The organism is Clostridium tagluense (genome assembly GCF_003865095.1).
Taxonomy (GTDB): Bacteria; Bacillota; Clostridia; order Clostridiales; family Clostridiaceae; genus Clostridium_AD; species Clostridium_AD tagluense.
Map to the genome: position 1 here is coordinate 1 of NZ_BHYK01000014.1, position 115,343 is coordinate 115,343.

General features: G+C 30.9%; 103 protein-coding genes, 3 pseudogenes, 3 riboswitches and 1 other annotated feature. Of the genes and pseudogenes, 23 read left to right on the forward strand and 83 right to left on the reverse strand.

Annotated elements, in window-relative coordinates:
• Positions 1 to 381: 381 nt before the first annotated feature.
• Together Ctaglu_RS13080 and Ctaglu_RS13085 are read left to right on the forward strand one after the other, a co-directional pair.
• Entirely contained in the window at positions 382 to 1,641 is a 1,260-nt protein-coding gene (locus Ctaglu_RS13080) for a right-handed parallel beta-helix repeat-containing protein (RefSeq protein ID WP_125002362.1), read from the forward strand.
• 94 nt (positions 1,642 to 1,735) lie between these two features.
• Positions 1,736 to 3,067, forward strand: a complete 1,332-nt coding sequence (locus Ctaglu_RS13085; RefSeq protein ID WP_125002364.1) for a right-handed parallel beta-helix repeat-containing protein — start codon at positions 1,736 to 1,738, stop codon at positions 3,065 to 3,067.
• Positions 3,068 to 3,097: 30 nt separating this feature from the next.
• On the opposite strand, the gene Ctaglu_RS13090 is transcribed toward Ctaglu_RS13085, so the two are convergent.
• From Ctaglu_RS13090 to Ctaglu_RS13175, 18 genes are all read right to left on the reverse strand, one after another.
• A complete protein-coding gene (locus tag Ctaglu_RS13090; RefSeq protein WP_125002366.1) occupies positions 3,098 to 4,309 on the reverse strand; it encodes a hypothetical protein in 1,212 nt (403 codons plus the stop codon).
• Positions 4,310 to 4,336: 27 nt separating this feature from the next.
• Complete coding sequence (locus Ctaglu_RS13095) at positions 4,337 to 5,728, reverse strand: glycosyltransferase (protein ID WP_207669478.1); 1,392 nt, start codon at positions 5,726 to 5,728, stop codon at positions 4,337 to 4,339.
• A 28-nt stretch (positions 5,729 to 5,756) separates the two neighbouring features.
• Positions 5,757 to 6,908, reverse strand: coding sequence for a beta 1-4 rhamnosyltransferase Cps2T (cps2T, locus tag Ctaglu_RS13100; RefSeq protein WP_125002371.1), 1,152 nt, complete (start codon positions 6,906 to 6,908; stop codon positions 5,757 to 5,759).
• A 37-nt stretch (positions 6,909 to 6,945) separates the two neighbouring features.
• Positions 6,946 to 7,578: a CpsD/CapB family tyrosine-protein kinase gene (locus Ctaglu_RS13105; protein ID WP_125002373.1), complete on the reverse strand. Its 633-nt coding sequence runs from the start codon at positions 7,576 to 7,578 to the stop codon at positions 6,946 to 6,948.
• Between the two features lie 27 nt (positions 7,579 to 7,605).
• Complete coding sequence (locus Ctaglu_RS13110; RefSeq protein WP_125002375.1) at positions 7,606 to 8,274, reverse strand: YveK family protein; 669 nt, start codon at positions 8,272 to 8,274, stop codon at positions 7,606 to 7,608.
• A gap of 1 nt (position 8,275) precedes the next feature.
• On the reverse strand, positions 8,276 to 9,289 hold the full coding sequence (locus tag Ctaglu_RS13115; RefSeq protein ID WP_125002377.1) for a glycosyltransferase family A protein: 1,014 nt from the start codon (positions 9,287 to 9,289) through the stop codon (positions 8,276 to 8,278).
• The gene (locus Ctaglu_RS13120; protein ID WP_233439775.1) at positions 9,273 to 10,688 is read right to left on the reverse strand and encodes a lipopolysaccharide biosynthesis protein; all 1,416 of its coding nucleotides are present in this window, start codon (positions 10,686 to 10,688) and stop codon (positions 9,273 to 9,275) included. Before Ctaglu_RS13120 ends, Ctaglu_RS13115 begins: the two co-directional genes overlap by 17 nt.
• Before the next feature lie 106 nt (positions 10,689 to 10,794).
• Positions 10,795 to 11,985 carry a Coenzyme F420 hydrogenase/dehydrogenase, beta subunit C-terminal domain gene (locus tag Ctaglu_RS13125; RefSeq protein ID WP_125002381.1) on the reverse strand — a complete coding sequence of 397 codons (1,191 nt, stop codon included), beginning with the start codon at positions 11,983 to 11,985 and terminating at the stop codon, positions 10,795 to 10,797.
• Positions 11,986 to 12,019: 34 nt separating this feature from the next.
• Entirely contained in the window at positions 12,020 to 13,234 is a 1,215-nt protein-coding gene (locus Ctaglu_RS13130; RefSeq protein ID WP_125002383.1) for a polysaccharide pyruvyl transferase family protein, read from the reverse strand.
• Positions 13,235 to 13,274: 40 nt separating this feature from the next.
• On the reverse strand, positions 13,275 to 14,303 hold the full coding sequence (locus tag Ctaglu_RS13135; RefSeq protein ID WP_125002385.1) for a glycosyltransferase family 2 protein: 1,029 nt from the start codon (positions 14,301 to 14,303) through the stop codon (positions 13,275 to 13,277).
• 29 nt (positions 14,304 to 14,332) lie between these two features.
• Entirely contained in the window at positions 14,333 to 15,361 is a 1,029-nt protein-coding gene (locus Ctaglu_RS13140; RefSeq protein ID WP_233439782.1) for a glycosyltransferase family 2 protein, read from the reverse strand.
• Between the two features lie 70 nt (positions 15,362 to 15,431).
• A complete protein-coding gene (locus Ctaglu_RS13145; protein WP_125002388.1) occupies positions 15,432 to 16,412 on the reverse strand; it encodes a glycosyltransferase in 981 nt (326 codons plus the stop codon).
• A gap of 55 nt (positions 16,413 to 16,467) precedes the next feature.
• Positions 16,468 to 17,037 carry a dTDP-4-dehydrorhamnose 3,5-epimerase gene (rfbC, locus tag Ctaglu_RS13150; RefSeq protein WP_125002390.1) on the reverse strand — a complete coding sequence of 190 codons (570 nt, stop codon included), beginning with the start codon at positions 17,035 to 17,037 and terminating at the stop codon, positions 16,468 to 16,470.
• On the reverse strand, positions 17,037 to 18,101 hold the full coding sequence (gene rfbB, locus Ctaglu_RS13155; RefSeq protein ID WP_125002392.1) for a dTDP-glucose 4,6-dehydratase: 1,065 nt from the start codon (positions 18,099 to 18,101) through the stop codon (positions 17,037 to 17,039). The genes rfbC and rfbB overlap by 1 nt, the downstream gene beginning before the upstream one ends.
• A gap of 46 nt (positions 18,102 to 18,147) precedes the next feature.
• On the reverse strand, positions 18,148 to 19,068 hold the full coding sequence (rfbA, locus tag Ctaglu_RS13160) for a glucose-1-phosphate thymidylyltransferase RfbA (protein ID WP_125002394.1): 921 nt from the start codon (positions 19,066 to 19,068) through the stop codon (positions 18,148 to 18,150).
• Between the two features lie 90 nt (positions 19,069 to 19,158).
• On the reverse strand, positions 19,159 to 19,827 hold the full coding sequence (locus Ctaglu_RS13165) for a sugar transferase (RefSeq protein ID WP_125002396.1): 669 nt from the start codon (positions 19,825 to 19,827) through the stop codon (positions 19,159 to 19,161).
• A 116-nt stretch (positions 19,828 to 19,943) separates the two neighbouring features.
• Complete coding sequence (galU, locus tag Ctaglu_RS13170; protein ID WP_125002398.1) at positions 19,944 to 20,858, reverse strand: UTP--glucose-1-phosphate uridylyltransferase GalU; 915 nt, start codon at positions 20,856 to 20,858, stop codon at positions 19,944 to 19,946.
• Positions 20,859 to 21,475: 617 nt separating this feature from the next.
• Entirely contained in the window at positions 21,476 to 22,312 is an 837-nt protein-coding gene (locus tag Ctaglu_RS13175) for a YihY/virulence factor BrkB family protein (RefSeq protein ID WP_125002400.1), read from the reverse strand.
• A gap of 231 nt (positions 22,313 to 22,543) precedes the next feature.
• Here Ctaglu_RS13175 and Ctaglu_RS13180 point away from each other — a divergent pair, with 231 nt between their 5' ends.
• Positions 22,544 to 23,341: a nitrilase-related carbon-nitrogen hydrolase gene (locus Ctaglu_RS13180; RefSeq protein ID WP_125002403.1), complete on the forward strand. Its 798-nt coding sequence runs from the start codon at positions 22,544 to 22,546 to the stop codon at positions 23,339 to 23,341.
• Positions 23,342 to 23,672: 331 nt separating this feature from the next.
• Here the strand turns inward: Ctaglu_RS13180 and Ctaglu_RS13185 are convergent, their stop codons facing one another.
• From Ctaglu_RS13185 to Ctaglu_RS13205, 5 genes are all read right to left on the reverse strand, one after another.
• Positions 23,673 to 23,942 carry a DUF1294 domain-containing protein gene (locus Ctaglu_RS13185; RefSeq protein ID WP_125002405.1) on the reverse strand — a complete coding sequence of 90 codons (270 nt, stop codon included), beginning with the start codon at positions 23,940 to 23,942 and terminating at the stop codon, positions 23,673 to 23,675.
• 99 nt (positions 23,943 to 24,041) lie between these two features.
• Complete coding sequence (locus Ctaglu_RS13190; RefSeq protein ID WP_125002407.1) at positions 24,042 to 27,635, reverse strand: AAA family ATPase; 3,594 nt, start codon at positions 27,633 to 27,635, stop codon at positions 24,042 to 24,044.
• Positions 27,622 to 28,869 carry an exonuclease SbcCD subunit D gene (locus Ctaglu_RS13195; RefSeq protein WP_125002409.1) on the reverse strand — a complete coding sequence of 416 codons (1,248 nt, stop codon included), beginning with the start codon at positions 28,867 to 28,869 and terminating at the stop codon, positions 27,622 to 27,624. The genes Ctaglu_RS13190 and Ctaglu_RS13195 overlap by 14 nt, the downstream gene beginning before the upstream one ends.
• A 24-nt stretch (positions 28,870 to 28,893) precedes the next feature.
• On the reverse strand, positions 28,894 to 32,844 hold the full coding sequence (gene addA, locus Ctaglu_RS13200; protein ID WP_125002411.1) for a helicase-exonuclease AddAB subunit AddA: 3,951 nt from the start codon (positions 32,842 to 32,844) through the stop codon (positions 28,894 to 28,896).
• Positions 32,844 to 36,533, reverse strand: coding sequence for a helicase-exonuclease subunit AddB family protein (locus Ctaglu_RS13205; protein WP_125002413.1), 3,690 nt, complete (start codon positions 36,531 to 36,533; stop codon positions 32,844 to 32,846). Before Ctaglu_RS13205 ends, addA begins: the two co-directional genes overlap by 1 nt.
• 450 nt (positions 36,534 to 36,983) lie before the next feature.
• Between Ctaglu_RS13205 and Ctaglu_RS13210 the strand changes: the two genes are divergently transcribed.
• Together Ctaglu_RS13210 and Ctaglu_RS13220 are read left to right on the forward strand one after the other, a co-directional pair.
• Positions 36,984 to 38,330 carry a TIGR00366 family protein gene (locus Ctaglu_RS13210; RefSeq protein ID WP_125002415.1) on the forward strand — a complete coding sequence of 449 codons (1,347 nt, stop codon included), beginning with the start codon at positions 36,984 to 36,986 and terminating at the stop codon, positions 38,328 to 38,330.
• Between the two features lie 479 nt (positions 38,331 to 38,809).
• Positions 38,810 to 39,079: a late competence development ComFB family protein gene (locus Ctaglu_RS13220; protein ID WP_125002419.1), complete on the forward strand. Its 270-nt coding sequence runs from the start codon at positions 38,810 to 38,812 to the stop codon at positions 39,077 to 39,079.
• A 397-nt stretch (positions 39,080 to 39,476) separates the two neighbouring features.
• Here Ctaglu_RS13220 and Ctaglu_RS13225 read toward each other — a convergent pair whose 3' ends face one another.
• The 5 genes from Ctaglu_RS13225 to Ctaglu_RS13245 form a co-directional block, all read right to left on the reverse strand.
• Positions 39,477 to 41,201 carry a phospho-sugar mutase gene (locus Ctaglu_RS13225; RefSeq protein ID WP_125002420.1) on the reverse strand — a complete coding sequence of 575 codons (1,725 nt, stop codon included), beginning with the start codon at positions 41,199 to 41,201 and terminating at the stop codon, positions 39,477 to 39,479.
• Positions 41,202 to 41,410: 209 nt separating this feature from the next.
• A complete protein-coding gene (locus Ctaglu_RS26600; RefSeq protein ID WP_507762485.1) occupies positions 41,411 to 42,799 on the reverse strand; it encodes a nucleoside recognition domain-containing protein in 1,389 nt (462 codons plus the stop codon).
• Positions 42,800 to 42,873: 74 nt separating this feature from the next.
• On the reverse strand, positions 42,874 to 43,632 hold the full coding sequence (locus Ctaglu_RS26605) for a FeoB small GTPase domain-containing protein (RefSeq protein WP_125002422.1): 759 nt from the start codon (positions 43,630 to 43,632) through the stop codon (positions 42,874 to 42,876).
• A gap of 67 nt (positions 43,633 to 43,699) precedes the next feature.
• Positions 43,700 to 43,939 (reverse strand): FeoA family protein, encoded by a 240-nt coding sequence (locus Ctaglu_RS13240; protein WP_125002424.1) that lies wholly within the window; start codon positions 43,937 to 43,939, stop codon positions 43,700 to 43,702.
• Between the two features lie 262 nt (positions 43,940 to 44,201).
• A complete protein-coding gene (locus Ctaglu_RS13245; protein WP_125002426.1) occupies positions 44,202 to 45,173 on the reverse strand; it encodes a serine hydrolase in 972 nt (323 codons plus the stop codon).
• Positions 45,174 to 45,623: 450 nt separating this feature from the next.
• Here Ctaglu_RS13245 and Ctaglu_RS13250 point away from each other — a divergent pair, with 450 nt between their 5' ends.
• Positions 45,624 to 46,535 (forward strand): transposase, encoded by a 912-nt coding sequence (locus tag Ctaglu_RS13250; RefSeq protein WP_125002428.1) that lies wholly within the window; start codon positions 45,624 to 45,626, stop codon positions 46,533 to 46,535.
• 346 nt (positions 46,536 to 46,881) lie between these two features.
• Here the strand turns inward: Ctaglu_RS13250 and Ctaglu_RS13255 are convergent, their stop codons facing one another.
• Positions 46,882 to 48,255 (reverse strand): sensor histidine kinase, encoded by a 1,374-nt coding sequence (locus Ctaglu_RS13255; protein ID WP_125002430.1) that lies wholly within the window; start codon positions 48,253 to 48,255, stop codon positions 46,882 to 46,884.
• A 3-nt stretch (positions 48,256 to 48,258) separates the two neighbouring features.
• Complete coding sequence (locus tag Ctaglu_RS13260; RefSeq protein ID WP_125002432.1) at positions 48,259 to 48,939, reverse strand: response regulator transcription factor; 681 nt, start codon at positions 48,937 to 48,939, stop codon at positions 48,259 to 48,261.
• A gap of 155 nt (positions 48,940 to 49,094) precedes the next feature.
• Here Ctaglu_RS13260 and Ctaglu_RS13265 point away from each other — a divergent pair, with 155 nt between their 5' ends.
• Positions 49,095 to 49,313 carry a DUF1450 domain-containing protein gene (locus tag Ctaglu_RS13265; protein WP_125002434.1) on the forward strand — a complete coding sequence of 73 codons (219 nt, stop codon included), beginning with the start codon at positions 49,095 to 49,097 and terminating at the stop codon, positions 49,311 to 49,313.
• Between the two features lie 9 nt (positions 49,314 to 49,322).
• Here Ctaglu_RS13265 and Ctaglu_RS13270 read toward each other — a convergent pair whose 3' ends face one another.
• Both Ctaglu_RS13270 and Ctaglu_RS13275 read right to left on the reverse strand, forming a co-directional pair.
• Positions 49,323 to 50,387, reverse strand: coding sequence for a C40 family peptidase (locus tag Ctaglu_RS13270; protein ID WP_125002436.1), 1,065 nt, complete (start codon positions 50,385 to 50,387; stop codon positions 49,323 to 49,325).
• Positions 50,388 to 50,602: 215 nt separating this feature from the next.
• Positions 50,603 to 52,726, reverse strand: coding sequence for a sensor domain-containing protein (locus Ctaglu_RS13275; protein ID WP_125002438.1), 2,124 nt, complete (start codon positions 52,724 to 52,726; stop codon positions 50,603 to 50,605).
• Positions 52,727 to 53,123: 397 nt separating this feature from the next.
• Here Ctaglu_RS13275 and Ctaglu_RS13280 point away from each other — a divergent pair, with 397 nt between their 5' ends.
• The 3 genes from Ctaglu_RS13280 (at position 53,124) to thrS (ending at position 56,777) form a co-directional block, all read left to right on the forward strand.
• Positions 53,124 to 53,366, forward strand: a complete 243-nt coding sequence (locus Ctaglu_RS13280) for a coiled-coil domain-containing protein (protein ID WP_125002440.1) — start codon at positions 53,124 to 53,126, stop codon at positions 53,364 to 53,366.
• A 46-nt stretch (positions 53,367 to 53,412) separates the two neighbouring features.
• A complete protein-coding gene (locus tag Ctaglu_RS13285) occupies positions 53,413 to 54,309 on the forward strand; it encodes a polysaccharide deacetylase family protein (protein WP_125002442.1) in 897 nt (298 codons plus the stop codon).
• 104 nt (positions 54,310 to 54,413) lie between these two features.
• Positions 54,414 to 54,617, forward strand: a binding site (T-box leader).
• Positions 54,618 to 54,839: 222 nt separating this feature from the next.
• The gene (gene thrS, locus Ctaglu_RS13290) at positions 54,840 to 56,777 is read left to right on the forward strand and encodes a threonine--tRNA ligase (RefSeq protein ID WP_125002444.1); all 1,938 of its coding nucleotides are present in this window, start codon (positions 54,840 to 54,842) and stop codon (positions 56,775 to 56,777) included.
• 69 nt (positions 56,778 to 56,846) lie between these two features.
• On the opposite strand, the gene Ctaglu_RS13295 is transcribed toward thrS, so the two are convergent.
• The 5 genes from Ctaglu_RS13295 to Ctaglu_RS13315 form a co-directional block, all read right to left on the reverse strand.
• Complete coding sequence (locus tag Ctaglu_RS13295; RefSeq protein WP_125002446.1) at positions 56,847 to 58,499, reverse strand: glutamine--tRNA ligase/YqeY domain fusion protein; 1,653 nt, start codon at positions 58,497 to 58,499, stop codon at positions 56,847 to 56,849.
• Between the two features lie 514 nt (positions 58,500 to 59,013).
• Complete coding sequence (locus Ctaglu_RS13300; RefSeq protein WP_125002448.1) at positions 59,014 to 60,819, reverse strand: ASKHA domain-containing protein; 1,806 nt, start codon at positions 60,817 to 60,819, stop codon at positions 59,014 to 59,016.
• Entirely contained in the window at positions 60,816 to 61,844 is a 1,029-nt protein-coding gene (locus tag Ctaglu_RS13305) for a methylcobamide:CoM methyltransferase MtbA (protein ID WP_125002450.1), read from the reverse strand. Before Ctaglu_RS13305 ends, Ctaglu_RS13300 begins: the two co-directional genes overlap by 4 nt.
• Positions 61,841 to 62,512: a cobalamin B12-binding domain-containing protein gene (locus Ctaglu_RS13310; protein WP_125002452.1), complete on the reverse strand. Its 672-nt coding sequence runs from the start codon at positions 62,510 to 62,512 to the stop codon at positions 61,841 to 61,843. Before Ctaglu_RS13310 ends, Ctaglu_RS13305 begins: the two co-directional genes overlap by 4 nt.
• Before the next feature lie 97 nt (positions 62,513 to 62,609).
• On the reverse strand, positions 62,610 to 63,665 hold the full coding sequence (locus tag Ctaglu_RS13315; protein WP_233439777.1) for a uroporphyrinogen decarboxylase family protein: 1,056 nt from the start codon (positions 63,663 to 63,665) through the stop codon (positions 62,610 to 62,612).
• A 597-nt stretch (positions 63,666 to 64,262) separates the two neighbouring features.
• Between Ctaglu_RS13315 and Ctaglu_RS13320 the strand changes: the two genes are divergently transcribed.
• The 3 genes from Ctaglu_RS13320 (at position 64,263) to rsgA (ending at position 67,971) form a co-directional block, all read left to right on the forward strand.
• Complete coding sequence (locus Ctaglu_RS13320) at positions 64,263 to 65,636, forward strand: sodium-dependent transporter (RefSeq protein ID WP_125002454.1); 1,374 nt, start codon at positions 64,263 to 64,265, stop codon at positions 65,634 to 65,636.
• Positions 65,637 to 66,485: 849 nt separating this feature from the next.
• On the forward strand, positions 66,486 to 66,776 hold the full coding sequence (locus Ctaglu_RS13325) for a CD3324 family protein (RefSeq protein ID WP_125002456.1): 291 nt from the start codon (positions 66,486 to 66,488) through the stop codon (positions 66,774 to 66,776).
• Positions 66,777 to 67,050: 274 nt separating this feature from the next.
• Entirely contained in the window at positions 67,051 to 67,971 is a 921-nt protein-coding gene (gene rsgA / locus Ctaglu_RS13330; RefSeq protein ID WP_233439779.1) for a ribosome small subunit-dependent GTPase A, read from the forward strand.
• 66 nt (positions 67,972 to 68,037) lie between these two features.
• On the opposite strand, the gene Ctaglu_RS13335 is transcribed toward rsgA, so the two are convergent.
• The 14 genes from Ctaglu_RS13335 to Ctaglu_RS13400 all read right to left on the reverse strand — a co-directional run bounded on the left by Ctaglu_RS13335 (position 68,038) and on the right by Ctaglu_RS13400 (position 81,470).
• Entirely contained in the window at positions 68,038 to 68,469 is a 432-nt protein-coding gene (locus Ctaglu_RS13335) for a hypothetical protein (protein WP_125002460.1), read from the reverse strand.
• Positions 68,470 to 68,803: 334 nt separating this feature from the next.
• The gene (locus Ctaglu_RS13340) at positions 68,804 to 70,006 is read right to left on the reverse strand and encodes an EAL and HDOD domain-containing protein (RefSeq protein ID WP_125002462.1); all 1,203 of its coding nucleotides are present in this window, start codon (positions 70,004 to 70,006) and stop codon (positions 68,804 to 68,806) included.
• 78 nt (positions 70,007 to 70,084) lie between these two features.
• Complete coding sequence (locus Ctaglu_RS13345; RefSeq protein WP_125002464.1) at positions 70,085 to 70,270, reverse strand: Spo0E family sporulation regulatory protein-aspartic acid phosphatase; 186 nt, start codon at positions 70,268 to 70,270, stop codon at positions 70,085 to 70,087.
• A gap of 273 nt (positions 70,271 to 70,543) precedes the next feature.
• Positions 70,544 to 72,226: a ribonuclease J gene (locus tag Ctaglu_RS13350; protein WP_253199233.1), complete on the reverse strand. Its 1,683-nt coding sequence runs from the start codon at positions 72,224 to 72,226 to the stop codon at positions 70,544 to 70,546.
• A gap of 748 nt (positions 72,227 to 72,974) precedes the next feature.
• Positions 72,975 to 73,220 carry a hypothetical protein gene (locus Ctaglu_RS13355; protein WP_125002469.1) on the reverse strand — a complete coding sequence of 82 codons (246 nt, stop codon included), beginning with the start codon at positions 73,218 to 73,220 and terminating at the stop codon, positions 72,975 to 72,977.
• A 255-nt stretch (positions 73,221 to 73,475) separates the two neighbouring features.
• Positions 73,476 to 74,657 carry a cation:proton antiporter gene (locus Ctaglu_RS13360; protein ID WP_125002471.1) on the reverse strand — a complete coding sequence of 394 codons (1,182 nt, stop codon included), beginning with the start codon at positions 74,655 to 74,657 and terminating at the stop codon, positions 73,476 to 73,478.
• Between the two features lie 64 nt (positions 74,658 to 74,721).
• Positions 74,722 to 74,787, reverse strand: a riboswitch (Fluoride riboswitch).
• A 63-nt stretch (positions 74,788 to 74,850) separates the two neighbouring features.
• The gene (gene arsA / locus Ctaglu_RS13365) at positions 74,851 to 76,593 is read right to left on the reverse strand and encodes an arsenical pump-driving ATPase (RefSeq protein ID WP_125002473.1); all 1,743 of its coding nucleotides are present in this window, start codon (positions 76,591 to 76,593) and stop codon (positions 74,851 to 74,853) included.
• Between the two features lie 108 nt (positions 76,594 to 76,701).
• On the reverse strand, positions 76,702 to 77,097 hold the full coding sequence (gene arsD / locus Ctaglu_RS13370) for an arsenite efflux transporter metallochaperone ArsD (protein ID WP_125002475.1): 396 nt from the start codon (positions 77,095 to 77,097) through the stop codon (positions 76,702 to 76,704).
• A gap of 71 nt (positions 77,098 to 77,168) precedes the next feature.
• Positions 77,169 to 78,233, reverse strand: coding sequence for an ACR3 family arsenite efflux transporter (arsB, locus tag Ctaglu_RS13375; protein WP_125002477.1), 1,065 nt, complete (start codon positions 78,231 to 78,233; stop codon positions 77,169 to 77,171).
• Positions 78,234 to 78,285: 52 nt separating this feature from the next.
• Entirely contained in the window at positions 78,286 to 78,630 is a 345-nt protein-coding gene (locus tag Ctaglu_RS13380) for an ArsR/SmtB family transcription factor (RefSeq protein WP_125002479.1), read from the reverse strand.
• Positions 78,631 to 78,770: 140 nt separating this feature from the next.
• The gene (locus Ctaglu_RS13385; RefSeq protein ID WP_125002481.1) at positions 78,771 to 79,199 is read right to left on the reverse strand and encodes an arsenate reductase/protein-tyrosine-phosphatase family protein; all 429 of its coding nucleotides are present in this window, start codon (positions 79,197 to 79,199) and stop codon (positions 78,771 to 78,773) included.
• A gap of 331 nt (positions 79,200 to 79,530) precedes the next feature.
• Positions 79,531 to 79,758 carry a thioredoxin family protein gene (locus tag Ctaglu_RS13390; RefSeq protein ID WP_125002483.1) on the reverse strand — a complete coding sequence of 76 codons (228 nt, stop codon included), beginning with the start codon at positions 79,756 to 79,758 and terminating at the stop codon, positions 79,531 to 79,533.
• A 244-nt stretch (positions 79,759 to 80,002) separates the two neighbouring features.
• Complete coding sequence (locus Ctaglu_RS13395) at positions 80,003 to 81,019, reverse strand: permease (protein WP_125002485.1); 1,017 nt, start codon at positions 81,017 to 81,019, stop codon at positions 80,003 to 80,005.
• Between the two features lie 91 nt (positions 81,020 to 81,110).
• On the reverse strand, positions 81,111 to 81,470 hold the full coding sequence (locus tag Ctaglu_RS13400; protein WP_125002487.1) for an ArsR/SmtB family transcription factor: 360 nt from the start codon (positions 81,468 to 81,470) through the stop codon (positions 81,111 to 81,113).
• Between the two features lie 244 nt (positions 81,471 to 81,714).
• On the opposite strand from Ctaglu_RS13400, the gene Ctaglu_RS13405 reads away from it, so the two are divergent.
• Complete coding sequence (locus Ctaglu_RS13405; RefSeq protein WP_125002489.1) at positions 81,715 to 82,251, forward strand: DUF1003 domain-containing protein; 537 nt, start codon at positions 81,715 to 81,717, stop codon at positions 82,249 to 82,251.
• A 150-nt stretch (positions 82,252 to 82,401) separates the two neighbouring features.
• Here the strand turns inward: Ctaglu_RS13405 and rbr are convergent, their stop codons facing one another.
• From rbr to Ctaglu_RS13425, 4 genes are all read right to left on the reverse strand, one after another.
• Positions 82,402 to 82,986 carry a rubrerythrin gene (gene rbr / locus Ctaglu_RS13410; RefSeq protein WP_125002491.1) on the reverse strand — a complete coding sequence of 195 codons (585 nt, stop codon included), beginning with the start codon at positions 82,984 to 82,986 and terminating at the stop codon, positions 82,402 to 82,404.
• 218 nt (positions 82,987 to 83,204) lie between these two features.
• The gene (locus Ctaglu_RS13415) at positions 83,205 to 84,023 is read right to left on the reverse strand and encodes a MetQ/NlpA family ABC transporter substrate-binding protein (protein ID WP_125002493.1); all 819 of its coding nucleotides are present in this window, start codon (positions 84,021 to 84,023) and stop codon (positions 83,205 to 83,207) included.
• A gap of 82 nt (positions 84,024 to 84,105) precedes the next feature.
• Positions 84,106 to 84,750, reverse strand: coding sequence for a methionine ABC transporter permease (locus tag Ctaglu_RS13420; RefSeq protein WP_125002495.1), 645 nt, complete (start codon positions 84,748 to 84,750; stop codon positions 84,106 to 84,108).
• On the reverse strand, positions 84,751 to 85,749 hold the full coding sequence (locus Ctaglu_RS13425; RefSeq protein WP_125002498.1) for a methionine ABC transporter ATP-binding protein: 999 nt from the start codon (positions 85,747 to 85,749) through the stop codon (positions 84,751 to 84,753).
• Positions 85,750 to 85,868: 119 nt separating this feature from the next.
• A riboswitch (SAM riboswitch) is annotated at positions 85,869 to 85,971 on the reverse strand.
• A gap of 92 nt (positions 85,972 to 86,063) precedes the next feature.
• A riboswitch (SAM riboswitch) is annotated at positions 86,064 to 86,184 on the reverse strand.
• 297 nt (positions 86,185 to 86,481) lie between these two features.
• Here Ctaglu_RS13425 and Ctaglu_RS13430 point away from each other — a divergent pair.
• Positions 86,482 to 86,892 (forward strand): ribosomal maturation YjgA family protein, encoded by a 411-nt coding sequence (locus tag Ctaglu_RS13430; RefSeq protein ID WP_125002500.1) that lies wholly within the window; start codon positions 86,482 to 86,484, stop codon positions 86,890 to 86,892.
• Between the two features lie 68 nt (positions 86,893 to 86,960).
• Here the strand turns inward: Ctaglu_RS13430 and Ctaglu_RS13435 are convergent, their stop codons facing one another.
• The 14 genes from Ctaglu_RS13435 to Ctaglu_RS13500 form a co-directional block, all read right to left on the reverse strand.
• Positions 86,961 to 87,566 (reverse strand): histidine phosphatase family protein, encoded by a 606-nt coding sequence (locus tag Ctaglu_RS13435; protein ID WP_125002502.1) that lies wholly within the window; start codon positions 87,564 to 87,566, stop codon positions 86,961 to 86,963.
• A gap of 45 nt (positions 87,567 to 87,611) precedes the next feature.
• Entirely contained in the window at positions 87,612 to 88,136 is a 525-nt protein-coding gene (locus tag Ctaglu_RS13440) for an NUDIX domain-containing protein (protein WP_125002504.1), read from the reverse strand.
• A 185-nt stretch (positions 88,137 to 88,321) separates the two neighbouring features.
• On the reverse strand, positions 88,322 to 88,861 hold the full coding sequence (locus tag Ctaglu_RS13445) for a DNA topology modulation protein (RefSeq protein WP_125002506.1): 540 nt from the start codon (positions 88,859 to 88,861) through the stop codon (positions 88,322 to 88,324).
• An 81-nt stretch (positions 88,862 to 88,942) separates the two neighbouring features.
• The gene (locus tag Ctaglu_RS13450; RefSeq protein ID WP_125002508.1) at positions 88,943 to 89,506 is read right to left on the reverse strand and encodes a histidine phosphatase family protein; all 564 of its coding nucleotides are present in this window, start codon (positions 89,504 to 89,506) and stop codon (positions 88,943 to 88,945) included.
• A 408-nt stretch (positions 89,507 to 89,914) separates the two neighbouring features.
• On the reverse strand, positions 89,915 to 90,769 hold the full coding sequence (locus Ctaglu_RS13455; RefSeq protein WP_125002510.1) for a cell division protein: 855 nt from the start codon (positions 90,767 to 90,769) through the stop codon (positions 89,915 to 89,917).
• Between the two features lie 87 nt (positions 90,770 to 90,856).
• Positions 90,857 to 91,429, reverse strand: coding sequence for a GNAT family N-acetyltransferase (locus tag Ctaglu_RS13460; RefSeq protein WP_125002512.1), 573 nt, complete (start codon positions 91,427 to 91,429; stop codon positions 90,857 to 90,859).
• Positions 91,430 to 91,515: 86 nt separating this feature from the next.
• Complete coding sequence (locus Ctaglu_RS13465; RefSeq protein ID WP_233439780.1) at positions 91,516 to 91,773, reverse strand: hypothetical protein; 258 nt, start codon at positions 91,771 to 91,773, stop codon at positions 91,516 to 91,518.
• A gap of 95 nt (positions 91,774 to 91,868) precedes the next feature.
• The gene (locus tag Ctaglu_RS13470) at positions 91,869 to 92,489 is read right to left on the reverse strand and encodes an MBL fold metallo-hydrolase (protein WP_125002514.1); all 621 of its coding nucleotides are present in this window, start codon (positions 92,487 to 92,489) and stop codon (positions 91,869 to 91,871) included.
• Between the two features lie 12 nt (positions 92,490 to 92,501).
• Positions 92,502 to 92,864 carry a VOC family protein gene (locus Ctaglu_RS13475; protein ID WP_125002516.1) on the reverse strand — a complete coding sequence of 121 codons (363 nt, stop codon included), beginning with the start codon at positions 92,862 to 92,864 and terminating at the stop codon, positions 92,502 to 92,504.
• A 5-nt stretch (positions 92,865 to 92,869) separates the two neighbouring features.
• Complete coding sequence (locus tag Ctaglu_RS26370; protein ID WP_125002518.1) at positions 92,870 to 93,865, reverse strand: HD domain-containing protein; 996 nt, start codon at positions 93,863 to 93,865, stop codon at positions 92,870 to 92,872.
• Positions 93,866 to 93,945: 80 nt separating this feature from the next.
• Positions 93,946 to 94,461, reverse strand: a complete 516-nt coding sequence (locus Ctaglu_RS13485) for a GNAT family N-acetyltransferase (RefSeq protein ID WP_185732713.1) — start codon at positions 94,459 to 94,461, stop codon at positions 93,946 to 93,948.
• A gap of 147 nt (positions 94,462 to 94,608) precedes the next feature.
• On the reverse strand, positions 94,609 to 95,136 hold the full coding sequence (locus Ctaglu_RS13490) for a 2'-5' RNA ligase family protein (protein WP_125002522.1): 528 nt from the start codon (positions 95,134 to 95,136) through the stop codon (positions 94,609 to 94,611).
• The gene (locus Ctaglu_RS13495; RefSeq protein WP_125002524.1) at positions 95,133 to 95,552 is read right to left on the reverse strand and encodes an NUDIX domain-containing protein; all 420 of its coding nucleotides are present in this window, start codon (positions 95,550 to 95,552) and stop codon (positions 95,133 to 95,135) included. Before Ctaglu_RS13495 ends, Ctaglu_RS13490 begins: the two co-directional genes overlap by 4 nt.
• A 369-nt stretch (positions 95,553 to 95,921) precedes the next feature.
• Complete coding sequence (locus Ctaglu_RS13500; protein WP_125002526.1) at positions 95,922 to 96,440, reverse strand: hypothetical protein; 519 nt, start codon at positions 96,438 to 96,440, stop codon at positions 95,922 to 95,924.
• Positions 96,441 to 96,744: 304 nt separating this feature from the next.
• Between Ctaglu_RS13500 and Ctaglu_RS26580 the strand changes: the two are divergent.
• A pseudogene (locus Ctaglu_RS26580) lies at positions 96,745 to 97,194 on the forward strand (transposase); the annotation flags it as partial.
• Positions 97,195 to 97,377: 183 nt separating this feature from the next.
• Here the strand turns inward: Ctaglu_RS26580 and Ctaglu_RS13510 are convergent.
• The 4 genes and pseudogenes from Ctaglu_RS13510 to cutA all read right to left on the reverse strand — a co-directional run bounded on the left by Ctaglu_RS13510 (position 97,378) and on the right by cutA (position 99,815).
• Positions 97,378 to 97,578 carry a hypothetical protein gene (locus tag Ctaglu_RS13510; RefSeq protein ID WP_125002530.1) on the reverse strand — a complete coding sequence of 67 codons (201 nt, stop codon included), beginning with the start codon at positions 97,576 to 97,578 and terminating at the stop codon, positions 97,378 to 97,380.
• Between the two features lie 103 nt (positions 97,579 to 97,681).
• A pseudogene (locus tag Ctaglu_RS25770) lies at positions 97,682 to 98,548 on the reverse strand (PDDEXK nuclease domain-containing protein).
• Between the two features lie 171 nt (positions 98,549 to 98,719).
• Positions 98,720 to 99,460: an AAA family ATPase gene (locus tag Ctaglu_RS13520; protein ID WP_125002532.1), complete on the reverse strand. Its 741-nt coding sequence runs from the start codon at positions 99,458 to 99,460 to the stop codon at positions 98,720 to 98,722.
• A gap of 22 nt (positions 99,461 to 99,482) precedes the next feature.
• The gene (cutA, locus tag Ctaglu_RS13525) at positions 99,483 to 99,815 is read right to left on the reverse strand and encodes a divalent cation tolerance protein CutA (RefSeq protein ID WP_125002534.1); all 333 of its coding nucleotides are present in this window, start codon (positions 99,813 to 99,815) and stop codon (positions 99,483 to 99,485) included.
• Between the two features lie 166 nt (positions 99,816 to 99,981).
• On the opposite strand from cutA, the gene Ctaglu_RS13530 reads away from it, so the two are divergent.
• Positions 99,982 to 100,626 carry an HAD family hydrolase gene (locus tag Ctaglu_RS13530; protein ID WP_125002536.1) on the forward strand — a complete coding sequence of 215 codons (645 nt, stop codon included), beginning with the start codon at positions 99,982 to 99,984 and terminating at the stop codon, positions 100,624 to 100,626.
• Positions 100,627 to 100,778: 152 nt separating this feature from the next.
• Here the strand turns inward: Ctaglu_RS13530 and Ctaglu_RS13535 are convergent, their stop codons facing one another.
• From Ctaglu_RS13535 to Ctaglu_RS13565, 7 genes are all read right to left on the reverse strand, one after another.
• Positions 100,779 to 101,195, reverse strand: coding sequence for a YjdF family protein (locus Ctaglu_RS13535; RefSeq protein ID WP_125002538.1), 417 nt, complete (start codon positions 101,193 to 101,195; stop codon positions 100,779 to 100,781).
• A 241-nt stretch (positions 101,196 to 101,436) separates the two neighbouring features.
• Positions 101,437 to 101,757: a carboxymuconolactone decarboxylase family protein gene (locus Ctaglu_RS13540; protein ID WP_125002540.1), complete on the reverse strand. Its 321-nt coding sequence runs from the start codon at positions 101,755 to 101,757 to the stop codon at positions 101,437 to 101,439.
• Positions 101,758 to 101,800: 43 nt separating this feature from the next.
• Positions 101,801 to 102,325, reverse strand: coding sequence for a PadR family transcriptional regulator (locus Ctaglu_RS13545; protein ID WP_125002542.1), 525 nt, complete (start codon positions 102,323 to 102,325; stop codon positions 101,801 to 101,803).
• A gap of 138 nt (positions 102,326 to 102,463) precedes the next feature.
• The gene (locus tag Ctaglu_RS13550) at positions 102,464 to 103,111 is read right to left on the reverse strand and encodes an HAD family hydrolase (RefSeq protein WP_125002544.1); all 648 of its coding nucleotides are present in this window, start codon (positions 103,109 to 103,111) and stop codon (positions 102,464 to 102,466) included.
• 132 nt (positions 103,112 to 103,243) lie between these two features.
• The gene (locus Ctaglu_RS13555) at positions 103,244 to 104,452 is read right to left on the reverse strand and encodes a Cif family virulence factor (RefSeq protein ID WP_125002546.1); all 1,209 of its coding nucleotides are present in this window, start codon (positions 104,450 to 104,452) and stop codon (positions 103,244 to 103,246) included.
• Positions 104,453 to 105,038: 586 nt separating this feature from the next.
• Positions 105,039 to 105,296, reverse strand: a complete 258-nt coding sequence (locus tag Ctaglu_RS13560; RefSeq protein WP_125002548.1) for a PPC domain-containing protein — start codon at positions 105,294 to 105,296, stop codon at positions 105,039 to 105,041.
• Positions 105,297 to 105,656: 360 nt separating this feature from the next.
• Positions 105,657 to 106,571 (reverse strand): CPBP family intramembrane glutamic endopeptidase, encoded by a 915-nt coding sequence (locus Ctaglu_RS13565; RefSeq protein ID WP_125002550.1) that lies wholly within the window; start codon positions 106,569 to 106,571, stop codon positions 105,657 to 105,659.
• A 161-nt stretch (positions 106,572 to 106,732) separates the two neighbouring features.
• Here Ctaglu_RS13565 and Ctaglu_RS13570 point away from each other — a divergent pair, with 161 nt between their 5' ends.
• Together Ctaglu_RS13570 and Ctaglu_RS13575 are read left to right on the forward strand one after the other, a co-directional pair.
• Positions 106,733 to 107,050, forward strand: a complete 318-nt coding sequence (locus Ctaglu_RS13570; RefSeq protein ID WP_125002552.1) for a hypothetical protein — start codon at positions 106,733 to 106,735, stop codon at positions 107,048 to 107,050.
• A gap of 73 nt (positions 107,051 to 107,123) precedes the next feature.
• Complete coding sequence (locus Ctaglu_RS13575) at positions 107,124 to 107,318, forward strand: hypothetical protein (RefSeq protein ID WP_125002554.1); 195 nt, start codon at positions 107,124 to 107,126, stop codon at positions 107,316 to 107,318.
• On the opposite strand, the gene Ctaglu_RS13580 is transcribed toward Ctaglu_RS13575, so the two are convergent.
• Both Ctaglu_RS13580 and Ctaglu_RS13585 read right to left on the reverse strand, forming a co-directional pair.
• Entirely contained in the window at positions 107,315 to 107,515 is a 201-nt protein-coding gene (locus Ctaglu_RS13580; protein ID WP_125002556.1) for a helix-turn-helix transcriptional regulator, read from the reverse strand. The two genes, Ctaglu_RS13575 and Ctaglu_RS13580, sit on opposite strands and share 4 nt — an antisense overlap.
• Positions 107,516 to 107,517: 2 nt before the next feature.
• A complete protein-coding gene (locus Ctaglu_RS13585; protein ID WP_125002558.1) occupies positions 107,518 to 107,892 on the reverse strand; it encodes a DUF3796 domain-containing protein in 375 nt (124 codons plus the stop codon).
• A gap of 1,057 nt (positions 107,893 to 108,949) precedes the next feature.
• Between Ctaglu_RS13585 and Ctaglu_RS13590 the strand changes: the two genes are divergently transcribed.
• The 4 genes from Ctaglu_RS13590 to Ctaglu_RS13605 all read left to right on the forward strand — a co-directional run bounded on the left by Ctaglu_RS13590 (position 108,950) and on the right by Ctaglu_RS13605 (position 113,599).
• Positions 108,950 to 110,956, forward strand: coding sequence for a serine hydrolase domain-containing protein (locus Ctaglu_RS13590; RefSeq protein WP_125002560.1), 2,007 nt, complete (start codon positions 108,950 to 108,952; stop codon positions 110,954 to 110,956).
• A gap of 123 nt (positions 110,957 to 111,079) precedes the next feature.
• Complete coding sequence (locus tag Ctaglu_RS13595) at positions 111,080 to 111,778, forward strand: response regulator transcription factor (RefSeq protein WP_125002562.1); 699 nt, start codon at positions 111,080 to 111,082, stop codon at positions 111,776 to 111,778.
• A gap of 2 nt (positions 111,779 to 111,780) precedes the next feature.
• On the forward strand, positions 111,781 to 112,827 hold the full coding sequence (locus Ctaglu_RS13600) for a sensor histidine kinase (RefSeq protein ID WP_125002564.1): 1,047 nt from the start codon (positions 111,781 to 111,783) through the stop codon (positions 112,825 to 112,827).
• Between the two features lie 19 nt (positions 112,828 to 112,846).
• The gene (locus tag Ctaglu_RS13605; RefSeq protein ID WP_125002566.1) at positions 112,847 to 113,599 is read left to right on the forward strand and encodes an ABC transporter ATP-binding protein; all 753 of its coding nucleotides are present in this window, start codon (positions 112,847 to 112,849) and stop codon (positions 113,597 to 113,599) included.
• A gap of 1,425 nt (positions 113,600 to 115,024) precedes the next feature.
• Here Ctaglu_RS13605 and Ctaglu_RS13615 read toward each other — a convergent pair.
• Positions 115,025 to 115,253: pseudogene (locus Ctaglu_RS13615) on the reverse strand (M24 family metallopeptidase); the annotation flags it as partial.
• Between the last annotated feature and the right edge of the window lie 90 nt (positions 115,254 to 115,343).

Sequence of the window (115,343 nt, forward strand, 5' to 3'; positions counted from 1 at the left end):
GTTTTGCCGCCGACTTCCTTCAGATTCCACGTCACCATGGACACCCTTGTCTTAAGCTATGCACTTGGCACTATTAACCCGTGCTAGGGACTTTCACCCATTAGATTGCGTCCATGCCGGGCGCACATATAAAAGACCTCAGAAGGAGATTTATAATCCTTCTGAGGTCTTTTGTTGTTGCTCTGTTAACATATAAAATGAACTTAATTATCTCTATTAATGTTACAATTAAAGAGATACTCATTGTATAACAATAGAATGAAACCGACATAAAAGGAGTGATTTAATATCTTAAAAAGCAATATCAAAAAAAGCGTAATTTCAATCATTACATTAATTTGTTTATCAACTTTTAGTTTTTTTATAACTACTACAAAGGCAATGGACTTAACGACCAATTTTTCTAGTGTATCTAATTCTACTATAATAGAAGCTAAAGATTACAATCTGAATATAACGGGATTATCAGATACCTCAGATACATTTCAGAAAATGGTGGATTCATTACCAGTTGGTAGTGCAATAAAATTACCAAAAGGTATATATAAATTATCTAGCACTGTTGAACTTCCAGAAGGGATAAAATTAATTGCAGATGATAATGTTGTAATCCAAGGCATCGGCAAAAACACTTTATTCTCTACAGGTAATGATAACACTTTTAAGGGTATAGAGTTTCAAAATTGCTCTACTGCTATAAGAGCTTTGTATAAAAAAGGAGTCAATATAATAAACTGCAGATTCACAGATAACATTAATTATGCAGCAATTGATTTTTATGGGGCAAGCAATTGTAATGTTACTAATTCATATTTTTATAATATACTCAAATATGGAATTAAAATAGATAACAATGGTTTTGATATTACTATAGATAACAATTTTTTTGATAACCCCAAGGTTTTTGGTGGATACGCTACGCAGCAGATAAGTGGGCATGTTTACTGTTTAAATGGCACCAATATCTCCGTCACAAACAATATTTTAAAAAATAGCGGTGGCCAAGGGATAATATTCGGTTACAGTTCAACATCTGGAAAAGGTACAACCAACTCCTTAGCGCGCAATAATGTATGCATAGGCAATGGTCAAGAAGGTGTCACAATTTATGGAGGTAGCAAAAAGGTCAGCAGTGGAAATTCTATTATAGGCAATACAGCTAAAAATAACAGATATAATCAAATAGAAGTATGGCAATCTGATAATAACACTGTCAGTGGCAATACAGTAGAAGAATCCATAAAGGGTCGTGGAAATATGGGATCAATATGCCTTTTTACTACAACTGGCACAACTGTTACCGGAAACAAAGTATTGTCTGCTCAAAATAATGGTATTGATATAACAGCGGGAAGCTTAAATTGCACTATATCAAATAATTACATAGCAAATACAAATTTGAAAAATAATATTAATGCTGCAGAGATTGGTAACGCCATATTACTTGACTGGAATGGCATAGCTGATCCTCAATATATTACAATCAATAATAATAAAATTAGCTCAAGTGGTGGAATTATAGCTAAGAGTGGTATTTATTCAACTTCTAATAAAAATCAGCATAACAAAATATACAGTAACCTAATAACGGGCTACAAATCTGGACTTCATGAATATGCTGATTTGACCCGTGACAAATAATCAAATGCATTAAATACTGTACTGTATAGTACATTTAATATAATATAATGTACAGTATAGTAAATTTACTAATACAAATATAAAGGGTGAATGTATGAAATTTCTAAAAAATAAAGTAGTTATTATTATAATAATCTTTTTATCAATTATAATAACAACATTTGTAATTATTAATAAAACAAAAGATCCATCTCTTCATAACATTAATAGAAATGATATAAAAAAATATTCATTAGACATAACTGGAAAAACTGATACTTCTGCTTCATTTCAAAAAATGGTAGATTCTTATCCCAGCGGTAGTACATTGAAATTACCAGAAGGCACCTATAATTTTCACGGTACTGTTAAATTAAAGGATGGAATAAAATTAATTGCAGGCAGTGATGCTGTAATTAAGGGCACAGGCAAAAACACCTTGTTTTCTGTAGGTAATTATAACAGTTTCCAGGGTATAGAATTTCAAAATTGTGCTACAGCTGTAAATGTTACCGAAAAAAAAGGACTTGTGATAACTGATTGCAGATTCACAAATACCATTGATTTTGCAGCCATTAATCTTTCCAATGCAAGTGGCTGCTCAGTTACAAATTCATATTTCTATGATATACGCAAATATGGGATTTTAATAGATAATAATTCATCTAATATTACAATCCATAAGAATAATTTTGATAACCCCAAGGTTTTTGGTGGCTATGCTAAGGAACAAATAAGTGGCCATGTTTACTCTTTAAATGGAACTAAAATCTCCGTGACAAACAATATTTTAAAAAATAGCGGTGGGCAAGGTGTAATATTCGGTTATAATTCCACCACGGGAAAAGGTACAAAAGACTCTGTAGCAAGCGATAATCTCTGCCAAGGCAATGGCCAGGAAGGCGCTACAATTTACGGAGGTAAGAGTAAGGTTACTAATGGTAATTCTCTTATAAACAATACTTGTAAAAATAACAGATTTAATCAAATAGAAGTATGGCAGTCCAATAATAATATTGTTAAAAACAATATTATAGAAGAATCAATAATCGGTGTTGGTAATTTAGGAGCAATATGTCTTTATGATACAAACGGAACCACCGTTACGGGAAACAAAGTATTATCTGCACAAACTAATGGTATTGATATAACCGCAGGAAGTGCAAATTGCACTATATCAAATAACACTATAACAAATACAAACCGCAAAAATGATACAAATACTGTAGAAAAGGGTAATGGAATATTACTTGACTCCAATGGAGCAGCTCAGCCTGATCATATAACAATTAGGAGTAATAAGATTAGCTCAAGTAGTGGAGTTATCGCTAAGAGTGGTATCTATTCAACTTCTAATACTAATCAATACAACAAAATAGATAGCAATACAATAGCTGGTTACAAAAAAGGACTTCATGAATATGCTAGAATGACCATTGGAAAGTAAAAAAAACAACGAATGAAAAGGGATAATTTACTAAATTATCCCTTTTGTTTCATTTATATTGTTTCCCTCCTGAATTTTCTCTGGTGTCCATTTGCTTAGTATTAATCCATATATAATCCAATTTACTGGATTTGTAAAATAACCTCCATAAATCTGATATAAAAAACTAAATAACAGAAGGTTTGCCAGTAGCATATTTTTTTTATAGAATACATTAATTAATAAAAATAGAATTAATATAACAAGATATACTACTGCAAATACCCCGCCTTCTGCAATGAAATATGGAAATGATGCTGCTACCACAGCTGTCATGCCAGTTGATTTGAAAATTTTCCTAGTACTCTCTGTATTCAGATTGCCAAGCCCAACTCCAATTCCACCAGTGTTAGTTATTGCTGTACTAGTGAATTTTTGAGTAACATTTACTCTATAACTATTGGAAGAATCACTTCCATTTAGCGTATCAACAGTTCTCATATACATTGATGATTTAGTCACAATAGATACTATTATTATAGTAGTAAAAATTATGGTTAATCCATATCCAACTAAAATGTTTTTATAGTTCATCTTTGATATTATAATTACAAATGATACAGAAAGTATGGTTCCCAATAGTATTACTGAAGCCCCATAAGCTCTAGATAACACTAATAAAATTAAGCAATTCACGGTATAAACTATATATTTTCGGTTTATCTTCTTATCTTTCTCTACAATAATTAAATACATTAATATAATAATTATAAAAGATAAATGAAAGCCCAGTTCGCTAGGTTCTATATAAAATAAATTGAGTCTCTTAAGGCTATATTTATTTATAGTATCATGGAGTCTCCAAAAATATTCGTTACTAGAAAATATCAAAGCCATGGGTGTAAATATTATGTATATCCTACAAACATAATCAATAAATTTTTTAATTTTAAAATCATGCACTTTCCTATATACCAAAATCATTAGAGAAATACATATAGTTATTTTAGAAACATTAACCATAAGCTTTTGAATATCCAAATTAACCATGGTCATCCCTTGAAGGATACCATAAATTGCAATAGGTAGTGCACATATTATTAAAAGTGAAATGTCTTTTTTTCTTTTAAATATAACAAAAATAACCCCGAATATACCTAACGCATAAAAAAAATCTAAATTGCCAGTTAAGGTTTTAGGAGCAAAGGGTAAATTGGCAGCCATCTGATGAAAGCAATACAATAATGCCATTAACATTTCCATCTAACTATTTCTCCATTTCTTTAATATTTAATTAAAACTTAAATCATCATACAATTTCATTATATCCTCAGTGTGATTTTTCATTGTATAAATGCTTGGTAATGTAATTATATTTTCATTAATATAAGATAATTTTTCTCTGCTTTCTATTATAGCTTGTAGATTGTCATATAATTCATCTTCTGAGACTTTAATTATGATGCCAGTAACTCCAGGGATTATCATATCTTTAAACCCTACAAGATCAGTCATAATAACAGGTACTCCATAAGAAAACGCCTCTAGGGCTATATACCCAAATGTCTCGTACCAAATACTAGGTACTATAAGCACATCTGTATTCTTGAATATTTGTTCTAACTCAGAATAATTATAAGTACCCTTTATCTTTACTTTACCCCTATATTTATCTATATCTATATTTACATTTCTTCCGTAAATACTTAAACTCCAATTGTTAACCTTGTTTTTCATTAACTTTTCAAGCACCTTCAATAGGAAAAATAAACCTTTATATTTCTCTATTGATCCAATATATGTTATCTTTAATGGTTCATTGTTGCTACTGCTTTTTTGTATTCTATTATCCTCTATATTTGAATGAGAAATATTAAGAATTGTGCTATTTGCATTGTCAATATATTTCTCATATGCATTTTTGGCAACTGTGCTGTTGTAATGAATGTAATCTATATTATTAATTATATCTATAAAATACTTTCTTAAGTTAACATAGTCCTTGGCACAGGCCTTATTATTCTTTCCTTTTACCGGTTGGTATTCAATTATACTATTGTTTTTTTTAATAATTATTTTCTGCTTATAATTTCTTAATTTTTTTACAATTAAACTATTCTTTAGTTTTCTATAAGTCTTTGACTGCATTAAAACCACTAGCGAATTACTGTAGCCATTTCTATTGCATTCTATACAGTTTTTCCCATTGTCATAATCTTTGCATATTGACCCTTGTAAATTAATAAGATTAACTTTAGGGCATATTCCAAAATAATCATGAGATGTGAATATGGTTTTTATATTTAACTGTTTTGCAGCTGTAATCAATTCTTTATTAAGCCCCATCAATGTGTGGATATGTATAATTTCTACCTTTAAATCTTTTAAAAAATCAATATAAATATTCACATCTATATTTTCCAAATATACTTTTGGATTAGGTATTCCGCTTAATAAGGGGATGGAAAGAGGATTTAATATTTCAAATACCTTAATACTATTAAAGGGTTTATCTGCAAAGGATTTATCCTTATTGATCTTCAATTTCCTATTAAGCGAAAAATGTCCTGGATATAACAAAGAAACTTCATTTCCATTTTCAATTTGCCTCAACATAAGGTCTACAGAATATTTAGTTAATCCTCCTGTCCTAAAAGGGGGGAGTCCTAGGGAATAATGCAATATTTTAATAACTCTGCACCTCCTTTATTTATAAGAAAAGCTCTTCATAGTCATTAACAATCTTGTCCCAAGAATAAAATTGTTCAATAATATTTTTAGCTGTTCTAGACATTGTTTCTATTTCATTTTCCTTTAATTTTTCAGCTTTATTTATTGTGGATGCTAAGTCACCATCTTGTTTACTAAAATACAGTGCTCCCTCTTTTCCAACTTCCTTATTAAAATTAACACCTAAAAGCAGATTAATATCAGTACTTGATAGAGCTTCTAGTAACGAAGGATTTGTTCCTCCTACTTCATGTCCATGGAGATATACAAATGCCTCTTCTCGTATTTTTTTTAGAAGTTCATTATCATATACAGTTCCTACAAATTTCACTCTTTTATCACTAGTAAAATTTGTGGCCTTTAGTAATCTTTCATAAAATTTGTTTTTCTCTAAATTTGTAATTATAACCAGATCTTTATGGACATCAGACTTCATAAATTCTCTTATCATAGTCTCATAATTATTCTCAGGTACAAACCTTCCAACTATTAAGTAGTATGATTTTCTTTTTACTAAAAACTTATTAAACCAGTCTGTTATTATTGCATCATTTTCACTTAGATTAGATCTTCCAATTTCCGCTCCATAAGCTATAAATGTAGTTTTAGGATTATACACCTTGTACTCTGATTTTATATAATCCTCTATACCTCTTGAATCGCATATTTGTAAATCTGCATGTTTAACCATCAATTTTTCAGAAAATTTCCAGTAAGCCCTTATTGGTGCAATCCATTTACTTCTTTTCCATTCATGTCCATCAGGGTTTACATAAAGCTTTATTCCTAAATCTTTTAGTTCTTTCTTGTAAAAGCATAAGAATGGGCCAATACGACAAGCAAGAATAAGAATAATTGAATTAGATAAATTATTATCCTTAATATACTTTATAGATTTGCTTAAAGCTTGCAAGTCATACAGCACAGCTTTAGCGCTACCTATTTCTTTTACCTGTACATTAAAACATCTTGCCCTATTATAATAAAACTCTTCATTTCGCACATTTAGACAAGCTACATGATACTTGATAGCTTCATTTTTTTTATAAAGAGTTAACTTATCTACAAAAGTTTCAAACCCGCCATAATTTGCTGGTATTCCTTTTGAACCTATAATAAATATATTTTTCATTTGTGCACACCTCTATTTTTCTTTTGTAAAATTATTATTAACTTGTTTTATTCAAAAACACTCCTATAATACTGGCATTTACCTTTTCCAAAATTTCTTTAGCTTTTATAGCAGTCTTTCTTTCTGTTGCTCCATATTTAACCACAAGTACGCAACCATCAGCATTCTTTGCCATGGCCTTAGCATCGGCACTTTCAGTAAGCGGTGAAGAATCAATAATGATATAATCAAAATCTTTTTTTAAAAACTTGGTAAATTCATTAAACTTTTCTGATACAAAAAGTTCCGCATAATTTAATGCAAAGCTACCAGCGGTTATTATAGATAAATTCTTTTGTTTTGTAGTATTAATTGCTTCTGCAAGCTCGATGTCTCCTGCCAAAAAATTAACTAGACCTTTATCATCATTTTTTAAATTAAACATATTATGTATATTGGGATTTCTTTGGTCACAATCAACAAGTATAGTTTTTTTCCCGCTTTCAGCCAGCACTAAAGAAAGATATGCAGCTGTAGTGGACCTACCCACCTTTTCTTCTGCGCTACATATCATAATAACTTTGCTTTCACTTCCAGTACGCAAAAACTGAATATTTGCTTTTAATTCGTAAAATGCTTTAGCATTTATTGAATCTAATTTATGATTTTCTGCAATATTTACTTTTTCCATTAAATACCCCTCCTTTATGAAATATATTTATATGTCTGTTTTTTTTCTTTTAGGCAAATTTCCAATAACATCAAGTCCTAAATATCTCTCTACATCATCTTTTGTCCTAATTTTTTCATCAAAATAACCTGTGAAGGTTACAATAAATATTGAAAGAAAAAATCCTAGTAAAAATGCTAATACAACATTAATAAATTTAAATTTACTATTTACAAGGCCATTCGGGGCGGAACTCTCCATTATCTTCATGGTTTGTGTTGGATATATTCTCTTTACTTCTTTTGTAAAGGAAGTATATACTGCATTAGCTATAGCCACGGACTCTTTTTGCGATTTTCCACTAGCTGTAATTGTTAAAATTGGGGCACCATCTGTTACACTAACTTCGTAATTTTTTTGAACTTCTAGAGCAGATACAGAGCCATTTAATGCTACACTAGCGTTTTTTGCAATAGTGGAAGAGCTTGCAATTTCCTCAAATGTACTAATTAAACCTTTGGCATTAACTATATCTTCTTTTTCGCCTATTATAACGCCTATTTTTGTTTGATAAATTGGTTTAGCGCTTTTCATTAAATAAAAACTAAAGGCTGTTGCTATCAATGTTAATACCAATGTTAGCAGGAGTATAACCCATTTCCCTCTTTTTATAACATTTATAAACTCTTTATAACCTACAGTAGTTTCATTGTTCATTTTAATACCTCCATGGTAATTGTTTGCTTACATTTCTAACAATCCTAGTTGTTTTAGAAATTATTCTATAGAACAAATTAAAAACAAAAGATAATCCTCTTGCATATGTAATTTTATCCTCCATATTTAATAATCCCATTTTTCTTAAAACCTCATATTGCTGTACTAATATTTCTTTATTTTTATATGTTAGAGCTAAAGCCATTTTTCGTCTTGCATATTTTGCTATTATTACCTCACTATAAAATGCTTTATCAACTTCCATAGAATTTATCACATTCAATAAAATATTCTCATGATTGCTATTTTTCATTAAAGATGTTTGTAAATTTATATTTTCGTCAAGGTGAGAATGACTGTCATTTCTCACTACATAATTATATAAGGATTCATCTATATATCCGCATTTATATTTATAAGCAATAGGCAATAACATTTGAAAGTTTTGGCCAGCTGTAGATGCATATATTTCACCCTTAGGATTTACATCTAAAAATGCACTTGTTCTAAGCATGTAGCAGCCGTTCCAGCAATATGTATCTTCACTTAATAAATCTTCAAATATATTTTCATTGAACCTATTAGGATTTTTACCAGCTATAGTTCCAATTGACTTTATTATCTCTCCTTCATTAAAAATATATGCGTCTGTTCTAACTAATCCATATTGCTTATTTTTTTCTAAAAAATCGACTTTTTTCTCTATAGAATCTATGGACAGAAAATCATCTGAATCCGGCCAAGTTAAATACTCACCTGTAAATAATTTTAATCCTACATTTAGTGCTGCTGCTTGACCTGCATTTTCTTGAAAAATGTAGGTCAAATTCATTCCATTTTGCTGAAATTTATTAATATAGGATTTTACTACTGCTTCTGTTTTATCCGTTGAACCATCATTTATAAATATTAACTCAATATTTTTATAGGTCTGGTTTAATACTGATTCAAGATATCTTTGTGCAAACTTCTCACCATTCAAGCATGGCGTAATTATACTAACCTTTTTTTCCACTCCTGAATCCTCCTTTGTTTTCTTTGACTATGCTAATAAGTTGTTTAAATTCATAGGATTTTCTAAAGAGCACTACTATTAACAAATTAGGTATAACTACACATACAAAACCTCTTCCAATTAGATTTACCCAGCCAGCATTAAGAAATAGCATTTTGCATAAAGTGCTTGTGACAAAAATATTTACCACCACAACTAATAGATACTGAGTATATTGAATTAGATATTTTTTACATGAGGTTTCAAATATATATTTATAAACAACATAGGGTCTGTAGATCATTGGAACAAAAGCACTTATAACCGTTCCCCAAAACACTCCTGCTAAGCCAATATATTTAACTAATATAATAGAGAAGAATAAATTGACCACTGCTTGAATTAGTGGAACAAATCTATCCTGCGCATAAACTCCTCCAGATGACTTTACTATTCCGAGTGGTACCCTCATTCCCAGTAAATAATAGTTTATTATTACGGGGATTATTATAGATAAATCTAAAATGTATTTATTGCCTATCCATAATGTAATAAATGGATTAAGGAGATTGTAAAAACAGATCGTAGCAAATCCAAAAAACCAAAATCCTAAGAAATTTAAGACTCTAAATTTCTCTAATCGTTTTTCAGGTTTTTCTTTGGCAATAAGATCACCAAAACTTGCAGATGTGCTGTTAAATATTATCATTATTATTGCGTTTACCGTAGTTATAAGTAAGGTGTAGTTTGAATAAAAACCAACAGCCTTAATACCTACAAATGTAGAAATTACTATATTATCAGTTCCATTAACACAATAATCGCCTATTTTATGATAAAACATTGCTTTTACATTTTTAATAATTACATTTAATTCACTTTTGGGTAACTTTTCTTTAGTTTTAAAGTCAATATATTTATACTGCTTTGTAATAACATTATTAATAATAATTCGCTGTATAAACCCAAATATTATTTGAACAAATAAATAATATATAAAGCTCTTTGTTGTCATAAGAATAACTATTTGACCTAAAATAGTTATTGCAGACATTGCTACATTAATAGGTACAAGGGTATAATCCTTTTGATATGCTGAAACCAACGTGGTTTTATAAGATAAAAAATATCCTGAAACTGTACTAAATAAATAAAGTAAATATATCGTTCTTAAATTTTCAATTGTATTTGCATCTTTAATAATATAATGCAAGAAAAACATTAGAATAAAGCCAAAAACAGCTACAATACATCCAATTAAACTATATGCCTTTCTGTAAAAAGTCATTAAAGTACTAATTTTATTATTATCTTTTTGAGCAATAGGCTTATATAAACTAAAGTTAATAGCTGTGCCTATACCCAGTTCTGCTAGAGATAACATCATTAATATGTTAGAAAACAACCCATTAACGCCCAAATATTGGGCTCCAAGTGTGTAAATAAATATACTTCGTGATACAAAGCTTAAAATATAAGTAATAAAAGTGCTTCCTAAATTGAAAATAATATTATTTAATGAATTTTTAATCCTCACTTTTAAATTTCTCCTTAATATATTTTTTGATTTTCTTTGGTAATAATTTTCTTACCACCCTTTTAGGTATACTTTTAGATTTCTGTATGAATTCTGGTTTTACCATATATCTAAAGTGTAATTTCTTTAGGGAATAATCCATTTCTAAATCAGCATTAAACCTATCAAACAATTCTGGTTTATGGATGCACTGCGCATATTGACTTATCTTTAATTCTTCAAAAGATACCTCTTCTAAATGTATTTTTTCTTTTATACTTTCCAATAATTTAAAACCCTTGTCCGTATTTGATAATACAATTGACGAGCCTTTTTCATCAGCACTTCGCATAGGTCCCCAAAAATCACCCAGTCTTATATCTGAATATATTTTATTAAATCTTAATTTGCAATTGTAGCAGCTTTCATTTAAACACAAGTTCGATAAAAAAAACTTTAAATAAAGATCCTCATTTAATGTTTTTGTATAATTATTATCTCCACTTATCTTCATTGAAAAGTCATGCCAACCATAAGTTTTATCCCTGAAATTTAATGATGTTATATTGCTTATTTTATATTCTTCCTTCAAATACACAAGGTACTTATCCCATAACTTATAGGATGGAACTCCGTGACAAAAGAAATCTACCAATATAAAGTTATCCTCAATTCCTTTTAGCTGTATATACTTTCTTAAGCCATACATCTGGCATGGAGTTCCAAAAATTACATATTTCTTCTTATTATCTATCCTCTCAAAAGCACCTATTGTAAGACTCTGTATATATTTAGAACCTGTAATTAAATCTAACTCTTCCTGCCTATCTATAATTACATGCTCTGCCCTATCTAATTCGTAATTATACTTTACTCCACAAACCAAATAATCATTTAACAGTCCATAATTTGCAATCTCTCTACCAGCTCCACCAGATGAGCTTTTCTTCCTTATGTCTTCATCCTTGCTATATACAAGAAAAGGTGTAGCCTTTTCTATATCATATTCATTTTCCTGTGTTATAAATTTATAACACACCTTCCTACAAAGCCCACAACTTGTGCATTTATCTTCGTCTACCTTAGGTTCATAAAAGCCTTTAGTAGTTAATGATATATTTATAGCCTTTTGTGGACATATTAAACTACAAAGAGAACAACCTGTGCAAGAAGCTTCAGTAGACTTTAATATATTCTTCATTAATTACTATACCCTCCCCATCAAACATATAATGTTATTTGTTTGATTTTCTTATTTCATTAACCAATTCTTCCAGTTCACTCTCTACAATTTTGCTAGTTTCTGAAACTTTAGTATCTATCTTTTTAACTAAACTATCATAGTTTTTCAAAATAAAATCAACTTTCTCACTTACTAATTTACTTATTTCATCACATTTCCACAGTTTTTCATCTGCTGATTCAATAACTAATTCATTCATATCTAATCCATCACCTATTACTCCTGAATACTTAACACTGTAGGATAATGAAATAGCCGGTTTTCTCATATAAAAAGTTGATACACCCGAATGCATTCTTCCTGTTATAGTAAATAATCCATTTCCAAGTATTTCTCTAGCTTCTGATGGTAACATTGCATCTGTTATGGCAATAATTTTTCCTAATGTTTTTTCATCTAATATTTCCATTATTTTATTTATTGCTCGTCTATCATCATTATCTGATTCTAAAGTGTCAGGTTCGGAGACGTGCATAAGTAAAACTATTTTTTCAAATTTATCACTTAATGATAATTCTTTAATAATATTTACCCAATTTCTAATATAATCATCAAAATTATTTGTATAGCTTTCAACAAGTCCTGAAGGTACTAAGGTTATATATTTATTTTCTTCCAAATTGTATTCACTTACTTTGTTATCATATTGATATTGCATTGGTAATTCAATAAATGCTAAATCTCTTCCGGATTTTGCATTTTTAAAGTTTAAACTTTTTAAATAATCTAGATTTTTATCATCTCTTGTATGAATTTTAGTTTCACTTAAACAATGCCGAGCTAGTTCTCCTCTATTACCTGTAAAAGGTCCCATTGTATGCCCTATTAAATATATATTCTTACGCTGACTTTCCTCTTTTAATTTGTGTAATTCACTTTCTAATCGGTCTATTCCATAGTACTCAGATATGTCATCTCCACCGATAATTATTATATTTTCTATGTTTTCAATAACTTTATTTAACTTTATACGCCTAATTTTATTTATACATTTTTTTAATAGATTATCAGTAGCATCTATTTTAGCCCTTTTTATGTTTGCGTCGCATACTTCACTTTTTAATCTTTCTAAATCTATATCAGAGTTAACATCCACATAAAATATAACATTATCATAATTCTGATTTATTTTATTAATTAGTGTTATTGCCATCATACAACTTCCATAATTAAAGGTATTCCATATATGTTTTATATAAATTTTCATAAAATCTACTCCTAGCTATTGATTTTTAATCCTATTTTTTTTAGTCTCTTATATTATTTTGTATTAATTTAACTTTTACCAAAAATAATACTAATACAACATTTTTCAATTTCATATATTTAACAATTAACCTGCTAAGCTTTCCAATCACATTACAATTATCTAAATATTCTATAACGCCTTCATCATTTAATAGCGCTTCTATTTTTTCACATTTATTTTTAAAATTTAAATGATTTTTAGCATAGGCTATTCCATATAAATATTCAATTATGCAATAAATAAAATGGTTTGCCTGGTATTCTATAGCCTTATCATCATATTTACCCCATTGTTCTAGCTTATTTATAAGGGTTATATTCTCTTCTAAAATAACATTCAAATAATTTTCTGAATACTTTAACCATACTGGATTGGCCTTCTCAATTCTATAGTCATAAAAAGCATCATCTAAGACTATACATCTGTCTATATGATCATAGTAATTAGCATTAAATACTGTATCTTCTCCACGTTTGAAATTCTCAAATTTCAAATCATATTTCTTTATAATTTCTGATTTATAAATCTTATTCCATAGAGTATCTCCAATTTCTTCTTTCCTTAATAAAATAAAATTACTTAAAATTTCATCTTTTGTCTCAAAAAAATGTTTTCTTGGCAATACTTTAGTTCTTCTTAAAATTTTCCCACTTGCGTCTACAGTAACATTAGTTTGACCTGATATAACTAAATCAACCTGGTGCTCCTCAATACACTTATACATTTCCTGAAGTAGATTGTTTTCATACCAATCATCACAATCAAAAAATATAATGTATTTACCCGAAGAAACATCTATTCCTATATTTCTTGCAGCCCAAGTCCCTCCATTTTCTTTACTAATTAATCTTATTCTACTGTCTTTCTTTGCATATTCATTACACATCTCTACGCTGTTATCAGTAGATCCATCATTTATTATTATTAATTCAAAATCTTTAAATGTTTGATTTAAAATCATCTCTATACACTTATTAATATATTTCGCTCCATTATAAATCGGAACTATAATACTTATCTGAGGCATAATAACACTCCTTAATCATCAGCTACTTATTATTTCTTTAAAGATCTAAATTTATATAATATGCGAAATATAAGACCATAAGTTCTTGTCTTTATAAGTAACGCATTAACTTTATATTTAAGTGATAGCTTACTATTACTTATAATTTCAGAAATTTTTAAAGCTGTGACCTCTTTTTTAATTATTTTTTTAAAATCTAAATAATTGCTTTTTTCTCCTGTTTCACAATACTCAGTCCAATATTTGTTGTGTATTACCCATAAGGTTTTTATCATATACACTTCATAATAATGGATTAATTTTTCATAAAGCAGTGGATCCGCTGTTATATAATCTCGCATGATATAGCAACCTGCTAGCATATCCTCCATTGACTTTATTGAAAATACTTTTGTAAGTGACGCTTCTCTTTGCCTGTAATAATATAATGGCTCACTTATTAAAAAGATTTTCTTTGAACAAGCCAGTGTTAAAAATAGTACAGGAGTATCTTCACATACTATAAAATCAGGAAACAAAATTTTATTTTCTGTAAAAAGTTCTCTTTTATGCAGCTTATTCCATGCATAAGCCTTGATATCATTTAATAAAAATTTCCTAAGAGCATCAATTTTATCTATATGGCCCTCTTTATCAATTCCTTCTATGGTTTGATAGTATTTTTCACTATCCGATTTATATTTATGCGGCATTTCCATATATAATATATAATTGCAGATAACTATGTCTGCACTCTCTCTTTTAGCAGCATTGTACATTTTTTCAAACATATTTAATTCAATAAAATCATCTGAATCAACAAATGCTATGTATTCTCCAGTTGCTGCTCTGAGCCCTGCATTTCGAGTTTCACTAATCCCACTATTTTTCTGATTTATAATAATCAATTCAGGGAATTTTATTTTATACTCTTTCAATATTTCATAACAATTATCCGTAGATCCATCATTTATTATAATAATTTCTCTATTGTTAATAGTTTGCTTAATAACGCTATCTAAACACTCAGGCAAGTATTCTTGTACATTATAAACAGGTATTATAATACTTACATCCACTCTATTCAACAAAATACCCCCCTTTTGACTATCATCTTGATCTCTACTTATCACCTGTGAAGTTACATTGCTAATTAGTTGTTTTATGAGAAGTTTTTATATAAAAAGCCTTCTTGAATTTATGAAAAGTGATATCCTTTAATAAAATTCGTAAATATTTTGAACTTATATAACTTTTAAGGATTAGATAAATTCTATAAACTTCATTTTTTTTCTTATATCCTTTTGATTTAGTAAGTCCTTCTAAGGCTAAACTATATTTACTTTCTTCATTAGCATCAATTTTAATATTCTTTAAACATTCTACTGATTCACTTTCAAATCCAAATTTCAACCTATCTTTATACATCTTAACAACATGTTTAGAGTATAAAAGCTGTTGCAATGAATTGCTTTTGGAAATTCCACTACTTCTAATTCTATATTTAACTAAGAACTCATTAGTACTCGCAAGTTTAAATCCGCTAGTTATAAGTCTTAGTAAAAAGTCATAATCTTCTGCGCAAGTAATTTCTCTGTACCCGCCAAGTTTATCTGCACATTTTTTTTTAAAAAACCAGGTTGGATGATTAACAAAATCTACATTTACTAAACAACTTTTTATTAATTTCATATCCTCTGGCATTATTGCATCTTTGTATAGTTCATTGCCATCTTCATCAATATTAATGCACCTGGCGCCCATAAAATCTATATCTGGATGACAATTAAAATAATTTATTTGTTTTTCAAATCTATCAGGAAATGATATATCGTCTGCATCCATTCTTGCTATAAAATCACCTTTTGCATGGCTTAATGCAAAATTCAAGCTTTTAACTAACCCAATATTTTTTTCATTTTTAAAATATCGTATCCTTGTATCGCATTTGCAATAATTTTCAATTAATACATCTAATTCACTGTTATTTGGATTATCTAAAATAATAATAAACTCTAAATTTTTATAGCTTTGAGTTAATATGGATTCTATCGCTTCTATTAACCAATTTTCTTTTTCATTGTATACACTCATAATTACAGACACTAACATTTGTTTATTGCTATTCATGGAAAACACCTCGTTAAACCTTCGATTTATTTGTGTGAATTTCGAGTAATTTCACCTATAGAAGTGAGTGACTTTCCTTCTGAAATGCCACAAATAGTTGCGCCTGTTTATCTTTCTCAGAAAGTAGAACTTCTCCTATATCTTCCAAAGGCCATTCTATACCAATGCTAGCATCATTCCAGGCAATTGCTCCCTCAAACTCAGGGTGATATAAATTAGTACATTTATATACGAATTCTGCCTGATCTGACATTACAAGGAACCCATGAGCAAAGCCTTCAGGTACATAAAATTGCCTTTTATTCTCACTACTCAGTATTGCTCCAACCCATTTACCATAGGTTTCAGATCCGCCTCGCAAGTCCACAGCTACATCAAATACTTCACCACTTAGAACTCTAACAAGTTTTCCTTGAGAATACTCTTTTTGAAAATGTAGTCCTCTAAGTACTCCCTTTTTAGATTTAGACTGGTTATCCTGAAGGAACACCATATCTAGCCCTGCTTCTTTGAATTCATCAAAGTTATAAGTTTCCATAAAATATCCTCTGTTGTCTCCAAAAACTGTAGGCTCTATTATATATAAATCTTTTATTGTAGTTTCAATAAACTTAAATTTTTTCATTATAATGTTTTTACTCCTTCATACATCTTTTTATAGTACTTTTGATATTCTCCCGAGGTAACATTTTTCATCCATTTATCATTATCCAAATACCACTGAATCGTATTTTTTATACCTACTTCAAAAGTTGTTTCAGGATACCATCCCAGTTCATCCTTTATCTTTGATGGATCTATTGCGTATCTTCTATCGTGACCTTTTCTATCTTCAACATACACAATTAATGCTTTTGTTATTTCCTTATCTACATTTTCATTTAAATAAGAAATAATACCCTTAACTATTTCAATATTAGCTTTCTCATTATGTCCACCAATATTATAAACTTCTCCAGTTGTTCCTTTTGTTAATACCATATCGATAGCCTTGCAATGATCCACCACATATAACCAGTCGCGAATATTTAAACCATCTCCGTATACAGGCAAATCCGCATGCTTTAAACAATTGTTTATTAAAAGAGGTATAAGCTTTTCTGGAAACTGATATGGCCCGTAATTATTTGAACATCTAGTTATGTTCATTGGCATCTTAAATGTATCAAAGTATGCCTTTACCATTAAGTCACTGCCAGCCTTTGATGCTGAGTAGGGGCTATGTGAATCAATAGGTGTTGTTTCTACAAAATACCCTGCTTCACCTAAAGAACCATATACCTCATCAGTAGACACCTGAAGGAATTTGACACCTTCCTTGAAACCACTTTCAACCTCCCATGAATTTTTCGCACAGTTTAAAAGATTTACTGTTCCAAGTACATTTGTTTGAGCAAATATCTCTGGGTTCACTATGCTTCTATCAACATGAGATTCTGCTGCAAAGTTTACAACATAGTCAATATTGTATTCCTTGAACACCTTTCCCACTAATTCGCTATCACAAATATCTCCCTGTATAAAAATATAATTCGGATTATTTTCAATTTGTTTAAGGTTTTCCAAGTTTCCTGCATAAGTTAGATTGTCTAAATTTACTATTCTAACATCTGAATATTTCTTTAGAATATAGTGAACAAAGTTTGATCCTATAAACCCTGCTCCTCCTGTTACTAAATAAGTTTTCATTTTACTCCTCCAAATTCTATACCTTTTGATTTTATAACTCCGAATTTTATAACCCCGAGCAAGCAGCTATTTCTTTTATTGCTTCTTTATTTGCTTTTTTATATTCCATAGCAATATCCATTAAATAAGTCCCATAACCAGTTTTTAAAAGTGGCTGTGCTAGTGTTTTAAGTTCTTGCATAGTTATCCAACCATTTCTATAGGAAATTTCTTCAAGACAGGATATATATGTACCTTGAGTACTTTGCACCGCTTCTACAAAATTTGAAGCCTTAAGCATGCTCGCATGAGTTCCTGTGTCAAGCCAAGCAAGTCCTCTTCCAAGTAGGTTTACCTTAAGTTTTCCCTCCATCATATAAATTCTATTTAAATCCGTAATTTCAAGTTCTCCTCGCTCCGAGGGTTTTAATTTTTTAACTTTTTCTACAACAGTGTTATCATAAAAATATAGTCCTGGAATGGCATATTCTGACTTTGGATTTTCAGGTTTTTCTTCTAGTGAAAGTACATTTCCATCTTTATCAAACTCAACAACTCCAAAAGAATTTGGATTTTTGACATGGTATCCAAAGATCACAGCTCCCTCTACAAGTTCCGCGGCCCTGCTTAGACTTTTTGTAAAACTTTGTCCCCAGAATAAATTATCTCCAAGTATCATCGCTACCTTATCATCACCAATGAATTTCTCTCCAATTATAAAGGCTTCCGCCAGTCCATTTGGTGCTTCTTGTATAGCATATTCTATTTTGAGTCCTAGTTTACTTCCATCTTCAAATAGCTCCATAAAACCTGGCAAATCTCTCGGTGTTGAAATTATTAATATTTCTCTTATCCCAGCTAACATTAAAACGGACATAGGATAATAGATCATTGGTTTATCATATATGGGTACCATTTGTTTTGATAATGCTTTTGTAACCGGGTAGAGCCTTGTGCCTGACCCTCCAGCTAATATAATACCTTTCATAACTATGTTTCCTCCCTCTACTAATCTTTTAACCTAAAAAACCATTATTCTTTTTTAAAAAAACTCTCCACTTTCAATTCAGAGCCAATCTTAGCTAGCCTTCTCATCCCCAAATAGTACTCCTACCGTCTTGAATATAAGTCCTATATCTACAAGTGTATTTCTATCTATTAAATACTCAACATCCATTTCCATCCATTCTTCAAAGCAAATATCATTTCTTCCTCTTACCTGCCAATAACAAGTTAACCCCGGTTTTGCAATTAACCTTTGTCTTTGAAAAGATGTAAATTGCACTACTTCTTTGGGCAAACTTGGTCTTGGACCAACTAAGGACATGTCGCCTCTTAATATGTTAAAAAGTTGTGGGAGTTCATCTATGCTTGTCTTCCGTACGAACTTACCAACCTTAGTTATTCTAGGATCCTCTTTTATCTTAAACATAGGTCCTGACATCTCATTTTCACCTTGAAGCTTTCCTAGAAGCCCTTCTGCATTTGAACACATAGACCTAAATTTGTACATTTTAAATTGTGTACCATCTTTACCAACCCTAATTTGAGCAAAAAAAACAGGACCCTTTGAATCGAGTTTTATCCAAATGCCAACAATAATCATCACTGGACCTATTAATACAATTCCACATAAAGCACCTATAATATCAATTATCCTTTTGATTATAAAATATCCTAGTTTTTTCTCATATTCAGCAACAGCCGTGCCCTGTGTAACTCTTGAATTTCTTTGTGATTTTTGCATCTATATTTCCTCCTTTTTAGGAATATGCAAATAAGTGATAAACCACCTTAAGGTAATTGCAATACCTTTTGCTATTTGATTATGTATTAGAATTCATATTTCTTAACTTTTCATTACTAGAAACTACCACTTCTTATTACTTCTTCATATAGACTCCTAAAGTTCTCATTATATTTTAAAGTTTGAAGATACTCCATAAATGGAACTTTTAAATCAGCTCTTTTTAAAGCAAACTCAACTGTGGCCTCAAGAAATCCTAATTTATCACCTACGTCATATCTTCTTCCTTCAAATATATATGCATACATATCTTGCTCAGCTATTAATGTCTTTAGTGCATCAGTCAACTGAATTTCTCCACCTTTGCCAGGCTTTGTATTATCTAATATGTCAAATATCTCTGGAGTTATTATATATCTACCAAGTATGGCTACATTTGATGGTGCAATGTCTACTTGTGGTTTTTCAACAAGGTCATTTACTTTGTATACCCTATCACTAATTTTAATCCCATCAACTATGCCATATTTATTTACATTTTCAAGTTCTACTTCTTGAACCCCTAAGATTGTTGCGTTATTTTCTTCAAAACAATCCATAAGTTGCTTTAAGCATGGAGTAGCCGCATCAACTATATCATCACCTAACATAACAGCAAAAGGTTCACTGCCTACAAAGGCTCTTGCACAATTAATAGCATCTCCAAGTCCTTTAGGTTCCTTTTGTCTTATAAAGTGTATATTTACCAGGTTTGATATATCTCTAACCTGTTTAAGAAGGTCATCTTTATGTTTATTTTCTAGTTCTAGCTCTAGTTCTACTGATTTATCAAAATGATCTTCAATAGACTTTTTATTTCTTCCTGTAATGACTAATATTTCTTCTATCCCAGCCTCAACAGCTTCCTCTATAATATATTGCATTGTAGGCTTATCAACTATAGGTAACATTTCTTTAGGTAATGCTTTTGTAGCAGGTAAAAATCTTGTTCCAAGTCCCGCTGCTGGTATAATAGCTTTTCTAACTCTCATATAAATTTTCTCCTTTTCTTCTGTAAGTTATTTTTTTAAACATAGTTATAATTCTTATTTTCATAAATCTAATTACTCTCTAAATGCCACACGTTAAAATCTTATATTTATACATTTATCGACTTAATATGATGTTTTATTCTTTATTTGCATAATTATTTATGGTAATTATTTTTTATTTTTATATTCAATTAAATAAATTGTTAAACCTAGCATTGTTTTTACCATATGGTAGAGTATATCATAATATTACAAAATGTGTGTTAAGTTTTTATTAAATTTATATGTTTTTTAACTTTTACGACATAAACCGTGCGTTTTTTTATCTTTTTAACATGATTTTCTATTTTATTTTTAATATAAATTAAAATCATTCTATAAATATTATTAAATCTAGCTAAACGCAAAAAAAAGAATCAGAAGTTTTAAGTTCTGATTCTTTTCTTATTTTAATAGATAGTAAACACGGAATTTGTCAGTAGTAACTTGCAATAAAAATAGCAAAAGATTAGAATTTCCTCTTTCGTAATCTTTCCCTTTCCTTTTACAGATATTAAGTATGAATTTTCGACCCAGTGACTTGCAATAAGAAGCGAAAAAACATTGAAATTCCATACTTAATACTTCTTGCACTTTGGTTTTTCTTTACCTTCTCTTTCAAATGCTAGCAGTGCATTAACCTCTCCCCCTAGCAATATTATAATAGAAGTAATATAAAGCCACAGCATAAGCACTATCACTCCTCCTATACCACCATATACACTAGAATAGTTATTGAAGTTATTCACATAATAAGCAAATCCTAAAGAAGATAACAACCAACCTAAAGTACTAAAGGTCGCTCCTGGCATTACTTCTTTCCATGTAAGTCTCCTACAAGGAGTAAAATGGTACAATGCTGCGAATATAAACACCATCCCAGATAAAGTTACCAAGTACCTTATGATATCCCAATTTAATATAAACTTACTGGATACATGGAATTTCGTTACAATCGTTCCACCTATCATTTGTCCAAATACAACTAATGCTACTGCAGCTATAATAACCACTTCAAGTCCTACCATAAACAATATAGATATAATTAGAGTTTTTAAATAAGATCTTGTTTCTTTTTCATCGTAGGCCTTATTTAATCCCTTTATTATAGCTCTGAACCCGCTAGACCCAGTCCATATTAAACCTATTATACTTAGCGATACTAAATTCCCACTTGTTTTTTCAAACACATCTATAACTGTAGTGTAAATTAAATCAAAAGTGCTTTTGGGCATTATTTGGCTTAGATATACTAACACATCATTACTCTTTAAATCACTATAACCTAGCATACTAAGTAGTAGTAATAGAAAAGGAAAAAAAGATAACAATAAATAATAAGTAACTTGAGCTGCCAAGGCCGTAATATCATCATCAATAACCCTTGATACAAGTTTTTTTAAACTTTTAAACATATAAGCCACCTTTCACTCTTTCTATTTAAAATAGCACATGAAGGTTCCACATGTAGAATGTCCTGATAGTAATCATTCTACATGATTTCACCTGTCATTGCCTTTGATATAAATATGCATAATCTTATGTAGCTAACGCAGAAGAATTTTCGCTCTTAGCCTTCTATCCTTCTTCTGTTATAATATGTATTATAGCAACATATTATTAATAATTAAAGAGGGGATGTTAATATGAAATTAGCACTAGCCCAAGTAGATATTGCATGGGAAGATAAAACTATTAACAAAGAAACTACATTACAATTTATAAAACAGGCATCTACTGAAAATGTGGATATGATACTTTTCCCTGAAATGACTTTAACGGGCTTTTCTATGAATACTTCTTTAATAGGAGAAAATAATAATGAAACCACAGAATTCTTTAAGGAAATGAGTTCTAAATTTAATATTTTTATAGGATTTGGATATGTAGAAGGCACCACTAATAGTAAAAATAAATACTCTGTAGTAGCTCCTTCTGGAGAAGAACTTGTAAACTACACAAAAATTCATCCTTTTTCCTTTGGAGGAGAACCTGAATTTTACCAAAGCGGAAACCAAATAGAATTTTTTAACGCTTTCGATTTTACTATTGCCCCTTTCCTCTGCTACGATTTACGCTTCCCAGAAGTCTTTCAGATAGCTTCAAAACCCGCCACTTTAATTACCGTAGCAGCTAACTGGCCAATAGGTCGACGTGAACACTGGATTACCCTACTAAAAGCAAGAGCCATAGAAAATCAATGTTACATAGCAGGTGTGAATCGAGTTGGCAAAGGAAATGGATTGACCTACAGTGGTGACTCCATGATTATAGATCCATTAGGAAATATAATAAGTAGTTTATATATGGAAGATGGTCTAATTATAGCTGATATCTGCAAGTCAGATGTATCTCAGATTAGAAATAACTTTAGCCTTAAAGAAGATAGAAAAGACGGACTGTATTGTAATCTGTATTTAAGTGCTATTCAAAGTTTAAAATGAAGGAATTTTTTTCAATAAATTAATAAATTTAGATTATTTCAATAGATAAAAGTTAATATTATAATATATTTTTATATAATATATTTTCAGATAATTAAAAATTTATCCACAATTCAAACAAAGTTATCCACATAAAGAGGATAACTTTGTTTAAATATACATTCAATAAGGCAAACAGTGATGCTTTTCCCCATTTTCTGGAATCCATTCACTTTCACAAAATAGTTATACACAGGTACGAAATAAGTCTAAAGCTTCTAATTTACTATCCAAGATTTCACCTTTATTATATCCTCAAAATGGTATAATTTGAAATCTTAAATTATGGAACTTACAGTATTTTATAAATATATGCAAAGAATATAAACACTTGAAGTATCAGTATTAAAGGTATTCCTATCACAAACTTTTTATGCTTAGTTTTATGCCTAAATAATTGCATACCCATAAATATACCCAAAGCACCAAAAGCAAAAGCTACAGTAAAAAGAGTTTTTTCTGGAGTTCTCCATCTCTTCTTTTGTGATTTATTCTTATCTGAATACATCACATAAATACCGTATAAGTTAATAGCTAAAATATAATATAAAAATATTTTCATGTTTTCCCTCCAATTGAATTCAAAGATGATTAGAATTTCTTAATGCAATTTCACGTTTCAATCACTTATTACAAGGTACGCAGGAGAACTGCTATACCTTTAAGTGTACTCGAGCTTTACCTTGCTTCCTCCCTGTCCCTGCTCTGCAGGCGTTACTATTAGCTTTATAGGAACCCTATTCTTAAGCTCTTCCACATGACTTATTATCCCCACAGAAAGCGTACTTGAATGGAGCTTCTCAAGTGAATTCATTACTATTTCTAAAAGATCTGTATCTAAAGTTCCGAAACCTTCATCTAAAAAGAAGAATTCTAGTGGAGCACTTCCTTTTAATTGAATTTGTGAGGATAGTGCAAGTGCAAGACATAATGAGGTCAAGAACGTTTCTCCACCAGACAAGGTGTTGGTTTCGCGTCTTGTTCCTCCATTGAAATCATCCCTCATTACAAAAGCTCCATCAGCGTCAAGCTCTAAAGCGTAACGTCCCCTTGTTATTTCCTTTAAACGTTTTGAAGCCTCCAATGATATATATTTTAGCTGCTTCATGGCTACATATTCTACAAATTTATTCCCTTGAATTAAGGTGTCAAGTTCTCTTAAAAGACCTAGCATATGTTCTACTTCGCTACGCTTTATTATAAGGGCTGCAAATTCCTTTAGCTTTCTTTCCATTTCCTCTAAGATACGATTTTCAACGCCTACTGCCTTATTTTTTTCTTCTAAAACATTTTGCAGTATTTCCCTTTTTTCTTTTAACTCTTCCCAAAAATTAGGGTCTATTTCTTTTCCGCAAAGAAGATTTTCTACTCTTTGCAAATTATCTAGAATTTTACGAAGCGCCTCTTCGTAATGTTTTATTTCAGCATCTAAAATCATCAAATCTTCTTTGGAAATTAAATATTGAATAGCTAAATCAGTGTTTTCAAAGGAATTTTCACTAAGAGATATCTTTAATTTTTCTTCTCCTATAACTAATAGTTTTAAAAGCATTGTATTTTCCTTTTCTTCACTAGTCTTCTGAGTCTCCACATTTTGCTTTTCTATATTTTCTCTTTCTAAAACTTCTCTTAAATTTGCCTCTTTCAACGTTATGTTTTTTATTTCACTTCTTACCTTTTCTATTTCAATTTTAGGGGATAATTCCTTTGAAGGCTTGAATCCACAGAGTTCTACAATTTGAATAGTCAAACGCTCTATTTCTGCTCTTTTTTCCTTGCCACTGGTTTCTATTTCTGTTTTTGAGGTAGTAAGGCCCTTTAATATTTTATCCACTTCATCTCTTTGCTTTTCTAGTATTACTAACTCCGCTCTGTACTTCCTTGCTGTGGCAGTTAACTTTATTACTTCATTGTCCCTGGCTTTAAGCCGCTTTATTTTTTCACTTATGGATAGGTTTTTTATACTATCCCTTTGCTTATGGTCATATTCTTCTCTTTGCAAATCTTCTTTTAAAAGCATGTACTTATTCTGAAGTATCCTTACGCTTTCTGTAGCAATAGATAAATCTACATTTATTGCTATTAGTGTTTCCTTTTCTTTTTTCAAACCTTCGTAAAGCCTAGCTTCCGAAAGGTCTACTTTGCTTTTTTCATTTTGTAGCACAACTAAGGCTAAGTCTAGCTCAGTTTTTTGCTTATTGTAAGCTTCTGTGTTTTCTCTAAACTTAATTAATTCCTTTTCACTTATACTCTTCTGCTCTTGTAATTCCAGGATATTTACGCCTTGGAGCTTTTCAGAAACCTCTGTAAGGCTCTTATTTATATGCTCAGCATCTCTTGAAAATTCTGCTGCTTTAATTTGCTCCTTTTGAAGTTCTTTCGCGAGTTTTTCTAAGTTTAGCTCACCATTTTGTTTTAATTTTTTTAATTCTTCTAAGTTGGTATTTACTGATGCCTGTGCTAAATGCGTATGATGCTCCGATCCGCATACTGGGCATAGGTCTCCTTGTTTTAAATTGGAAGCTAGAGCTGCTGCCATGCCCCCTAGTTCTATATCTTTTATTTCAGCTTCTATGTTTTTAAGCTTAGCTTTAGCCACTTCTATAGTTTCTGACCTATTTTTTAAATCTAAGCTAACTTTTTCACTTTCAGTGTTAATAATCTTATATCTTCCCTTAAGCTCACCCACTATTTTATGGTTTTCTACAGCTTTTTCTAGAGTATCCTGAAGTTTGCTATACTCCTCTTGCCTATCTAACAACAAATTACTATCTCCCGGGAAATTATTCGTAAGTTCCACGGTTTTTTCTCGTAAAACCACTAATTTATGCCCACTATTTTCCTGAAGTAGCAATGCTTCACTATGCATTCCCTCCGTTATAAATATAGACTTTTGGGATGTTTGTTCTTTATTTTTAAGTATATCTACATTTTTCATGGCAAGGTCAACTTCTAGCTCAATGTTATAGGTATTTTGCAATTTTTCCCTATATTCTGGCAATATTTCTATTTCATTTAGAGTTTCTTCTGTACCTTTTAGTTTGTTTTCTGCTACTGCTTTATTACTTTCTATTAACTTGTACTTTAAATTATTTTCATTTATATTTGTCATAAGTACTTTATGTTGTTCTAAAAGAATAGCTTTTTCATGGGCCAGATAATTTATTTTTTCTTCAATAGTTGTAGCTTGTTTAAGGCTTACTTCCCTTTCAATTAATCCAGGAAGTTTATTGTTTTTATCCATCCAGGCTCCCTCATAAGAGGTTTTTGTTATATTTAACCTTTCACATAAAACTAAAAAAGCATTGTTTAATTTTTCAAGAGTGAAATTATTTTTAGCTAAACTCCCTTTAATTTCAATTACATTGTCAATAAAGGGTTTTACCTTTATTGCTGCGCTTCCTTTAGTGAACTTTTCAATTTTATTTTTAATTTCTTCTTCCTGAAGTTTTAGCTGGGCTTCCTTATTTACATACTGTTTTTTTTCTTCCTGTAGCTCCCAAAGAGTTTTGCAGTGCTCGTACTGTTTATCTACTGCACTTTTCTGAGTCCTAAGATCACTTTCTTCTTTTTTTAAACGGGCTAATGTCTGAGTTATCTCACTAAGGGCCTCTTGTCCTACATTTTCATAGCCCTTCATTTCTCCCTCTAGCTCATTTTTTGTTATTAAGTTTTCATTTCTAACTCTTTTTATTTTCTCGTAGAGCTTTGTGCCATATTTTTCTAAGGCAAATATTCTCTCTAACATATTTCTTCTTTCTTTTCCTGTAAGCTTTAAAAATTCATTGAATTTACCTTGAGGTAGTACTACTGAACGCGTAAAATCCTCAACTTTTAGTCCTATAATATCTATAATATTTTCCTCTACGTCCTTTGGTCCTTCTGCTAGCACTTTATTTTCTTCTGAGTTTTCTTTATTTATTTCTATAAGCCTTGCATAGGCAGTTTTAAAATATCCAGTTTTTAATCTCTTTATGCACCTTTCTGCTCTATACAGCTTTCGAGTTTTTCCAAGTCCTATTTCAAAATCGTAGCTTATTTCTACCACATTTGTTTCTGTGTTTACAAACTCCTTGGTTTCTCTAGATACTTTTCCATAAAGAGCTATGGTTATACCATCTAGGATGGTAGATTTACCACTAGCTGTGGGACCGAAGATGCCGAAAAGTCCTTTTTCTGTAAGCTTTGAAAACTCTATAGTTTGCTCTTCTACAAAGGAATTCAAACCCTTTATTTTAAGATTAACTGGTTTCATTTTCCGTATCCCCCTCTATTGCTATACTTAAGAATAACTCCATTAACTCTTTTGAAGGCTCTAGCCCTGATTTTTCCTTTATAAAATATTCACTAAATAATTCTTCCATGGATTTTTCCCTTAGACTTTCCGCTAAATCTTCTTCCCTTTCTAGGCCTTCTAGTATTGGCTGTATGGAAACTATGTCCCGTCGATTTTTTTTCATTTCCTTTATGTGTTCTGTGCTAATTATTTCTTTGGTCTTTATTTCAAGGTATACCCAAATGTTTCGCTGGCTTTCTGCTATGCATTTTTCTAAGGCTTCTTCCACGCTACTACATTTCCATACTTCTATAGGCTTGTAATTTCTAAATAGAAGTTGTGATATTTCCGCCTCCTGGCCAGCTTTAACCTCTACAAGATATGCGCCTTTACTATAGTTTATTTCACTTTTGCTATATTGAATTGGGGAGCCGGAATATCTTATCTTTCCCTTAGTTCCTGGTACTTTTTGTGGTCTATGAAGATGTCCTAGGGCCGAATACTGAGCATTTTCCGGGAATTTAAGTGGAGAAACTGAAAGACTTCCACCCAGTTGTATACTTCTCTCTGAACCACTTTCCTCTCCACCCATAACATAGAGGTGAGATACTACTAGATTTACAGTATCCTCTCTATATTTAGTTGATAGCTTCTCAAATAGCTGCCCTATTCTATCAGAATAGCTTTTTTGTCTATCTTCATCAGTTAACCCCATTGAAAGCACTTCATTCAACCTTTTCTCACTTGGGTAGGGCAGGGTTATAATAACTGCCTTCTCCCCTCTTATACTAAGCTCTAAATAGCCTTCGCCACTTTCTATTATTTCAAAATCATGTTCCATTTCAAAATTAACTTCTCCAAATACGCCTTCTCTGGCTATGCTCTTTGGTTCCCCTAAAAGTATTACTCCATGCTTATAAGCAAGGGGGCTAGCTGCTACTAACCTCTCTGGATTGTCGTGATTTCCTGCAACTACTAGCACTGCTGTTTTACCACTACTTGTGATTCTCTTAAGGGTGCTATAAAACATTGCTTCTGCCTTTGCTGGAGGATTACCATTGTCATAGATATCTCCAGCTATAAGTACTAAATCTATATTATTATTTGCCACTATCTCTATAAATTCCTCTAGAAATTCTTCCTGTTCCTCTAGCCTACTGAATTGCTCTAAGGTTTTTCCTAGATGCCAATCGGAGGTGTGAAGTATTCTCATTTTATTCTCCCCTTTCTTAAAAAACTATTTAACTCGCAAGGCTTCATCTATACTAAATAAATATAGATAACTCTCTTTAACTGCTTTTCCAAGAGTAGCCTTAAGTGCCCTTGCATAATAATCTAGCTGAGGCTTATATTTTTCTATTAACTCATCCGTATCACCATTTTTTACTGAGTCTGTTTTATAATCTACTAGAATTATTTCTCCATTTTCTTCAAAATAGCAATCTATTATTCCTTGAAGGATTATTTTTTCTTCTCCATATATGTCAGTGGGAAGATTTTTATAAATATCTGTTGAATTAATTTCCATATGAAAAGGTACTTCTCTTTTTAATAGATCAAGCCCATAGGCTTTTACCATCCGAGCTCCAAGCTCTGTTTTAAATAACTTTACTAGTTTTTGTGCCCGTACAGCTTTGCCCTCTTCTTTTGACAATAAAAGTTTTTCAATGTAAATTCGGATTTGAGCCTCTATTTCACTTGTGGTTGACACTTTATTCAAATCTAGTCTTTGCACTACTGCATGCATAGCTGTTCCTTTTTCTGCTGGTGTTAATCCCTTTAGTTCCTCTAAAAATCTTGGTTTACTTATAAGTTTCGGCACATACATATTTTCTGAGGTACCTTCTGCAAGCTCTACATTAACTTTTCTTTTTAGCTCCGTTACTGTAAGCACTGTGGGCATTTTTGTAGACATTTCATATTTATAAATAAATCCTAGCCTTTTTTCTATCTCTGCCATATTTTTTTCATCTGTGATTTTTTCCTGGAGCATTATTAATTTTTCCTGCGTACTCACAAGGGTTTCTTCCTGCGCATCTTGCGCTTTGACTATGTCATCTCTATTCCAAAGCCTAACCTGAAAGCTTGCAGGGTGCTCCAATAGATTTACGTTATCATCTTCTATTCCAATTAACTGCCTTAGCATCTTTCCATCTGCGTGCCTTATTACGGAAGGTACTATCCAGTCTAAATAGCTTTTTGCTTTTAGAATTTCATATTCTCCAAGCTTTTCAGTATTTTCTTCTAAACTAAAGCTCATTCTTCCTATATTTTTCTCTATGTTTTTTATTGACCCAGTTATAATTAACTTTTCCTTTGCTCTTGTAAATGCTACGTATAGTACTCTCATTTCTTCTGAAAGGCTTTCTATCTTTATTTTCTTTCTTAGTGCTTGTTTTAAAACTGTAGGGTAAGAAATTCTTCTTAAAGGGTCCACAAAATCTGGACCGTAGCCTAAATCATGATGAAATAATATGCTCTTATTTATATCCATTAGGTTAAAGTTTTTCCCTGTACCACTTAGAAATACTACAGGAAACTCTAAGCCTTTACTTTTATGAATACTCATTATCCTAACTACGTTTTCATTTTCCCCTAAGGTTTTAGCGCTACCCATATCTCCACTACTTATTTTTAGCTTGTTTATGAAGTTTATAAAATTAAACAGTCCCTTATAGCTAGTTTCGGCGTATTGCCTAGCCCTTTGGAAAAGCACTCTTAAATTTGCCTGTCTTTGGATTCCACCTGGCATGGCTCCTATATAACCATAATAACCTGTGTCTGTGTATAGGTACCAGATAAATTCATCAATAGGCATATACTTACATATTTCTCTAAAGTGGTTTAATTTTTTTAGGAATTTATTAAGCTTTTGGGCAATTGATTCATTTTGCTCTGTTTCCTTAGCATCCGAAAAATTTACCATTGCCTCATAAAAAGAGATTTCCCTCTGACCTATTCTTATATCTACTAGCTCCTCTGAAGTAAACCCACCTATTGGCGAACGTAAAACTGAAAGCATAGGGATATCTTGTCTTGGGTTATCTATAATTTGAAGGAGACTCATGATTATTTGAATTTCTATGGTGTTAAAATATCCTGTGCCCGTATCTGCATAAACAGGTATGCCTTCAAGTTTTAACTCTTCTAAAAATGAAGGCGCCCAATTTGAGGTGGCACGAAGTAATATTACAATATCCTTATAATCTACATTTCTATAAGCTTTGATATTTTTATCATAAATTTTAAAGGCTTTACATCCATCTCGCAGCATTAGTTCTTTTATTCTTTTTGCCACAATTCTAGCTTCTAATTGAATATTTGTAGGGGTTTCTTCCTCTGAGCTTTTGCTAGTGTCCTGGTCTTCTGAATCCTTTGACTGATTTTCATCTTCAGCCTCTGTATTTTCCTCGGACATATCTATAACATCCTTTTCAATAAGATGTAGCTCCACAGCTCCGCCTACTACCCCTGGCTCTTTAAGCTCTTCAAAAAATGCTCCTAGATTTAGTGCTTCTTCATCTGTATAGTCAAGATCTCCAATGTTTTTGCACATTATTCCTTTGAAGATATAATTTACAGCATTTATAACTGGTTCTCTGCTTCTAAAATTTTTGTACAGTGTTATTTTTCTTGTTTTTGCACCATCAACCTTTTCATAAGAACTATATTTCCCTAAAAAGAGCTCTGGTCTTGCCTGCCTAAATCTATATATGCTCTGCTTTACATCTCCTACCATAAATACATTTGGAGCCCCTATTTTTTCTCTTGAAATTATATTGAGTAAGGTTTCTTGAACCATATTACTATCTTGATATTCATCTATCAAAATTTCTTCGTATTTATTTCGCAGTTGCAGGGCTACAGATGAAGGTTCTGGTTTTCCGTCTAACCCTAGTAATACTTCACCTTTTTCATTCCTTTGCATTAAAATATAAAGACAAAAATGCTCAAAGTCGTTGAAATCTATGATGGAGCGTTCTTTTTTCTTTTGTGTATATTTTTCCTCCAAATCTATAACTAGCTGCGATAATGCCATCATTTGAGGATATAGTTTTTTTATATCCTCAAGGGCTGTTTCTGAATTTGCGCTCATTACCTGCTGCCTTAGCTCTTGTAATTGTTTTTTTACCTTATTTCTTATATCCTGCACTGCCTTTTGTTTTTCCTTGTCTTTGCAAGCTTTTATGGTTGGTAGCTTTTGGAAACTTAAATTTTCTATAGTCCCTGCCAAATTATTAAAAGAGTTTTTAGATGCAGATAAAAGATCAGAAATAATTTCCAAATCACCTTTGAAAACTTCAAAGTACAATGCTATAGCTTCATTTCCTTCTATGATTTTTAATGCTTTTATCATTACTTTTTCAATGCCTTGCAGCTCTATTTTAATATCTTCTATTAAAACTGTGGCCCAAGGGGTATCACTAAGACTGTAACCTTCTTTAATATTAAAATCCTCTGCTGCATCTAATAGCCATTTTGCTGGATTTGTGGAACTCATAGCAAAATTATAAAGGCTTAAGACTATAGCTTGAAGTCCTAAGTCTTCTTTATTATTGCTATAGGATTCGACTAAGTTTAAGAAACTATTTTCTTGCTCAAAACTAGGTGCCTGCAATAGCTTTGAGCTACTATTTTCTTCTAGACCATTCTCGGGTTCTAGATTATCCTCTTTTGCTCCATCCATCTGCTCTTCAACAATGGATACATATCTTTCTTCGAAAAGCTCTTCTAGAGCTTCCTGCTTTAAAAGCACTGCTTCTGTGGTGTCAGCTATTCGAAAATTAGGGTCTAGATCTACTATATGAAAATTGTTTCTAATAACCTCAAGACAAAAAGAGTGAATAGTTGTAATGCTAGATTTATTTAATAGTGTAAGTTGTCTTTGCAGTAACTTACTTTTTGGATTAATACGCAGTTCCTTTGAGATTGCTTGCGCTATTCTCTCTCTCATCTCTGACGCAGCTGCATTTGTAAATGTAACTACTAGAAGCTTATCAATATCTGTTGGCCGCTCTTCATCTGTTACTATTTTTATTATTCTCTCCACTAGCACTGCAGTTTTCCCGGAACCCGCAGCTGCTGCTACTAGAATATTACAATCACGAATTGTTATAGCCTTTTGTTGATCTTCCGTCCATGATACCTTTTTTTCTGCTTGCTTAATTTCACTTGTATCCTTATCCATTACTCTTTCACTCCCATCTCTTGGGTATTTACACTATTTAACTGCGGTTCTTTTTCAGATTCACTGGCTAAAAGTTCCCAGATTTCCTGGTCCTTTTTATCCTTTATTATTTTATAGGTGTTTTCCTTTAATGTGGGATCAAATTGACAAATAGCTGAGTATTCACAATAAGCACAAGGAGTGATATCCTTTTTCTTGTAGGGTTTTATGTCTATTTCCCCACTTAACATTTCCTCGCAGGTGCATAACAAATTTTCCTTTACATGTTTTAGCAGCATCTCAAATTGCTCTTTAGTCGCCACGGATGACCTTGAGCCCAATTCACCATCTTTCTTAATAGAGGCTGGAATAACTAGTGATGCCCCTTGAATATTTCTATCCATTTCCCTAATTATCTTAGTATCTGCTAGCAGTAGGCCCTTCATTTTCAAAGCCTTCATTATGGCTTTTTCTAGTTCCTCTTCATCTAAATTATTTTTAGCTTTTATTACTGGGTCATCTATTTTAAAATACAGTATACCCGCTGGGAAAATTGTTTCCTTAGAAAGGGAATTTTCTTTAGAAAAAGCTATCTCATTTGTAAGCATTGCGTCTAAATAGGTCAATAGCTGTATTTGAAGTCCGTAATATACATCAGATAGCTTAAAGTCCTTATTTCCGGATTTATAATCTACTATTCTGTAGAATTCTTCTCCCTCATTTATTAATTTATCTACCCTATCTATTCTGCCCACTAAATTTACGGTTTCTCCTGTGGATAGTTCTATTTGTATCGGTGGATAATCTCCATCATTAAAACCAAAGGATACTTCATATCCAAAAGGTTCAAAACCACTATTTTTCATTTGTTCAACTATGACAAAGATAGTCCGCTTTAAAACTCTTTTTAATCTCTCAGTAAAATACTTATACCTTGGGGTACTGTTTAATATATAACCACTTATTCCAAGGTCTGCTTCTCTTTCTACAATGGTTGCTATATTTGCCTCGCACCATGTCTTATCAAGATCTGCCCATTTTATTTTGCTTTTATCCACAAGCTTTGAAAAATTATCAAGCACACTGTGCATAAAACTCCCTAAGTCTGGCGAAGAAAAAGTAAAAGTTTTTCTTTCTTTTGCTTTTAATCCATACTGCACGAAATATGCAAAGGGACACTCTTCATATTTTTCTATTCTAGATACACTAAAATAGTTTTTCTCTCCATAAAGTAACTTTACTTTTTCCTTTTCTAGCATTTTTACTTCATTCTTATAGTCAAAGCCTTTAAACATACTGTTACTCTTTTCTTTCCATTCTGCTTCTTTTTGATACCACTTGTAAACTTTAACCCAAAGCTCGGATATATACCCCGTCTCTAAATATTTTCTAAGAGCAAAGATTAAACCATTAAAAGTGGGAACTTTAGCACACACCTCTGACATTTCATGAGCCTCTTGCATATCCTGTGCACTGTGTATTTCACGCGTGTCGTCACTGTACTGCGTTATATTGCTTTGTTCTACCAACTCTTTAAATAATGCTTTAAATCTAGATATTATAATAGAAGGTCTTAGGGTTTTACCTTCATAATCTCCTATGGGATAACTTATATTTAAATATTTACTAGGTATAGTTATGGTAGCATAAATTAAGTACTGCTCATTGAACATCTCAGTTTTTGTATCATTTGCCATTTCTACTCCATTTTCTTTTAAAATTAATCTGTCACTGTCTGTGAATATTCCCTCTTCCTTATTTGCCTTTGGGAACACTCCATCATTTACGCCTATAATGTATAGGGCATTTATATCATGACTTTTTATGCGGTCTAGGCTAGTGATGGAAACTCCATCTAGCGCTGGTGGAATAAGTCCCATTTGATGTTTGCTAAAGCCTATGGATAGTATCTTTACAAACTCCTCTAAAGATAGACTCTCACATCCTAGGACTTCTACCATTTGATCTAATAGTTCCATAACTAGGTTCCATATTTTGCCGTACTCTATCACCTGCTCTTGAGCACCTTGATTTTTGAAATTCTCTATCCACTGCTCTAGAGTTTTATATACCTTTATTGATTCTAGGAATTCAAATAGGGCGGTGCAGATTTTTATAGTTGTGTTTTTACCTTTTAATTTTTCATTTAATGCTAGTAGTGGCTTTATAAAGACATCTCTTGTATCATTAAGAATTTTAATGGTAGCTTCTATTCTTTCAGCTTCCAGGGCTTCTTTGGTGACTGGAGTTTCTATATTTATTTCTGGGTTTTGATGTTCTTGGGATTGTTGGTTTTCCGCAGTTTGAACCTCTTCTATGTTTTTTTGTAGCTCTGTCTCAGCTGCCTTGCGATCATAATAATCTCTAAAATAATATTCTATTTTTTCTTGCCATAGTGCGACTTCTGTCCATTTTTTTTTGCCCTTTATGCCTGTTTGTATTACGAAGTTTTCTAATATATCTATATTTTCCACTTCTATATCCAGTAAGCCTGTTTTAAGATATCTAAACACTGATTCATAACTAAAGTTCTTAGTGAAAATCTCAACAGTTGATGTTATTAGCACAATTAGAGGATTACTTGTTATATCTTTTTTCTTATCTATAAATAAGGGTATATTGTATTCTGTAAATATTGCTTTAATTAACTTTTCATAGGATGGTAAATCTCTGGTTACCACTGCAATTTTATTAAATCTTATATGTTCATCGCGGCATAGTCTCAGGATATCCTTTGCCACATGCTCTATTTCGGAATAGGCATTTAGACCTTTAAACACCTTTATATTTTCACACTTTTCAGTGGATGCAGTGTATGGGAACGCAAAATAATTTTTTTCAAGAAAAGAAAGCTGTGCATTGTCTTTAAATTTATGCTCTTTATTTTCTTGTAACTCTATAGGCGCATCAAAAGTTGTTCCAGTTTCCTCAGCTATTTTTAAAAGTTTATCTTCTGTAAATTTTATAGAATAAAAAGCATCTGCCTCATCCATACCTTTTGAATGCTCTGAGCTTTTTAGTGGCAAGGTTATATTTACCCTTTTAGCCTTTTTATATAGTTTTTCAATTACTCCATATTGTTGTGGTGTAAAGCCAGTAAACTCATCTAACCAAAACTCGCAGCCATCAAAAATATTACATTCATCAAGTGCACTATATAAACGGGTCAAATCATCATCAGGATCCACATAGTTTTGATTTAAAATATTGTCAAATTCTCCATATATAAGTGATAAATCAGTTATTTTATCTATTAGTAAGGGATTTTCCCCTAAATTTTCTTTTACAACATTTAAATCTTCCACAGAAATTCCATATTTTTTAAATTCTGTGATAGCACTAGCTACATTATCGACAAAACCTTTTTGCCTTGATGCTGCACTAAATACTTTAAATTTCTCTTGTTTTTTTTGCATTATGCTATTAATAAGCATTGCTTTCCCTGAGGTGTCCATAGGTTTACAAGTTATGCCTCCAACCTCACTAAATACTTTGTAAGCTAACCTATTAAAACTAAGTACTTGGATATTTTTTATTCCTGTAGATCCAACTACTTTTATAAGATTTTTTTCAGCTTGGAAAGAGAATTGTTCTGGTACTAACAGTACCAGGGGCAGTTCACGCTCTTCAACACTTCTATCTTTTATATCTTCTAAACAGAAGGTACTCTTTCCCTTGCCAGCTCCTCCGTATATAAATCTTAAACTCACAAAAACACATCCCTTCTTTTTTAGGCCTTAGTCACATATACTATGCCGTGTATAATTTTACCATAATAAATGCATTTTCTCGAGCAGTTGCCATTATCGTTATTATATTATAACATGCTAGATATAGTAACCCCTGAGGTTTAAACACATAATTTTACATATATATTAATATTTTTTTAACAAACATGCAGGTATTTGTATTTCAATATAGAATAATAATATATATAAATCTTATAAATTTACACATTAGTGTAAATTATGTATTAATTCCAATGAATATATTGAATTTTATATTCATATATTTTATTTTTATTAGCCTTGGCATTGGAATATGAGAATTATGTAAATTATTGTTCTTATATTCGAATACTAATATAATATCTAAGATTTATGCTTCGTGTTTTCATAACATTATTAAAAATTTAACAATATTGAAGGGGATGAATTAAAATGTTTAAGAAATTCACAAATGGTTGCGTTAATCTTGTCCAAAAGTATTTGCCAGATCCATTTATATTTGCTGTACTTCTAACATTCTTTGTATTGATTCTAGGGGTAGTACTTACTGGTCAAAGTCCCTTAGCTATGACCGTTCACTGGAGCAAGGGCTTATGGACTCTTCTTTCTTTTTCAATGCAAATGGCATTAGTATTAGTTACAGGTCACGCGCTTGCCAATGCACCATCTTTTAAAAAGGGCCTTAAAACTCTTGCAAAAATACCTAAATCACCAACTCAAGCAATTGTTCTTGTTACTCTTATTTCTACTGTAGCTTGTTGGATTAACTGGGGTTTTGGTCTAGTTATTGGAGCTATTTTTGCGAAAGAACTCGCTAAAGAAGTTAAAGGTGTAGATTATAGACTTTTAATAGCTTCTGCTTATTCCGGCTTTTTAGTATGGCATGCTGGTCTTTCTGGTTCTATACCACTAGTAATTGCTGGTGGTGGTGCTGACGTAGCAAAAGCCACTGCAGGCGCAGTTACTACAGCTATACCAACCAGTGCTACATTGTTTTCAGGTTTTAATTTAATTATACTAGCTGTACTTTTAATAACATTACCTCTTGTAAATAAAGCTATGCATCCTGATAAAAATAATACTGTTACTATAGATCCAAAGCTTTTGGTGGAAGAACCAGTAGTGATAATGGCTAAAGGAGAAATGACTCCTGCTGATAAACTTGAGAATAGTACTATTATCTCACTGTTATTATCACTTATGGGCTTTACTTACATTATTTATTACTTTATTAAAGGTGGTAGCCTTGATTTAGATATTGTTAATGCTATTTTCTTATTCCTTGGAGTTGCTCTTCATAAAACTCCTAGAAGATTTGTTGCTGCAATTACAGATGCTGCTAAAGGAGCTGCTGGAATTATACTTCAATTTCCATTCTATGCAGGTATTATGGGGATGATGGTAGGCGCAAGTGCTTCTGGTATTTCTCTTGCAGGAGTTATGTCTACTTCTTTTGTTAGTATATCTAATCAACATACCTTCCCGCTCTTTACTTTCTTAAGTGCAGGACTTGTTAACTTCTTTGTACCATCTGGTGGTGGCCAATGGGCTGTTCAAGCTCCTATTATGATGCCTGCAGGTGCTGCTTTAGGTGTACCTGCTGCAAAAACTGCTATGGCTATTGCTTGGGGAGATGCATGGACTAACATGATTCAACCTTTCTGGGCATTACCTGCTCTTGGAATTGCTGGACTCAGCGCTAAGGATGTAATGGGTTTTTGTATAGTTGACTTGTTGTGCTCAGGTGTTATTATTGGACTAGGATTATTCCTTTTTTAAGAAGTTTTCATTATAATCGCTAAGCTAGTGTCTGCCTCTAGAAAGTAATTCCTAGAGGTAGACACTTTTTTTCTGAAAATACAAAAGCAGACTCCCAGGAATCCGCTTTTTGTGTACAATTTACTATCTATACATTCATTATTTTTAGATTTTCTGATATTATAAGTTCCGCACCAGTAATTGATCTAACTTCTTCAACTATTGTGTCTCTATGGATTTCAATAAGTCTTACTGTTCCAGCACTTGTTCCTATATAAGAAGTTATAACCCTTTTTAATTTAAATCTAAAGATATATTTATATAAATGACAAACTGTCAAGCTAATAACAATAAGAATAATGCCTTATGGAAATAAACTCCTGGAAAATGCATTAGCGAAATAAATAGAATATGCAAGATTTTATATGTAAAATCTTTAACATATGTGCTATAATTTGTACATCACGCTATCTAGCAATAAAAGTACTAGGAGGATTATAATGTATAATTTAAAGAATTTTTCTGAAACTGAAGTAAGCGTACTGTTAGAAGAGATATTACAAAAACATGATACTATTTGCAAATGTGAAAAGTGTAAATTGGATATTAAGGCTTTATCATTAAATGCCTTGTCCACAAAATATATTGTTTCTGAGCAAGGTGAAATATATACTAAAGCACTAAATGAGGTTGACAAACAGGAACAAATTAATGTTGTCATGGCTATTACAAAAGCTATTGATGTAGTATCTGCTAATCCGAAGCATTAGATAGTTCTGATAGTCGGCTAAGTAAATGTTTACATAAAAAGCACCCTATAAAGTGGACACTTAAGACCTGCTTTATAGGGTGTTTTTGTGTACTTGATCATTAAGTTGAAAGCATATAGTGATAGGATAAATAATTTATAATGAGTATGAAATTTCTCCGAAGTGATTTGCAATACGAGACGCAGAAACTATTAAATTCCATTTAGAAATTCTTCTTTTGCGAATATAAAATTCTCGTAAGCCTGCCAGGACGGCAGGCTAGCGAAACCGAGGCAGGACGCCGAGTTTGAGCGCTAGAGAATTTTATATGAGCAAAAGATTAGAATTACTTAATGGAATTTCTTGTTTTTAGTTCATTTGCAAAGCACGTAGGAAAAATTTCATCCCTTTAGTATGTTTATTTTGTGCTTTGAAGTTTTCCTATGATTATCTCTTTCATTTCTACTAGTTTCTTTTCTGCTATTTCTAAAGTTTTCCCCTTAGAATACATATATATTTTAATTTTTGGTTCTGTACCTGAAGGTCTTACAGCATACCAACTCTCATCCTCAAAATAGAATTTAAGTACATTAGATACTGGAATTCCACTAGACTGCTCTGTGCCGAGAGTTATATCATAAGATTTTTCTATTTCGTAATCAATGTATTTAACTAGCTTTGCGGTGCCTAAAGTCTTTGGATTTTCTTTTCTGTATTCTTCCATCATTCTAGAAATTCTTTTTTGTCCTTCTATACCTTCTAAAACTATAGATATTAGATTTTCTCTATAATACCCAAATTCTTCGTAAATCTCATTTAGTATATCTATTAGAGTTTTCCCTTGTGATTTATAATAGGCTGCTGCTTCACATAAAAGCATGGAGGATATTACCCCGTCTTTGTCGCGAACAAAAGTACCAGCAACATATCCGATGCTTTCTTCATATCCAAAGATAAATTCATTGCTATTGTCCCTCTTAAAATCAGGAATTTTACCACAAATGTTCTTGAAACCCGTTAGTACTTCAAAGGTTTCTACACCGTATTTTTTTGCTATAGCCTTTCCTAAATCCCCTGTTACTATGGATTTTACTATGGCTGCGTTCTTTGGAAGTGTTCCTTTTTCCTTCATTCCTTCTACTACATATTTTATTAGTATTGCTCCTGTTTGATTACCATTAAAGGCAACATATTCACCATCTTTATCTCTAACCATTATGGCAAGTCTATCACAATCTGGGTCTGTAGCTATAAGTAACTCTGCTTCTTCTTTTTTGCCAAGAGCCTGGGCATATTTAAATGCTTTTACATCCTCCGGATTTGGATATCCCACTGTAGTAAAATCTGGATCTGGATTTTCTTGTTCTGGTACCACTATTATATTTGTAAATCCTCGTTCCTTTAGTACACGCCTTACAGGTACATTTCCTGTTCCATTTAGAGGTGTATACACAATTTTTATATCTTTATCTATGTCTTCTCTTATAGCTAAGCCTTTTACTTTTTCAAAGTACTCATCATCCATGGCTTTTCCAAGCATTACTATTAGACCTTTTTCCTTAGCCTCTGACATATCCATGAGTTTTATAGCACTAAAGTCTGAAATACTCTGAATTTTTTTTGTTATATCCGTAGCTATTGATGACAAAATTTGTGCACCATCTTCCCAATATACCTTGTATCCATTGTATTCACGAGGATTATGGCTGGCAGTTACTACGATTCCTGATGCAGTATGTAATCTTCTTACCGCATAAGATAATTCTGGAGTAGGTCTTAGCTGCTCAAATAAATAAGCTTTTATTCCATTCGCTGCTAAAACTTGTGCTGCTGTAGCTGCAAATTCTTCAGAAAAATGTCTACAGTCGTATGCTATAGCTACACCCCTATCCATATACTCTTTGCCATAACCTTTAATATAATCTGCAAGTCCTTGAGTTGCTCTTGAAATAATATATATGTTCATTCGGTTAAGTCCTGCGCCTAATTTCCCTCTTAGACCCGCAGTTCCAAACTCTAAATCCATGTAAAACCTATCTTGAATTTCTTTAGGGTCTTCTGCTATTGACCTTAATTCTTCTCTAGTTTTTTCATCAAAGTATTCATTGTTTAACCATTCTTCATATTTTTTCATATAAGTCATCTTAACTCACACCTTTCCAAATCATTGATATTATATAACATTATACATTACTATCTAAGTTTTTTAAACAAGACTTTTATTATTATAGGGACGGTTAACAATTAATTAATTTTTATTAATTAGTTGTTAACCGTCCCCATTGTTTTTTGATGATTAATAATGAAAAGTTCTTAAACGTCCCCATGCTTTTTTTGGCTTAGTTTTACTTGCTAAAAAATTCTATAGATTTGAGTAGTAAAAAAACAAATGATTATAGCAATGACTGTGGGCATTAATATAGCTAATATTGTCCATTTTGTACTACCCGTTTCTTTTTTGATAGTCCATATTGTTGTAGCACACGGAAAGTGTAGTAGTGAAAATAACATGGTGTTTATTAATGTTAAATAAGTCCACCCATTATTAAGCAAAATTTCTCGAAGCTGACTTATACTTTCAAACTGAAGCATGGAACCTTTGGATAGGTATGCCATTAAAAGAATAGGCAGTACGATTTCATTTGCTGGAAACCCTAAAATAAAAGCTATTAAGATAAAGCCGTCTAAGCCTATAGCCTTAGCAAAGGGATTTAGAAAATTTGCTACATGAGCTAGTATGCTTATATCACCGATTATTACATTTCCAAGAATATAGGTTATAGCACCAGCAGGCACCGCTACAATTATGGCTCTTCCTAGCACAAACATGGTTCTATCAATTATAGAGGTATATAGTACTCTTCCTACTTGAGGTTTTCTATAGGGTGGTAGCTCTAGGGTAAAACTTGAGGGCATGCCTTTTAGTATTGTTTTTGATAATGCATAGGATGTTAGTAATGTCATTCCTATACCTATAAGCACTAAAACTACTACCATTAGTGCAGCTATAATAGAGCTAGTAGTTGAGGAAAAACTCACACCTACAAACACCATGGATAGTGCTATTAAAGCGGGAAATCTTCCATTACAGGGCACAAAATTGTTGGTTATTATTGCTATAAGCCTCTCTCTTGGAGATTCAATTATCCTACAAGCTATTACGCCACAAGCATTACAACCAAATCCCATACACATGGTTAGTGCCTGTTTGCCATGGCAACAAGCTTTTTTAAAGACGTGGTCTAAATTAAAGCATATTCTAGGCAGATATCCACTATCCTCTAAAAGCGTAAATATAGGAAAAAATATTGCCATAGGCGGAAGCATCACAGATACTACCCATGCAAAGGTTCGATATACACCTAGTACTAAAAGGTTATTTAGCCAAAGGGGAACTTGAATATATATAAAGAATAATCCAATCTTTGCTTCTATCCAAAATAAGAATTTCGCTATAAGCTGTGATGGGTAATTTGCTCCCTGAATTGTAAGCCAAAATATCACCGCAAGTAGTAGTATCATTATGGGTATACCAGTTTTTTTAGAGGTGACTATGTCATCAATTTTTTGCTCCGATAACATTCTTTCAGTGTCTTTTGTAACGGTTTTTCTAGTTATGTCCTCTGCTGTTTTATAAATGGTGGATACAATTGTGTCTCTTACATTCTTATTGTTTTTGTTTCTAAAAAGTTTAGTTTTTTCTAGAACTACTTTTATATTTATGTCTTCCTTTAGGTTCAATAAATACACCTTCCATTAATTGCTGGTGTAGGCATCTTCAAAGGAATAACTAGTAAATATACTAGTCTATTTTTTTAGATGCCTAAGTCATAATCTAAAAATTTACCTATAGAATTTATTAGAGATTCATCTCCATCTAAAAGTCTTAAGGCAAGCCATTTAATATTAATTTCATCCATAAAAATTGAATGTAGCATTGGTGTAATCTGCTTAAGCTCCTCTTCAATATCTGTAGGATATTGAATTTGTAATGGACAGGTATGAATTTTATTAGTGCATAAATCATATATGCTATCTTTCAAAATATTCATACCTATATTACTTCTAGCAGTAGTTGGTACCACCGGAATACCTAATTCTTTTGATAAGGCCTCAATATTTATTCTTATCTTTTTACTTTTAGCCTCATCCATAAGATTTACGCAAGCCACTACATTACCCGTAATCTCAAGAACCTGCAAAAGTAAATTTAAATTTCTCTCAATACAGGTGGCATCCAGAACCACCACTGTTACATCTGGCTTTCCAAAACATATGAAGTCTCTAGCGACTATTTCTTCTACGGAACTTGCGAGAAGAGAATAAGTGCCTGGTAAATCCACAATAATAAACTCTTTATCCTTATGGACATATTTCCCTTGAGAGTTTACTACAGTTTTACCTGGCCAATTTCCTGTATGCTGATGAAGTCCCGTTAGTGCATTGAAAACTGTACTTTTACCTGTATTTGGATTTCCTGCAAGTGCAATTACGTAATCCTCTTCCTTTGTCTTTTCTATATTAAACAGGTCCTTTAGCCCTTGCTTAGTACTAGAAGTGTGAGTTAGGCCCATATTTCTTCTCCCTTTCTATTGCTATTGGTATATTTCGGCAAACAATTTTTATCATTTCAGAGCTACACTATATGCGTCTCACCATAATGTTTTTTGCCTCTTCTTCTCTTAGTGCAATGCAAGTATCTCTTATGAGATAGGCGGTAGGATCTCCAAAGGGACTCTGCCTAAGTACATGTATAATAGTGTTTGGCACTATACCTAAATCAAGCATTCGTTGTCTTGATAGGCCTTTTGAAATCAATTCTACTACTTTGACTTTTTTGCCTACAGCAATGTCTGTTAATTTAGCTGTTCTATTCTCCATTTTTTTCACCTACTTTACTAATATAATGTATCTAGGCACAGGATAAAGATGGTAGTATATTTATTAAAATGTGCCCTTGCTTTATATTATGAGATTAAAGGTAAAATCGACACTTAAAATAAAAAAAGTATATGCTATGTAAATTAATTTACATAGTATATACTTTTTTTAGATAACAAAATATATCTCTTATATTTTTACTTAAGTTGTAGATGAAATCTATATTTAATTTCACAATTTACTTGGTGTATCTGTCCACTTATTATTTTTGAGCATCATATATCATCTTGGATAGTTGTGCAATAGTTTCATCTGCATTTGGAAGTTCTTCTGTAAAAACCACAAGAATGTATGGATTATCCTTACTTACAATGGCAATATCATTTACACACTCACCAAAGTCACCTATTTTATGAGCTACAATCCCCTTCGGAATGTACTTATCTATCCTATCATGGTAGTCTGTTTTTTTCATGGTTTCAATCAAACCACTATAGTATTTATTATTATCAAGATTTAAATATAATTTCTCTAAAATTTTAAAGGAATCCTTTGGTGTAGTATTATTTTCACTATGTACTGTAGGATGCCCAAGGATTTTTTCGATATACTTATATTTATTTTCATCGCCGACTTTTCTTAAAATCATATTTATAGCTATATTGTCCGAATAAATTATTGAATAGTCACTTAAGGTCTTGAGTGCAATAGGTTTACTTAAATCTGTTCCTTGAAGTTCTCCTGCACCTTCTTCATAATCGCATTCTTTAAATATCAATTTTTCATTTATATCAATTTTTCCTTCTTGAATCATATCATACATAAGCATATTTATAGGTACTTTTATTGTGCTAGCTGCTAAAAACTGCTTGTCTTGATTTATTTCAATAAAATTTTCAGACTCTATGTCATAGTAAACCAATCCAACTTTATTTATATTATTTCCTAAAAATGTTCTAATCCCTTTTTCTAAGTCCTTTAACTGAGCCTGTTTCTTAGAATCTTCTTCTACCTTGATTTGATTGTAGTCTAATGATTGTTTATAATCTAGATCTCCATAGTCAATTTTAGATATAGGTTTGGATATTCCATAATTGTTACTTTTATTATTAGTAGAAATAAAATGAAGCGTAGCAACACTTCTGCTGGACCCTACCGGCTGTTTGCTTAAGTAAGTCGTTGCAACGAGTGCTATTATTATTGCTATGGAAATGACAATTTTCTTACCTTTCATCTGACCATTCCCCCTTGTACTACGCCTTTAAAGATGTCCATTATTATTGTTATCTCTTTAAAATTCTTTTACTATAAAAATATACTAATTATATGTCGTTTTAATGACAATTTTGTTAACAATTTATGAACTTATTTTCTTACCTTTATAAGCTTGGGGACGGTTAACAATTATGTATATATAAGCTTGGGTACGGTTAACAATTATGTATATATTTAAAAAAATAAAATTATTACTACTTTCATCTTCATAAAATCTTCATGCCAGGTGCTTATAATTTAAATTAGTTATTATAGTGTAGATGGAAGTTATTGTTCTCCTGGTGGTAATTAGTAACCAAACAGACAGGGACGGTTAACAACTATTTAATCATTAGCTTAAAAATATGAATATCATCTCCACCCTTAGGCAATAATTTTAAGAAAAGCTTATGAGTAGGGGTGATTTTTTATGGCAAGAAAGGCAAGATTAAAAACAGCTGATGCTATATTTCATATTATGTGCAAAAGTATCAGCGAGGTAGATTTATATAGGGATTCTGAAGATAAGGAGAAGTATTTATCGCTTGTTAAGAAGTATAAAAAACTTTTTAATGTTAAAATTTACGGGTACTGCCTTATGGATAACCATGCACATTTATTGGTTGATGCTAATGGAGCAGATATATCAAAAGTAATGCATGGAATAAATTTTTCATATGCAATGTACTTTAATAAAAAGTACAAAAGAGAAGGACATCTTTTTAAAGATAGATTTAAGAGCAAAATAGTTGATAATGACCACTATTTAAAGACCGTATCGTTATATATACATAATAATCCTACAGATATTGCTGAATATAAAGACTGTCCTGAAAAATATTCTTTTTCTAGTTTGGGAATATATGTTGGTAAAAGACGTGACCTTTTCAACATAGTTGATTATGAATTTGTCATGGGGTTTTTCGGTAATGATCTTGATACTGCAATAAAAAATTACTATAGCCTTGTTTTTGGATGCGACGATGAAAAATTAAAAGAAGAATTTGAATTCCAAGATGAAAAAACAGAATATAGAAGTGGAAGAAATGTACTTGTAAGAAAATTCATGTCTGAAGATATAATAGAATTTATAGCCTCAAAGATGAGTATATCAAAGATTCTACTTAATACTAAATACAGTAGAAAGCTTGTTCATGCAAAAGCATTAACAATTGTTCTAATGAGGAACCTCGGTAATTTTAAGTCCAGTGATATATCCGGCATGCTTGGTAATATCACACAGGCTAGAATATCAAAATTAAATAGCATAGGTATTGAATTAATTGGCTCTGATGAAAAATATGAAAGTATTATCGAGGATTTTATTAGATTCTATGCGTAGTCAGTATTTATTTATATACTTTTTTATAATTTGAAATATGTAATTTAATGTTAGTCATTAAAATTCCTCTTAAATATTTAACCAACATATCTATTCCCTAGTCTGTTGTATTAACTAAAAAAATTAAAAGTTGTTGATACTTATTTTTAATTTATTAATAGTGGACAAGCATTCAAAATAAATATTTATCTGCACTCTTAAGATAATTAAAATAAGCTACTAATAAGTGCATTTAGAAATTAAAGGGTATAAGCTTTTAAAAAAAATATACCCTCTCACAAATAGAGTAAATAATTGTTAACCGTCCCCAATTATTTATAGACTAGTTCCTTTATTCATTTAATTGTTAACCGTCCCTATAACTCTTAAAATAAACAGTAACCACGCAACCCTTCCCTTCTTTACTTATAACATCTATGCTTGCCTTATGAAGTGTTAAGATGTTTTTTACAATGGTTAACCCTATTCCCATACCTTCTATTTCGTGTCTACTTTTATCTGCTCTATACAACCTTTCGAATATATAAGGCAAGTCTTCCTCATTGATTCCAATGCCTGTATCTTCTATTTTTAATATTACTTTTCTATCCGTTTCTTTTAAAGTGATATTAATTTCACCTTGCTCTTTAGTAAACTTAACTGCATTTGAAAGTAAATTAATAATTACCTGTTTTATTTTATCTGTGTCCCCTAAAATGTTAAATTGTTTACTGGTATTACATTCTAAGGTCATGTTAAGATTTTTATTTTCAGTTATTAATTCAAATTCCTTTACAACTGAGGCTAGAGTTTCCTTCAAAGATATTTCTTCCAGGTTTAGAACTTTCTCTTCTCCTTCTACCTCTTTCAGGGCATTTAAACTATCTAAAAGCTTTCCAAATCTAATAACTTCTTCATTAAGATAAGTTAATCTTTCATTGTCTACGGGAAATATACCATCAATCATAGCTTCAAAATTATTTTGAAGAATATTAAGAGGGGTTCTAACTTCATGAGATATATCTGATATCAGCCTTTTTCTGAGCACATCCTGATGTTGAAGCTTTTCTCCCAGTGTATTTATGCTATTTCTTAAATCTTCAAGTTCTAAAATACTACTCTTATCCTTTGACCTTTCGTTATAATTTCCATTTGAAAGATGAACGGAAATTTTTGAAATTTGCCTAAGAGGAGTAGAGAATTGCTTCGAAATAAACAGACTAATTAATATTGTTATTAAAGTTGAAAGTACAACACTTAAAATAATACTTTCATTTATTGAAACTTTGAAATTTACATCCTCTTGGGATAATATTACCGGAGCATATTGCCCTACTTCTACGTACCCTACAATTTTGTCTACAGGTTTTATTTGAAAAGTGCTTGTAGTATAAATCCCTTCATTTTTAACATGCATATTAACATTAGGATCCTGGGCCATATCCTTTGGGTTCATTCCCCAAACTATCTTTTTGTTTTGATCTTTAAGTGTAAGGCAATAATTACTCATATAAGCTTCATGCATAATTTCTATTCCTGATGTTTCATTCCACTTATTAGTTTTTTTATATACCTCTTCTAAATATTTTACTATTCTAGTATTCCTCTTATTTTGTATTTCCACTAAATACTTATCAAAGGTCCTTGATATTGCTATATTTACCAAAAGAGTGGCTATGAAAAGTACTAATATAGAGGTGCACACTAAAATAATACTTAATCTTTTTCTTATGCTTTGCATAAATTAGTCACCACCAAATTTATAACCAATTCTAGTTACGGTTACTATATATTTAGGGTTCCTACTATCCTCTTCTATCTTTTTACGTATATTTTTAATATGTACATCTATTGTTCTATCAAATCCTTGAAAATCTATTCCCATAATTCTTTCAATAAGCTGTTCCCTAGTAAATACTTTACCCCCATTAGATGAAAGAATATATACTATATCAAATTCATTTGGTGTAAGTGCTATTTCTGTGCCACGTACCTTAACTATTCTTTTATCATAATTAATTTCTAAATCTCCATTATTATAAACTTTTGTTTCAGACTCATGTACATTAAGCCTTCTAAATAGTGCATTTACTCTTGCAGTTAGTTCTCGTGGACTGAAAGGCTTAATTAGATACTCATCTGCTCCAAGGTTTAATCCTTCTATCCTATCATCTAATGTGCTCTTTGCTGTAAGCATAAATATGTGGACTTCGGAAATTTTTCTAAGAATACTACACACCTCTTCACCAGCTATGTCTGGTAGCATTAAATCTAATATAACTAAGCTGAATGGTATTTTCTCGAAAAGTTTTATTCCTTCCATACCCCTTGTAGTACAATAAACCCCATATCCAGCTTTTTCAAGATATGCTTTTAGTATTTCTGAAACCTTTTCCTCATCTTCAATAATTAATATATTGTCCATGCTTAATTCTCCTTTGTCTAAATTAATTGTTAACCGTCCCCAAACTATTCTTATTCTAATTTTTCCTCAGGATTATATTCCCATAATACTTAGCATAGAATATGAATATATATTCTTTTCATCTTATAATTGCTAAATTTTAAGGAGTTGATCTAATGAAAGTTAAATTCTGCAAGCATAATAAATGGAATGATGCTGTTATTACTATGATAACTGAAACTCATCCTAATATAAAGATATCCATAAAAAAATGTTTTGGAAAATGTCATAAATGTAAGTCCCATCCTATAGCCATGGTTGGCAAGGAACTATTAGTGGGTGTTGATGAAGAGGATTTGTATAATACTATAATCAGTAAATTATTAATCCCTTAGGCATATTTTCTAATTTAATCGTCTAGCGGTTATATAATCGCCTCTCGTCATAGGTGAAACTTTAATTACATCTCCTGTGCGAGGAGAATGAATGTAATTGTTATTACCAGCGTAAATACCTGTATGCTTAGGCTTGTTCCCGATTCCAAAAAACACCAAATCACCTGGTTGAAGATCACTTTTAGATACTCCTATCCCATCATTTATTTGATCATATGTGGATCTTCCCACCGATATTCCAAAATGGCTATATACGTATTGCGTAAATCCGGAGCAATCAAAACCAGTAGAAGGTGATGTACCACCCCATATATATGGTATTCCAATGAAGTTAGAAGCATAGCTTATTATAGAATCTTTTGATAAATTAGTGGCTCCCCTTGAGGACGTATATTTATCTACTGATTTTTCTATGCTTTGATTTACTAATACTTGCTCTTTACCGCTCCTAGTTATAAGATTATTTTCCTTGATATCTAACTGAGTTATCAATTTGTTTTGTGATTCTTTATCCAAGATTATCTTGTCTAACTTTTGCTTGTTATCTACCTGCAAATTAAGTAATTCAACCTTTCTATTATTTAGAGAATGCTGCTTTTCATTTAATTTATTTTGGATTGCTTCAAACTCACCCATTACTTTTTTGTCAAACTTTATTATGATTCTTACATTCTCTACTCTTGATATAAAATCTCCAAAGCTCTCTGCATTTAGTAAAACACTAGTATATCCATCAAACCCGTTCATGTACATGTTTCGCATTCTAGCATCGAATAATTCTTGTTCCTTTTTCGCTTCATTTCCAACCTTATTTATCTCTTCTACAGCACTTTTAATTGCCTTTTCAGTTTGTAATATTTTAATTTTATTCTCCTCTGTTTTAGCCATGTTTTTTTCAATTTCATTATCATATTGTTCTATTTTCCTTTCAATTGTTTGACTTTCGGTTTGAGTTCTAGTTAGCGAATACTTCTGTGCTTGTAACTTCCCGTTTACTTTAACCACTAATGTATTTACATTTAAAGTGAAAATTAAAGTTGTCACAACTGCCATGTTTCTAAATACATGCTTCATTTTTACATCCCCCTCGTTCTTTTAGAATTTATAAATAAATCCTAGTTAAAATGTATCAAAAACTCATATGTACTTTGTTAAGCTTATTTTTATTTACTTAATTATACATTTATGTATTATTATAGCATAACAGTATTCTATTGAACATCCCTTATTATATTTATTATTTTAAAATATAAAGAGCAGTGATTTCAAAAATCACTGCTCTTTGTTTTTTAATTATATGGTTTAATCCAATTAGTTTTTAAGAATTTTTCTTCGATTTCATCTGATGGTAGCGGTTTGCTAAAATAATAGCCTTGTATTTGATTACAGCCCATGCTTTGCAATAGTTTAATTTGTTCCTTTGTTTCTACTCCCTCTGCAATAACGTCTAAATCAATTTTTTGTGCAAGTTGTATTATCCCATCTACTATGGCTTTTTCTCTTTCATTTGTAACAATATTGTCGATAAAGGACTTATCTATTTTCAGTGTATTTATAGGCAGCTGTTTTAAATAACTAAGAGAAGAATATCCTGTTCCAAAGTCATCTAAGGCAATTTTTATACCTAAGTCTCTAATCTCAGTAAGTAGTTTAATACTCTTTTCAAAATCTTTCATAAGAATACTTTCTGTAATTTCCAGTTCCACAAATCTTGTATTAACCTTTGTTTCAGTTATTATTCTCTTTAAGTTTTCTTCAAATTTATCATTTTGAAGTTGAACTGCAGATAAGTTTACTGCAATAGTATCATATAGATACCCTTTACTTTTCCATAAATTATTTTGGAGGTAAACAGTTTTTATAATCCAATCACCCATTGGAATTATTAGCCCACTTGCCTCTGCCACAGGGATAAACTCTGATGGAGATATTTTACCAAGCTCAGTACTATTCCATCTTAAAAGCGCTTCAAATCCTTTTATTTTATTATTTATAATATCTATTTGTGGTTGATAATATATTTCAAACTCATTCTTTTCAAGTGCACGCCTTAAGCCTTTTTCTATTTCAACCCGTCTTACCACTATATCACTCATATTTTTATTAAAGAAAGAATATTTGGCTTTACCATTATATTTAGAACTATACATTGCAGTATCCGCATTTTTTAATAGTATATTGGTTTCATAGCCATCATCTGGAAATACAGTAATGCCAATACTTGCTGAAGTATATACTTGCTTACCAACTATACTTATTTCACAATTCAATGAACTTAATAGTTTTGCGCATTGGCAACTTATCTCTGAGTAATCCTCAATGTTTTTCATTAAAATAAAAAATTCATCTCCCCCTACTCTTGAAACAAGATCCCCTTCTCTAATAGAAGCTTTAAGAGCGATTGCAACATTTTTCAATAATTCATCTCCATAATCATGGCCTAAAGTATCATTAATTTCCTTAAAGTTATCTAAATCAATAAACAATACAGCATGTTTAGCTTCCTTATCTTTTGCTTTAATAATCTCACTCTCCAGGGTATTAATAAATAATTTCCTGTTAGGTATGTCTGTTAATATATCATAGTACTTCAATTTATTAATTTTATTTTCAAAATCCTTTTGTCCAGAAATATCTGTAACAGATCCTGAAACTTTAGTTGCAAGACCATTTTTGTTTCTCAGACACTTGCCTCTAATTAAAACCCATTTATCTCCGCCACCATTATACTTGATTTTCAAACTGCTTTGGTAATATAATGTTTTTCCATTAATATGATTGTTAAAATCATCTATCGCTATTTTTCTATCTTCATCTGCAACTAACTTAATTAAATCCTCCAGTGAAGTTATGTCATCCTTATCATATCCTGTAATATCACTAATTTTATCTGAAGAAAAAAACTCTTTAGTTATAAGATCAACTTCAAATATAGCATCATTAGCTCCTTCTAAAGCCAGTTTATATCTTTCTTCACTTTTTTCAATTATTGCTTGTTTTTCATTTAATTCATCAAATTGTGCCCGAAGTTCCTCTTGTGCAGCTATTAATTGCTCATAGGTGGCTTGAATTTCCTGATAATTTTCTTTTATTGTATGAGATGAAGCTTTACTTTTTTTAGTGAATTCGTTAATTAAAAAATATATTATAAAAGATGATATTAAAGCATAAGACCATCCTTTTATGCTTTGCATACGTACCATTAAAGATTTATTTTCAATAAGAATGTTTAAAATCCTATCTGAAAATAGTATCCAAAACCCACTAATTAAAGCATATACAATAGTCACTTTAAGTGGCATATTTTTAAGTGCAACATCATCTTTAAACAACCAATCAATATTAAGTAACTCAATGTTTGCCTTTAATTGTTTTTTTGCTATCTTATTCAAGTCAATTTTCTTTTCATTCACCTATATTCCTCCCATTAACACTTACAAAACAATTTATCCGTTTTATATTTTATTTTCATTTTAACATTATCTTTTATAATTATCGTAAAATTATGATTTCCATTGATAGTTTTTCACAATTTATATTGATTTTTTTATTCTTTCTTATATTTTCTATTTTTAATTATCATAATACTGCAATTACTTAGTTTTACCATTAATTATGGCAAATATTATTATACAATATAAACCATAAAATTGTATATATTTATATATAAATTATTTTTTTTTAAATTTTTCCTATATTTTAGTTAATATTGTTAATATTTATGTTTGTAACTTTATCGTAATGTATTATAATATAATATAGCGTATTATATTATATATCGATAAATTTTTTAACAAAGGAGCTCAAGAAATGAAAAGAAAAAATACTATTGCTACTATAATTTTCAGTATCTTATTTTTAGGTTCAATATATGTCCATTTTACAAATAATAATAGAATTAAAGATACTACAATCGAAAATAATTCTTTAAAAATTGAATTTCAGTCGCTAAAATCTGAAAATCAGACTCTAAAAAAGGTTAATAATCAGCTCCTTGAAACAAATGCTAAGGTTTCAGAAAAGGTTAATAAATTAAAACTTATTATAAATTAATATAATTAATTTAAGCAGATGAAAATAAAAAAAGGACGGTTTTACTATGAGAAATTCAAGAAAAAACAAAAAAAGCTCATTACCACTTCTATTAGTGAAAATTTTCATTCTTACTATATTTGTTTCTTCAATTGTTAAAGCAGCTATTGGCGAAGTAACAGTTGTAAAAAGTGAACATGAAACTACTAAATTACAACAAGAAATAACCCAAATGCAGTCCCATAATGAAAAGTTAAAATCACAAAACAAAAATCTTCAAGACAAAATTAAAGAAAATGAACTATCTTATAAGGAAACCTCCCTTAAAGCAAAAATAGCTTATTTAACTTTTGATGACGGTCCATCAAAGAACACTTTAGAAATATTGAAAATCTTAAAACAATATGACATTAAAGCTACTTTCTTTGTAAATGGTCACCCTGCTTTAAGAGATTTATATAAACAAATTGCTGATGGTGGACATGCCTTAGCTAACCATACTTATAGTCATGAATATAAAGATGTTTATACCTCCCCAGATAACTTTAATAATGATGTGAAAAAATTAGATGCCTTCCTTACTGAAATAACTGGCAAGGAGCCTAATCATATTTTAAGATATCCAGGTGGTTCTAATAATACTATCAGTCATAATTATGGTGGTAAAGAGATAATGACTGGTGTAATTAAAAAAATGACTATAGAAGGATATAAATATTTTGATTGGAATGTGGATTCCACTGATGCTTCTGCTTACCGTCAAGACAAAAATAAAATTGTACATGCTGTTCTAACTGAAAGTTCTCAAACAAAACATGCCATTATTTTAATGCATGATTTAGCACCAAAAACTACAACTGTACAAGCCTTACCAGAAATAATTGAAGGTCTTAAAAATCAAGGATTTATCTTTGATATACTTTCTAAGGACACTTATGCACCACAATTTAACGTAGTAAAATAACCAAATATAGTTATTTTGTAAAATGCATATTATAGTTCTAAACTAATATTATTGACACCTTGACATTTTTACCGCAAGTGCTATAATTACTTTAAATTAAATATTTTAACACTACGAAGAGAAAAGTAAGCCATATCATATTTACAGAGAGAGAATACATTAGCTGAAATTATTCTTAAATATTAATTGCTGAAGACCACCTCTGAGTGACTCCAATAAAGTCCGGTAATTCCGTTATAATTAATAAGTGGTTTATTTTTATAAACAATTTGGGTGGAACCGCGGGAAATTATAATCTCGTCCCTTTTCTATAGTTAGAATTGGGATGAGGTTTTTTTGTTTTATAAAAAATATATTTATAAAACTTGTATAACATTAACGAAGTGAACTTACGAGTTTAATAGTTCTCGCATATATACATTATCTATCACAAAAACTACTACTTAATTTAAAAGAAGGCATTCAGCCACAAGCCTAAAGGCATGCTGGTTTTCTACTAAAAATTCATAAAAAAGAAGGGAGTAATATATATGATAAATATTAAATTAAAAGATGGTTCAATGAAATCTTATGAATCTGGAATGACTGTAATCGAAATTGCGAAAGATATTAGTGAGGGACTTGCAAGAGTTGCCTGTGCTGGAACTGTAAATGGTGAAACTGTAGACTTACGTTTCAAAATTACTGAGGACTGTGAACTTAGTATATTAACTTTTGATGATGAGGAAGGTAAAAAAGCCTTTAGACATAGCGCTACTCATATTTTAGCTCAAGCAGTAAAGAGATTATTCCCTAGTACAAAACTTGCCATCGGACCTGCTATAGATGGAGGTTTCTACTATGATTTTGATAAACAAGGTTCTTTCTCTGCAGATGAAATTAAAGAAATTGAAGTAGAAATGAAGAAAATTGTTAAGGAAGATTTACCAATAGAAAGATTTGAACTTAATCGTTCTGAAGCTATTGCTTTAATGGAAGAACAGGATGAAAATTTTAAAGTTCAATTAATTGAAGACCTACCAGTGGATGCAGTTTTATCTTTTTATAAACATGGTGAATTTACAGATCTTTGTGCAGGTCCACATTTAATGTCTACAAAATATATAAAGGCCTTTAAACTTACTCAAGTTGCAGGAGCATACTGGAGAGGTAGCGAGAAAAATAAAATGCTCAGTCGTATATACGGAACTGCTTTCACAAAAAAATCTGATTTAGATGCTCATATACTTCAAGTGGAAGAAGCTAAAAAAAGAGACCATAACAAGCTTGGACGAGAATTAAAATTGTTTACAACGTCTGATGTTATAGGTCAAGGATTACCTCTACTTATGCCTAATGGTGCAAGGGTAATTCAACTGCTTGAGCGTTTCGTTGAAGATGAAGAACAAAGAAGAGGCTACGTTATAACTAAGACTCCTCTTATGGCTAAGAGTGATTTATATAAAATGTCTGGTCACTGGGATCATTATAAAGATGGAATGTTTGTGCTTGGTGATGAATCTAAGGATGAGGACGTTATGGCACTTCGCCCAATGACATGCCCATTCCAATTTACAATTTTTAATTCTGATCAAAAGAGTTATAGGGACCTCCCAATTAGATATGCTGAAACTTCAACATTGTTTAGAAATGAGTCTTCTGGTGAAATGCATGGTCTTATCAGAGTACGTCAGTTCACTATTTCAGAGGGTCATTTAGTTGTTAGACCTGATCAATTAGAACAAGAATTTAAGGATGTTGTAGCTTTAATTAACTATTTCATGGAGACATTAGGACTCAAAGATGATATAACTTATAGATTCTCTAAAGGGGATCCAAATGATAAAGAAAAATATATCGACAACCCAAAAGCTTGGGAAGATACTGAAACTAAAATGAAGGATATATTAGACCATTTAGGAATAAACTATAAGACAGCTATTGGTGAAGCTGCATTCTACGGCCCTAAGCTTGATCTTCAAATCAAAAATGTTCATGGTAAAGAAGATACTATAATTACTGTACAAATTGACTTCGCACTACCAGAAAGATTTGACATGACTTATGTTGATAAAGATGGAACTAAAAAACGTCCATATGTTATCCATAGAACTTCTATTGGTTGCTACGAGCGAACACTTGCAATTTTAATAGAAAAATATGCCGGTGCCTTCCCAACTTGGCTTGCACCAATGCAAGTTAAAGTATTACCTATTTCTGAAAAGTATCATGATTATGCAGATAAGGTAGTAGCTAAACTAAAGGCAGCAAACATTAGAGTAGAGGGCGACTATAGAGCAGAAAAAATCGGGTACAAAATCCGTGAAGCTCGCACGCAAAGAGCACCTTTCCTACTAATAGTTGGCGAAAAAGAAGCTGAGCTAAATGAAGTTTCTGTTAGAAGCCGTAGAAATGATGATGAAGGTTCAATCGCACTAGATTCCTTTATTGCACGAATTAAAAATGAAATAGAAACTAGATTATTATAACAATAAAAGCCAGTATAGGAATTATTCCTGTACTGGCTTTTATTACGTTTGTTAAATACTATATCTTGCTTAGATTTTAAAAGAACTTTTTAAAGATACTATTCTATTAAACACTAATTTATCTTGTGAGGTGTATCTAGAATCCACATTGAAATACCCATGTCTGAAGAATTGGAATTTATCTTGCGCCTTTGAAGATTCCATATTTGGTTCTACAAATCCTTGCAGTATTTCAATAGAATTTGGGTTTATTTGATCTAAGAAAGTTTTTCCTTCTTCTTGCTCTTCATCTAAAATTAAAGGCTCATATAATCTAAATTCTGCTGGCACCGCATTTGTTGCATCTACCCAGTGGATTGTTCCTTTAACTTTTCTTCCTGTAAATCCAGTGCCACTCTTAGTTTCAATATCATAAGTACAATGTATTTCAGATACATTCCCCTCTGAATCTTTAACTAAATCATTACATTTTATAAAATATGCGCCTTTGAGTCTTACTTCATTTCCTGGAAACAACCTAAAATATTTCTTTGGTGGATTTTCCATAAAATCCTCTTGTTCTATATATATTTCTTTTGAGAATGATACCTGGCGAGTTCCCATGGCTGCATCATCTTGATTATTCTCAATTGTAAGCATTTCTACTTGAGATTCTGGGTAATTTGTAATAACCACTTTTAATGGTTTTAAAACTGCCATAGTTCTAGGTGTTTTTGGGCTTAAATCTTCTCTTATAAAGTGCTCTAGCATTTGTCCATCTACTGTACTGTTAGCTTTTGCAACTCCAATTTCTCTACAAAAATTACGTATAGCATTTGCAGTGTAGCCGCGACGTCTAAGTCCAGCTATGGTTGGCATACGTGGATCATCCCAAGCATCTACAACGCCTTCGTCTACTAATTGTTTAAGATTTCTTTTACTCATTACGGTATTTGTAATATTTAATCTTGCAAATTCTATTTGTCTTGGTTTATTTTCCATTTCACAATTATTTATAACCCAATCATATAGTGGGCGATGATCCTCAAATTCTAAAGTACAAATTGAATGTGTAATTCCTTCAATTGCATCCTCTATTGGATGTGCATAATCGTACATAGGGTAAATACACCATTTATCACCTGTATTATGATGCACTGCATGAGACATACGATAAATTATTGGATCTCTCATGTTTATATTAGGAGAGCTCATATCGATTTTAGCTCTTAGAACCTTTTCTCCATCCGCGAATTCACCTTTTCTCATACGGTCAAATAGATCTAGGTTTTCTTCCACAGTTCTATTTTTGTATGGGCTTTCTTTTCCTGGCTCCCTTAAAGTACCTCTGTACTCTTTCATATCGCCCGCTGTTAAATCACAAACATATGCTTTATTATTTTTTATTAATAGCACAGCACGATCATACATCTCATCAAAATAGTTTGAGGCAAAAAATAGTTCATCCCACTTATACCCAAGCCATTTTATGTCCTCTTCTATGGAATTAACGTACTCTTTATCTTCCTTTGCTGGGTTGGTATCATCAAAACGTAAGTTTGTCTTACCGCTAAATTCATCTGCCAGTTCAAAGTTTAAAATAATTGATTTTGCATGACCAATATGCAAATATCCGTTTGGTTCTGGCGGAAAACGGGTTATGATTTTACTGTGTTTTCCTGTTTCTAAATCTTCCATAACAATATTTCTTATAAAATTTGATGAAGCAGTTTTGTTTTCCATATTTGTCACCTTCCTTTTAATCTAGCTTACGCGTAAGTTCGCTTACAAGTAAGTGCTTAAGTGTAAGCTAGCATACTTATAATTTTGCGCACTTATAAATTTTCTCTATATTCTAATAAATATATCACAAAAACAGATTTTTTTCTAGGATTTTTATGGTATTTTTTAACGTAACCTGTGATTTAACCACATACTGTGATGATATGACAACTTTAATAAGATTTTTCACCTCTTATATAAGTTAGATTACCTACTACAATAAAAATAAAACTTCAGTTGGAATATAAATCTCCTTCTGAAGTAGTTAATATTATAATATATAAGATGCTTAGCAGCTATGAAGGTCAACTTTAATCTTTAGTTTGCCCAATATTCAGGAATAATAAACTTGCAGGTTTCCAGCCAAGTGGCAAGTTTACGATGTCACTTGTAACATGGATAGCCACCGCATCTTAAATAATATAATAATTTCAAGGCTAATTCATGTCCTACAGCAATCCATGTGCGTTCTTCTCTAAGAAAAACTCAAACATTTTGTAAATAGTTTCTCGTATCCATCCATAGTAGAAAGTTCAAAATAATTTACATCTTTAGCTATGGTTTCTATATCCTCTCTTACCTGCTGTGATAATAAACACATAACTGCTCCAGATTTAGAAGAGTTTCCAACATAGGTTATTTTGTCCCTTAAGGCTTCAGGAATTATACCTATACCTATCAAGCTATCCACATTTAAATGTTTACCAAATTGTCCTGCAATAATTACCTCTTGTAAATCTACCATATCTATTTCCATTAAATTAAGTAACGCATAAAACCCAGATGAAATAGCACCTTTTGCAAGTTGCACCTGGCGAATATCCTTTTGTGTTATGTATATTTCCTTAGCGCCCATTGCAATATGTATCTTTCGTTTCCCATTTTCCTCTATTATTAAATGTTCGAGTCCTGGATTACTTTCCATTACTGACTCTTTCTTTTTTATACGGCCAGTTTTTTCAATAAGTCCTACTCGGGCTATCTCTGAAATAGACTCCAAAATTCCACTGCCACAAATCCCTACAGGGGTTTTATCACCTATTACCTTTAAGCTTATTTTATTTTCATGAATTTTTATACCTTCAATGGCACCTTCAGCCGCTCTCATGCCACAGCTAATGTTCATACCCTCAAGGGCCGGCCCTGCAGCACAAGAGCAAGAAGAAAGCTTCCCAGCCTTTGATATAACTATTTCTCCGTTAGTTCCTATATCAATAAATAATATATTTTCATCTGCCTTTTGCAACTTTGAAACTATAATGCCTGCTGTAATATCTCCACCTATAAAACTAGACACTGAGGGCACACAATATACTCTACCAAAAGGTGATATATTTATACAAAGACTCCCTGCTGAAATATTTTGAGCCTTTTTAAAGACTGGTGTATATGGTGCTTTTCCTATAGAATCCGTATTTACACCCAGTAGCAAATGCATCATAGTTGTGTTTGCAGCTATTGTTATTTCATATATACTAGAAGCTGCTATACTATTTTCGTTGCATAACTTCAAAGTTAAGCCATTTATGCAATTGATAATACCTTTATGCAATAACTCTAACCCCTTAGGATTACTTTGGACAAAGGCAATTCTAGAAAGTACATCTAACCCATACTCTGTTTGAGGATTTATTTCACTTACTGAGGCAATTTCTTCCCCCATAATTAAGTCTACTAGTGATGCTACAACCGTTGTGGTTCCAATATCCATAGCTATTCCATAAGTTTCCTTCACAGTATTACCAGGTTCTATGCCTATAATATGGCCACCTAAATAAACTCCAGTAAACTCACCTTGCTTAAAAGCCTCTGGTAAAAGTTTAAGCAAATCAATGTTATTATTCTCTATTTTCTGCTGCACAACATCTTCTATTATTTCCTCATAGGATAAATCATTTTTAAAGTTTTGTTTTATAAGCTTATAAACTTCTTTATGTATCATTGGATTTATACTTATAGAAGGCATGTAACCCTCTGTCAAAATTTCATGTTTTATGTTTTTGTCTTCTAATAACTCTGCCGTTAAATCACCCTGTGGTTTTACATGGCAAGCCAGCCTTATACCTTGCTTTATTTCTTCTTTTGTTAAATGACTAGCTTCCTCTTGCGTTAGCTGATTTATTTCACCCTTTAGAATTTTAATTTTACATTTTCCGCAGGTACCTCTCCCACCACAAGGACTTTCCATTCCTATTCCCTTTTCTTGTATTATATTTAATAGGGAAGTTTTTACTACAAATTCATATGTTTCTCCAGTACTTGCAATTGTTAAATAACTCATATTATTTCACTATATCCTTTGGCGGCATCCACCATACTACGAATATTATCCATACTGGTTTTTGTACCTATTCCACAGGCTGGAGATAAAATATCACACCCACTGTGCATACAATTCTGAGCTATACTCTTTATATTTTCCTGAGAGCTATTCTCTAGAGCAAAGGTGCTTACATTTCCCATTATAACTTTATTATCAACAAACTCTACCATTTGAGTAACATTAGTTATTGCATCAAAGCTTATAGCATTACTATGTAACTCCTTTAATTCACTGTAAATACTTTTAAGTCTCCCGCAAATATGAATAATAGTTCCACCCGCGCATTCATGCTTTAGTGCATCAATTATTGTATTTAAATAAGGTAGCGCAAATTCCCTAAACATTTTAGGTCCTAATATTTCTCCAGTACCACTCGGATCAGAAATAGTTAAAACATCTGCTCCAGCTTCTATCTGTGCTTTTCCAAAGGTAATAAGATTTTCTGTAACAAATTTCATAAATTTATGAGCTTCTATAGGATTGCGCCTTAACTCCTTATAGTAAACCATAGGTTCCATTAGTGAAGAAGCTAAACTAACAGGTCCTGTTAAATTTGCCACTATAGGCACCAGTGGATTTTTTATTTTCAGAATTTTAATTGCTTCTAGTGCCACTTTCGCTCTGCCCATACTTACATCTATATTGTTTAATTTATCCCACTCTGAGGCATAATTAATTGGATAATTAGTAACCCTAGGTTCATTAATCTTTGTGCCCATATATACAGTCGCACCCATGGCTTCTGCTTCTATGGTCATACAAAAAGGCACTCCAAAATTTTCAAAACCACCATTTTCGTAAACTCCAAAGCTAAGCCCCGCCATCATTCCAGCATCACTATGAGCTTCTGGCCAGTTAACTCCTGTGATATCCATTACCTCTTCCGTTATCATATTCATCATTCCACCTGGACAAATGCAAGGTGGACGATCCACTTTTTCCCCTTTTAAAACTTTAAACAATCTTTCCTTTGGGGTAATCATATTTTAAGTTCTTCCTTTGCCTTATTAATCAATTCCTTTGCCATTTTAGCTGCTCTAGAGGCATCTGCGGTATATACATCTGCCCCTATTTTCTCAGCAAAGCTAGATGACACTGGTCCACCACCTATCATAACCATGATTTTTTCTCTTAAATTTTCATTCTCTAATATTTTAACAACTTCTTCCATACCGCACATAGTAGTAGTCATAAGAGTAGATAAACATATAATATCTGCATTTATTTCCTTGGCTTTTTCTACAAATTTAATAGCTGGCACATCTCTTCCCAAATCTTCTACATAAAATCCTTCAGTTTCCATCATAATTTTAACCAAGTTTTTGCCTATATCATGTGTATCACCTTCTACTACGCCTATGACTACCTTATGTTTTTTATCCCCCTCTTTACTTTTTAAATGAGGTTTTAATATATCAAGGCCCGCATACATAGCATCTGAGCAAATTAACAATTCTGGAATATAATATTCCTCCTCGTCGTATAACTCTCCTGCTCTACGCATCCCATGAGCTAGTCCCTTATCAATACCCTCGTAAGCATCAAAATTATTTTCAATAAATTGTTTAGTTATTTCTATAGTTTTCTCCTCTTCCATATCTACCACGGAATCAGAAATTGCTTGTAATAATTCTTCTTTTAAATTTGACATTTATTATTCCTCCTCTATATGCAGTTCATCAACTTGACATTTGTGAAATCGGCAGTTACCGAAATCCGAACTTGCCCCCTTGGTGGCACTAGCTTTGCTATCTCTTTTGACCATATATTCTTGCGGAATCCATAAGTGCTATTATTTTATCTGGATGCGTTCCTATAGGTATATCGCAACCTGAGCTTAAAACAAATCCTTTTGGACTGTCATATGCCTTGCTTATACATAACTTACCTGCATTATGTATTTCTTCTATAGTTCCTCTGAGTATAGTTTCAACTGGAGCTACATTTCCTATTAAACAAACTTTATCCCCAAATTGCTCTTTAAGTTCACCTATATCATCTATATTGTCCAAGCTTAAATTTCCAATACCTACATCCACCATATCTGCCCATATTTTTTTAGTTGTTCCACATATGTGAAGAGTGGTCCCACTTCCTCGTCTTTCGATAATTCTATCCATACATTTTTTCAAATATGGCTTTGCAAATTCTCTAAAGGTCTTAGCACTAATCATAGTACCTGACGCAACAGGTTCAGCAATACTTGGACTTAACCCTAAATCGCATACTGCGTCAATATAGTTTATAACACTTTGGGTGGATATTTCGAGTAATTTATGTACCATTTCAGGGTTTCTAGTTATATCCTTTAGGAAATCTTCTGTTCCTCTTAAAAAAGCAGCAGTAGTAAATGGTCCTCCCATGGAACTACCTACAAATACTTCATGCCCAATTTTTGAATTAGCTACCTTAAGTGCTTCAAGAAAATATGATATTCTTCCATCTTTATAAGGATCTATAGGTGATAGTTTTCCTATATCCTTATAGTCCCTTAATATAGGTTTACTAAAGTAAGGTGTTCCATTTTCCGGAAATTTAAATTCACTTCCCATAGCCTCAGGTATTCCCTGAAGCCCTGGACCAACACCTATACTATCTGGTCTGAATGTTTCAAAACTTTTCACCGCTACATCTATAATTACTTCTGTTGAAAAATTATGTTCTTTAATTGTATGTCCAAAAAGCGGTGCACAAGCCTCCCCTAAAAATGGACCACATGGGATTCTATCAATTTGTTTTCCAGCTGAAAATGCCTCCATTCTTTCTCTCGGTGTCATTTGATCTGGCTTTATAATTTGACTCATCTTAATTCCTCCTTGATAAATTCTATACTAAATTTTTTAAAGCATTTAAAAAAAATAAAATAACATACTGATTTGTTATTTTTTTCAGATACTTTATAGAATTATATAACTACTATAGTGCCCTAACTATTAGAAACGTTAACTATAAGTTTTTACAAGTACTATATTTAGTACACATAAAGTTTACACTCTACTTTAATCATATGCAAATCAGTTTTTCAAATAGTATTTGACTCATCTATAGCTATTTTTTATCTCTGTTGACTTAATAATATATACATGATATTTTGTTAAAGGCATGAAAATATATGTCTATTTTTATGCGGTTTTATGCTATTGCTCAAAATATACATATATACATATGTTAATTATGGTTAATTTGTGTAAATTTAATTTCTTTTAAACAGAGCTTTAATCCCGGGTATAGAGACCTGTTTAACGACATTTCAGAAGGACGATCTCCCATTTCTATAAGCGGGAGATGTATACTATAGCTAAAATAAAACTTCATAAGGAATTTAAATCCTTTATGAAGTCGTTAACATTTCAGCTTTGAAGCTGATGATTTAATTAAATATAAAGAGGAGTGATTTTGTAATGTCGGAGAAAAAAAAGAGAGAGACCTTTTCATCAGGATTTGCAGTTTTTTTCGCAACATTAGGTTCAGCAGTAGGCTTAGGTAATATATGGAAAGTGCCTTATTTAACAGGAGCTAAGGGCGGAGGCGCGTTTCTCTTAATATATGTTTTATGTGTTGCATTAGTTGGTATTCCAATTATGGTATGTGAATTTTATATTGGTAGAAAATCAAGAAAAAATGCAGTTGGAGCCTTTGAAGAGTTAAAAGCTGCTAAAGGTTGGAAAAGTATTGGATTTATAGGAGTAGTTTCAGCCTTTCTAATTATGTTTTTCTATAGTTGTGTTGCTGGTTGGGTTTATTCCTATGTTTTTAAAGCAATAAAAGGTGACTTTGTAGGGGTTACTTCAGCTACATCCTCAGCAAAATTCGCGTCAACACTAGTTGGACCAATGCCTCCACTTATATGGCAGTTTATAGTTCTTATAGTCGTTTCTATAATTTTAATTGCAGGAGTTAAAAATGGTATTGAAAGAATAACAAAAACACTTATGCCTGTATTATTCATATTAATTCTTATATGTGATATAACTGCATTAACACTTCCAGGCGCATCACAAGGATTAAAATTTTTATTCCATGTAGATTTTTCACAGATAAATGGATCTGTTATATTAACTGCTCTTGGTCTGTCATTTTTCAAATTATCATTAGGAATGGGAATTATGATTACCTATGGAAGTTATTTTACACAAAACAACAATATGATAGCAACTTCAGTAAGAGTTGCATTATCTGACTCATTAGTTTCAATCCTAGCAGGAATTGCAATATTCCCAGCTGTATTCTCATTTGGTATGAAACCTAGTGAAGGTGCTGGGCTTTTATTTAAAACAATACCACTTGTATTCTCAAAAATGCCTTTTGGTAATATATTATTAGTAGCATTTTTCTTATTAACTGCTATTGCAGCTACAACAGCAATGATATCTAATGTTCAAGTTCCAGTTGCATATTTTACGGAAGAAAAGGGTATGGGCAAAAAGACAGCGGTATTACTTACAACAGGCATAATGATGTCAATTGGAATTTTGGCAACATTATCTGCTGATTCCTCAAGTGTCCTTGGTAATATTCATATATTAGGTCAAAAGGGATTTTTCGAATCCTTTGATTACTTATCTTCCAATATATTACTTCCAGTAGGGGGACTTTTAACAGCAATTTTCATTGGATACTTTGTTAAAAGGGAAGATTTTAAACTAGAGCTATCAAATCAAGGAACTTTAAATAACGCTAGTATAATAAATGTTTTATATGTATTTATTAAATTTATAACACCAATTCTACTTATAATTGTTTTCTTAAATTCAATAGGAATAATTAAATTGTAACTGTAAAATATTTAAGTAAAATGAGCCTCAACAATTGTTGAGGCTCATTTTATTTAAATACCAGTAAATAAAAATTACTTTACATATTAAAACTCATTGTGAATTTTTAGGAAAAAACAATTATAATAGTTCTTTAACTTGAGAATTCAACTTAAAATATGCAATAATAAACACAGGCAGTAATCTAGTGAAAGGAGATGATAATATTGATAATTACTAGGAGGTGGCTTTTGACCTAAAAAGGTTAAAAGTTACCATTAAATATGAGGTGACTTGTTGGCTACCTCATATGAATACTAGGAGGCGACCTGCCTCCTTTTATATCAACTTGCCACCTGGGTGGCACCAATTCTTATTGACACAAGCACAGTTCTATAATAGAATAAAATTGTGAGAATAATCAATTTAATTAAATAATTCAGATGAAGGAGGATGTTGTTATATGATAAATTTAATTAAGGCTTTTGAGGTACTTTATCAATAACTAAATATTATTCGAAGGCAGTATAAAATTTTGTAGAATTTTTTTTTGTTCTATCTATAAAATATAAAACGGGGCTTATTAACCCTTTGTTTTTTGTGCTTTCGAAATGTAATTAATAACCGTCATCTGAAACGTTAAAATGAATTTAAAGTTTGGCAGAATGCACGAAGTTATCGTGTTTTTTTTATTGCCTTTTTTAATATTCCCGTGGATGGTTTTTATATCCACGGGATTTTTATATAGAAAAATAAACAGGCTAACAATTCAGATTTGTTATCCATACAAATAAATATAGGAGGCGGTTTCAATGAAAAGTTCTAAAACACTATTAAATAACATTGAAAATAAGGGGGAGGAATTTAATATTGTGTTACAAGAATGGGAAAGATGTATTGCCGTCAGCTCTTTTAAAGGAACTACAAAAATATATTCAAGGTGAAATTATATATATTCCAAAAAAGGATAATGTACGGAAGGGTTGGGGTGAAAATAATGGCACTCGAAAGATTCTAAGACAGCGTAATATGGAAATATATGAATTTTATAAAAATGGAACTACAATTTCTAAACTTACAGAATCTTATAATCTATCAGAAGATAGCATTAGAAAGATAATTTCCAATGGCATTTCAGAAGGTAAGTCCACAGTTTCTTAAAGTGGAAAGAATCACTATAACAGGGTGCAGATTTAAGTGGGACTGTAAATCTCCTTCTGAAGTCCTTGTTATCGTAGCACCGCAGGTGATTATTAATATGAATAATGAAAAATTAAATGCATAGGAGAGGATATTTATTTATAGTTTAAAACAATTAGGCTGGAACGAATTTTATAAAGAAGAATTTGAGACTTTTATAGAGGATGGTTATACCGTAGCAAGAGTTTTTGCAGAGCATAAGCATATTTATAAACTTTATACAGAGCAGGGAGAAATGCTATCGGAAATATCAGGTAAATTAAGACACGGAGCAATGGACAGTGATGAATTTCCAACAGTTGGAGACTTTGTAGTAGCAAGTCTTCGAACTTCTGAAATGAGAGCTACCATTCATACAGTGCTTCCTAGAAAAAGCAAGTTTTCCAGAAAGGTTGCAGGAATTAATACTAGGCAGCAAATTGTTGCTTCAAATATAGATACAGTTTTTCTTGTTAATTCTTTAAATAAGGATTTTAATGCAAGAAGAATAGAGAGATATTTAATTATGGCCTGGGAAAGTGGGGCTGCTCCAGTTATTTTGCTTAGTAAGGCTGACTTATGTGTGGATTTGGCTTCAAAATTAAGTCAAACGGAAAAAGTGGCCTCTGGCGTACCAATTCACGTAGTAAGCACCGTTGATAGTATAGGTATGGATGATTTAAATCAATATTTGAAGCCCGGTAGAACCATTGCATTACTTGGTTCTTCAGGAGTTGGAAAATCTACCTTGCTTAATTACCTGGCAGGAGAAGTTATTCAAGAGACAAATGAAGTACGAGAGTATGATGACAGAGGCAGACACACTTCAACCTCTAGAGAGATGTTCATTTTAGATAGTGGTGCTATTATGATAGATACCCCCGGAATGAGAGAACTACAGCTATGGGGTGGCACTGAAGGCATAAGTGAAGCCTTTGAGGATATAGAAGCATTAAGCTCCCAATGTAGGTTCTCAGATTGTATGCATAAAAATGAGCCAGGTTGTGCCATAAAGCAAGCTATTGAAGATGAAATTATTGATGAAAAAAGATTTAAAAGCTATTCAGCCCTGCAAAAGGAAGCTAAACTCATTGAAAGAAAGCAGAAAGATATAAACAGAATAGCTGGAAATAAAAAAAGCAAAGAATATATAGACCATAAATACCGTGGGCTTTAAGTTTATTCCATTGAAAATTTAAATTTTCTACTATAAAAAAAGTAACATATTTTTTTGAAATTTATGTTACTTTTCATTATATAGTCCTGTCAATTCATCCATTATATCAGCATCATTAATTTCTTTTATTAAACTTTTAATGTTATTTATATTTTTTTCATTATTCATTATACTTCCCGTTTGTGATATATCTTTTATCATCTCTACAATGTATACCTTATTTTCTATAGTAACAGGAGATGAAATAATAATGAAAATTTTGCCATCTGTAATCTCCATCTTTATAAAAGTATCATTTTCAAGACAAGTTTTCATAGAGATGCAGTTGTTGCAAAATCCATCTGTTTTCCAAAAATCAAAACATAATCCTTCTACTATTTCAGTATTATCTTCCCCAAAATTCACAACTTTCTTAATATACGGATTTACAATTCTTACTGTATCATACAAATTTTTAAATATAGACAATCTTTCTTTAATTACTTCGATAATTTCCATACAAGACTCCTTTATAAATCCTGGTTTATAGTAAAATTTTTATGGTTCTTTGTGGATTTTCTATGATTCCTTTAAGATTATTTATAATTTTCATTTATATATGAATGGCTACGATTCTTATAACTCATATTAATTATACATTGTTTTTAGTTTAATGCATATATTTTATTCCCTATAATATAGCTAATGTCACAAAATAATAGAATTTCCTGAAATAAAAAAAATGGAATGGTTTATATTTAAAACCACTCCATTTTTCATTTATAACTTACAACATCTTGAAATCATATATCATAATTCGACATCAATATGCAACTTGCCACGTGAGTTGCACCTAAATTTTCATAAAGAAAATAGCCTCATAGTATGCATTAGGCAAACAATTTTCATCTAAATTAAGTTCTTTTGAAATTTTTGATACTTGATCCCATTGTCCATTTTCATAGGCTATAATTAATTTAAGTAATCCACTGTAGTCATTATCATTAATGCCATTTAAAGCATCCTTTACTTCAATGGGTATCAATAGCTCCTTGAGTATTTCCTCCAGTGGCCTATCTAATAGCAAATCTATCATAGATAACATTCCTAGCAAATAAGCATTAAAAGGATTAAGTTTTTTTCCAACTTTACTAGCTATTAATTCTGCAAACCTTGCTCTTGTTAAAGAGTTAATTATTAAAATTTCTGGTTTATCTTCTCCCATATTGCTAAAAGCCATTAAATATAGCCACTTTTTTATCTCTTTTTCTCCAAGAAGTGCCAATGCTTGTTTCATTGACTTTACTTGATTTACAAAACTGTAATTTGCTGAATTTATAAGTTTTAATAGTTTAAAAGATAATGATATATCTTTTTTTATTAAACTCTCGATGCCATCTATAGCGAAATTATTACTACTGATTTCATGTAATAGTTTCATATAAATAGCCTTGTTTTCTGACATTCTTTTACCCGAAAGCATTGTGGGCTTACTAAAATAATAACCTTGAAAATATGTATATCCCAGTGACACCGCTTCATTGAAATCTTCCATAGTTTCAACTTTTTCTGCAAGAAATTTTATATTTTCAGAGTTTACCTGTTCCATTACTTTTTTTCTTTCTGCGCCTTTAGTTATTTGAAAATCTACTTTAATAATGTCTGCTATCTCTATAAGTTTTTTATATTTATCAGAATAAACAAAATCATCTAAAGCTATAGTATACCCTAGTGTTTTCAATTTTTTACATAGCTCTAATATTTCCTCTGTAGGTTCTATATCCTCCAATATCTCAACTATAACTGATTCCGGGGGCAATACCTCAAAAATATCTGATTTTAATATATTTTCGGTGAAGTTAATAAAAGCCTTTTTACCCCCTGTTACTTTATCCATTCCTATATCTACAAAGCTATTTTTTATAACTGCGATAGTTGCTCTATCGCCATCCTCACTTTGGTATATATTTTTTTCACTATCTCTAAATAATAGTTCATATCCAAATAATTTGTCATATCTATCAAGAATAGGTTGCCTAGCTAGAAAAACATTCATATTTATCCCCCTATGTAATATATTTTTTTAATTTTCATATTCATGACTTTCTTATATAATTTTCTAAGTGGCTATCCCTTATTTCCCAATTCCCATCATATATTCAACAATTAATTTGTCTAAACTTCTACTTGCAGCGAGCCTTTCGTCTTCTCCATCGGCATTTTGGTCTGTACAGCATATTTCATTTAAAATATCTCTTAAATCATTGATTCTTGTATTTAGATCTTCCATTGTAATATTATCAAGAGTTAAATTACTCATACACACCTCGCTTTCAAAATAGTTAAATTACTCTATCTCTATTAAATGCATTTATATTAATGGTTGATATTTCTATTATACATATATTTACACGTTTTTACAATATTATATAATATTTTTTTTTTTTTTAACTATTATAAATACAAATTAAATATAGATTAAAAAAGATGCATTATTGTAAAATATAGAGCGTTAGTGATCCATTAAATAAAAACTAAATAAAAAAACCAATTCTTAATTAAACTAAGAATTGGTTTTTTTATTTAGTTTTTATTATATTTCCATTATTATTGGTATAATTATAGGTCTTCTCTTAGTTTTTATATATAAAAACTGACCTAATGCATTTCTTATACAAGACTTTATTACTGCCCATTCTTTAATTTTATTGTTTAAACACTGCTCTAACTCTTTTCTGACAATATCCCTAGCTTCATTAATAAGCTCATTGGATTCTTTCATGTACACAAATCCTCTAGTTATTATATCCGGCCCTGCTAGTATACTATAAGATTCTCTTTCTATAGTAACTACCACAGTAAGAATACCTTCTTCTGCTAAGTGTTTTCTGTCTCTAAGTACAATATTCCCAACGTCTCCTACGCCAAGTCCATCCACCATTATAGCTCCAGTTTGCACTCTTCCAGCAAATTTACATTCATTTTGTGATACTTCTAAAATTTGTCCTGTTTCACCAATAAAAATATTTGCTGGGTCCATTCCTATTTTTTCTGCAAGTTGTGCATGTTGTTTTAAATGTCTATATTCACCATGTACTGGCATAAAAAATTTAGGACGAACTAATGTGTGAATTAATTTTAATTCTTCTTGGCAAGCATGCCCAGAAACATGAATTTCTTCAGTAGTATTATATATTACATTGGCACCCTTTTTGAATAATTCATTTATAACATTATATATGAATTTTTCATTTCCTGGAATAGGTGATGCGGATATAATAATTAAATCACCTTTTTGTATTTCAATACTCCTATGTGTAGATGATGCCATTCTTGTGAGTGCTGCAAGCGGTTCCCCTTGACTACCAGTAGTTACTATTGTTACCTTTTCATCAGGGTAATTATGAATTTCTGCCACGGTAATTATAGATTCCTGTGGTATATGCAAATATCCCAGATCCATAGCCACTTGTGAGATTCTCTCCATGCTTCTTCCACTAAATGCTATTTTTCTTCCAACCGAGATTGAAGCATTAGCAATTTGTTGTATTCTATGGATATTTGATGCAAATGAGGCTACTATTATTCTACCATCTGCTTTTTGGAATAATTTATTTAATGATTCTCCAATTACTTTCTCAGATATAGTAAAACCAGTACGTTCAACATTAGTACTATCAGCCATTAAAAGTAGTACTCCTTGCCCACCTAATTTTGCAAATCGCTCTAAATCTATAACTTGCCCATCAATTGGAGTATAATCTATCTTAAAATCTCCTGTGTGTATAATTCTTCCGATAGGCGTATGTATAGCAATAGAGCAAGCGTCCGCTATACTATGACTAACTCTTATAAACTCTACACTGAGCTTTTCTAACTTTACAATATCACCGGGTTTTACTACATTTAGCGTACAGTCTGCCATTATCCCATGTTCTTGTAACTTATTTTCCACAAGTCCTAAGGTTAAACGTGTTCCATACACAGGAACATTAATTTGTTTTAAAATATAAGGTAACGCTCCTATATGATCCTCATGACCGTGAGTTAGAAAAATTCCTTTTACCTTATCTCTATTCTCTAGAAGATATGTTACATCAGGAATAACTAAATCCACCCCATACATATCTGCATCTGGAAATGAAATTCCACAATCTATAACAACAATCTCATCTTTATATTCTATTGCAGTAATATTCTTTCCAATCTCTCCAAGTCCACCTAGTGGAATAATTCTGATTTTGTTTTTAACTTTACTTTTATAATTATTATTCAATATTTTCCCGATTTCTAAATATTAAGCAATCTATTTATCCAATATTTTCGTTCTGTCGACTAAACAGCATGGTGTATCACAGGATTAAACTGCTTAGGTTAGTTCTTTTATACTAACAGGTCTATTATAAAAACAGTACCGTCATAAAAACACACTATCCAAGTATTTTCTTCCTATTAACTAACCATAAATCAGGATTTTCACCTACCTTTTTTTATATTTTGTTAGTACAGTTGTTTTTTCCTTTCTTAAATTATTTTTAAATAAACCTATATTTCAAAGTGTTGCTTTTTAAGTAAACATCACTCTCTTTATTTATCTATATATTTTATAATATTTTAATTATCAAACTAAATATGATTAACTTTAATACATTTATAAAGAATTCAATTATACTAATTAAATATAATTATACCATATTACATTTGATTATATTCGATTATAAAATAATAAAGGTTGAGAAATAATTTCTCAACCCAAAAATAACACTTTCTACAGTATGAATTATTCTTAAAAGCTATTCTCACCAATTTGTTTTAGCATTCTTAAACCCTTGAATTACCTATCATTCACAGATAATTTTAGACTTGCTTACGGTGTTTTTTTTGTATTTTAAACTTACTAAAATAGTTCTATATATAGAAATAATTGTCCACTTTATAACGCTAAAAATGCAACTCCAAAGAAATATACCACTTAATACTAGTGTGTATTATTTTCCCTGCAAGTTGCATTTTAAGTTATTTAATTATTTTTCTAAAATAAATGTCTTTTTAAATAGTCCACCTTGCTTAGTATAGTGCAAAATATATTCTTTGTCGTAAACATTATGTATCTCTAGATTTGTAATTCCTTTTGTTTTTAGAACTAACTTTACTTTATTAAATTCTTCGATTTCTGATTTGGAAGTTAGCATAGTGTAGAAAAGCTTTTGTGAATAGGTAGCCCAGGTCTCTAACAGGTCGTCAATTGGCGTGTTTACATCTAGATTCATTTACCTTCCTCCTTGTATAATATGAATAATATTATTATATCCAATGCGTGTTTTTTTCTTATGCACTCCTATTATATATATAATCAACTTATATTACAATTTATATTGATTTATAATATTATATTTGTTATAATATGGCTATTTTATAGAGAGCTGAAAATTATTATAACCATTTATAATTATTAACCATTTTATAAGTTTTGATACAGTGAAAAAAACAAGTAATTATGGGATGTTTATTTATTTTCATGTATCTTAATCCTCTGGCAATAATTTTTCTCCTGATATTTTAATGCCGATAGCTCCTAGTGGAGCTGTAATAAATATAGATAATACGGCAATTGCTAATATAACTTCCCCGGATTTAACTCCAGCAGCTAGAGGTACAGCTCCCATGGCTGCTTGCACAGTAGCTTTAGGAATATAGGAAATCACACAAAACAGTCTCTCTTTTGCATTTAAATCAGTTCCCATGAGTGATACTAACACCCCTATGCTTCTAGCTACTAAACCAAGGAGAATAATAATTAATCCTAATACGCCTGAACTTACGGCAACGTATATATTAACCTGTGCTCCCACTAATACAAAAAGAAGAATTTCTGCAATTACCCACACCTTATTAAGTTTTAACGACAGCCTATTTGCTACTTTAGAATACTTTTCTAATAAGATAAACCCAATAGTCATTACACCTAGAAGGCTTGCAATGGGTACTATCTCCTTAAAAACATCTTCAACTCCTGTAAGCATAATTGCTGCAGCTATTAATATAAAAGTTTTTTTAGTATCTCTCATGTGATATTTTTTAAATATTAACGTTAATATAATCCCTACAATTACACCCAATGCTATTCCAAGTAAGATAGATATAGGAATATCTAATATTTTCATTGGAATATTTACATTTTTACCGCTATATAAGCCTAAAAAGGTTGAAAATATAGTTATTGCAAAAACATCATCAATTGATGCCCCTGCAAGTATTATTGTGGGTATACCTTTCTTTTCTCCTTTGCCTCTGGATATAAATTTAAGCATAGGTGGTACAACTACTGCAGGTGAAACCGCGGCTATTATAAAACCAAGCATCCCAGCCTCAATTTTCGATATTCCAAGTACATAACTTGCTATAAACATAATGCTAAGCCCTTCAAAAATACCAGGTATGCAGCTCATTTTTAATGCAGGAACACCTACTTTATTTAAAGTGTCCTTTTTAATTCCAAGACCTGCTCTTAATAAAATAATAATAAGTGCAATTTTTCTTAAATCCGGAGAAATTTTAAGTATGTCCGGACTTATTAGATTTGTTCCATAGGGCCCTAGTAAAACTCCTAGTATTAGCATTCCAAGCAGTCCTGGAAGTTTTAACGTTTCAAATAACTTATTGAATACTAGTCCTAAAATAATAATAATTGCTAAACTCATTGCCATGTTGTAAGCACTACCTTTTCTTTAATATTTTTTGCAAAATAAAAGACTCCTACTTAAAGACAAGCTCTAAGTAGGAGTCATTAATTGCAAAATCACAATAGTTAAGGTGAACTCCATCACCTATTTTATAAATATATTATACTATATTTATAATTAAAAACAATAGTTATCTTAGAATATATTATATATACTTTTATACTAATAACTCATTTAACTTGTCACCTTTAATTTCATCAGGGCTCCAAGCTATGACAGCAAACTTACCCTTTGTATTTGCGTCAACCTTGTTAATCCATTGAATTTCATTGCTTGCCTTTGCAGAAAGCAATTTATTGGTAGTACCCGTGGCATGCAGTGATGAGTTTATAATCCACCATTTTGTTGAAATTTTTGCACGTTTTAAATCTTCTTCAAGACGAATTGCTTCATATACAGGTGTAGCCTCAGCAAGAGTTACAATTATGACTTCAGTTTCATCAGCATTACGGAGCCTTGGCAACAGTTTTTTCACAGATTGCGGAATGTCTCCCTGCGATCGCTTGATTTCTTGGTTATAGCTTTGTGTGGAATCAAGTAGCAAAAGAGTATGCCCTGTTGGAGCAGTATCTATAACAACAATTTGATCTTCCGACTTATCCACTATTTGAGCAAAGGCTCTAAAAACTGCAATCTCCTGAGTACATGGAGACCTAAGGTCCTCTTCTACGTATTCAATATCCTCATCAGCCATGCTTTCTCTAGCCTTAGAAAGCACTTCCTGCTTATATTTTTCTAGTTCAGCCTGCTCATCAATGCGACTCATAGTGATGTTACTACTCTCATTAATAATAAATTTGAGATGAGCCGCTGGATCAGTTGTAGTAAGATGTACTTTTTTTCCCTTTGCAGATAATCCTAGTGCAATGGCAGCTGCAATTGTAGTTTTACCTACACCACCCTTGCCCATAGTGAAAATTACTTTTTTATTACTTTTGTACAGGTCCTCAATAACATCTTTAAGCTGGGGAATGGTTTCCGCCTTTATCTTTTCACTACTGAAACTATAATTGTCTTTGGTAAGCAATGCACGCACATTTTCCATACCAGTTATATTATAAGCTCTAAGCGGTACCATATATGTAATAATACCTTGCAGCCCCTCCGGCATTTCTTTAAGTGATTTTTGTTGTTTTTGGTACAGACTTTCAGATACACTATCATCATACGAAGTCAGTACTCCATTGATTATCATGGTTTGATTGTTTACTCCGATTTCTGAAAGTTCTTTTGATGCTCTTTCTGCTTCTTTAAGAGGTGTCATTTCAGGGCGAGAAACCAGCATAAGCGTTGTTAAATCTCCATCTCCCAAGGTCTCTACTGCCTTTTTATAAATTTCTCTTTTACTCTCCAATCCAGAAAGCTGACCTAAGCAAGATGCACCATGTGTGTTTTCGCTAATAAAATTGCTCCAGGCTGATGGCAATTGAAGCATTCTAAGTGTATGACCAGTAGGCGCGGTATCAAATATAATGTGGTCATATTCCTTTTGTACTTTCTCATCCGTTATAAACTTTGAAAATTCATTGAAAGCCGCAATCTCAACAGTGCAAGAGCCAGAAAGCTGTTCTTCCATATTATTAAGCACTGCATCAGGTAATTTCCCACGATAAGGTGCAATAACGCTCTCTCTGTGTTCTGCTGCTGCCTTTATGGGATCAAGGTTCGCAACAACTAGATTTGGTACTTCCTTAATTGAGATACCCTTATTAGTAAGTTCAGTGTTAAAAACATCCTGCAGATTTGATGCAGGATCTGTACTTATAAGAAGCACTTTTTTCCCTCTATCAGCAAGGTTAACTGCCGTAGCACAAGCCGTAGAAGTTTTTCCTACACCACCTTTGCCTGTATAAAATAAGTATTTTGTAAGTTTAATATTTTGTGGATTGAAAATTTCCATATTTAATTACCTCCAGTTTCATTATTAATTTAAAATACCAAACCACTCCATAGTGGATTGGTTTGGTATTTGCGTAATTTTCAATTTTCATAAACTACAAGTATAGTATTAACAGCAGTCACCGTTGCCACAACCACATCCTCCTGATTTAGGCGCCGCTTTTATTTTAAAACTTTTAGGTTTTTCCCCTAAAAAACTCATTGGAACATTTAAAAGTTTCATTAATTCTCCATTTGTTGGATATCTTCCTACTAACACAATTTCACCCTCTAAGATAGTAACCGGTAGGTCATCAATACCCTTCTCGTTTATGAAATTATTCACTACTTTATTATCCACAAACTCCTGTGGTGAACTTGAGAGGTTAAATCTCTGCACCTCAACACCATTCTTTTTTAATGCATTAAGAACAGTTGAAACCCTAAGAAGCTCAGGATCAACCCCTACTCCACAAAGTCCTGTGGAACAGCACATTGCTTTTTCAAATATTTGCATTTTTTTCATTATTAATCTCTCCAATCATTTTATTACTTTAATACTTTTAGCATCTTTAATATATTTAATACTCTTAATTATTATTTATTATGAGCTACTGGCTGTGGAAACCAATTACTAGTTTTGTTTGCTATTTTTACAAGAATCAGCATTACTGGCACTTCAGTTAATACCCCTACAACTGTAGCAAGCGCTGCCGGAGAATCCATACCGAACAGAGCAATGGCAACGGCAACTGATAATTCAAAAAAATTTGATGCCCCAATCATTCCAGCAGGTGCTGCAATATCATGTGTTAGTTTTAGCTTTCTACTTGCTAAATAAGCAATAAAGAAAATCAAAAATGTTTGAATAGTTAGTGGCACCGCAATCAATAAAATGTGTAATGGATTGTTTAAAATGGTTTCACCTTGGAATGAGAATAACAATACCAACATAAGTAGTAATCCAACAGTAGTTGCATTATCAAACTTATGAAGGAAGGTATTTTCAAAATATTCTAGGCCTCTTTTCTTCGTCATCATAATCCTTGTCAAAATTCCGAAAGCTAGAGGAATAACAACAAATAAAACCACTGATAAAATCAGTGTACGCAAAGGTACCGCAATATTGCTAACCCCCAATAGGAGTTTCACTATAGGTATAAATGCAACTAATATAATTAAATCATTGGTGGCTACTTGCACAACGGTATAGGCTGGATTACCTTTTGTAAGAGAACTCCAAACAAATACCATAGCAGTACAGGGAGCCGCTCCTAGCAATATGGTTCCTGCAAGATATTGAGTAGCTAGTTCTGGTGCGATAAATGCTTTAAATACAACAAAAAAGAAAAATGAAGATATTGCATACATGGTAAATGGTTTTATAAGCCAATTTGTTATCCAGGTTATATACAAACCCTTTGGCTCCTTCCTAACATTCTTAATGCTTTGAAAGTCTACCTTCATCATCATGGGATAAATCATTACCCAAATAAGTATAGCGGTGGGGATGGAAACCTTGGCATATTCAAACTGATTTAGGAATTCTGGAATTTTCGGAATAAACTTTCCAATAAGCACGCCTACTACCATACAAGTTGCAACCCAAACTGTTAAATACCTTTGAAAAAATCCCATATCCGATTTTTTAGCTTGACTCATAATTAATCACCCCTTAATTTCACAATAATTTTATATTTACACTGCCAATAAATTATGTTTCTATTTTGTTATTACATAAGTCTTGAAGTTTACATTTACACAATCTTTCGCAATCACTGTTATAACCAGGTAATTGTTTCAATTCTTTTGTTAAATAAGCAAACAAATCAGGTTTTTTTTCTATAAAGCTGTTATCTATTTTGTAATATACCCATTGTGCTTTTTTGTATCCCTCAAGTATTCCACACTTTTTAAGCGCCGTTAAATGCCTAGAAACATTTGATTGGGTCATATTCAGACACTGCTCAATTTCACATACGCACATTTCGCCGTCCATAAGGAGTGATAGTATACGAAGTCTATTTTCTTCTGCTAATGCTTTAAATATATCAACCACTATTTTCACCTCCTAGCGTATTTTTATATACTCATGTACTCATATACTATTCTTTTAAAACAGATTTGTTACTATATTTACTCAACTATTATTAGTTTCTTTTAAACAATTTTCAGTTAATAATTGATAGATAGGTACCCCTACCACACCACTTCTCCACTTAAATCAATTTCATTATTTCCAATTCTTTTCTTTAAATCTTTTATTTTCTCTTCGATTATTCTTGCTGTCTTTATAAATTCAGCATCAGATTTTCCAGTAGGGTCATCTAGTCCCCAATCTTCTTCATGCCTGTGAGCCATTATTGGACAAACTACATTACATCCCATTTTTATTACAATATCAGCTTGTGGGATATCATCAATTAATTTGGATGTGTGAGTTTCATTCATGTCTATTTTATATAAATCCTTTATTATTCTCACCGCATCTTGGTTAATTTGAGGCTTAGTTTCAGTACCTGCTGAATAAGATTCAAACACCGCTGATCCAATCATCACTCCCAGTGCTTCTGCCATCTGTGACCTACAAGAATTGTGAACACATATAAATGCTACTTTGGGCTTCATAAAATAATCCTCCTTTTTGTTATATATAATAATTTTAATCTTAAAATATAATTTTAATATTCGTATATTCGCTTATACTCATATGTTAATGTTAAGTGCCTATTTTGTCAATACCTTATCATAATATCCCCTTCTAAATCCATTAATATTACCACACTATTAACTATATTTTAATAATACGTCAATATAAATCTTATGCTTTTATATATGGATGTTTTAGTGTTGTGACCAAATATTCCTTTGTTTATATACTCTTTATATATAATGACGTCATAAAAGAAAAAAGCACAAATACTTGCCAATTATACTAACAAGATTTGTGTCCTTTTAATTATAAATATTTCTTAATTTCCTCAGCTGATGGTACTCTTCCCATTATCTTTACTTTTTCATCAACTACAAGAGCTGGGGTTTTCATAACTCCATAAGCCATTATTTGTTTAAAGTCTTCAACTTTCTCTATAGTTGCCTCAATACCTAACTCCTCTACTGCCTTTCTTGTGTTTTCCTCTAATTTCTTGCAACTTGAACATCCTGAACCTAAAACTTTAATTACCATAATAAATCCTCCTTGATCTCTATTTGGTAGATACCAACTATTAATTGTTATCCCCATAAATTTATATTATTGTGCAAATGTAGAGCACAATTTTATTATATTTTTCTAGTACTAAATCATCATCTGCGATGCTGCAATATTAACGACTTCAGAAGGAGATTTAGACTCTTGCTGAAGTTTTTTTATATCTTATAGCTTGTAACTCCCACTTATATAAGTGGGATACTTTCCTTCTGAAATGTCGTTAAACTAATAAAAATGAAAACGCATTAAATAAATATCCTATTATAACTATACCTGTTGCAACTATAGCCACAAATATGGCTAATAATTTAGGTTTAACAACCTTACTAAGCATAATTATTGATGGAAGTGAAAGAGCAGTTACTGCCATCATAAAGGATAATACTGTACCAATTCCTACACCTTTACCAAATAACGCTTCTGCTATTGGTAAGGTTCCGAATATGTCAGCATACATTGGTATGCCAACGGCAGTAGCTAGTAATACTGCAAATGGATTGTTATTTCCAACTACAGTTTCTATTATTGATTGAGGTATCCAATTGTGAATTGCAGCTCCAATACCCACCCCTATTAAAACATACAGCCAAACCTTATGAAATACATCTTTAACTTGCTCCTTTGAATAAGATATTCGTTCATTTCTTGTCATCCCAATTATTTCTGCATCCACATTTTCTATCTCTTTCACATAACCTTCTACATACTTTTCAAGCCCTAATTTATCAATAATGCTTCCACCTACTACTGCTAAAATTAGTCCTACAACAACGTAGGCTATAGCAATTTTCGCACCAAAGAAAGACATTAAAATTAATAATGATGCCAAATCTACTAGTGGTGAAGATATAAGAAATGAAAAAGTTATTCCAAGGGGTAGTCCTGCTGCGTTAAATCCAATAAATATTGGAATACTAGAGCAACTACAAAATGGTGTAATTGTTCCAAGTAATGCCCCTAGTATATTTCCCTTGATACCCTTAATATTTCCAAGAAGTTTTTTTGTTCTTTCTGGTGGAAAATAACTTTGGATATAGGATATAAGGAAAATCAATACTGATAACAATATAAATATTTTTATGGTGTCATAAATGAAAAAATGTACACTGCCACCTAATCTTTCTTTAATTGATAACCCGAATACATTTTCTACAAGTCCCTTAATAAGATTTGAGAGCCAAGTCATTTTTAAAATCTCATTATTTATCCAACTAAATATTTGTGATATTACATTCATTCTTGTCACCTACCTGTATAATATTTTTTCATTTATATTGTGAAACTAAATCATACCTTCTCAATTGTTCATTATTTTCCGAAATATATCTTTAACTATTAGGATTGCATTTATTTTTAAACATTTCTGTATACTCATCCCCCTTTTGAAGGTTTTTTAAATCTTTTTTTATGGTATCGTAATCTTCTGAATTTGTAATTATTTTCTCCAATATGTCTTTAAGAAGCTCATTATCCTTATCTATGTAATAGTATATAAATTGTTCTTGTCTTTCATCTTTTACAAAGCCCATATCGCGAAGTTTACCTAAGTGCTTTGAAATTTTAGGCTGACCTTCTTCTAGTATTCCTTGAATTTGGCATACACAAAGTTTTTTATGATATAGAAGCACCAAAATTCTCATACGTGTTTCATCAGATAACACTTTAAATAAGTTCAATAATTTTTCCATCCGTTTCACATCCTTTAAAGCAAATAATAATATATAATATATCCATATGGGTATATGAGTATAATATTCCTAAGTGATCCCTTTGTCAACTGCTTTTGAAAAAAAGTGCCACCCAAATTAACCATCTATTTATAAAATGGGAAGTATAGTATAATAACTTAAATAAAGTCATGAACCATAACCTATTTTTATTTTAAATCAAATTGTATATACATTTTAAAGTTATATAAGGAGGAATATTTACATGGAAAATGAAAAAGAAAAATCAGATACCGAAAAAATCGTAAATGAAATATTAGAACAAGGAGAAATTTTTAACGATATTGAAGAAGAACTACTACATGAATTAATTGGAAATAAAATATCCAAAGATAACGTGATTGCTCATGCACAGACTCTTACTTTCGGAAATAAAATGGCTGATAAAATAGCTGCATCAGTAGGAAGCTGGAGTTTTATAATAATCGCATTATCAATTATAGCAATATGGATAGTATTAAATTCCATGTTCAAAAATTTATTTGACCCGTTTCCATTTATACTTCTTAATCTAGTGCTGTCTTGCACTGCCGCTATACAAGCTCCTGTAATCATGATGAGTCAGAATAGACAGGAAGATAAGGATAGAATAAAATCAACAAATGATTATAAAATAAATCTTAAATCTGAATTAATAATTCAAGATTTGCATAAGAAAATGGATATATTAATTCAAAATCAAAAAATATTAGTGGAGAATCAATCTAAAATGGTAGAATACATTGATAGTTTACCAAAATAAAGTGCCATCCACATGGCAAGTGGCAAGTTGTATAATTTCACTGTTTTATTTAAAATCAATTTAGAAATTAATAATCATTTTATAAATAAAATAATGGGAAATGGATTATCTTATTAATAATCCATTTCCCATTCTTATATCTACCTTATATTAATAATTTTCAGCTAATATCTCAAAGTATGCTTTTGGATGTGCACAGGCTGGGCAAATTTCTGGAGCACTTTTTCCCTCAAAAATATAACCACAGTTGCTACATATCCAATTAACTGCTGTATCTTTATTGAATACTGAATTATTTTCTATATTGCTTAATAATTGTCTATATCTTTCGTCATGATGCTTTTCAACCTCAATAATTTTTCTGTAAACAAAGGCAACATCAGCAAATCCTTCTTCCTCTGCAACTCTTGCAAATTCTGGATAAAGCTCTGACCATTCTTCTTTTTCTCCATTTGCTGCCCACAATAAATTTGACTTAGTATCTGATAGTCCTACAGGATATGTAGCATTAATTTCTACCACTTCTCCATTTAAACTTGTGCTTAAAAATTTAAAAAATCTTTCAGCATGCTCTTTCTCATTGCCTGCTGTTTCTGTGAATATATTAGATATTTGTACATATCCCTCTTTTTTCGCTACAGACGCATAATAAGTATATCTATTCCTAGCTTGTGATTCACCTGCGAATGATTTCATTAGATTTTCAGCTGTTTTTGTACCTTTTAACATTTTCATAAAATGCCTCCTTCTTTCTCCTAAGAGAAAATAATTGTGTATACTAAAGTATTCTATAAATGATATAGGTTTCCTCTTTTAAGGCATCTTATTTTAAAAAAACTTGCCACTTAAAAGTGAGTTCACACTTAAAAGTGAGTTCACACTTGAAAGTGAGTTTACCTTGTATCTAATTTATAAAGTGCCACGTAGGTGGCACTTTATTTCTAAGCTGGTGCCTAAAACGTTGGAATTATATTTCCTTTATATTTATCCTGGATGAATTTTTTAACTTCTGGAGAAGTTAATGCCTTTGAAAGTGCCTGTATGTAGGGTTTAGTTTTATCTTCACTTCTAACTGCAAGCACATTTGCATAAGGAGAATCTTTTGATTCAATTGCTAGTGAATCCGCTTCTGGATTTAATTTAGCCTCTATAGCAAAATTTGAATTTATAACCGCTGCGTCCACATCTTTTAATATCCTTGGAAGTTGAGGCGCATCTAGTTCAGTTATTTTAAGTTTTTTTGTATTTTCTGTGATATCAAGTTTTGAAATAAGTTCACCACTTTTTAATTTTATGAGTCCAGCATTTTCAAGTACTCTAAGTGCTCTTGCTCCATTTGTAGGATCACTTGGAATAGCTATTTCAGCACCATCTTTTAAATCACTGAGTTTTTTATATTTACTAGAATACACGCCCATAGGTTCTAGATGAACCTTTACAGTATAGTCAAGTTTTAGATTTTTTTCTTTACTAAAAGATTGCAAATAAGGTACATGTTGAAAGAAATTAGCATCTATTTGTCCTTCAGCTAGCGCGGTGTTTGGTGTTACATAGTCAGTAAATTCTACTATTTCAAGTGTATATCCTTCTTTTGCAAGGATTGGCGCTGCTACCTCTAATATCTCTTTATGAGGCACAGGTGAAGCACCTACTTTTATGATTTTTTTCTCAGGTGCTACCTTTGCAGGTGCAGCCACTTCTTTTTTTGCTCCACAACCACTTACTGTTAAGATTACAACTATTGTTAATAATACAGTTAATATTTTTTTCATTTTTAATTTTCCCCCTCGTATTTCTGTGGTGTAGATAACAATTATTAATTGTTATCCCCCTCGCATTTGTATAATTTAAGATTTATCTAATCATTTTTCTGTACAATAAATTTCCTAAGGCTTGAATAATTTGCACAACTACAATTAAAATAATTACAGTGTATATCATAATGTCTGTTTTAAATCTATAGTAGCCATATTTTACTGCTACATCTCCCAGGCCACCGCCACCAATTGTCCCAGCCATAGCTGAGTAACCTATAATATTTATTATAGTTAAAGTAACTCCAAGAACTATAGATGGCATTGCCTCTTTTACCATAACCCTAAATATAATTTGATAGGTTTTTGCACCAACAGATTTAGCCGCTTCAATGATTCCGTAATCAACCTCCAGTAGTGCAGATTCTATTATTCTTGCGGCAAAAGGAGCTGCTCCTAAAGTTAATGGAACTATAGCTGCATTAGTACCTATGGTTGTTCCAACAATAAGTTTGGTTAAAGGGAATATAGATATCATTAATATAATAAACGGAAAAGAACGAAGTATATTTACTACTAAGTTTAAGCTTTTATAAATTAGAACATTTGGCCTTAGCCCTTTAGGACTACTTATAATAAGCCCCACCGCTGCAATAAACCCTAAAATAACCGTAAAAATTGTAGACACCCCTACCATATATATTGTGTCTAAAAGTGCAGGTAGTAAAACATCTTTAAATAGCATTTATATTCCCCCCTCCTTATATTCATCCTTCTTCAATAAACAATTAATAAGCTCCCATTCTATAGATTTTTCATCTAAATATTTTAATATTTTTTCCCTATTTTCATCACTTGCATTTATTATAAGACTTCCCATTACATTATCTCTGAATTTTTCAAGCCTGCCCCATACTATTGAAAAATCTACATTTAACTCCCTGGCTATGGAAGTTATTACGCAACTCTGGCTAATTTCTTTCGGAAAAAATATTTTAATGTTATGCCCTGTACTAGGTAATAATTCTTCCTCTCCTATAAGTGTTTTCATTTCACTTGTTGGTCTAATAAATAATTCATCTGTAATACCGCTACTTTTAATCTCACCTCCTTCTAAAAGAATAAATTTATTACAAATCTCTTTTACCACCTCCATTTGATGTGTAACCACGATAATTGTTATATTAAATTTGTTATTGATATCTCTTAAAAGCTCCAATATAGATTTTGTAGTTTTAGGATCTAATGCAGAGGTAGCTTCATCACAAAGTAATATTTTCGGATTAAGTGCCAATGCTCTTGCAATTCCAACTCTTTGCTTTTGTCCTCCGCTAAGTTCGCGTATATTGCTATTTACTTTATCATTAAGTCCAACTAATTCTATTAAGCTATCTACTCTTTTTTTTATAAGACTTTTATCAGTTCCCCATACTTCCAGTGGAAATGCTATATTTTCAAAAACATTTTTTCTGTTAATCAAATTGAAGCTTTGAAATATAATACCTACATTTTTTCTAAATTCCCTAAGCTCTTTTGAACTTAACTGCTTTACTTCTTTGCCCATTATATTAATGCTACCTGTATCATAGGATTCAAGCCCATTAAAACATCTAAGTAAAGTGGATTTGCCAGCACCACTGTGGCCAATCACTCCATAAATATCGCCTTCCTCCACTGTAAAAGAAACACTACTTAATACTTTCTCATTGGAAAAACTTTTACTTACGTCACAAACTTTAATCATAAAACCTCATCTCCTCTTCATAACTTATTATTTTTTTTATTGCAATTATCGCTACTCGAAATTATTTTTCTAAAAAAAATAGAACCCAAGAATAAACTTGGGCTCTAATGCCAAACTTATTCTTATCTCACAGCAATACTGCAGGATTTAACACCATGTATCATATATGATACTGGTTGTCGGGTTTCATAGGGCCAGTCCCTCCACCTCTCTTGATAAGAGAATATTAAATTTTATTTCAAACTTATTTTAAAAACAAAAAACCTCTCCCATCAGTATAAATGATGAAAGAGGTATAAAATTACAAGGCACCTCTCTCATCTTCCGCCAATTTCTAAGGAACTTAGCGCAGGAATTAGCACCTTTTCAGACTAATGATATCTGACGGTTGCCGAGGTGTCATAGGGCCAGTCCCTCTACCTCTCTTGATGAGAATTAATTGATTTATTAAATTAAAGTTATATTATCACCATTTGGAGGAAATGTAAAGGTATTTTTTATTTTTTATTATTGCAATTGCTTCTCCAATTTCTTCAATCATATAAAGTATGGAAATTTTACCTTGAGATGCAAACTTCATGGGAATTTACGTAAACAAACTTTACAACATGCTATAATTATAGTTAATAGAGGTACTAAGCAATTTGAAACGCGGCATAGATTAGCTAAACAACAAAAATTGTAAGAATAAAAAATAGGAAATTAAAAGAATAATTTGGAATGAGGTTAAATATGATTTATAAACGCAATAGGCTATTTTATGGATTCATGATAATAATTGTAATTATTTTAGGATTATGCTCGAGAAAGATGGCTACTGTCATACCAGATTTTTTGAATACATATTTGGGTGATGCTCTGTGGGCGTTAATGATTTTTCTTGCTTTTGGTTTTATTTTTAAGGGTACGAAAACAAAGTTAGTTGCATTGATGGGAATATCATTTTGCTATATTATTGAAATAAGCCAATTGTATCATGCTATTTGGATAGATGATATGAGGAAAACAACTTTGGGTGGCTTGGTGTTAGGATATGTATTTTTATATACTGACTTATTAGCCTATGCTATTGGTATTGGATTAGGTATAATTATTGATTATTACATTGCATTGTATAAATCTAGGCTTCCCTTAATGCCCTAACCTTAAACTAAGGGAATCCTAAAATGGATTCCCTTAAAATTCTTTGTATTATTCGCACTAAACATATTCTAATCTAAATGTGAAATATCCGCCTCTAAAATAATTTCAATTTTCTTATCTTCCACTTCCAGTACTGTTAAACATGTATCATACATAAAGGGCTTACTCCAAAAATCCTCAATAGAATAATTCTTGATTATTGAATAGATTGCCTTTATTACAGCTGTATGGGTTACTATTAAAATATTTTCACCAGTAGTATTATTTATAATATCATATAATGCTTTTTTTACCCTGTGGATCAATTCATGGAAGCTTTCTCCATCTATAGGTTCATACAATTGAGGCTTGCTCCAGAAATTAAACTGCTGGGTAGGATATAGCTCTTTTACTTTTTCATGGTCCATACCTTCCCATATACCAAATCCCATTTCTTTTAAATCTTCAATTTTAATTATCTCAGTATCCTTATTTCCTCTAATGTATTTTGCTGTGTCAAAAGCTCTCCCCAATGGACTGCAATAAATATAATCAAAATCTACAGATTGCAAACTATCACCTAGCTTTTTAGCGTTATTAACACCTATTTCGGTTAAATTTGAATCTTGCCAACCCTGCATCCTACCCTCTTTATTCCACTCCGTTGCTCCATGTCTTGTTATATATATTTTCAATTTTCACCCATCCCCTGACTATAATAAAATAATATCAAATAGTTATTATATATTGCTACTGTTTAAAAGACATTTGGCACTCTTTAGAAACATTAAATCTCTACTCTGAATGAATCTCCCAAGATAATTATCTGGTGCATCATCTTCAAGAATAGATATAGCTTCATCTAAGGTCACCCATTTTAGTTGAAAACCACTATTTCTTTCGACCTCTGTAAATGATGGCTTTTTAATATCCCCTTTTACCTCAGAATAATAGCAATATGATATTTGTAATAATTCATGCTTATCTCTATATTCTATGATTGTTCCAATTTCACCTAAAACATCAATATTAACTCCAGCTTCTTCCATTACTTCACGATTTAAAGCAGTTTTAATGTCCTCACCTGCTTCAATTCCTCCGCCTGGTAGCTTGTGATAGTTATTCTTTGATACAAATAATAAGGCTATTTTCTGTGAATCATTTACTACAATTGATCTTGATGCTTTCCTAATCTTATATGAAATATTTATACTTTCGTAATTGTACCCAATATCTTTTTCATATATTTCTTTTATTAAATCCATTGTATTTTGCCTCCTTATTTTAAATATGTCATTAATAAATATTTGCTCAATTAATAACTTTCTGCTCTATATTCCCTATTCTAACACACTTTCCGGTTCAAATATATGTCATAATTTTTTCTTACATTGATAGTTCATACATCAACACTTAAAGTAACTTTGGTCCTATAAACTTTGAAACTATTTCAGGTTACCTCTTCTTTTTTTCCATTAGATATTTCTATAATATACTGCTTTGCTTGCCTTCTATTTTTAAATACTATTATTTGTTTATCTTTACTTTTTTCGAGTTTATTTATATTTGCTTGTCCTGATTCCTTAGGAAAATTCCAAATATATTTCATAAATTCAAAGTCAATCTTCTCTCGGCAACCCTCTGGCATATCTGGCCTTACTTTATTTATGTTTGTTATAACTCGTTTAAAATAACTCAGCAAACATACTGTCCTACTTAATTTAAAACAAATTACTGTATCAGCTTTTTCAAGACGAATATCCATGGTACCACCATAATTACCATCTACTATCCATTCACAGCCTAATATTAAACACTTTTGTTTTTTTACCCAGTCTTCCTTTGGGGTCTCAATCCAGCCATTATTCCAAAACTCTTTATCAAGATGAATAAGTGGGAGGCCTACTACCCCTGCAAGTTTTCTTGAAAATGTACTCTTGCCACTACCCGGTGAACCTATTACCATTATTCTTTTTCCTATATTATTCATCTATACCCCTTTAATCTTTAACATTTATATTATATAAAATATAAATGTAAGTTTAATCATTTAGAATTATTATATATAAAGTTATGTTTTATCTTTAAATATTCTTTTTACTTCTGCAAGCTTATTATCATCAAAGCTCAACTTATAAATATCCGGCATGCTAAGATGTTTCCAAAAGTCATAGTGGTATTTACTATCAAAAAAATTCATTATTAAAACCATAATATTGCCATGAGTACCAATAACAATATTCTTACCATAATGCTTATTTAGCACCTTATTAAGTGAAAGAATCCCTCTGTTTTGTGCTTCTAGATTTGACTCCCCACCCTTAAAAGCATAATTGAAATTTGTCCACAATTTAGTTATATCACTTTCAAAATTCTCTACTAAGCCTTCTGCTATTTTTCTTTCCTTAAATCCATCCTCAAGTATTATCTCAGTACCAATTTGTTTTGCTATACCTTCAACTGTTTGAATTGCACGTTTATATGGACTTGATAAAACAGTATCTATATTTTCAGTTAACAAAATTGACCTTATCCTCTCTGCATCTCTATATCCCTTTTCTGATAATGGCCGATTTAGTTCATCTGAAGTATAGCTAGACATGGCATGTCTTACTAAATATATATTTGTATTCACCCCTTTTTCTACCTCTCACCTATAAATTTCTTTAATGTGGCTACATGCATTGGATAAAATCCATTTTCATTATTATCTAACATATCTTTTAATTCATTTATGGAAACCCATCTAATATTTTTAGTTTCATTTGTAATCTTATATCTATTCTACAAGTATTTACTAAATCCTTTCTGCTTTTATATTTTCTTGCCTTATGTACCACTTATATAAATACTATAATAATCATTTTATAGATGTCATTAAAAAAAAGCTGACTTTCAACAACTCCTTCCATTATGAGGTGCAAAATACAAAACCGATTATTTTTTGTACCTATAATTACTTATAAATTCACACACATAAACCCCCTATATTCAACAAATAATATAGATGGTTTATGTGTAAATAATTCAGACTATATGAACCTTATGAATTAATTTTGGATTTTGCGAACCAAGTTATAGATATAAAATATCCTATTATAGGGGAAACTCCGTATCCCATCAATGGAACTGGAAAATTTCCAAATAGAGTAGAAATTAAAATAATTATAAAATACATCCCAATGCTTACTGATAACGATTTATATTTTTTTGGTGAAAAAAATATAAATGGCAATGGCAATATTACAAGAGAAATAACCCCTAAACTAAGCCATATTATTCCCATATTCGCTACCAAACTAACTATATTTTCAACATAAGATACCGGTGGTAATGCATCTAAAAATACCCATGAAATAATAATCAACGCAGAAAGTAATACTACAATACAAAAACGAAAAATATTGTTATTAATCTTATTCCACAACAATAGTATCATTGAAATAGCAAATGCAGTTAGCATAGAAGCATCTGGTTGCATCGCAAGTAAAATTGATATAACTATTGTAATAGCAGCTGAAAACCACCAATCTCTTATTTGTAACAATTTCCATAGTTCTATAATTATAATAGGCAGTATAATTACTGCAACGTAAAACTTAATTGGCCCAACAGATACCCATCTATGAACTCCTTCTATTCCTGAACTAATAAAAGTTAGAAGTAAAAGAATTACTGCAACTATAATAGTTGTGGTATTAGTGCTTGCATTATTTTTAACTTTAGATTTTTTTAATAGTACAAAGTATGAAATTATTCCAGCTAATACTAAACAAAAAATATTTTGACCAAAAATAGCAATTGGTACTTTATTGGTGTACATTGCTATCACCCCAATAATTATTGATGGTACCGCCATCAATAACGGTATAAAATTCAATAACCTCAATTTTTTCATTTTTAACTCCTTGCCAAATAAATATATTTTCTAATTCTCTAATCTTACCTGCGTGTATTTCTATTAATCCATTCTCCTTGCATCTCTCTATAAGTTTTGAACTTGTGTTAGATTAATCCAATGTTCACTTAAAATTGCATAATGAACAACGTCATAGAAAGTACCTTTAACCTTTACTTCTTGTAGACCTGTTCCTTCATATTTCATTCCACATTTCTGCATAACACGACCTGAGCCTTCATTTCCTACATAATGTGTAGCTTCAATGCGGTTCAATTCCAATTTTGAAAATGAAAGGTCTAATATCAAACTTAACGCCTCTGACATGTAATTATTGTTCCAATATTTCCTATTCAATACATACCCAAAATTTGCTTTATTATGTTCAATACATACTCTTAAATCAATACATCCAATACATTTATGCTGTGATTTTAATTCAATTGCAAAAACTCCAATTCTACCTATATAAATTTTTTTTACTACTTCCTCAGTTTCTGATATATCCTTATATGACGGCCATGTTAAATATTTTGTTACACTATCATCACTAGTATATAAGAATACATCATCTACATCCTCTATAGAAAATGGTCTTAAAATTAATCTTTTTGATTCTAAGATAGAGTTCTCTTTTATAATTTCATTGTAATCAATCATGTTCTTCACCTCATTCTATATAATTTGTGTTTTTCTACCATTATGTCATAACAGCTTACTATGTAGTCACTTAAGAAAGATACGACTTAATCAATAGTTTCAACTTTTTTTGTTAGCAGGTCTATAATTCGTGTTCTCTTATCTGCTTTTGAAATAAAAACAATTTCACCACTAGCATCAATACAATATGATATTGAAATTGACACTCCACAATTTCTGTATGAACCATCCGCATGGCTTGTTCCTATAATAGCAGTTTTGTTGTATTTTTTAGCAATTTCACATGTGGCCAGTAATGCATCTTCATCTACTAAATATCCTTCTGGGTATATAATCCATATCAATATTGGGGTTATTCTTTATTTCTTTTTCAAGTTGATCAGCATTTTTTTCATGAATGGGCTGTCCTACCAAGATTCTCATAATTGCCACACCTCCTTTATATGTGTATACTAAATTCACAAAAATGAAATATTCCATTTCCTTGCTTTAACATGCCTTTATCTTCTATATCTTCAAATGCATTTTTAATACTACTTATTAAGTCAACTTTTACATTCAGCTCATTATGCGCTGGCAATACCTTTGTTATTCCTTTTAAACTACTAATTTTATCAATAGATTGTTTGATATCTATAATATCGTTGTCATTCAATATTTTAGTTGGATCTCCAGTATAAATTTTATAATCCTCGATATTAAATTCCACTGGTGGATTCTTACTAAAAGGCTCCGACATTACATTTTTCTTAATTACACTAAGTGGAACAGGAATACCGGCTTTTAGCCATTCCGAATCATTTTTATGAACACAAATAATATTAAACAACGCGTGTCCACCTATATGATCCCAATGTACATGAGTTGTGACTACTATCACAGGTAATTCTGTCAACTTATCAATTTCTTTTTTTATATTTCCTATCCCTAACCCTGTATCAATTAAAAGAGCAGATGTTTTGCCTATTAGTAAATAGGAGTGTACTTTTTCCCAATGTCCATATTCACTTATTGCATAGGTTTCATCATCAATTTCCTCAATTGTAAACCATTCATCCATATTAAATCTCCTCTATAAAATTCTGCAATAAGCTTCTATGTCATTTCCCTCAGTATCTTTAAATTCTAATACCAAGTTATTATTGATTTTTGTTACTGGAAAAACTACTTTAGCATTTAATATTTCTAACCTGCCAATTAGTTTATTCATATCATTAACCTGAAAACTTGGTAAACAATTATCACCCCAATTAACCATTTCTTGGACTTTACTATTATCAAATAGGCAAAACTTAAAGCCATCAATATTAAAACTACTAAATACTTCATCCCTTTTTTCAACAGATTGCTCAAGCAATTTCTCATAAAAATCAATTGCTCTATTCATATCTTTTACACAAATATATAGTGAATTTAATGTAAAATTTAGTCCCATCTTAATCACCCTTCCAAAACCACTTTAGCACATTCATATTTTTTCTTCATAATCTCTTTTGCTTCTGGGCACAATTTGTTCCAGCTTCTTTCAATTTTTCCACTTACCCACTCAGCACCTTCTTTTACCTCCATTTTTTTATTATTATAAGCCAAATGTAATAATGATGGAACCTGACCTATATGAGCCATGGCATCCGCACTTGCTACACATACCGCTTCTTTAGTTTTTTGCTGCTTTTTTACACTACCCCTGTGACATAGGATGCAGTCTTTTATAATTTCTATTTTTTCCTTTGGATAATCTAACTCTTTAAGAATCCTCTCTGCTTCTATAGCTCCATATATATGATGCTGCTCATACATGTTTTTATCTTTTACACTTGCATAATCATGTAGTAATGCTGCTATCTCAACTAGCTCTTCGTTAGCACCTAACCTTTTCGCCAAAATTTTAGCATATTTAACTACACTAACAATGTGACATGCCCAGCCTTCATAACCAAATATATTATCTTTACTTTTACACTGCTCTTCTACTATTTTTGAGATGATGCTTATTAATTCTCTTGTATTTAACTCTTTTACTGCCCAGTCAAGTAAAATAGGTTGAATTTGTGGGTATGTTAAATTCTCTGGCATATCATCAAATAAGGCAATTTCTCCAATTTCTAAATCAGGTAGTCCTCCTAACTCTTCAATTTCTGCATAGTATAATCTTCCATAACTTTTATTAGCATCTTCTTTTCCTTCAAAATAATTGCATAAGTAATCACCTATAGGTTTTATATTGAATTTCACTGCGCCAGTTTCTTCTTTTAATTCTCTTGCTGCAGTATCATTAATATCTTCATTTAATTCTCTATGTCCTCCTGGCGTTTCCCAAGTTTCTCTTTCTTTATGCTTACAGTAGACGAATTTACCCTTGTACTTTGAAACTATGACGGCAAATTTTAAATCTTTATCCTTCACTGTTCCTAAATCATATACTTTAGTTTCCATACATACCCTCCATAAATAATCTTATATTTCTCCCTACTAAGTTTCCATAAATAGCATTCATCATTTTTTTATTAGCAGCCCTACGCACCTTGCAATTCAATAAACTTTTCCTTGGTCATTTTAAATAAAATCTCACTATCAGACCTTAATACTATGTTAAACCCAAAGCTTTGTAGAACCTTTTTACCTTTTTCATTTATCACGTTATCATAAATAACTTGTCCACCGAAATCATAGAAATAGTAACTTAAGAGAAGACTTATTGCTTCTTTACCATATCCTTTGCCTCTATATTTACTTTGTATTTTTATATTGAAATCTGCCTTTTTCTCTTCTGCATCAAATCTATGAAAACTTACTTCTCCTACTGGAATATCATCATTATTATATATTAGGCAGTAAAAATTCTTTCCATCTGAAGGATCTACCATTTTCCTATACCAAAATTCTCGTCTTTCTGTTGGAAAGGTTACAACTCCACCAACATCATTCATGGTTTCTTCCTCTGACCATAACTCTGCGACAAAATCTAATTCATCAAAATTTGGCTGCTTTATGTAAACTAATTTTCCATCTATTCTAGAGATATTTAACAAAATACCTTCCTCCCCTCATCAAAAACCCATATATGACTTACTTTCATTTCATAAACATCATATTTTTTTTATATTCCATAGATGAATCTTCTATATGACTGAATAATATTTTTAATAGCCATATACCCTCCTTCTTATCACTAAGTCTTATGCTCCTAGCGGAATGTTTAATTCTATTATTGAATCTTCATTTTCATCAATAATTTCAACACTTATTGTATTAACAATTGTCTCAAATACATCGTCTATATTCTTGGTTTCCTCTACTGCCATTTTGAAAGCATTCAAATCACTAATACTACCAAGGGTCATATGTGGCAAAAAATCTATCTCCTTTAACCATTGCGGGTAAAATTCTTTTAAAATTCCCGTATACAATCTTTTATGTATCTCTACTATTTGAGCATTACCTTCTTTTACATTTAGAAATAGATAGTTTCCTGCCAGGGTGGAAGCAGTAATTCCATTAAGGTTAATATGAAAAGCTTTTACGTCTAGTAGCATAGTTTCTATATGCTCTTTTAGTTTATTTGTATCTATTTCACTTTCAAAAGGAAAAACCAAGGTAATATGAGGCCTTACGCATTCTGAAAGTGGATCATATTTTTTTCTTATATCATCTATACGCTGTTGATTTTCAAAATGTGGAAATATCATAATACATCGCTTTATCATATAATTCGCATACCTTCTTCAATCTTTTTCATATCCCAATTTACCATTCTCTCCTTAAAAACATCATACATCAGGTTAATGCTTACATCGTTAAATTTAAGCCATTCATATTTATCATGTTCATCTGATAATTTAAAATCGCCCTCTTTTATTTTACATAAATATATAACCCCTGTTATCTGATGATTTTGCGAAATAAAATTCCAGGTATCTAATAATCTTATAGGCTCTACAACAAAATTTGTTTCTTCCTTTAATTCCCTTATAAGAGTTTCTTCTGCAGTTTCTCCAAACTCCATCCTACCGCCTGGCAGTTCATAAAAATCATGCTTTGCTCCAGTCTTGTGTAATGCTAAATACGTACCATCTCTTAGTATAAGTGCTTTTGTAGCAAATTCAATTTTATTAGTATCCATTTAAATCACTCCAATATTTATAATTTTTGTTTTTAGTTTGTTTTACTTACTTTCAAATTCATATATCCCCTAAATATTTTAACATGTATGCTTAATTATACCATTTTATACTAAATTTCTCTATCTGTTCTTCATTTCTATTTTGCAGATTATTTTAGCTATAAGTAAACTCATTCGATTATAGAGACTCTTACCTCTGTATTTGTACCTTAAGTTTAAATCATCTTCTTGGAAGCTACAATATTAACAAGTTCAGGAGAAGATTTAAACCATAAAAATAAAAGGCACTCCATTAAGAGTACCTTTTCTAATCTGAACCAATACTTATATATTCATATAGTTTTTTTAATTTCACCATATATCCACTTGTTACTTTTCGTCGCCTGTCCAATAATCTTTTGGCATTTGTACTACCTTCCCCGTCAGTGGATTAACCATAAAATATTTATTACCAATAGTTGATTTGATTTCATAATAATAGGCTCTATTTGATACAAACAATTGTTCCGGGTTATTAACTAGAGGCACAGTATCTTTCTCCTTAGAAATGTCAATAAACACAGTATTTCTACTTGAATGTACATATCGCTGAACAATTTGCTTTCCTTCATTGTATGTATATTTTGGTAAAGTATAGTAAATTATTAAAGGTGAAATAAATAATATTAGCCCCATCGCAATAATTTTTAATTTCAAATAAGCATTTTGGTTTTTAAATAACGCTTTATAGTAAATTGGTTGACCTAAAAACAAAATAAAAATTCCAATGTTATATATTCCCGCATACTTATTGGCGATCTTGTAGGCAAAATACCATTCCAATAATGATATTAGTGTCATACAAATAAATATAATATCTTTTGTTTTTTTATCTTTAAATATTTTCATTTATACCACTCCCATCTTTCTTCAATATTAATTCATATTCTTCTTCAATTTTTTTATTACTCATTAAGCCATCACCTGAGGTTATATAATACTACCCAGGGCTAAATCTTTTCATTATTATATCATCCATTTCAAATAAAATCCATTTTTATAACTAATTTTACATTTCAACCTATGTAGCACTGCTTTTTTTAGCTATTAAATTAATATTAATGAATAATTTTATGTATACTGAATAAAAAACACTCCTTCTTGGCAATAATTGAGGTAAGTTAATTATTAAATATTAAGGGGGCGTATTCTTATGTCAGACACTCCTAAAGAGATTTTAAGAGATTATATCAAGGATCAAAATTTTACAAGTACAAATGAGATTCTAGCTTCTGTAAAGGACATGTTCAGAGACATTCTTGAAGAAGCATTAGAATCATAGCTGACTTCACAACTTGAATATGACAAATACGATTTATCTGAAAAACAAACACTAAACAGTAGAAATGGACATTCTAAAAAGACCGTAAAATCCTAACTTGGAACAATAGTTCTTAACATACCGCGTGATAGAAAAGGGGAATTTGAATCTAAAATTTTGCCTAAGTATCAAAAAAATATAACCGGTATTGAAGATAAAATATTAGCTCTTTATGCAACCGGAATGACTACAAGAAGCGTCGCTGAGCAAATTAAAAATCTATATGATGTTAAAATATCCGCTGAAACAGTATCAAATATATCAAACAGGATTATTCCTGTACCTCTTCCTTAATGATTTTAGGCATATTCTTTTGTTTTAGCTATTCTCCTTATATCCATTTATAAAATAAAAAAACTGTACATTATCACCTTAGATGAATATGTACAGTTTTTATATTTTTATTTTAAATTCTTTTATAAACGTAAAAGCAATATTCATTTATGGTAGCTCTAATTCTCAAAGTTACCTTAATATTATTTTCTTAAAACTTGCCACTTGCAACGTGGGTGGCACCTTTTTTTCTCCCACATAACTAAGCATATCCATAAATTGAACTACAGATTCACTGAACTTTTTTCTCAATTCTTCGGTTTCTTTTATTGATTTTGCAAATGAGACAATCTCCTCTTGGTATTTTTCTTTTATTGAGCCATCACCACTCAAAATATCTAGTTCAAATTTTCGTCTTTTTTATTTATAACCTTTTATTTTAGTAATTATCCTCATTATTTTTTGAAGGATTAATTTTTTAGTGTCTTCATGTCACTTAATTTTCACTGTCATTATCCCTTTGCTGCAATTGTAATCTTGCTTTTAATATTGCCTTACGAAGCTTTTCCTCAAATACCTCTTTAGGCGGAAGTTGTGTTATATATTGTGCTACATGAATTCCACTCTTATCTAATTCTAAAAGTTCTACTGTTTCCTGTGATTTCTTTGCACAAAGTATTAACCCTATCGGTGCTTCTTCGCCTTCGTTTCTTTCATACTTATTTAGCCACCTTAAATATAGTTCTACCTGTCCTTTGTGTTCTGGTTTAAATTTATCCAATTTAAGTTCAACAGCCAGAAGTCTTCACATTTTCCTATGATAAAATAATAAATCTATATAATAGTCTTCATCATCTATAGTGATTCTTTTTTGTCTCCCTAAAAAAGCGAAATCCGAACCCATTTCTAATATGAATTTTTCAAGTTCCGCAAGTATTCCATTTTCTAAATCTTTTTCACTATATGTGTCTTCAAGTCCTAAAAAATCTAATACATATGGGTCTTTAAAAAACAAATCTGGTGTCATTTTATTTTCTTCTCTAAGTAATTTAAAATCATTTAATATCGTTTCTTCTGGCTTCTTAGATATAGCTGTTCTTTCATACATCATTGAACTAATTCTTTCTCTTAAAGTTCTTACACTCCATCTTTCAGTATTACACATGGTTGAATAGAACTCTCTTTTTAAGTTATCTTCCAATGATATAAGTTCCTTAATATGAGACCAAGTCAATTGTGCAGACAGTGTATGCACAATTTTAAAGTCCCCAAAAGTTTCATAAAAAGAAACCATATTAAACAAATTTCTTCTACCATATCCTCTTCCATAATTCTCAATTAACTCTTTACTTAAATTATCTATTGTCTTTTTTCCTTAGTGTTATCTATTAATCCAACAATATCATTATAAAGTAATTTTATTTCATAACTCTCTACTAATTTATCATCCATATCTCTAATCCCTTCTTTATATGCACTTATTCTTATATATCATAATACCAATATTATATTATCACCAAAATGCTCATTATTATTAATGATTCCCTTCCATCAGAATATCAAGCATCCTACTCCTATTATTAATAAAACTCTTCATTATTTGATAGTTTTCAGTTTCCTCATATGCAACAACTTCTATCTTTTCTTTTATTTCATAAATAGTTGATTCAGGATAGGCCATTATAATTGGAGAATGAGTTGCAATAATAAATTGAGAACCCAACTTAATTAATTCATTTATCCTTGTAAGCATAGACATTTGCCTTGAAGGAGATAACGCAGCCTCTGGTTCGTCTAGTATATACAGCCCATTACTGCCAAACCTATTCATAAATACAGCAAAAAAAGACTCTCCATGAGATTGTTCATGTAGTGATTGCCCTCCGTAGGAAGACACCAGCCCTGGATTTTGATCAATATTTGTTGCAAGATTATAGAAACTCTCCGCTCGCAAAAAAAATCCATTCTTAGGCTTTTTAACTCCCTTAACTAACTTTATATATTTGTATAATTCTGAGTGCGTATCCATAGATGAAAAGTTGAAATTAATTGTTCCACCTTCTGGATTAAAGCCATAGGCAGTTGCTATGGCCTCCAAAATCGTTGATTTACCCGATCCATTTTCCCCTACAATAAATGTTACTTTTGGATGAAACTCTAAACTTGATAGTTTCTCTATGGCAGGTAAGCAGAAAGGATATTTTGAAAAAGATTCTATATCATCTTTATTAAGTTGTATGCTTCTTAAATATTGACTACACTCTAACAACCCCATATTCATCCTCCTATTTAGTTTTCTATTCAAACAGTTCATTTATAATTGGGATAATATTAATTAATGGTTCTTCATAAGGATGAATTTCTTTAATAACCTTAATGACATTTTTAACGTATTCTCTTTTACATCTTATCTCAATCTTACATTCTTCACCTTCACATACTTTACCTATTTCACCATTGAAAGGATTAGAGCCTTCTAAGGGTCTCCAATATCCTCTGACATTTGTTATAGATATAACATTATCATAATTTCCAATCCTACAAGCATTCACTTTATTCAGTTCATCTCTTAATCTTATTACATATTCTTCTGGAACATATATTTCTATTTTCACTTCTTTAAATTCCATACCCACAATCTCTCCTTTTACTCTTTTAAATCTTCATAATTTCATTCAAATATAATTTATATTATAGCACGTATTAGTAATATCCTTACATATTACAAAAGCCAAAAGTTCATGTTATAATGTAATTATTAATCCATTTCATGGTTAATGAGGGGTAGTATACGGCATGAATATTTTAAATTCAGGATACAAACATATAATCTGGGACTGGAATGGTACACTACTTGATGATGTAGAAGTGGTGATAAATGTTATGAATTCTCTATTACAAAAAAGAAAAATGCCTGTAATTGATAAAGACATATATTTACAAATCTTTGATTTTCCTGTGATTAACTATTACACAAAGTTAGGTTTCGATTTTTCATTGGAACCATTTGAAAAAATTGCAAATGAATATGTTAAGCTATACAGAGATGCTTATCGAAGCTGCAATTTACAACAAGATGCGCAAAAAATATTAAAATTAGTAAGTGACTCTGATATAACTCAATCTATACTTTCAGCATCACAACAAATTTACTTAGATGAATCTATTGATTTTTACAAAATCAATGATTTTTTTGTTAAAGTTGTTGGTTTAAATGATCATTATGCTGTGAGCAAGGTTGAAAATGGAAAAAGGTTGATTCGAGATCTTTCTCTTAACCCAAAGGAAGTGCTTTTAATTGGTGATACAGTTCATGATTATGAGGTGTCAAAAGCTATAGGTTGTGATTGTTTTTTAGTAGCCTGTGGCCACCAGCATTTAGATAAATTTAAAAATTATGATGTACCAGTATATAATTCTTTAAGTGATCTTATACTTTAATAATTACAACGGCCTCCACAAATAATACATTTCTAATCAAAACATGAAGGAGTATGTGGGGGGATTATCCCTACATACTCCTTCATGTTTTTGAGCAGATTTTATTTTCCAGTGGAATATTTTATAATAACTACCATAGATTTTTCTACTTATTAGTGACCCCTATGCTTATCTTTCTTGTTTTGTTGTCTTGATTCATATTTTCTTTGCTTTTCTTCTTCTTTTTCTTCTCTTGAAACTATCTTTTTTTCTGTTTTGTTTATCTCATGCTGTAGCTGCATAGCAAGTTGTGCTTTTGTACCTATCCCTTTGTTTCCCATTTCTTTTTTTATTTCTCTTTGGTATCTTTTGGGATTTATCCTTCCTTTTTCAACGGATTCAATGCATATAGGACTACTAAACCTTAAATTATAAAAGTTTTTTAATATAAAATCAAACACCTCATAATCTTTTGGTTCAGCCCCAAAGGTAATCTTAGATACTTCATATTTTCCATCATACACCTTCTCAAATACTCCTCCCCAAAATCCCCCTTCAAAAAATACATTTAATTTAATACTAATTTCCATTTAATACTTCCTCCTGCTTATTAATCTTTACTAAAGAGAGTGGACGACCCCAGGAGGGAAGGATACTGCTACCTATAAACAATAGATAGGTTCGGACTACCAACCGAAACTGTGTTTTTATCTCTATTTAACCCATATTACTTTATTTTGTAGATTGAAAAAACACTTTAAATCCATCTTAACTATTTCAGATAAATTATCTCCTATTTAGCTTATTTTTAAAAGTTCATCATGCCTAATCCTATTCATTATCATACGCATTTATGGCTATTGGCAATGCTTGAATTACTATATTACCTACTGCAGGAAGTCCAATCAAAACAGCACTTATTATTTCCTCTCTTGTGGCTCCAAGTGATTTTGCATGTTTAACATGGAAAGGTAGCCCTCCCTCAAGTCTTGCCGAAGCTAGCACTGCAATGTATGCCAACTCCTCTGTTTTTGAATCTAGTTTACTTGTAGCATCTAATTTTTGTACTGTTTCCATCCATATCTTTTGATATTCTGGTGCTTCCTTAATAAAAGTTTGGAATGCGTTACTTACTGATGACATATCACTCATTACAACTTCCTCCTCATAATATATTTAAATATTTATTATTTCTTTAAAAGTTCTCACTTATAAACTCTTCCAACCATAAAACTTCAGTATCCAAAAATGCTAATGGTCTTTCAAATAATGCTTTTATATGCGGCCTTTGCCTCGCTGTAGGATGCTGATCATATCTTTCAAGTAAAAATTCTTTTCTCTTAATTAAATTTTCTTTGTGATTAGTTAAAGCTTCCTTTAATTCTTCTTTTATTAATAAATAGGAAAACAGCATACCTATATCAAATTCACTTGGATCACTGTTATATTCACTTATCATCTTGATAATCTGTTCTTTAATAAGTACTTTTGTTTCATCCTTGATCGAATATACTTTCCTCTTAGGTGAACCATATTCTTTTTCGTATTTTGAAACTATATGCCCATTCTTTTCAAGTTTGTTTAAAGAATTATAGATTGATGAAAATCCAATATTGGTCCACCCTCTCATATTCCTTTGTTCTATTACAGTTTCAAATTCATACCCATAATAATCTTTGTCACATAAAAGAGATAAAAGTATGACTTCAATCTGCGTCATTTTCTCTCCTCCTTTGCTATTCTAATTATAGAATAGCATTGTATGAAATATATGTCAATACTACATGTTGATTAATATAACATAAAGGATTGCAGTGGAATTATTCCTGCAATCCTTCATATTTTTGAGCAAACTTTATTATTTTGAGTCAAGATTTGTTGTTTGCGTACACTTTACTATATCTGATATTTCTTCAATGATATAGTCATATGCATCTACTTCACCAAATCCATAGCTAGCAAATACAAAAGGTATATTTGCTAGTTTTGCAGCATCACAATCTCCCTGCGTATCTCCTACGTATACAGGGTGTTCAAGATTATTTCTCTTCATAATAACCTTAATGTTCTCACCTTTTACTAAACTTGAATTTCCTGCACATTCAAAGTCTTCAAAATATTTACCGAGCTCATGATATTCAAGGAAGGCTTCTATATATCCACATTGGCAGTTACTTACTATGAATAACGAATAACTTTTAGATAGCATTTGTAAAATACTTTCTAGGTCTTTATAGAGCATACCACCTTCCTTTAAAAGTAGTTTTCTTTCTTCTTCACAGCAAAGTTGCAAAATCTTTGTTTGTCCTGCTTCCTCTAAATAAGGGAATAGTTTAGCGCCTATCTGCTTAACCTGTAGCCCCATAATACTTTGCATTACCTCTCGTGTAATAGGACTCCTAATCTCTTTATTATTTTGGCATACCATATCCCAAGCTTTTAGCACTGTATCAGTTGAATCCCAAAGCGTTCCATCCAAATCAAAAATAATCGAATCTATATCCATTGTTTATCTCCTCTATTTCAAATACATATTTATAAACTTAACCCCTAAGAAAAATTTCATTTTATGATATAACCCCTCAGCTGGATTACCCATAGTAATCCATAATATTATTACTGGGGATATTTTATTTCTTTATTCTACTATTGAAGCTGCCTCTGTCTTCCCTTCAAGAAACCAACTAAATGGAAGAGAAAATTGAAGATATTTGAATACCCAATTTTGCTTTTCTCGAATAAGTACTGCTTCAAGCCTAAATGGCCAAACATATTCTTCTCCTCTAGCATTTTCCTTGAGGGTGCCTGCAATTCTTCTTCTTATATTAAAAAGCTTATCCTTATCCTCTAAATCACTTGTAAATATATTCTTGATTATATCTACAGTATTATCAAAAGCACGGTTTTCGGAAATTGTCTTTTTCATAGTGCCATGAGTGACTATCCAAACCACATCTTCGTTGGAATTAATTAAACAATCTTCATAATCTAATTTCATTTCATCGTAGCATGCTCTATGATTTTCTATGAAGCTCTTTATTTCCTCTTGGTTACTATAAACTGTTTTGTCTGTATTAATAATTAATGGATTATCCGTGAAATATTTACTAGCTATTGTTCCTATCTCATTATGGGCTTCCAAGTATTCATTATTAAAATCTTTTAGAAGTTTTAATATTTCATCTTTATATACTAATGTATTGTTAATAGAATACTCCTTCATTTTGTCTCCTTCTGCATTAAAACTCTCTATATCACCAGAAATATTATCAATTCGTGCATCTGGCATATATCCCACTACTGGCAGTGAAAATTGCATTTGTCTTATTATCCATCGATTTTCTTTCTTGATTAGCACAAAGGAAATACGCAAATCCCATAAATAATGTCTTTCTTCACCATCCCATTTATTTAACAAATGACATAGCTTCCAATTGATTTCAGTTAACTTTACTTTATCAGGTTTTTTGCTATCAGAAGAAACTCCATCAAAATATTCCTTAATATAGCCCAAATACCGTGTATAAGTATCCTCATTGCTATAAAAAGAATATTTAATTGTACCTGTAGTGTGGATTAAAGTTGTGTTTCCAAGTGGTATTATAGTAGCTTCATCAGCCTTAATTCTCAAATCTCCCCAATATTCCCAATCACTTAAAAATATATCTTTAACTTCTGCATGACCTAAACACAATTCACCGCAGCTTGTGCCAAGCACAATTACCTTTTCATCTTTATCAAATAACGCATCCATGAAACTATCAACTTTGCTTACATCTCTTTGTATATAAGCCTCTTCAAATATATTTAATATTTCTCTTAATTCATTATTAATTTCATTTTTCATACATGTACACCCCTTATTAATATGTTTTTGTTCTTTTAGTTTTATATAGCCTAATTCAATAATATTTAATAATGAATTTACTTCTCTGCATAAACTAAAAAGACTGTAATAAAGCAAAGCCTTATTACAGTCTAAAAAACGTCTACAATATTTTACATAACAAAATAAGCATGTACTAAATAAATTCTAAGGATTCTATAAGGGTATCCAAAAGAGCAATCCAAGTTCTTGCGATATACTTTCTCAACTTAATATTGAAAATTTAACACCACTAATAAACATTTACCTAGCCTGAATTTATAATAGTAAATAAAATGTAAAACAAAGGATTTTAATTTTAGTCCTATAAATTTGACAGTCTCTACTTGCAAATCTCTAAAAGAAGTAAAACAAATAACCCTAATGAATTAAGTAATTTAAAACTCTTTTAATTTTAATTTTCTATTTGGAAAATTAATTAGCAAGTAGTAATAATCATTTTATAGCACCTCCTATGTATTTATGTGTAAATTGTACCTATTTTAGGGTTATAAGTCAAGAAATTTATCAATTTTAATCCTTCAAATAATCTTTTGATTATTAATGTTTAATCAGCAACTTTAAAACTTACACTTCCCTTTGCATTACTTCCTTTAACGGAAAATTTATATGTGTCTGTTTTGGGGACCTCAAGTGAGAAGTTACCTGAAGTTGCATTATCACCCTTATATATTTTTTCTCCATTAGAATCCGATACAAAAATATCTAAATTACCAGATTTATTTTCTATAACGACATTAATGATTGTCCCTTTTTCTAATTTTATATCGTGTGTTTTTGTACAATTTAAAATTGAGTATTCCATTAGAAACTGTGTTTCATTACCTGTGCTACTACCAGAAAATACTTGTTTTCTACAATAATTGTCTGTCCAGTTGCTCTTGGGTATTTTTCAAATTGACACCTTACCTTTTCGTCCTCGTAAAAAATTAAGCCCTCATCAGGGAATATATCTCCGTGCAAGCTTTTTTCTCTAATTGTTCTCGTATTTCAGAATCACAAATGTGATAGGTGAACAGCGAAGAATCATTTATTGTTGTTTTAGCCTGGTAGACTTATCAATTGAACTCATATCAACTATTTTAGTATTGTAAAAATATTGCTTTAACACATACTGAAGGTCTTCATCAAAGTAAATCCAGAGCCAATCATTATATTGCTTTGACTAATTATTATATAAACTCCTCACAGCATCTAAATTTTTATGCCATGGACTAAAATATAGAATAACAATTCCTATACAAAGAATTATAGTTGCTGCGATACCAGCCTCAGGGCCAAATGATCCACCTGTAAACCATTCTGAGCCAGTTAACCTCAAATTTAATAAACTACCTGCTGCTACCTTTTGTCCACTTACCTCAAAACCAAAAACATTTCCTTGGGTCCAGTTCCACGCCGCATGGAGTCCACAAGCCCCCCATAGATCATTAGTTTTTATAACATACATTCCAAAAAACAAACCTATTAAAACAATGTTTATTATAGCTAAAATGTTTACATTTGGATTTGCAAAATGCATAAGTCCAAAAATTGAAGACGAAACAATCAAACCTACAGCTACATTATATCTTGCACCTAAAACATTCATAAGCCAGCCTCGTGAAAGAATCTCTTCTGTGCCACTTTGTATTATCCAACCTGGTATAACGATTAGGACACCACTTAAAGCTGCTATACCTGAAAGACCTCTTGGATTGCTATTTACTACAGTATGTCCACTAATACTGAGCAATAAAGCCACTATTGAAAACATTAAAATCCCTATACCAAAACCTACTAAATACTTTTTTATAAGTCCTTCTTTTTTTAAACCAATACTTGAAATACTTCTTTTTTCTCTAAACTTTACTCTAGCAAATACAATTAATGTTATAAATATAAACCCACAAATAAGTTCATTTAATAATAAAACCGCAGGATCTTTACCAATAATTTTTTGTGTAAAATAAGCCAAGATTCCACCTGTTCCTTGTCCGACCACTAGAAAAATCAATACCCAAAGTAGACTTGTAATAATATTAGGTAGCACCTTCGCTTGTTTAGCTTCTCCAAATAACCCATTTTCATTTGAAAACATATTTTCACTCCTTCTTTAATTTAAATTTAAATTTAGTCGATTGTGAAATTACACAACCATTGATTAGGCTACTTTTTTAGCAGGTAGGCTTTTATATTTCCCCCCACTGTGAGAAAATAAATGTAACCACACAAAAATCATCCACAGAGGAGGAGAATAGCATGTTTTGTATTAATAAACTTAAACAACTTAATATATTTGAGCAGTTAGGCGAACTTAAAGACCTTAGAAAAAAACAACCGGTAGGTTTTACCAAACTACTTGCCGACAATTTTGATATCAAATCTTTTATTCCAGAATCTTTTACCCAAAAATACTATACCGATTTAGGCAGAGATAGGAAATATAACCTTTCATCAGTATTATCTCCCTTAATCATAATGCAGATATTTCACATTCCTACTACTGTTTTACTAAATCTTTTTCTTATATTTTCTACTGAAATAAGAGAATTTTGCTCATGCAAACCACAGTATTAAGTTAGACTTTGTAAATGGACATTTCGGCTATTTTTACAAATTTGTTCTAATTACTAATGGCCTAGGCGTTCCATTGAATCTTAAATTCTTTGATGAAGATTTTTATAAACCTATTGATAAAGAATTTGAAACTCCTGAAGAACAAAAATATCGCTATGATATTGCATCTTTAAAAGCAGTAATTCAGCCATTCTTAGAAACATTAATTAATGCGTCTAACTTTAAATTTAGGCTCTGTCTAAGAATAATGTTGATAACTAGAAGTTAATCATAAAATGCAAACAATTGCTCAACTGTTGTATTAAACACCTTTGCTATATCCATTGCCAATTTTAAAGATGGATTGTATTTACCATTTTCTAATTTTCCAATGGTTTCACGCCTTACACCTACTAAACTTGCCAATTCTTCTTGTTTTATGTTGTGTTTTGCACGATATTCTTTAATTTTTGTTTTTAATTCCATATCTATTCCAATACGCTCTTTTCTTTATGAGCATAAAACATTAGAGTAAAAACAAATACCAAAATACTAATGGCAAAATTAACAACGAAAGCAGCAAAGCCATACAAAAGCATGATATTGTTTGGTTCAACATATTGATGAATGTTACTAATAGTAGTGCATACCACCATAATTAAAGTGTTAATAATCATGTTTACTATGAATGCACTCAATGCTGCCTTTTTGATATTTTCCTTAAATAATTCATCTGGAATTACTTTAGAATAAGTAAAGAAAAAGAAAAATACTAAAAATATACTATGCAAAAAACTACCCCAAAATAGTCCTAAAACACCGATAAATCCAAGAAATCCTAAATATCCTAATTTGTTTTTCATTAATAACCCCTCCTATATATGTGATGTAATTATCACTTTATGTTATAAATATATCTCATTAAGATAATTTTGTCAATATCCATAAAATATAAAATAATAAATATATTACTAAATAAGAGAAATTATCTTTAGATTTATGAAGAGAGTATTCCTATTTTCTATACAACTGCGACCTAATTTCATTATATATTAAATGGGTATTTTGCATACAATAGTTACTCTACTATAAATTGCATTTCTCAATACATAAATAACGAATCCAACAATTTTTTTAAATTATTCCGTACATTTAACGTATTAGGACGTAATTCTTCCCTAAGCTTACATCCAACTCCCCATGAATCATTTTTAAACAATAATTCACCTGAGTAATGGAGCCGTAAATACTCATCAGTTAAATAAGGTAGAAGTTCTCTTAATTCAAAGACAATATCTATTTTTTAGTCTTTAAGTGCTTTATTATTAAATATGGATTCTTTTAGAAACCATTTATCTATTAGTGAGGCAATGAAATTACACAATTCTAATTCTACAAATTCCGCTGAAAAATCTGTGCGTATTATGTATTCAAGTAACTTTGTAAATCTCAAACAGTCTGGCCACTAAATTCCAATTTGTTTGTAAAGAAAAAACCGTTGGTGTAATTTTCTCACATATTTTTATATTATCAGAGGAGCAGCCGACTGATATTAATCCCAGTTTTCATAACTGAACTTCTCTTTTACGAAGAAATCACTTTACGTTTTCTTTCATGTTGGGGACCATGTGGAATTCTGCCCTAGCTACGGTATTCCCTACACTTATCAATTATGTCACATTCTATAACACCATTATTCTACAAATAAACTTGCTCTCCTTCAAAATATAGAAGTTTCAATACAATGAAATTACTATAAAATAAAACGCTCCAAGTTCAACAAACCTTACAAAACTGTAAGGTTTTATTATATAAATCAATTTATTAGTTTCCTTAATTCATATACAATTTATTTATGTTTGGAGCCTTTAAATGAGCACCAAACAAATCAATTAAGAGAAATTAAGGAGGTCTACTACTATGAAAAAATCTACCACTTATATGCAAAGATTTTTAATAATTTTTATAGTTATTGCATATGTGCTTCCGTCTTTATGCTTTCAAATAAAATCCTTAGCACATATTCTGAGTACGAAGCAAACAGTTACAACAAAAGAAAGTAAAGAAAAAAATTCTATATCTTTATTAGGTAACAACAATAAAGAGCCTTTAAATAAGGACAGTGTAGAAAAGTTTGCAGATGGTCTTTTCAATGAACAGATTAAAAAATTTAATGTGCCTGGAGCAGTTTTTGCTGTTGTTAAAGACAATACTGTTCTTTTTGAAAAAGGATATGGATATTCAGATATAGATAAAAAAATACCTGTTGATCCTAAGACAACTGTTTTTAGAGTAGCTTCAATTTCAAAACTTTTTACTGCTACAGCTGTTATGCAGCTAAAAGAAAAAGGTAAGGTAAATTTAAAGGAAGATGTAAATAAATATTTAAAGGATTTTAAAATAGAAAACAAATACTCAAAACCTGTAACACTTGAAAATCTCTTGACTCACACCGCTGGTTTTGATGAAAGAATTATGGGAGAATCTGTAACAAAAAGTTATCTACAAGAAAAACCACTAAAAGATAACTTAATATCTCGCCTTAGACCTCTCATTCGTGAACCTGGTGAAGCTCCCCAGTACAGTAACTATGGTATGTCTGTAGCTGGTTATGTTGTTGAAAGTATGACTGGTACTCCTTTTAATAAGTATATGGAAGATAATATATTGAAGCCTCTGCATATGAATAACAGTAGTTTTTCTTTCAACAAAAAAATACTAGACAACTTATCTAAGGGATATAGTTACAAAAATGGCATCTATAAAAAAGTTCCTGTATATGGATCCACCTTTGCGCCAGTTGGTGGATTAAAAACTACAGCAGATGATATGACTAAATTTATGATGGCACATTTAAATCATGGTACCTATGATAATACAACCATCTTGAATAAAGATACTATAGGGGATATGCATAAAAAGCATTTTCCATTGGATATAAATATTCCCGGTTTATGCTATGGATTTGAAGAAAACAATATAAATGGGGTGAGAGTACTTGCCCATGGAGGTAACGATTATGGTTTTAATAGTCTCTTATTTTTAATACCAGGCAGTAATTTGGGATTTTTTATTTCAACCAATGGTGATAACGGAGCCAATATATGTGGAAGTATGGCCAATGAATTCATGAGTAAATACTATTCACAATCTAAAGCACAAACCAGTATAAATGATGAAGTTAAATTTACAAAAAGTAATTTAAAAGAACTTAAAGGTGTTTACCAAGCTAGTAGATATCCAAGAAATGAAATAGGTAAATTAGTGAAATTAGCACCGCTACTGGTTCCAACCTTAAATATAAAAAGCAAATCAGATTCATTGATCGTAAAATACCCAGGTGGGCAAGATCTCTATAAAGAAATAGAACCTTTACTTTTTAAGAATGTGGAAAGAGGTGATACTATTGCCTTTAAAGCAAATAAACAAGGAAATATATCTTATATGTTTTATCCTGGTTCACCAATTGCCTATGAGAAAATTCATTGGTATGAAAATCCTTTATTGCATAAGATCATTTTTGTACTTTTCTCAATATTATTTTTAGGTCTGTTCATTACAATGATATTGATTAATCTAAGAAAAAAAGCTAATAAAGAACCTTTACTTTTTAAATACCATAGATGGATTCTACCCTCTATCTGCATTTTAAATTTAGTATTTTTACTAGGTATGGCTAAAGAATGTATTGTTTTATCCTCATCCCCTACTTTTTTACCAGAATTACCTAAGATGATGATATATCTATTAGTTATTCCAATAATAACTACCATAATTACTTTTGCACTAATGATTTCAACATTGATATATTGGAATAAAGAAAAATCTAATTCCGGTATACTTGTGCGTAATATACTAATTTGTTGTGTATTTTTAATTTTTAGCCTTTTCCTAAATTACTGGAATCTCTTAGGATTCAAGTTTTAGTTAAAAATTAGACTTAAGTTTCCATTGCCATCAAATGCAATCTTCTTTCTGCCCTTTTGATTTATGATATAATATAGCAAAGTTACTATATTATATCTTAACTTTAAAAAGGAGGAATCTGTGTTGTATAAGATACTTGTTGTTGAAGATGATACTCGGCTAAATAAACTCGTAACAGAGCATCTTCAAAAATATAGATATGATGTTACTTACATACAAGATTTTAAAAATGTAGATTTGGAACTAGAAAATTCAAAAGCTGACTTGATTCTTTTAGATATAAATCTTCCATATTCCGATGGGTTTCAATTGTGTAAAACTTTTAGAAGAACCTCAAAAATACCTGTAATCATTATTTCTTCAAGAAATAGTGGAGGAGAACAAATACGTGGACTTGAACTCGGAGCAGATGATTATATTACAAAACCTTTTAACTTTGACTTTCTGATTGCTAAGATACAAGCAGCAATACGAAGAGTGTACGGTGAATATGCAAATGAATCAACTATAATTGAAAGTATGGGAGGTATTAAGCTTAATAAAGATACTTTTAAAATACATTATAATGGAATTGAACTTGAGCTTAGTAAAAATGAGTTCAAGCTCTTAAGTATACTTATTAAGAATGAAAATAGAATAGTCAGTAGGGAATACCTTTTAGAAGAGCTTTGGGATGATACCACTTTTGTAGATGATAACACGTTAACAGTTAATATAGCAAGAATAAGAACTAAACTTAAAGAGTTTGGTGTTAGTGAAGTTATCTCAACCAAATGGGGTATAGGATACATGTTTCAATGTGATTCTGAGCAAGAGGGCTAAATATGAACAAAAAGATATTGTTAAACTTTGCAAAAGATAAACTATCACTTACTATTGTATATTTTCTTAGTACAATTTTGATTCTTCTTTACATTTACTCATTAGGTACCCAAATTGATGTATTATATCCTTTGTTACTATCTATAGTACTATACGTACTTTTAATATTAAGTGAGTGGGCCAAATATTATAAATTTAATAGAAGTCTCAATGAAGGCATAGAAAATAGGTACTTTAATTTAAATCCAAAGACAAATCAGCAACTAGAAACAGCTAAGGCTATATTTAAAATTCATGAAAACTATACAAATAAAATAAGTAACATTCATGCACAAAATACAGATAATAAGTATTTTTTATCTCAATGGATTCATAATATAAAGACCCCACCTTCAATAATTGATCTTATCGTTCAAAAAGCTACTAAAGAAACAAGCTTTAGTAACGAGGATTTCACAATGAACCAAATGAATATATTAAGATTGTTCTTTGATATAAGAGAAGAAAATAATAAAGTTAAGAATGGTTTAGATCAAATTCTAAACATTAGTAGATTAAATGATTTTTCAAAAGATTATGAGCCTCAAACAGCGGACCTCGTGCAATTATTGAAGGAGGTCACCAATAATAAAAAAAGTCAATTTATCTATAATAATGTATTTCCTAAAATAGAATTTAAATATGAAAAAATATTGATTGTTACAGATGAAAAGTGGAATAAATTTATGCTTGAACAACTTATAGCAAATGCTATTAAATATTCTAAAGATAACAAAGAAAATACATATATATTTTTTAATATATATAGAACTGATAAAGAAACAAAGTTAACAATTAGAGATGAAGGTATTGGAATTCCCAGCTATGATATAAAAAGAGTTTTCGAACCATTTTTCACAGGAGAAAACGGTAGAAAAGTGGGAGATGCTACTGGCATAGGCCTCTATATATGCAAAGTAATATCAAAGAAGTTGAATCATAGCATAGCCATAGAATCTGAGATTAATAAGGGAACTACTATTTCAGTTACTTATCCATCAAAAATTTAAAGACAATGGGGGGATTGCATTGGAAGTTTTATGTGCTGAGGATATTGTTAAGGTGTATGGAGGAAATTTAGAAGTTAACTCTAATAATGTATTAAACGGTATAAATCTAAGCATTGAAAGTGGAGAATTTACTGCTATTATGGGACAATCAGGAAGTGGTAAAACAACTCTGCTTAATATATTATCAGGTATTGACAGGCCTAATAGTGGAACAGTGAAAATAATGAATAAATATATAACTTCCTTAAGCAAAAAAGAAAAATCTATTTTTAGGCGTGAAAATTTAGGAATTATATTTCAAAGCTTTAATCTTCTTGATAATATTACGCTTGCAGAAAATGCTGCACTTCCATTGATATTTAAGGGAATCAGTGCCCCAATAATTGATGAAAAAATAAAAGAATATTTTATGTTTTTTGATATATACGATATTAGAAATAGATATCCCTATAATGTGTCTGTAGGAGAACAACAAAGAGCAGCCGCATGTAGAGCTCTAATAAATGATCCATATATTATTTTAGCTGATGAACCAACTGGAAGTCTTGATCCAAATACTTCTAAAAAATTTATGAAGTACTTACAAATGATAAATGATGCGAAAAAAGCAACAATTCTTATGGTTACACATGACATATACGCTGCAAGCTACTGCAGACGAGTGATTTTCATAAAATCCGGAAAAATATTTGTAGATATATATAACAAAGGAGATCAAAATGCCTTTTTTAATAGAATATTGGATACTCTAGCAGTGATTAGTGGTGAATGATATGAATTATGGAAAGATGCTTACACAAACTATAAAATTAAATTTAGATCAATATTTCTTATATATATTTTCACTAATAATCTCAGTTATATTCTTTTTTACTGAATCAACACTATATAATTCATATGTAGTAGTAATTAAACAAAAAAATGTTTTTGTATTACCAGCAATTGCTGTCTTTAATACCGCATTGTGGAGTATTTTTACGTACATTTCCTTTATAAAACACAGACAAAAGGAGTTTACAACATTTTTGGCTTTGGGCATGACCTGTAATGAGCTGAAAATTTTACTTATCCTAGAAAATATTTTAAATTTTTTCATATATGTGCCTATAGGATTAATTTTAGGTATTATATTTTCAAAAATCATTGTACTTTTCATATTTAAACTGGCAGGAATTTCTGCTTTCACTTTTGAATTTAAATCAATTATCTACATAATTACTATTGGACATTATATTTTGCTTACTATTATATTCATTTTATGGACATCTAAATTTATTAATAGTCTATCCCTTATAAAAATAGCAAATCATAAAAATTTATATATGGTACATTCTAAAAAAGAAAATTTATTAAGAATAGCACCCTATGTTTTAATCCTATGTTGCATTCATTTTAATGAAAGAATAGCCCTAAACTTACAATCTAGATATTATATTGACTATTCTTTAATATGTATAGTAGTAATTTTTATATTATTTTTAATTTTCATAAATATATTTATTATTTTTGCAAAAAAAAGTAAAAATTTTTATTATAAAAGAATTTTTTTAATAAATGAATTAGAGGATTCTTTAAAGGATAATAAAATTATAATTTTCTTTATCGCTTTTTTAAACTTCACCTTTATTATTTCCGAAAGAATTTGTAATTTGACTAGTGTAAAAACACGTTTTAACACTTACAACATTTTCCAAATGTCTTCTTTTAATTCCATATATATTTTTATTGTATTATTAAGTTTTATCGCTTCTTCCACTATATTATATTTTAAAATCAAAATAGATCTAGATAACTGGCAATTTGAGAAGATCAAATTATATAATATTGGACTAATTGATAACGAAATAGATAGTATATTACTATGCAAATTTAGGTTAATATTTTTTTCACATATATTTATAACAACTATCGCAAGTTTTGTATATCTTTATATTTGCAAATTAGGTAAAGAATTTATGATAAATACAATTAAAATATTTATATGTTATTTCATTATACAATTATTGGGATATGTTATTACTAGAATAAAAATAATTGAAACGAATGGATGAAAATAATTTTTTCTTGATTTTAAGATACGCATCAACAATTAAAACAACTTCTGTTTTTTACCTTTACTAAAGCTTAAAGATTTACTATAAATATAATAATATATCAAATTATTAATCAATAAATTGCCAGTTAAACTAATTACATTTAATATATTATGCTCCCACTGCGCTGAAAACGATCCATCAGCTGTAAAAGCTGTACATCCATTATCTTCATCTATAAATATTTATAAATATTTCATGACTTCCTCCATTAATCATTGGTTCAATGGTAAATACCATTCCCGGTGCTAAAATCATGTCTGTTCCTCTAATTCCAATATGAAAAACAAATGGACCCACATGAATATTTAGCGCAACTCCGTGTCCTCCAAACTGCAAGCCTTAGATTCGGTAAAATAAAAAATCTGTCTTTTAAAAGAAGCTTGAGTAAACTTTAATTCTTTACCTTTATTATAAAGATAT

Excerpts from the sequence above, each read along its gene's own strand:
- Ctaglu_RS13265 (WP_125002434.1), top strand. The coding sequence starts at position 49,095 with ATGAAAGTTAAATTCTGCAAGCATAATAAATGGAATGATGCTGTTATT.
- Ctaglu_RS13555 (WP_125002546.1), bottom strand. The coding sequence starts at position 104,452 with ATGAAAAATGAAATTAATAATGAATTAAGAGAAATATTAAATATATTT.
- Ctaglu_RS13355 (WP_125002469.1), bottom strand. The coding sequence starts at position 73,220 with ATGAATCTAGATGTAAACACGCCAATTGACGACCTGTTAGAGACCTGG.
- Ctaglu_RS13240 (WP_125002424.1), bottom strand. The coding sequence starts at position 43,939 with ATGGAGAATAGAACAGCTAAATTAACAGACATTGCTGTAGGCAAAAAA.
- Ctaglu_RS13310 (WP_125002452.1), bottom strand. The coding sequence starts at position 62,512 with ATGTCAAATTTAAAAGAAGAATTATTACAAGCAATTTCTGATTCCGTG.
- cutA (WP_125002534.1), bottom strand. The coding sequence starts at position 99,815 with ATGGAATTTAAAGAAGTGAAAATAGAAATATATGTTCCAGAAGAATAT.
- Ctaglu_RS13475 (WP_125002516.1), bottom strand. The coding sequence starts at position 92,864 with ATGGGACTAAATTTTACATTAAATTCACTATATATTTGTGTAAAAGAT.
- Ctaglu_RS26605 (WP_125002422.1), bottom strand. The coding sequence starts at position 43,632 with ATGGGCCTAACTCACACTTCTAGTACTAAGCAAGGGCTAAAGGACCTG.
- Ctaglu_RS13085 (WP_125002364.1), top strand. The coding sequence starts at position 1,736 with ATGAAATTTCTAAAAAATAAAGTAGTTATTATTATAATAATCTTTTTA.
- Ctaglu_RS13400 (WP_125002487.1), bottom strand. The coding sequence starts at position 81,470 with ATGGAAAAATTATTGAACTTATTTAAAGTGTTATCTGATGAAACACGT.
- rsgA (WP_233439779.1), top strand. The coding sequence starts at position 67,051 with ATGCTATCGGAAATATCAGGTAAATTAAGACACGGAGCAATGGACAGT.
- galU (WP_125002398.1), bottom strand. The coding sequence starts at position 20,858 with ATGAGAGTTAGAAAAGCTATTATACCAGCAGCGGGACTTGGAACAAGA.
- Ctaglu_RS13530 (WP_125002536.1), top strand. The coding sequence starts at position 99,982 with ATGAATATTTTAAATTCAGGATACAAACATATAATCTGGGACTGGAAT.
- Ctaglu_RS13145 (WP_125002388.1), bottom strand. The coding sequence starts at position 16,412 with ATGAATAGCAATAAACAAATGTTAGTGTCTGTAATTATGAGTGTATAC.
- Ctaglu_RS13570 (WP_125002552.1), top strand. The coding sequence starts at position 106,733 with ATGTTTTGTATTAATAAACTTAAACAACTTAATATATTTGAGCAGTTA.
- Ctaglu_RS13600 (WP_125002564.1), top strand. The coding sequence starts at position 111,781 with ATGAACAAAAAGATATTGTTAAACTTTGCAAAAGATAAACTATCACTT.
- Ctaglu_RS13390 (WP_125002483.1), bottom strand. The coding sequence starts at position 79,758 with ATGGTAATTAAAGTTTTAGGTTCAGGATGTTCAAGTTGCAAGAAATTA.
- Ctaglu_RS13560 (WP_125002548.1), bottom strand. The coding sequence starts at position 105,296 with ATGGAATACTCAATTTTAAATTGTACAAAAACACACGATATAAAATTA.
- Ctaglu_RS13295 (WP_125002446.1), bottom strand. The coding sequence starts at position 58,499 with ATGGAAAACAAAACTGCTTCATCAAATTTTATAAGAAATATTGTTATG.
- Ctaglu_RS13225 (WP_125002420.1), bottom strand. The coding sequence starts at position 41,201 with ATGACTTATATGAAAAAATATGAAGAATGGTTAAACAATGAATACTTT.
- addA (WP_125002411.1), bottom strand. The coding sequence starts at position 32,844 with ATGGATAAGGATACAAGTGAAATTAAGCAAGCAGAAAAAAAGGTATCA.
- Ctaglu_RS13425 (WP_125002498.1), bottom strand. The coding sequence starts at position 85,749 with ATGATTAAAGTTTGTGACGTAAGTAAAAGTTTTTCCAATGAGAAAGTA.
- cps2T (WP_125002371.1), bottom strand. The coding sequence starts at position 6,908 with ATGAAAAATATATTTATTATAGGTTCAAAAGGAATACCAGCAAATTAT.
- Ctaglu_RS13585 (WP_125002558.1), bottom strand. The coding sequence starts at position 107,892 with ATGAAAAACAAATTAGGATATTTAGGATTTCTTGGATTTATCGGTGTT.
- Ctaglu_RS13220 (WP_125002419.1), top strand. The coding sequence starts at position 38,810 with ATGTATAATTTAAAGAATTTTTCTGAAACTGAAGTAAGCGTACTGTTA.
- Ctaglu_RS13130 (WP_125002383.1), bottom strand. The coding sequence starts at position 13,234 with ATGAAAATTTATATAAAACATATATGGAATACCTTTAATTATGGAAGT.
- Ctaglu_RS13245 (WP_125002426.1), bottom strand. The coding sequence starts at position 45,173 with ATGAAAGGTAAGAAAATTGTCATTTCCATAGCAATAATAATAGCACTC.
- Ctaglu_RS13280 (WP_125002440.1), top strand. The coding sequence starts at position 53,124 with ATGAAAAGAAAAAATACTATTGCTACTATAATTTTCAGTATCTTATTT.
- Ctaglu_RS13540 (WP_125002540.1), bottom strand. The coding sequence starts at position 101,757 with ATGAGTGATATGTCATCAGTAAGTAACGCATTCCAAACTTTTATTAAG.
- Ctaglu_RS13385 (WP_125002481.1), bottom strand. The coding sequence starts at position 79,199 with ATGAAGCCCAAAGTAGCATTTATATGTGTTCACAATTCTTGTAGGTCA.
- Ctaglu_RS13080 (WP_125002362.1), top strand. The coding sequence starts at position 382 with ATGGACTTAACGACCAATTTTTCTAGTGTATCTAATTCTACTATAATA.
- Ctaglu_RS13590 (WP_125002560.1), top strand. The coding sequence starts at position 108,950 with ATGAAAAAATCTACCACTTATATGCAAAGATTTTTAATAATTTTTATA.
- Ctaglu_RS13335 (WP_125002460.1), bottom strand. The coding sequence starts at position 68,469 with ATGGAAATTATCGAAGTAATTAAAGAAAGATTGTCTATATTTAAAAAT.
- Ctaglu_RS13345 (WP_125002464.1), bottom strand. The coding sequence starts at position 70,270 with ATGAGTAATTTAACTCTTGATAATATTACAATGGAAGATCTAAATACA.
- Ctaglu_RS13535 (WP_125002538.1), bottom strand. The coding sequence starts at position 101,195 with ATGGAAATTAGTATTAAATTAAATGTATTTTTTGAAGGGGGATTTTGG.
- Ctaglu_RS13415 (WP_125002493.1), bottom strand. The coding sequence starts at position 84,023 with ATGAAAAAAATATTAACTGTATTATTAACAATAGTTGTAATCTTAACA.
- Ctaglu_RS13360 (WP_125002471.1), bottom strand. The coding sequence starts at position 74,657 with ATGGCAATGAGTTTAGCAATTATTATTATTTTAGGACTAGTATTCAAT.
- Ctaglu_RS13340 (WP_125002462.1), bottom strand. The coding sequence starts at position 70,006 with ATGAATGTTTTTCTAGCTAGGCAACCTATTCTTGATAGATATGACAAA.
- Ctaglu_RS13190 (WP_125002407.1), bottom strand. The coding sequence starts at position 27,635 with ATGAAACCAGTTAATCTTAAAATAAAGGGTTTGAATTCCTTTGTAGAA.
- Ctaglu_RS13260 (WP_125002432.1), bottom strand. The coding sequence starts at position 48,939 with ATGGACAATATATTAATTATTGAAGATGAGGAAAAGGTTTCAGAAATA.
- Ctaglu_RS13470 (WP_125002514.1), bottom strand. The coding sequence starts at position 92,489 with ATGGATGAATGGTTTACAATTGAGGAAATTGATGATGAAACCTATGCA.
- Ctaglu_RS13255 (WP_125002430.1), bottom strand. The coding sequence starts at position 48,255 with ATGCAAAGCATAAGAAAAAGATTAAGTATTATTTTAGTGTGCACCTCT.
- Ctaglu_RS13270 (WP_125002436.1), bottom strand. The coding sequence starts at position 50,387 with ATGAAGCATGTATTTAGAAACATGGCAGTTGTGACAACTTTAATTTTC.
- rfbC (WP_125002390.1), bottom strand. The coding sequence starts at position 17,037 with ATGAAAAAATTTAAGTTTATTGAAACTACAATAAAAGATTTATATATA.
- Ctaglu_RS13500 (WP_125002526.1), bottom strand. The coding sequence starts at position 96,440 with ATGAAAATATTTAAAGATAAAAAAACAAAAGATATTATATTTATTTGT.
- Ctaglu_RS13090 (WP_125002366.1), bottom strand. The coding sequence starts at position 4,309 with ATGGAAATGTTAATGGCATTATTGTATTGCTTTCATCAGATGGCTGCC.
- Ctaglu_RS13135 (WP_125002385.1), bottom strand. The coding sequence starts at position 14,303 with ATGCCTCAGATAAGTATTATAGTTCCGATTTATAATGGAGCGAAATAT.
- Ctaglu_RS13420 (WP_125002495.1), bottom strand. The coding sequence starts at position 84,750 with ATGCTATTTAAAGATGTTTTACTACCTGCACTTTTAGACACAATATAT.
- Ctaglu_RS13125 (WP_125002381.1), bottom strand. The coding sequence starts at position 11,985 with ATGAAGAATATATTAAAGTCTACTGAAGCTTCTTGCACAGGTTGTTCT.
- Ctaglu_RS13395 (WP_125002485.1), bottom strand. The coding sequence starts at position 81,019 with ATGAATGTAATATCACAAATATTTAGTTGGATAAATAATGAGATTTTA.
- Ctaglu_RS13520 (WP_125002532.1), bottom strand. The coding sequence starts at position 99,460 with ATGGGGTTGTTAGAGTGTAGTCAATATTTAAGAAGCATACAACTTAAT.
- arsA (WP_125002473.1), bottom strand. The coding sequence starts at position 76,593 with ATGGAAATTTTCAATCCACAAAATATTAAACTTACAAAATACTTATTT.
- rfbA (WP_125002394.1), bottom strand. The coding sequence starts at position 19,068 with ATGAAAGGTATTATATTAGCTGGAGGGTCAGGCACAAGGCTCTACCCG.
- arsD (WP_125002475.1), bottom strand. The coding sequence starts at position 77,097 with ATGAAAAAAATGCAAATATTTGAAAAAGCAATGTGCTGTTCCACAGGA.
- Ctaglu_RS13195 (WP_125002409.1), bottom strand. The coding sequence starts at position 28,869 with ATGAGAATACTTCACACCTCCGATTGGCATCTAGGAAAAACCTTAGAG.
- Ctaglu_RS13565 (WP_125002550.1), bottom strand. The coding sequence starts at position 106,571 with ATGTTTTCAAATGAAAATGGGTTATTTGGAGAAGCTAAACAAGCGAAG.
- Ctaglu_RS13110 (WP_125002375.1), bottom strand. The coding sequence starts at position 8,274 with ATGAACAATGAAACTACTGTAGGTTATAAAGAGTTTATAAATGTTATA.
- Ctaglu_RS13305 (WP_125002450.1), bottom strand. The coding sequence starts at position 61,844 with ATGATTACCCCAAAGGAAAGATTGTTTAAAGTTTTAAAAGGGGAAAAA.
- rbr (WP_125002491.1), bottom strand. The coding sequence starts at position 82,986 with ATGAAAATGTTAAAAGGTACAAAAACAGCTGAAAATCTAATGAAATCA.
- Ctaglu_RS13210 (WP_125002415.1), top strand. The coding sequence starts at position 36,984 with ATGTTTAAGAAATTCACAAATGGTTGCGTTAATCTTGTCCAAAAGTAT.
- Ctaglu_RS13545 (WP_125002542.1), bottom strand. The coding sequence starts at position 102,325 with ATGACGCAGATTGAAGTCATACTTTTATCTCTTTTATGTGACAAAGAT.
- Ctaglu_RS13490 (WP_125002522.1), bottom strand. The coding sequence starts at position 95,136 with ATGATAAAGCGATGTATTATGATATTTCCACATTTTGAAAATCAACAG.
- arsB (WP_125002477.1), bottom strand. The coding sequence starts at position 78,233 with ATGAGTCAAGCTAAAAAATCGGATATGGGATTTTTTCAAAGGTATTTA.
- Ctaglu_RS13580 (WP_125002556.1), bottom strand. The coding sequence starts at position 107,515 with ATGGAATTAAAAACAAAAATTAAAGAATATCGTGCAAAACACAACATA.
- Ctaglu_RS26370 (WP_125002518.1), bottom strand. The coding sequence starts at position 93,865 with ATGGAAACTAAAGTATATGATTTAGGAACAGTGAAGGATAAAGATTTA.
- Ctaglu_RS13300 (WP_125002448.1), bottom strand. The coding sequence starts at position 60,819 with ATGAGTTATTTAACAATTGCAAGTACTGGAGAAACATATGAATTTGTA.
- Ctaglu_RS13250 (WP_125002428.1), top strand. The coding sequence starts at position 45,624 with ATGGCAAGAAAGGCAAGATTAAAAACAGCTGATGCTATATTTCATATT.
- Ctaglu_RS13445 (WP_125002506.1), bottom strand. The coding sequence starts at position 88,861 with ATGAATAATATAGGAAAAAGAATAATGGTAATAGGTTCACCGGGTAGT.
- Ctaglu_RS13185 (WP_125002405.1), bottom strand. The coding sequence starts at position 23,942 with ATGAAAATATTTTTATATTATATTTTAGCTATTAACTTATACGGTATT.
- thrS (WP_125002444.1), top strand. The coding sequence starts at position 54,840 with ATGATAAATATTAAATTAAAAGATGGTTCAATGAAATCTTATGAATCT.
- Ctaglu_RS13315 (WP_233439777.1), bottom strand. The coding sequence starts at position 63,665 with ATGAGTCAAATTATAAAGCCAGATCAAATGACACCGAGAGAAAGAATG.
- Ctaglu_RS13495 (WP_125002524.1), bottom strand. The coding sequence starts at position 95,552 with ATGGATACTAATAAAATTGAATTTGCTACAAAAGCACTTATACTAAGA.
- Ctaglu_RS13175 (WP_125002400.1), bottom strand. The coding sequence starts at position 22,312 with ATGTTTAAAAGTTTAAAAAAACTTGTATCAAGGGTTATTGATGATGAT.
- Ctaglu_RS13105 (WP_125002373.1), bottom strand. The coding sequence starts at position 7,578 with ATGGAAAAAGTAAATATTGCAGAAAATCATAAATTAGATTCAATAAAT.
- Ctaglu_RS13285 (WP_125002442.1), top strand. The coding sequence starts at position 53,413 with ATGAGAAATTCAAGAAAAAACAAAAAAAGCTCATTACCACTTCTATTA.
- Ctaglu_RS13320 (WP_125002454.1), top strand. The coding sequence starts at position 64,263 with ATGTCGGAGAAAAAAAAGAGAGAGACCTTTTCATCAGGATTTGCAGTT.
- Ctaglu_RS13460 (WP_125002512.1), bottom strand. The coding sequence starts at position 91,429 with ATGATTGATTACAATGAAATTATAAAAGAGAACTCTATCTTAGAATCA.
- Ctaglu_RS13550 (WP_125002544.1), bottom strand. The coding sequence starts at position 103,111 with ATGGATATAGATTCGATTATTTTTGATTTGGATGGAACGCTTTGGGAT.
- Ctaglu_RS13455 (WP_125002510.1), bottom strand. The coding sequence starts at position 90,769 with ATGAAAAAATTGAGGTTATTGAATTTTATACCGTTATTGATGGCGGTA.
- Ctaglu_RS13440 (WP_125002504.1), bottom strand. The coding sequence starts at position 88,136 with ATGGATTTAATAAAAGAAATATATGAAAAAGATATTGGGTACAATTAC.
- Ctaglu_RS13165 (WP_125002396.1), bottom strand. The coding sequence starts at position 19,827 with ATGCAAAAATCACAAAGAAATTCAAGAGTTACACAGGGCACGGCTGTT.
- Ctaglu_RS13430 (WP_125002500.1), top strand. The coding sequence starts at position 86,482 with ATGATTTATAAACGCAATAGGCTATTTTATGGATTCATGATAATAATT.
- Ctaglu_RS13405 (WP_125002489.1), top strand. The coding sequence starts at position 81,715 with ATGGAAAATGAAAAAGAAAAATCAGATACCGAAAAAATCGTAAATGAA.
- rfbB (WP_125002392.1), bottom strand. The coding sequence starts at position 18,101 with ATGAAAACTTATTTAGTAACAGGAGGAGCAGGGTTTATAGGATCAAAC.
- Ctaglu_RS13180 (WP_125002403.1), top strand. The coding sequence starts at position 22,544 with ATGAAATTAGCACTAGCCCAAGTAGATATTGCATGGGAAGATAAAACT.